Genomic DNA, 113,157 nt, shown 5'->3' on the forward strand with positions numbered 1-113,157 from the left:
CCGGGGCTTGTGCGGTTTCCGGACCGACCCAGCACACCGGGGTATAGCGCAGTCTGGTAGCGCGCCTGCTTTGGGAGCAGGATGTCGGGGGTTCGAATCCCTCTACCCCGACCACTCCGCCGCAAGGCGGCATGTCGCGATACCGGAATTGTGCGCCCGTAGCTCAACCGGATAGAGCACTCCCCTTCTAAGGGAGTGGTTGCAGGTTCGATTCCTGCCGGGCGCGCCATCTCGGGCGCCGCGGTGGAAAGTTTCAATGTGGTGGCTGTAGCTCAGTTGGTTAGAGTACTGGATTGTGATTCCAGTGGTCGGGGGTTCGAGTCCCCTCAGCCACCCCACCCCCTCCCTGGCAGGCCGTGCGATGTCGCCCGAGCTTGTCAGGTTTGCGCGGTCCCGCTAGACTGCGCGGCTTCGGAAGTTTCGGGCCGTTAGCTCAGTTGGTAGAGCAGCTGACTCTTAATCAGTAGGTCCAAGGTTCGAATCCTTGACGGCCCACCACCGGAACAACGACTTAGCCCCGCCTCGGCGGGGCTTTTTCGTGGACGCAGCCCACCATGTGGCCGCCAACCGCGTGCAGCATCGCGGTCCGCTAGAATGCGCACGCGTTGCGAGAGTGGCGGAATTGGTAGACGCACTGGATTTAGGTTCCAGCGGGCAAGCCCCGTGCGGGTTCGAGTCCCGCCTTTCGCACCAGCCCGCCCGCTGCCCGGACATTTCCGGCGCGGCCACGCCAGCGGCAGCCCACCGGGGGCCAACCCGCCGCCGAACCTTCGCGCCCGGCTACGCCCAAGCCCGCGCCGCCCGTGTATCCTTCGGCTCGACACATGATCGATTGATGGAGTGAACATGCGCAGTGGCAACCCCGCCTTGAAGGAATCGACCTTCCTCGACCTGGGCAGCGGCACGGTGGTATCCCGCGATGGCGGGGCAATGACCCTCAACGGCACGGTCAACAAGACCGGAATCCTGCTGCTGTTGTGCGTGCTGACCGGCGCCTACGCCTGGCACCAGGCCATCGCGCCCGACGGCTCGGTCAACCCGGCCATCAACCTCTACCTGTGGGGCGGCCTGATCGGCGGCCTGGTGCTGGCCCTGGTCACCATCTTCAAGCAAGTCTGGTCCCCCGTCACCGCGCCGATGTACGCGCTGGCCGAGGGCTTCTTCCTGGGCGCCATGTCGGCGATGTTCGAGGCCCGCTTCCCCGGCATCGTGATGCAGGCGGTAATGCTGACCTTCGGCACGCTGTTCGCGCTGCTGTTTGCCTACCGCAGCGGCCTGATCAAGGCTACCGAGAACTTCAAGCTCGGGGTGATCGCCGCTACCGGCGGCATCTTCTTGGTCTACATGGCGTCCATGGTGCTGCGCATGTTCGGCATCGACATCCCCTTCATCCACGACTCGGGCCTGATCGGCATCGGCTTCAGCCTGTTCGTGGTGGTGATCGCGGCGTTGAACCTGGTCCTGGATTTCGACTTCATCGAAAGCGGCGTGGAGCATGGCGCGCCCAAGTACATGGAGTGGTACGGCGCGTTCGGCCTGATGGTCACCCTGGTGTGGCTGTACATCGAGTTCCTGCGCCTGCTGGTCAAGCTGCAGTCGCGCGACTGAGGGCCGGGACACCTGGCAACAGAAGGGGCGCCGGTGGCGCCCTTTTTGTTGGATCTCTCCTGCGCGGCACGCAGGTAGGCACCAAACAAAAACGCCCGCAAATCAGCGATTTGCAGGCGTCTTCATGGTGTGGCGGAGTGAGAGGGATTCGAACCCTCGATAGAGCTATTAACCCTATACTCCCTTAGCAGGGGAGCCCCTTCAGCCACTCGGGCATCACTCCGTCGGTTCGCGCCGCAGCCGCGATCACGAACCGCGAAAGGATACCGTCTGGGCCGGTGCGCGGCAAACGTTTCGTGCTATTCGGCCTGGTCGGCGCCGTCGCTGCCGACGGCCTCGCCGCGCTGGATCCTCTGGTAGATCTCCTCGCGATGCACCGACACATCCTTGGGCGCGGTGATGCCGATCCGCACCTGGTTGCCCTTGACGCCGAGCACGGTAACGGTGATCGAATCGCCGATCATCAAGGTTTCGCCTACTCGGCGGGTCAGAATCAACATTGAACTGTCTCCAGGGTGCCGGCGTGTCCCGCCGGCCTGCTCAGGCCCGGGTAGAGAACCTGCGCGTCCAAAAATCATCAATACGGCAGGGTTGGGGATCGTACTTCCCACCCCAACGCGGCGGCAAGGGTCAATCCTCCACGTGTCGCCGTGAAGACGCCATCACTGCATGCGCTGGGCGACCCACCCGGTGACCTCGTCCAGGACAAGCGCAAGGGCGGGCCCGTCCTCGCCACCACCCTGGGCCAGGTCCGGGCGACCGCCGCCCTTGCCATTGATACGACCGGCCACGTGGGCCAGAAGTTCGCCGGCCTTCACCTTGCCCGTTGCGGCGCCGTTCACGCCCGCTACCAGCGCGACCTTGCCATCCTGCGCGCCGGCCAGCAGCACCACGGTGTCGCCCAGCTGCTGCTTGAGCCGGTCCACCGCCTCGCGCAGGCCCTTGGCATCGATGCCCTCCAGGCGCGCGGCCAGTACCTTGACCCCGCCCACCTCCACCGCGGCCGAGGCCAGGTCGGTGGCGGCGCTGCTTGCCGCCTTGGCCTTGAACGACTCGACCTCGCGCTCGAGCCGGCGGATACGCTCGGCCAGCGCACGCGCCTTGTCGGCCACGTCGGCACGGCTGCCGCCCAGGGCGGCAGCGGCGGCGTCCAGGCTGCGTTCCTCGGAGCCGACATGGTCCAGCGCGCCCTGCCCGCTTACCGCCTCGATCCGGCGCACGCCGGCCGACACACCGCCTTCGGACACGATCTTGAACAGGCCGATGTCACCGGTACGGGCAACGTGGGTGCCGCCGCACAGCTCCACCGAGTCGCCCATTTTCACAACGCGCACGCGCTCGCCATACTTTTCGCCGAACAATGCCATCGCGCCGATGTCCAGCGCCGATTGCATGTCCATCTGCTCGATTACGACCGGATGGTTGGCGCGCACCTCGTCGTTGACCATGCGCTCGATCCGCCCCAGCTCTTCGGCCGCCACCGGCTGGAAATGCGAGAAGTCGAAGCGCAGGCGGTCGGGCGCGACCAGCGAACCCTTCTGCGCCACATGGGTGCCGAGCAGCTCGCGCAGGGCGCCATGCAGCAGGTGGGTGGCCGAGTGGTTGAGCACGATGGTGGTGCGGCGGCCTGCATCGACACTGCCGGCGAGCACCTGACCCACCTTCAGTTCACCCTCGGCAACGCGCGCGAAATGCCCGTGGAACTGGCCGGCGAACTTGTGGGTGTCGGTGACATCCAGGCGCACGCCGTCCGCATGCAGGGTGCCGGTATCGCCGACCTGGCCACCGGATTCGGCGTAGAACGGCGTGCGGTCGGTGAGGACGATGACGTCCGCACCGGCCTGCGCCGCATCGACTGGACGGCCGTCACGCAGCAGCGCCACGACCTTGAGGTCGCCGGCCTGCAGCTGATCGTAACCGAGGAACGCGGTCGGCTGCAGGGTGGCGACCAGGTCGGCCGGCAACTGCACGCCGCCGCCGAACTTGCCGGCCGCGCGCGCGGTCTCGCGCTGCTGCTCCATCGACGCGTCGAAACCGGCGACGTCCACGGTCAGGCCGCGCTCGCGGGCGATGTCCTGGGTGAGGTCCAGCGGGAAGCCGTAGGTGTCGTACAGGCGGAACGCGTCCACGCCCGGGATCGTGCCGTCGGCGGCGCGCGAGGCGACGTCCTCGAAGATCTTCATGCCCGCGTCGAGGGTCTCGGCGAAGCGCTCCTCCTCGGCCTTGAGCGCGCGCTCGACCGTGGACTGGGCCGCCGGCAGCTCCGGGTAGGCCTCTCCCATCTGCGCGACCAGGGTCGCCACCAGCTTGTGGAAGAACGATTCGCGCACACCCAGCATCCAGCCATGGCGCAGGGCCCGGCGGATGATCCGGCGCAGCACGTAGCCGCGGCCCTCGTTCGACGGCAGCACGCCATCGACGATCAGGAATGCACTGGCGCGGATGTGGTCGGCAATCACGCGCAGCGACTTGTTCTCCAGGTCGGCGGTGCCGGTGAGCTGCGCGGCGTGGCCGATCAGCGCCTGGAACAGGTCGATCTCATAGTTGGAATGTACGTGCTGCAGGATCGCCGCCAGCCGCTCCAGGCCCATGCCGGTGTCCACGCACGGCGCCGGCAGCGGGATCAGCGAGCCGTCCGGCTGGCGGTCGAACTGCATGAACACCAGGTTCCAGATCTCGATGAAGCGGTCGCCGTCCTCGTCCGGCGAGCCCGGGGGGCCGCCGGCGATGTGCGCACCGTGGTCATAGAAGATCTCGGTGCACGGGCCGCAGGGGCCGGTGTCGGCCATCTGCCAGAAATTGTCCGAGGCGTAGGGCGCGCCCTTGTTGTCGCCGATGCGGATGATGCGGTGCTCGGGTACGCCGACCATGTCGCGCCACAGCGCATAGGCCTCTTCGTCATCGTGGTAGACGGTGACCAGCAGGCGCTCGGCAGGCAGCTTCCATACCCTGGTCAACAACTCCCAGGCCCAGGCGATGGCGTCCTTCTTGAAGTAGTCGCCGAAAGACCAGTTGCCCAGCATCTCGAAGAAGGTGTGATGGCGCGCGGTATAGCCCACCGAATCGAGGTCGTTGTGCTTGCCGCCGGCACGCAGGCAGCGCTGGACGTCTGCCGCGCGCACATAACTGCGCTTCTCCGCACCAAGGAAAACGTCCTTGAATTGGACCATGCCCGAGTTGGTGAACAGCAGGGTCGGGTCGTTCCCGGGCACCAGCGAGGCGGACGGGACAATGGTGTGACCCTTGCCCTTGAAGAACTCGAGGAAATCGCTGCGGATGCGGGCGGTGGAATACGGAGTGGAGGCGGTCATCTGGGCTGCTGCTGCGGGCGGACGGGGCCGGTCCGGGTGCGCCTTCCAGCGGCCCGGTGGCACGGGATTCCAACCTGCAAAGGGTAGCAGAGCGCGGGCCGAGGCCGCTGGCCGGCGGGTGTGCGTGGATGGCCGGCTTCAGCCCGGCGCCACGATGCCGCGCGCGCGGATCAATCGTACGGGTCGAAACGGGTGGCGGCGCGGATGCTGTCGCCGCTGAAGCCGCGCCGGGCCAGCAGGTCGGCCGCCTTGCGCCGCTGCGCCATGTCGACCGGCCCGGTCTCGCCGTAACGGCGGCGGACCAGGTCGCGGGCCGCGTCGGTCCAGTCGCCCTCGAAGGTATCCAGTGCGGCGGCGATCGCATCGTCCGCCAGCCCATGGGTCGCCAGTTCGGCCCGGATATAGAGCGGCCCGTAGCCGGACGCGGCACGGCTGCGCACCAGGGACCGGGCAAAACGGGCGTCGTCCTGCCAGCCTTCGCCGGCCAGCCGCTCGACCGCGGCGGCTGCATCCTCGGCATCGACGCCGCGCGCCGCCAGCTTGCGGGTCAGTTCCCGGCGCGAATGCTCACGCCGTACCAGCAGGCCCAATGCGCGCTGGACCGGGGTGGGCTGGGGACGGGGCTTGCGGGTGGGCGGCTGGTTCATGTCGGGGAATGCGGGCGCCCGCCGGAGCTTGCGGACGCGGGAAACTTGAGTGTGCGCCATCCTTGGCGCCTGCCCTCCTGGCCCTCAGGGTCCGTTCCCGCCGCTGCGCCACTGACAGCGCGGCGACGGGGACGTTTCCGTTCTTCCAATGGCCCGGCGCGGCCAAGGTTGACTTACTCGCCCTCGCCTTCCTCACCACGCGCAGCCTGTTCGGGCTGGAACTTTTCGCGCAGTTCGGACTCCAGCCTGGTCGCCACTGCCGGGTTCTCGCGCAGGTACTGGCGAGCGTTGTCCTTGCCCTGGCCGATGCGCTCGGAGCCGTAGCTGTACCAGGCGCCGGCCTTGTCCACCAGCTTGGCGTCCACGCCCATGTCGATCAGTTCGCCTTCGCGGCTGATGCCTTCGCCGTACAGGATCTCGGTGATCACCTGCTTGAACGGAGGCGCCATCTTGTTCTTGACCACCTTGATCCTGGTCTGGTTGCCGATGATCTCGTCACCCTTCTTGATCGCACCGATGCGGCGGATATCCAGGCGTACCGAGGCGTAGAACTTCAGCGCATTGCCGCCGGTGGTGGTTTCCGGGCTCTGGCCCGGCATCATCACGCCGATCTTGTGGCGCAACTGGTTGATGAAGACCACCAGGGTGTTGGAGCGCTTGATGTTGCCGGTGAGCTTGCGCAGGGCCTGGCTCATCAGGCGGGCCTGCAGGCCGGGCAGCTGGTCGCCCATTTCGCCTTCGATCTCGGCCTTGGGGGTGAGCGCGGCGACCGAGTCGATCACCACGATGTCGACCGAGCTCGAGCGCACCAGCATGTCGGCAATCTCCAGCGCCTGCTCGCCGGTGTCCGGCTGCGACAGCAGCAGGTCGTCGACGTTCACGCCCAGCTTGGCCGCATAGACCGGGTCCAGCGCATGTTCGGCGTCGATGAAGGCGGCGGTGCCGCCCTGCTTCTGGCACTGGGCGATGGCCTGCAGGGTCAGCGTGGTCTTGCCCGACGCTTCGGGGCCGTAGATTTCAACCACGCGCCCCTTGGGCAGGCCGCCGATGCCAAGGGCGATGTCCAGCATCAGCGAGCCGGTGGGAATCACCTCGGCCGCCTCGATGACACGGTCGCCCATGCGCATCACCGAACCCTTGCCGAACTGCTTTTCGATCTGGCTCAGGGCAGCTGCAAGGGCGCGCTTCTTGTTCTCGTCCATCTGGGTATCCTCGGGTGTCAGTGATGTCGGGCGGATTCTGCAAAGGCGTGGTCGCAAGGACTGCGACGACCGGCCATGGATATGAAACTTAGGCGCTGCCGCGGTACGGGTTGATCGTCATGCAACCCGGCCTGGCGTAGGAAAACCCCGCGCCACGCCAGGCCGCCATGCGATGCGGTGTGACGTGGCGCGGCGCCATCAGCGGTTGGGCCTGACCAGGCCGCAGTACAGGCCTTCGATGGCGAAGTCCTGGTCCGGCAGCACCTCGATCGGCGCGTAATCAGGGTTGCGCGGCAGCAGGCGGATGCGGTCCTTGCCGATCTTCAGCAGCTTGACCGTGATCTCCTCGTCCACCCGCGCCACCACGATCTGGCCGGAGCGGGCCTCGCGCGTGCGGTGCACGCCGATCAGGTCACCGTCGAAGATGCCCTCGTCGCGCATCGAGTCACCCTGCACCTTGAGCAGGTAGTCCGGTGCCGGCGAGAACAGCACGCGATCGAGCACGATGAAGCTCTCGGCCTGGTCGGCCGGCACATCGGCACCGATGGGGGTGCCGGCGGCAACCCGGCCCAGTACCGGCAGGCGCAGCGCGTCGGCGGAGCTCGTGGACAGCGCCAGTTCGGCCTGCGGCGGCACCGGTGCCACCTTCAGGCGAATGCCGCGGGCCCGGCCAGGCAGGCGCTCGATGGCCCCGGCCGCTTCCAGCGCCTCCAGGTGGTACTGGGCCGCACGCACGCCCTTGAAGCCGAAGGCGCGGGCGATCTCGGCCTGCGACGGCGGCATGCCTTCGGTCTCGATGCGCTCGGCGATCAGGGCGAGGATGCCGTGCTGGGTATCGGTCAGGTCCATGGTTAGTAGTAATACTACTAACCAGCCTGCCCCGCAAGCATGGCCCGGGCGGAGGGAGCATCGGCTGCCCCTGCCACGAGCCGGCAACACCTGGACGCGGATGTCAGCGCCGGCCGCTTCGCCAGATCGACAGCACGATCCACACCGCGCACACCGCAGCGCCGACGAAGCCCAGAACCCCCAGCACCAGCAGCCAGCGGCTGGGGACACCGCCACCGGCGCTGTGCATGACGATGGACGAGCCGATCACCAGCGCGGCGGTGACCACGCCCATGGTCAGCCGGTTGGCGGACCGGTCGACCTGCTCGCCGAACGCCTTGAGCGTGGTCACCTCCATCTGCATGTGCAGGCGCCCGCGGCGGGCCGCGCGCAGCAGCCGGCGCAACTCGCGCGGCATGTCCACCGCCAGGTCCAGCGCCTGCAGCGCGGTGCGTCGGCCGCGCCGCAGCAGCGCGCCGGGAGACCAGTGCGCGAGCAGCGCACGCTCCACGTAGGGACGTGCCGCACCCGCCATGTCGAAGGCCGGGTCCAGTTGCCGGCCCAGGCCTTCCAGGGTGAGGAACGCCTTGATCATCAGCGCCAGGTCCGGCGGCAGGCTCAGCCCGTGTTCGCGCAGGATGGCGGTCACGTCGCCGAGCATGGTGGCCATGCGCAGGTCTTTCAGCGGCACGCCGCGGTACTGGTCGACAAAGGCGCCGATGTCGGCATGCAGTCTGGATTCGTCCAGCTCGCCGGCGCCCTCGCCCCATTCCAGCAGGACGTCACTGACCACGCCGGCTTCGCGTGCGACCAGGCCATGGAGCAACTGCACGATCTGGAAGCGGCGGCGCTCGGACACCCGCCCGACCATGCCGAAGTCGATCACGCCGATGCGGCCATCGGCCAGGTAGAAGATGTTCCCCGGGTGCGGATCGGCGTGGAAGAAGCCGTCCTCCAGCACCATCTTCAAGACGATGCCGGCACCGTCCCTGGCCAGGCGGCGACGGTCCAGGCCGGCGGCGTCCACGGCGGCCAGGTCGCCACCGGGGATGCCGTCCACGAAGTCCTGCACGTTGAGCCGTTCGCAGGTCCACTGCCAGTGCACGCGCGGCACCAGGATTCCGCCGTGGCCGGCGAAGTTGGCGGCGATGCGCTCGGCGTTGCGGCACTCGGCGGCAAAGTCCAGCTCGCGGCGCAACGACTGGGTGAACTCATGGACCACCTGCGCCGGCCGGTAGCGACGCAGGTCCGGCGCGCGCGCCTGCACGATGTCGGCCAGCCGCGCCAGCAGGCGCAGGTCGGCCTCGACGGTATCGCGGATCCCGGGGCGACGGATCTTCAGCACCACCGCCGTGCCGTCGGCCAGCCAGGCGCGGTGGGCCTGCGCCAGCGAAGCCGCAGCCAGCGGAGTCTGGTCCAGGCGCGCGAACACCTCTTCCGGCTCGGCGCCCAGGTCCTCGACCAGTTGCGGGCGCACCCGCTCGAACGGCAGCGCAGGCACGGCGTTCTGCAGCTTGCCCAGTTCGGATATCCATTCCGGGGGCAGCAGGTCCACGCGGGTGGCCAGCACCTGGCCGAGCTTGACGAAGCTCGGCCCCAGTTCCTCCAGCGCGCGGCGCACGCGCTCCGGTGGCGCCATGTGGGCCATGGCCTCGGGATCGTGCCAGTGCAGCAGGCGCCCCGCCTTTTCCAGCGTGCCGGCCAGGCCGACGCGACGCACCAGGTCGCCAAAACCGTAGCGGATCAGGACCGAGGCGATCTCCTGCAGGCGTCCCAGATCGCGGACGGTGCCCAGGGTCTCCCACATCACGGAGCCCCCGGTGGCAGCCGCAGGCCGGAGGCGCGCACGTGGCTCCTGCCGACCCCTGTGTCCGCGACCGGCTCCATGCTCACGGCGGCAATTCCTCGATGCCGGTCAGGGCCTGGCCGACGGTGCGGCGTCGCACCGCCTCGCGGTCGCCGTCGAAATTGAACATCCGGGCATGCGCGTATCCGCCACGCCGCTTCCATGCAATCCAAACGGTGCCCACCGGCTTGCCTTCGCTGCCGCCGCCCGGGCCGGCGATGCCGGTCACCGCCACCGCCACGCTGGCACCGGATTTGACCAGCGCACCGGAGACCATCTCGATGGCGGTTTCGCGGCTGACCGCGCCGTGTTCCTCCAGGGTTTGCGGGTGCACCCCGAGCAGGCCCTGCTTGGCCTCGTAGCTGTACACCACAAGGCCACAGTCGAACCAGTCCGACGAACCGGGGATGTCGGTCAGGCACTTGGCGATCCAGCCACCGGTGCAGCTTTCGGCGGTGACCAGGCTGTCGCGCGAGGCGCGCAGGCGTTCGCCCAGGGCCTGGGCCTGGGCATACAGCTGAGCGTTGGTGGGAATCGTCATCGATGCGGGACACGACGGGGAGACATCCGTTGTAGCCCAAACGCCAGCGGCTGTCTCCACCGCGCGCGCGCGGACATGGCGCGCGCGCGGACATGCCACCGCAGCCGGCCCGCTCCGGCCGATCCGCGATGGCGCCGCGCACCGCCGGGGGCGATGCGCGGCGTCAGCCTCAGTAGCGCACGCGCAGGGTCACGCCGTACAGGCGCGGCGCACCGAGGAAGGCATTCCACGAGCCGGCCTGGATCGGTGCATCGATGCCGACTTGCTTGTAGGTCTCGTCGGTCAGGTTCTGGCCCCAGAATTCCAGCATCCAGCGCTGGTCGCGGGCACCGAAGCCAAGGCGCGCATTGACCAGGGTGAAGGAATCCTGCGCCTTCTGCGGGTCCAGGTCCGAGCCGGTGTTGTAATCGGACATGTACTTGGCGCCGACGTTGAACCGCCCCTGCAGGCTGCCGCCGATGTCCCACCCGTAGGTGACCGAGGCATTGCCCGACCATTTGGGCGCGAAGCTCATCTGGTTGCCCGGCAACAGCGCCAGGTCCGCGTCCGGCAGCAGGTCGTCGCCGTACTCGGTTTCGGCGTAGGTGAAGCCGCCCTGGAAGGACAGCCCGCGCAGGCCGGTCTGCCACATCAGCTCGGCGTCCACGCCGCGGGACACGACCTCGGGGATGGAGCGCACCACGAAACTGGTGCCGAGGAAGCTGTTGAGCTGGAAGTCTTCGTAGGTCTGGTGGAACAGCGCCACGTTGAACAGCAGGTTGCCATCGGCCCAGGTGGTCTTGGCGCCCAGCTCGTAGCTGTCCACGAACTCGCCCGGGAACGAGGTGTCGTCCACCGGCGTGATGCCCTGGGTGCCGCTGGACAGGCCATCGGACGACTGCACCCGGTCCAGGTTGAAACCGCCCGCCTTGTAGCCGCGCGCGGCCGACAGGTAGGTCATCACGTCGTCGGACCAGTTGTAGGCCAGCTTCAGCGTTCCCGACCACTCCTTCTCGGTGCGCGACTGGTCCACGTTGCGTCCGTGATGGGCGATGTTGGCCCACGGCAGGCACATGTAACCGGCGATCGAGGGCGCAACGGCCGGCACCAGGCCGCCCAGCAGTTGCTGCTGCAGTGGCGCCGGCAGGGTGGAGAAGCCGTTGATGCGCTGGGCCAGCGCCCCGCCCACCCGCGCTGCGGGGTTGGCCAGGGTGGCTGCACAGGCGACGCTGCCGTTGGGATTGGTATAGGCCGAGCGCAGCTCCTTCTTCTCGTGGGTGTAGCGCAGGCCCACGGTCACGTCCAGGGCATCGGTGGCATGCCAAGTATTGTTGGTGAAGATCGCGGTGCTGCGTGCGTTCTGTTCGTGGCGGTCAAGCGCAGCCAGCCCGGTGTAGTTGCTGCCGAACGGACGGCCGCTGACCTGCGACAGGAAGGTGGCCGGGCCGGCCTGGTTCACGCTCAGGCCAAGCGGCGCCAGTTGCGCGGCGACGCCAGCCAGCACCTGGCTGCCGACCAGGCTCGACAGGTAGGGCTCATAGGCCGGGCCAAAGCGGTAGCTTTCGTTGCGGTCCAGGTCCTCGTCGGAGTAGAACAGGCCCACCATCCAGTCGATCCGCTCGCTGGACCCGGTCAGCCGCAGCTCCTGGCTGAAGGTGGTGAACTTGGTCAGCGACTCGTCCTCGTCCGGCGCGCGATACAGGACATCGGCGGCGCTGTAGTCGAAGTCCAGGCCGTTGATGGCCTGCCAGTCGCGCCACGCGGTGATGGAGGTCAGCACCGCATCGCCGGCCCAGGGCGTGGTCCAGTTCACCTCGGCCTGGACACCCTTGTCCTTGATGTCCTGTTCGGTGCTGCGGTTGGCATAGGCCAGGCGCCGCTCCAGGTCTGGCGCGGCGATGACGCCCTCGCCCCCTGGCGTGAGCGCATTGATGATGGCCGCAGTCGGCCCGCGATGGGTGGTGACGGTAACGCAGCAGTTCTCCTCGCGGCTGGCGTAGTCGGCTGCAAGGTTGACCTCCACGTTGTCCGAGGGCTCCCACAGCAACTGCCCGCGCAGGGTGTGGAAGTTCTGGTCGCCGTCCCGGGTTTCCTGGCGCGGGCCGGCGCCGGTGCGCACCTCGTCCACGCCATCGCGCTTGCGCTTGGCCGCGTAGATGCGCATGGCGGAGTTCTCGCCAAGGGCGTCGTTGTAGGCGCCGGACACACCCAGCGCGCCATGGTTGCCCACGGTGACCTCGCCCTCCGCGCTCTGGGTGTAACTGGGCTTGCGGGTCACCACGTTGATGACGCCCGCGGAGGTGTTCTTGCCGAACACCGTGCCCTGCGGGCCCTTGAGCACCTCGATCCGCTCCAGCTCGCCCAGGTCGGTGAAGCCGACACTGTTGCGCGGCCGGTACACCCCGTCGATGACCACGCCCACCGAGGACTCCAGGCCGGCGTTGTCGCCCACCGTGCCGATGCCGCGGATGCGTGCGGTGGTCTGCGCCGCACTCTGGGTGCTGGTGACGGTCAGGCCCGGGACCAGGACCTGCAGGTCCTTGATGTCGCGCACGCCTGTGTCCTGCAACAGTTGTTCGCCCAGTACGTTGACCACGATGGGCACTTCCTGGAGTGCCTGCTCGCGCTTCTGCGCGGTGACGGTGAGGCCCGACAGGGTGACCGGCTCCTCGCTGCGCGGGGCCTCGCCCGCGCCGGCCTCCTGTGCCTGCGCCGAAGGCGCGGCGGCCAGGCTGGACAAGGCAGCGATCACGGCAATCGCCAATGCGGTGTGTTGCAGCGTCCCACTAGTCATGACCACCTCCCCTCGCAATGTGACGGCAGATGCATTTACGTGTGTTGCATGACCTTGGACGTTATCAGCTTTCGGGCTTGCCGCATCTTGCATTGCGGCGATACGCCCATGCAGGTTTTGGGATGGAGCGCACCCGGGCGCTCATGCATCGTTCGCGCAACCCGTGCATTGCGCCTCATTCTCGCTTTCCATCTGCAAGGTCACGTGGCGGATGCCATGGCGCTGGACCAGCATGCCTTCCAGTTCGCGGCGCACGGCCACCGCGTCGCCGTCACCGTCCATCACCACGTGCGCGGTCAGCGCCGGGGTGCTCGAGGCCAGGGCCCATACATGCAGGTCATGCAGGCCCACCACCCGCGGATGGGCCTGCAGGTCACCGCGCAGCACCGCCAGGTCCACCCCGCGCGGCACGCCTTCCATCAGCACATTGAGCGCTTCGCGCACCAGCACCCAGGTGCGCGGCAGGACCCACAGCCCGATCAGCGCCGCCAGCAGCGGGTCGACCCACAGCCAGCCGGTCAGGCCGATCACGATGGCCGCCACGATCACCGCAACCGACCCCAGCATGTCGCTCCACACTTCCAGGTAGGCGCCCTTGAGATTCAGGCTCTGGCCGCTGCCGGCGTGCAGCAGCCGCATCGCCACCAGGTTGCAGGCCAGCCCGATGACAGCCACCCCGAGCATGCCCCAGCTGGCAACGGGAACCGGCGAACGGAACCGGTGCACCGCCTCCCACAGGATGTAGCCGGCCAGCACGAACAGCAGGCCGCCGTTGGCCAGTGCGCCCAGCGCCTCGAAACGCACATAGCCGTAGGTGCGGCGCGCATCCGGTGGCCGCCGTGCCAGGCGCACCGCGATCAGGGCGATGGCCAGGGCAAGGGTATCGGTGGCCATGTGCGCCGCATCGGACAGCAATGCCAGGCTGTTGGTCAGCCACGCGCCGGCCATCTCGGCCAGCAGCACCGTGGCGGTCAGGCCGAGTGCCCACCACAAGGGCTTCTCGTAGCGGATTTCCGACGGCACGTGGGTATGCCCACCGGGACCGTGGTGGTGCCCGGCGTGGGCATGGCCGTGATCGGCGTGATGGTGGTCGTGTTCCATGCCGCCCACTATCGGCCCGACCGCCGCCGGAGACTATTACAGCCACGCCCGGGCCCGTGACGACCCGCTGCCGCCCTGCGGGCTATCCTCGGCCGGCCCCTCCTATCGGCGCACCGCGCCAAAGGAACGATCATGGCTCCGATCAGGCACATCCTGCTCACCGCTATCACCACCGTCCTGCTGGCGGCCTGCGGCGGCACCCCGGCGCCGGACCAGGACGACATCGCGGCGGCGCCCGCCACCGACACCGCTGCATCCACCGATGCCACCACCAGCTTCAGCACCGCCGAAATCGCCCGGTTCGATTCGCCCTGGGCGATGACCTTCCTGCCCGACGGCCGCCTGCTGGTGACCGAGATGGGCGGTACGCTCAAGCTCTACGACCCGGCCGCCAACAGCACCGGCACCATCAGCGGCGTGCCGGCGGTCGAGCACGTGGCCCAGGGCGGCCTGGGCGATGTGGTCCTGCACCCGCAGTTCGCCGACAACCAATGGATCTACATCAGCTACGTCGAGCGCGATGACACCGGCCTAGGCGCGGCCGTGGCGCGGGCCAGGCTGGCCCTGGACGATGCCGGCGGCGGTGCCTTGCAGGACCTGGAGGTGATCTGGCGGCAGACCCCGAAGAAAAGTGGCGACGGCCATTTCGGCTACCGCATCGCGTTCGCGCCCGACGGCAAGCTGTTCATCAGTTCCAGCGAGCGCAAGGAGTTCGACCCGGCCCAGGACATGGCCGGCAACCTGGGCAAGATCGTGCGCCTCAATGACAACGGCACCCCGGCCGAGGGCAATCCCTTCGCCGACCAGGGCGGCGTGGCCGCGCAGGTCTGGAGCCTGGGCCACCGCAATATCCTGGGCGTGGCATTCGCCGCCGACGGCCAGCTGTGGGCGCACGAGATGGGACCCAAGGGCGGCGACGAGTTGAACCTGATCGAGCCGGGCCAGAACTACGGCTACCCGGTGGTATCGGACGGCAACCACTACGACGACACGCCGATCCCCGACCACGCCACCCGGCCCGAATTCCGCGCCCCGGTGATCAGCTGGACGCCGGTGATCTCACCGGCCGGCTTCATCATCTACAGCGGCGACCTGTTTCCGGCATGGAAGGGCAGCGGCTTCATCGGCGGCCTGTCGTCGATGTCGCTGGTGCGCGTCGAGTTCGAGGGCCAGAACGCACGCGAAGCCCAGCGCTTCGACATGGGCCGCCGCATCCGCGAAGTGGAGCAAGGCCCGGACGGCGCGATCTGGCTGCTGGAGGATGGCGCCCGCAATGGCCAGGGCTGGCTGCTGAAGCTGACCCCGGACGCGGCCGGCTGAGCACACGATGGCAAGGGGCCGGCACCGCACCGGCCACGTGGGCATGGCCCTGTGGCACCACTTCGTGCGCAAGGACGGGGTGCTGCGGCGGATGCTCTAGCAGCCCACCCGCGCCGCGCCTACCCCTTACAATCCACGATCCATCACGACGCGCGCCAGGCACGGACCGGGCCACGGCCTGCCGCGCCTGCCCGCCACGCCGCGCGCGCCAGACCCCCAGTCCCGACTACCACGCAATGGCCAAACCGAGCGGCGCGCAGCCCGAACACACCCCGCTGATGAAGCAGTTCTTCGCAGCCAAGTCCGAGTACCCGGACCTGCTGCTGTTCTTCCGCATGGGTGACTTCTACGAGCTGTTCTACGACGACGCGCGCAAGGCCGCGCGGCTGCTCGACATCACCCTGACCCAGCGCGGCAGTTCCGGCGGCGCGCCGATCCCGATGGCCGGTGTGCCGGTGCATGCCTATGAGGGCTATCTGGCGCGGCTGGTGGCGCTGGGCGAATCGGTGGCCATCTGCGAGCAGGTCGGTGACCCGGCAACCAGCAAGGGCCTGGTCGAGCGCAAGGTGGTGCGGGTGGTCACGCCCGGCACGGTCACCGACGAGGCGCTGCTGGACGAGCGCCGCGACACCCTGCTGATGGCGGTGGCGCGCGGCACAACATCCGACAGAAGCCGCGGCTACGGCCTGGCCTGGGCCGACCTGGCCGGCGGTCGCTTCATGGTCAACGAGGTGCAGGGCGATGACGCGCTGCTGGCCGAGCTGGCGCGGCTTGAGCCGGCCGAGTTGCTGCTGCCGGACGAGGAAGGCTGGCCTGCACTGGGTATCTCCGGTGCCAGCCGGCGCCGCCCGCCCTGGCTGTTCGACCCCGACAGCGGACGCCGCCAGTTGCTGCGTTTCTTCGGCCTGCACGACCTCACCGGCTTCGGCATCGAGGACAAGCCGCTGGCCGTGGGCGCGGCCGGCGCCCTGCTCGGCTACGTCGAGGAAACCCAGAAGCAGCGCCTGCCACACCTGACCTCGATTGCGGTGGAAACCGCCGGCGAAGCCATCGCGATGAACGCGGCCACCCGCCGCCACCTGGAGCTGGATACGCGGGTGGACGGCCAGACCCGGCACACCCTGCTGGGCGTGCTCGATTCCACCATCACCCCGATGGGTGGGCGCCTGCTGCGACGCTGGCTGCACCGCCCGCTGCGCGACCGCCGCGTGCTGGGCGAGCGCCACCACGCCGTGGCGACCCTGATCGAACGCGGTGCCGATACCGACCTGCGCGAGCGCTTCCGCGGCCTGGGCGACATCGAGCGCATCCTCACCCGGGTTGCGCTGCGCTCGGCACGCCCGCGCGACCTGTCCACCCTGCGCGACGGCCTGGCGATGCTGCCGGCGCTGCGCGAAGTGCTGGCCCCGCTGGATTCGCCGCGGCTGGCCGCGCTGGCCGCGGAGATGGGCCAGCACGACGAGACCGCGCACCTGCTGGCCAGTGCAGTGGCCGCGCAGCCACCGCTGAAGCTGGCCGACGGTGGCGTGATCGCCGAGGACCATGACGCCGAGCTGGACGAACTGCGGCGGCTGTCCACCCACGCCGACCAGTTCCTGGTCGACCTTGAAACGCGCGAGCGCCAGGCCACCGGCATCGCCACGCTCAAGGTCGGCTACAACCGCGTGCACGGTTACTACATCGAGATCAGCAAGGGACAGGCGGACAAGGCTCCGGTGCACTACACCCGGCGCCAGACCCTGACCGGCGCCGAGCGCTACATCACCGAGGAACTGAAGACGTTCGAGGACAAGGTGCTGTCGGCGCGCGAACGGGCGCTGGCGCGCGAGAAGTATCTCTACGAGGCGCTGCTGGATGCGCTCAATGCCGGGCTCGAACCGCTCAAGCGCTGCGCGGCCGCGTTGAGCGAGCTGGACGTACTGGCCGGCTTCGCCGAGCGCGCCCAGGCGCTGGACTGGTCGCAGCCGCAGCTGGTGGATTCGCCCTGCCTGCGCATCGAGCGCGGCCGGCATCCGGTGGTGGAGGCCGTGCGCGAGGAGCCGTTCGAGCCCAACGACCTGCTCCTGCACGCCGAAAGCGCCGACAACCCCGAGGTCGTGCCGCGACGCATGCTGGTGATCACCGGCCCGAACATGGGCGGCAAGAGCACCTACATGCGCCAGAACGCGCTGATCGTGCTGCTGGCCCACATCGGCAGTTTCGTGCCGGCCGCGCGCGCGCAGATCGGCCCGATCGACCGCATCCTCACCCGCATCGGTGCCGGCGACGACCTGGCCCGCGGCCAGTCCACCTTCATGGTGGAGATGGCCGAGACCAGCTACATCCTGCACCACGCCACCGAGCATTCGCTGGTGCTGATGGACGAGATCGGCCGCGGCACCTCCACCTACGACGGCCTGGCCCTGGCCGACGCGGTGGCCGGCCACCTGGCCACGGTCAACCGCTGCTGGACGTTATTTGCCACCCACTACTTCGAGCTGACCGCGCTGGCCACGCCCGGCAGCGGCATCGCCAATGTGCACCTGGATGCGGTGGAGCACGGCGATGCGCTGGTGTTCATGCACGCGGTCAAGGATGGCGCGGCAGACCGCAGCTTCGGCCTGCAGGTGGCCGCACTGGCCGGCCTGCCCAGGGCGACCCTGGCCCAGGCCCGGCGCCGGCTGTCCGAACTGGAGCAACGCGGGCGCCAGACCCACGCGGCGCAGATGGCGCCCCAGGCGCTGGACGCACCACAGCAGATCGGCCTGTTCGCCGCCGCGCCATCGGCGGCGCAGGAAGCCCTGGCCGCGCTGGATCCGGATGAACTGAGCCCGAAACAGGCGCTGGAAGCGCTGTACCGGCTGAAGTCGCTGCTGTAGCCGGCGGGTGGTCGCGGTCAGGCGGCGGCGAGCGTCGCTGCCAGCGCGTCATCGCGGGCGTTGGCCACCAGCGCCGCCTGGCGCTGTGCATGGCGCGCGGCATAGGCCTCGAACACGGGGTTCTTCTCGATCGCGCCGATCATCATGTAGTAGCCGAGGAAGGACGCCATGAGCAGGTCGGCCGCGGTGAAGTGGTCGCCGTCCAGGAACTCCTTGCCGGCCACCGCCTGTTCCAGGGTGCGCAGCACATCCTCCTCGCGGCCGTAGCCGGCGCTGCGCGCGACGCCCAGCGCACCGGCGAGCTTGGCCGTGACCAGCGACTCCACCGGCCCGGCCAGGAAGAACATCCAGCGGTAATAGCTGCCGCGTCCGGGCGAGCCGGCCGCCGGCGCCAGGCGCTTGTCCGGCACCAGCTCGGCCAGGTAGGCGCACACCGCCGCGTTTTCGGTGACCACCGTGTCGCCATGGCGGATCGCCGGGACCTTGCCCATCGGATTGAGCGCCAGGTACTCGGGCGACTTGATCGAAGTATCGAAGTCCAGCACCACCTCTTCGTAGGGCAGGCCGGTTTCCTCCAGCATCCAGCGGGTGATGCGGCCACGGGACATGGGGTGGGTGTAGAAGGTCAGGCTTTCGGTCACGGCACGCTCCGGTGCGGGAAGGAGGCTGCAGTGTGTGGCGCCGCTGCTGACAGCCGCTGTCAGCAGCAATCGACCGTCGCGCCTGGCTGGTGCGTGGCGCGCCAGCGGCGCAGCAGGCGATGGCGCGGCTCCGGGCTGCGCCGGCCGGTGTCCTCCAGGGCCAGCACCCGGTCGGCGCGGAAATGGCGGAAATCCGCGCGTGCCTCGCACCAGGCCGCAAGCAGGCGCATGTCGGCCAGGAACGCCATCGCGAACGGCCACACCACCCGCTCGCTGACCTGGTCCTTGCCATCGCGGTAGCGCATGCGCAGCACCCGGCCCTCGCGGATCGCACGGCGCAGCAGCGGCAACCAGGGTTCGGGCGCAACCGTGTTCCAGTCCGGGGCAAACAGGCCGGAGGTTTCCACCTGCAGGCGCAGCTCGCCCGGCAGTACCCCGGTGATCCGGTCCACCGCCTGGCCGGCGGCGGCGGCCAGCTCCGGGTCGGCATGGGCTGCGACCCAGCGCGCGCCCAGGGCCAGGGCCTCCAGTTCCTCGGCCGAAAACATCATCGGCGGCAGCATGAAGCCCGGGCGCAGGCGATAGCCCACGCCCGGGTCGCCGTCGATCACCGCGCCCTGCCCGCGCAACGCCTCGATATCGCGGTACACGGTGCGCAGGCTGACCTCCAGCACTTCGGCAAGCTGCGCGCCACGCACCGGCGTGCGCCGGCGGCGCAGCTGGTCCAGCAGTTGCAGCAGGCGGGTGGCACGCACGCTCATGCGACGGCTCCGGCGGGGAATCGGCAGCATAACCGCCACCCGATGCCACGCTGCGAGCCGGCGGTCGTCCGGAGCGCTACATTGGGCACCCGCACCCGCGGGCAACGACCAAGGAGAGTTCCGTGAGCAGCACCCTGACCGATCAGTTGTTCGCCCAGTTGTCCGGCGCGCCCCTGCAGCAGATCTCGCAGCAGCTCGGCGTCGGCCAGGCCCAGACCGCCGGCGCGGTCAGCGCGGCGTTGCCGCTGCTGCTGGGCGCGCTGGGCCGCAACGCCAGCCAGCCGCAGGGGGCCCAGGCCCTGTTCGGCGCGCTGCAGAACGATTTCTCCGGCGGCCCGGACCTGGGCGGCCTGCTCGGCGCAGTGCTCGGCGGCACCCAGAGCCGGCAGACCAATGGCGCCGGCATCCTCGGCCACGTGCTGGGCGGACAGCAGCCGCGCGCCGAGGCCGCCTTGGGCCAGGCCACCGGCCTGGGTGGCGACAAGGCCGGCCAGTTGTTGAAGATCCTGGCGCCGATCGTGCTGGCATTCCTGGCCAGGCAAATGTTCCAGGGCCAGGGTGCCGCTGCCGGCGCCAGCCCCAGCGCCGGCCTGCTGGGCTCGATCCTCGGCCAGGAACAGCAGCAGGTGCGCCAGCAGGGTGGCGTGGGCGGCGGCCTGCTCGGCGCAGTGCTGGACCAGGACGGCGACGGACAGCTCGGCCTGGGCGACCTGCTCAAGATCGGGGGCGGCCTGCTCGGCGGCAAGCGCTGAACCGACGCGCCCGGCCCCCCTCCGCAGGCCGGCCGGCGCGATCCCGACGGCCGATCGAGGCCGCAGCCGACTGATCGTGTTTGCCTATCGATAGGTTCTCTTTATTCGATTTAACTAATCCAGAGCCTGTCGATATCCTTGATCCGCAATTACCTGCGCAGGAGCCAGCCATGAGCAAGCCATCCGACAAGAAGTGCCCTGTCACCCACCTGACCACCCAGTTTGGCGCCCCGGTGCCGGACAACCAGAACAGCCTGACCGCCGGCCCGCGCGGCCCGCTGCTGTCGCAGGACGTGTGGCTCAACGAGAAGCTGGCCAACTTCGTGCGCGAGGTGATCCCGGAGCGGCGCATGCACGCCAAGGGTTCGGGCGCGTTCGGCACCTTCACCGTCACCCACGACATCACGAAGTACACCCGCGCGAAGATCTTCGAGTCGGTGGGCAAGAAGACCGAGATGTTCGCCCGCTTCACCACCGTGGCCGGCGAGCGCGGCGCGGCCGACGCCGAGCGCGACATCCGCGGCTTCGCGCTGAAGTTCTACACCGAGGAAGGCAACTGGGACATGGTGGGCAACAACACCCCCGTGTTCTTCATCCGCGACCCGCGCAAGTTCCCCGACCTCAACAAGGCGGTCAAGCGCGATCCGCACACCAACATGCGTTCGGCCACCAACAACTGGGACTGGTGGACCCTGCTGCCCGAAGCCCTGCACCAGGTCACCGTGGTCATGAGCGACCGCGGCATCCCGGCCAGCTACCGGCACATGCACGGCTTCGGTTCGCACACCTACAGCTTCTGGAACAACCAGGGCGAGCGCTTCTGGGTGAAGTTCCACTTCCGCACCCAGCAGGGCATCAGGAACCTGACCGACGCCGAGGCCGCCGACATCATCGGCAACGACCGCGAGAGCCACCAGCGCGACCTGTTCGAGGCGATCGAGCGCGGCGACTTCCCGAAGTGGAAGATGTACATCCAGGTCATGCCCGAAACCGACGCGGAGAAGGTGCCCTACCACCCGTTCGACCTGACCAAGGTGTGGCCGAAGGGCGACTACCCGCTGATCGAGGTCGGTGAGTTCGAGCTCAACCGCAATCCGGAGAACTTCCACGCCGACGTCGAGCAGAGCGCGTTCGCGCCGTCCAACCTGGTGCCGGGTATTGCTCCTTCGCCGGACAAGATGCTGCAGGCGCGCCTGTTCAACTACGCCGACGCGCAGCGCTACCGGCTGGGCGTGAACTACCACCAGATCCCGGTCAACGCCGCGCGCTGCCCGGTCAACAGCAACCACCGCGACGGCGTTGGCCGCGCCGATGGCAACTACGGCCGCCTGCCGCACTACGAGCCCAACAGCTTCAACCAGTGGCAGGAACAGCCGCAGTTCCGCGAGCCGCCGCTGAAGATCAACGGCGATGCGGACTGGTGGGATTTCCGCGACAACGACTCCAACTACTACAAGCAGCCGGGCGATCTGTTCCGGCTGATGAGCCCGGCCCAGCAGCAGGTGCTGTTCGACAACACCGCCCGCGCGATGGGCGATGCGCCGGACTTCATCAAGCGCCGCCACGTGGACAACTGCAGCAAGGCCGACCCGGCCTACGGCGCAGGCGTGGAAGCGTCCCTGCGCAAGCTCGGAGCATTCGCCGCCGAGCAGTCGCCCAACAGCCTGGGCCAGGAATAGGCCGGGAATAGGCCAGGACACGCGCCGCCCGGACTCCGGGCGGCGATGCACCCGCCCCCTGCACGTCGGGCCGAATCGTCGGTGTCAGCGATCGCGCCTGGGCAAATCGAGCTTCATGTCGCCGCGTTCTTCGCTGGACGACGGAAGTCAGGGTGCCTCAGGTCGCGTCGATATCACCCAGGGCCTGGATCAGGCGCCGGGCGCGCTTGTCCGGACGATGTTCAGGCGGACGGTAACCATCGCGCATCGCAGCCCGCTGCAGCCGCTGCTGCTCGCGCGCGGCCCTGGACTGCCCGCTTTCGGCGTACAGCCCCTGCGCCACCGGCGCCGGGCCGCGGGTATCGCTGAGGCCAAGCACTTCCAGCTCGAAGGTTTCCTCGCCGCGGATGACCCGCAGCACCTCGCCCACCCGCACCGCGCGCGAGGGCTTGGGCCGCTGCCCGCCGACCTCGACCTTGCCGGTTTCCACCGCCTGCCGCGCCAGGCTACGGGTGCGGAAGAAACGCGCCGCCCACAGCCAGACATCCAGGCGCACGCTGACCTGCGGGTCCGATGCTGGCGTCGTGGTGGTCATGGCCGAAAGATGGAGGCGGCAGCCAGCCGATCAAGAGGACGGAGCAGGAATGCCGCAAACGCGAACGGCCGCCCGAGGGCGGCCGTTGCGGGTGCATCCGGAATCCGGCGAGCGCCGATCAGCCGGCGGCCTTCTCGGCCTTGGCCTTGGCCACGGCGGCCAGGTCTTCCTTGATGCGGGCAGCCTTGCCTTCCAGGCCACGCAGGTAGTACAGCTTGCCGGCGCGGACCTTGCCGCGACGCTTCACCTGGACCGAGTCGATGGTGGCGCTGTGGGTCTGGAACACGCGCTCCACGCCGTGGCCATGCGAGATCTTGCGCACGGTGAAGGCAGAGTTCAGGCCGGCGTTCTTGGTCGCGATGACCACGCCCTCGTAGGCCTGCACGCGCTCGCGGTTGCCTTCCTTGACCTTGACGTTCACCACGACGGTATCGCCCTGCGCAAAATGCGGCAGTTCGCGGGTGATCTGGGCGGATTCGAACTCCGCGACGATTGACTTGTTCAACTTGCTCATGGTGGCCGACTCTTGGTTCGGGTGGGCGTGTCGTCTCGACAACTCGGGCTGACGCAGTCGCAGGATCGCGCTGCGCGTTTGTTGTTCTGGATCCTGCCGCCGGTCACCCGGCCGGGCCGCTGGCCCACAGGAACCCGGCATTCTAGCCCGCCCAGCGGGCCATGGCTAGCGATTGCTGGATCGGGACCGGCAGGCGCGGAATCAGGCCACCGGATCGGTGGCCGGCGGCTGCAGGCCCTCGTCCAGCAGCCTGCGATCGGCCGCCGACAACACGCGGCCCTGGAGCAGGTCCGGGCGCCGCTGCCAGGTCCGGACCAGGGCCTGCTGCCGGCGCCAGCGCGCGATCGCCGCGTGGTTGCCCGAGCGCAGGACCTCCGGCACGGTACCGTAGGCATGCTCGACCGGGTGGCTGAAATGCGGGCAATCCAGCAGCCCATCCTCGAAGCTGTCCTGCTCGGCCGAGCCGGCGTCGTTCAGCGCGCCTTCCTGCAGCCGGGCCACCGCGTCCACCACCACCGCCGCCGCCAGCTCGCCGCCGGACAGGACGTAGTCGCCCAGGGAAATCTCCTCGTCGACCTCGGCCTGGACCAGGCGCTCGTCGATCCCCTCATAGCGCCCGCACAGCAGCGCCAGCCGCGGCAATGCGGCCAGCTCACGCACCCGCGCCTGGTCCAGCCGGCGCCCCTGCGGGGTGAGGTAGGCCACGTGCGCTGGCCGCGGATCGTCCGCGCGCATGGCCTGCAGGCAGCGGCGCAGCGGCTCGACCAGCATCACCATGCCCGGTCCGCCACCGAAGGTGCGGTCGTCGACCTTGCGGTAATTGCCGTCGGCGTGGTCGCGCGGGTTCCAGCCATGCAGCGACAGCAGCCCGCGCTCGCGTGCGCGGCCGGTCACGCCAAAGCCGGCGCACTGCTCGACGAACTCGGGGAACAGGCTGACGATGTCGATGCGCATGGGGCGGTGGTCAGAACTCGGGATCCCAGTCCACCGTGATCGTACCGGTGTCGAAATCCACCGCCTTGACGTAATCGGGCTGGACGAAGGGCAGCATGCGCTCGCGCTCGCCGCGCACCACCAGCACGTCGTTGGCGCCGGTGGACAGCAGGTGCGAGACCTGGCCCAGGTCCACGCCCTCGACCGTGACCACCCGCAGCCCTTCCAGGTCCACCCAGTAGTACTCGCCGGGCGCCGGTGGCGGCAGGGCGTCGCGCGCGACCCAGATCTCGGTGCCGCGCATGGCCTCGGCCGCATCGCGGTCCTCGCAGCCGGGCAGCGTGGCGACCACGTGCTTGCCGGTGTCGCGGCCGCGCGCATCGCGCAACTCGCGCTCCGCGCCGGAGGGCGCACGCAGGATCCACGGCTGGTAGCTGAAAATGCGTGCGCGCGGCTCGGTCCAGGACTCGAGCCTGACATCGCCGCGCACGCCGAAGGCGCCCATCACCCTGCCCAGAAGAACCTGCTTCTGCGACGCGGTGGGGCGCTCTTCGTCATGCATGTCGGGAGGGCCGCCGCTGATGCCGGCGGCCTGGCCGATCAGGCCGCCGCGGCCTGGGCCTTGACCGCATCCTTGTAGAGGTTGCGGACCTTGTCGGTCATCTGCGCGCCATTGCCGACCCAGTGGTCGACCCGGGCCACGTCCAGCACGACGCGCTGCTCGCCGCCCTGGGCGACCGGGTTGTAATAGCCCACGCGCTCGATGTTGCGGCCATCACGGGCTGCACGCGAGTCGGTGACGATGATGTGGTAGAAGGGGCGCTTCTTGGCGCCGCCGCGGGTAAGACGGATCTTGACCATGGTGTTTTCGGTGTTGCCCAGTCGCCGGGATGGCGAGGTAAGCCTGCAATTCTAGCGAAACCGCGCCGCCGGGGAAACCCGCCCTCCCGTCGCGGCCCGCGGCCCGGCCGGCACGGCCGTCGATCACCGCCCGGCTGCCATGCCCCGCATGGCCCGCATCTCCATGCCCGCCGTCGCCCATCCATGACCAACGTCACACGGTGGCCGGGAACTGTTTCCGTATCATCTGGTCATTCATATCAGCGCTGCCCGGGACCGCTCGCACGGGTCTGCGGCGCTTCCACACCCTGTTCCCACCGGCAATGTCGACCGCTGCACTGCGGCCGGGCACTGCGGCCGCACGCCCTCCCCCCTGAATCCGATCGTCCATGACCCGCATCCCCCGCTCCGTGAAACTCCTCATCCTGGTCGGCCTGTGCCTGGCCGTGCTGCTGACCTGGCGCGCATGCAGCGGCGGGGATGCCGCCCCGGACGGCAGCGGCGGCGGCTGGGGCGGCGAGCGCCCGCCCACGCCGGTCCGGGTGGCCCTGGCCGAGCGCGGCCCGCTGGAGGTGGAGCTCAAGGCACTGGGCACCGTCACCCCCTTGCGCACGGTCACGGTGCGTTCGCGGGTGGAGGGCGAGCTGCTGCGGGTGGCCTTCGACGAAGGCCAGCGGGTGCGCGCCGGCGAGCTGCTGGCGCAGATCGACCCGGCCTCGTTCAAGATCCAGCTGGCGCATGCGATCGGCCAGCAGAAGCAGAACCTGGCCGAGCTGGAAAACACCCGGATCCAGTTGCAGCGTTACCGCGACCTGGCCGGCGGCAATTACGTGTCGGCCCAGGACGTGGCCAACCTGCAGGCGCAGGTGCGGCAGTTCGAGGGCCGGCGCGAGAGCGACCAGGCCGCGGTCGATGAAGCCCGCTTGCAACTGGAGTACACGCGCATCGTCGCGCCCATCGACGGGCGCGTGGGCCTGCGCAGCGTGGACGTGGGCAACCTGGTGCGCAGCGGTGATGCGGACGGCATCGTCACCATCACCCAGACCCGGCCGATCAGCGTGGTCTTCGCCCTGCCCGAAACGGTGGTGGCCGCGGTGGCTGCGGCGGTCCAGCGCGGCGGCAAGGCGGCGCTGGCGGTGCAGGCCTGGGACCGCGACGAGCGCCAGCTGCTGGCCACCGGCACCCTGTCCAGCCTGGACAACCGGATCGACACCCAGACCGGCACCCTGCGCCTGCGTGCCCTGTTCGACAACGCCGACGATGCCCTGTTCCCCAACCAGTCGGTCAACGTGCGCCTGCGCCTGGGCAGCGAGGAGGTGATCGCGATCCCCGATGCCGCGGTGCAGTTCGGCAGCCAGGGCAACTACGTCTACGTGATCGGCGAGGACGACACCGCCAGTGTGCGCCAGGTGCAGCTTGGCGCCGGCCATGGCGACCGGGTGGCGGTGGCCGCGGGCCTGGAGGCCGGCGAGCGCGTGGTACTGGAAGGGCTGGACCGGTTGTACGAGGGCAGCAAGGTCGAGGTCGTGGCTGCCGCAGGCAACGCTGACGCCGACGCCGACGACGAGGCCGATGACGAGGCCGGGCCGGCCGCGCGGCGATGAACATCTCGCGCCCCTTCATCCTGCGCCCGGTGGCCACCTCGCTGCTGATGGTGGCGCTGCTGCTGTCGGGCCTGTTCGCCTATCGGCTGCTGCCGGTGTCGGCGCTGCCGCAGGTCGACTACCCGATCATCCAGGTGATGACCCTGTACCCGGGCGCCAGCCCGACGGTGACCACCAGCGCGGTCACCGCGCCGCTGGAGCGCCGGCTGGGGCAGATCCCCGGGCTCAACCAGATGTCGTCCACCAGTTCGGGCGGGGCCTCGGTGATCACCCTGCAGTTCTCGCTGGAGGTGGACCTGGGCGTGGCCGAGCAGGAAGTGCAGGCGGCCATCAACGCCGCGTCCAGCTTCCTGCCGGGCGACCTGCCGATGCCGCCGGTGTACCGCAAGGTCAACCCGGCCGACACCCCGATCCTCACCCTGGCGGTGACCTCGCCGACCATGGCCCTGCCCGATGTCTACGACCTGGTGGACACGCGCATGGCCCAGCGCCTGTCGCAGTTGCCGGGCGTGGGCCTGGTCAGCCTGGCCGGCGGGCAGCGCCCTGCCGTGCGCATCCAGGTCAATCCGCAGGCGCTGGCCGCCACCGGCCTGGGCATGGGCGACATCCGCCGCGCGATCTCGGCGGCCAACGTCAACATGCCCAAGGGCAGCTTCGACGGCCCGACCCGGGCGATCATGCTCGACGCCAACGACCAGATGCGTTCGGCGCAGGAATACCGCGACCTGATCCTGGCCTGGAACGAGGGCGCGCCGCTGCGCCTGGGCGACGTGGCCACGGTCGAACAGGGCCCTGAGAACAGCCACCTGGCCGCCTGGTCGGGGCCGATGCCGGCGATCCTGGTCAACATCCAGCGCCAGCCCGGCGCCAACGTGATCGAGGTGGTGGACCGGGTGCAGGCGCTGCTGCCGCAGCTGCGCGCAGCGATGCCCGCTGCGGTGCAGGTGGAAGTGCTGAGCGACCGCACCGAGTCGATCCGCGCCTCGATCAAGGGCGTGCAGCACGAACTGCTGCTGGCCATCGCCCTGGTGGTGGGCGTGACCTTCGTGTTCCTGCGCACCATCCCGGCCACGATCATTCCCTCGATCGCGGTGCCGCTGTCGCTGGTGGCCACCTTCGGGGTGATGCTGCTGGCCGGGTTCTCGCTCAACAACCTCACCCTGATGGCGCTGACCATCGCCACCGGCTTCGTGGTCGACGACGCCATCGTGATGCTGGAGAACATCGCCCGGCGCATGGAGGGCGGCGAAGGCGCGATGGAGGCCGCGCTCAAGGGCGCGCGCCAGATCGGCTTCACCCTGGTGTCGCTGACCGTGTCGCTGATCGCGGTGCTGATCCCGCTGCTGTTCATGGGCGACGTTGTGGGCAAGCTGTTCCACGAGTTCGCCATCACCCTGGCGGTGGCCATCGCGATCTCGCTGGTGGTGTCGCTGACGCTCACGCCGATGCTTTGTGCGCGCTTCCTCAAGGCCGGCCACGGCGGTGGTGACCACGAGCAGGAATCCGGCGCGCAGGGCGACATGTTCGACCGGGTGATCGCCGCCTACGACCGCGGCCTGCACTGGGTGCTGGAACGCCAGCCGCTGATGCTGGGCGCGACCGTGGCCACCCTGGCACTCACCGCTGTGCTGTACCTGCTCACGCCCAAGGGCTTCTTCCCGGTGCAGGACGCCGGCCTGGTGCAGGGCATCAGCGAGGCGCCGCAGTCGATCTCGTTCGATGCCATGGCCCGGCGCCAGCAGGCGCTGGCCAACGCGATCCTGGAAGACCCGGACGTGGCCTCGCTGTCCTCGTTCATCGGCGTGGACGGCAACAACGCCACCCTCAACAGCGGCCGCCTGCTGATCGAACTCAAGCCGCACGGCGAGCGCGACAGCGGTGCGCTGGGCGTGATCGAGCGGCTCAAGCAGCGCGCCGCCCAGGTGCCCGGCATCGACCTGTACCTGCAGCCCGTGCAGGAGTTGAGCATCGAGGACCGGGTCAGCCGCACCCAGTACCAGTTCGCATTGACCACGCCCGATGCGGCCACGCTGTCGCTGTGGACCGGGCGCCTGCTGGAGGCGCTGCGCGACGAGCCGGCGCTGGCCGATGTGGCCAGCGACCTGGCCGACCAGGGCCTGCAGGCCTGGGTGGACATCGACCGCGACGCGGCCGCGCGCCTGGGCATCCCGGTGTCGGCGGTGGCCGATGCGCTGTACGACGCCTTCGGCCAGCGCCAGGTTTCGACCATCTTCACCCATGCCAACCAGTACCGGGTGGTGCTGGAGGCCGACCCGCGCTTCCAGCTGGGTCCGGAGGCGATCGGCCGCATCCACGTGAGCACCGCCGACGGCCGGCAGACGCCGCTGTCGGGCATCGCCAGCATCCAGACCCGGCCGGCCGCGCTGCAGGTCAGCCACCTGGGCCAGTTCCCGGCGGCCACGGTGTCGTTCAACCTCGCCCCGGGCGCGTCGCTGGGCGAAGCCGTCTCGGCCATCGAGCGCGTGCGCGCCGACCTCGCCATGCCGGCCAGCGTGGAGTTGCGCCTGCAGGGCGCGGCCCAGGCGTTCCGCGCCTCGCTGTCCAGCACCCTGTGGCTGATCCTTGCCGCCGTGCTGGTGATGTACATCGTGCTGGGCGTGCTCTACGAGAGCTTCATCCACCCCATCACCATCCTGTCCACCCTGCCCTCGGCCACGGTCGGCGCGCTGGCCGCACTGCTGCTGACCGGACGCAGCCTGGACCTGATCGCGGTGATCGGCATCATCCTGCTGATCGGCCTGGTGAAGAAGAACGCGATCATGATGATCGACTTCGCGCTGGAGGCCGAGCGCGAACAAGGCATGGCCCCGCGCGAGGCGATCCACCGCGCAGCGCTGCTGCGCTTCCGCCCGATCCTGATGACCACGCTTGCAGCGCTGTTCGCGGCGATCCCGATGATGTTCGCCAGCGGTTCGGGTGCCGAACTGCGCCAGCCGCTGGGCCTGGTGATGGTCGGCGGGCTGCTGGTGAGCCAGGTGCTGACCCTGTTCACCACGCCGGTGATCTACCTGTTCTTCGACCGCTTCGTGCGCCACGCACCGGCCGCGACAGCGGACGATGGCGGCGCCGCAACGGCCTGACAATGCAGCCCGAGCGCTTCAACCTGTCCGAGGTCTTCATCCGGCGCCCGGTGGCCACCGTGCTGCTTGCCGCCGCGGTGGTCCTGTGCGGGTTGCTGGCCGTTGTGCGCCTGCCGGTGGCGCCGCTGCCGCAGGTGGATTACCCGGCCATCCAGGTCAGTGCCTACCTGCCCGGTGCCAGCCCCGAGTCGATGGCCGCCACGGTGGCCACGCCGCTGGAACGCGCGCTGGGCAGCATCCCCGGCATCACCCGGCTGACCTCGAACAGCAGCCAGGGCAGCAGCCGCATCGACCTGCGCTTCTCGCTGGACCGCAACGTGGACGACGCCGCGCGCGAGGTGCAGGCGGCGATCAACACCGCCCGTGCGCAGTTGCCGTCGGGCATGCCCGGCATGCCGCAGTTGCGCAAGATCAACCCCTCGCAGGCGCCGATCATGACCCTGGCGCTGAGCTCGGCCACGCTCTCGCCCAGCCAGGTGTACGACGTGGCCTCCACCGTGATCGCGCAGAAGATCGCGCAGATCCCGGGCGTGGGCCAGGTCGAGGCCAGCGGCAGCTCGCTGCCGGCGGTGCGCGTCTCGCTCAACCCGGGTGCACTGAACCAGTACGGGATCGCCCTGGACGAGGTGGCCGGCGCGATCCGCAACGCCAACGCGCTGCGCCCGCTGGGGCACGTGGCGCAGGACGACCGCCAGTGGCAGCTGGAGGCAAGCCTGCAGCTGCGCACCGCGGCCGAGTACCAGAACCTGATCGTGGCCTGGCGCGATGGCCGCCCGGTGCACCTGCGCGACGTGGCCCAGGTTGCCGAAGGCACCGAGAACCGCTACGCCTCCGGCTTCCACAACGAGCGCGCGGCGGTGCTGCTGGTGGTCAGCCGGCAACCCGGGGCGAACATCATCCGCACCGTGGATGCGATCCACGCGCAGATGGACACCCTGCAGGCGCTGCTGCCGGCGTCAATCGACATGAAGGTGGTGATGGACCGCTCGCCGGTGATCCGCGCCACCCTGCACGAGGCGCAGGCCACCCTGGTGCTAGCGGTGATGCTGGTGGTGCTGGTGGTACTGGTGTTCCTGGGCAGCTGGCGCGCGGCGCTGGTGCCGTCGCTGGCGATCCCGGTGTCGCTGTTCGGCGCGCTGGCGATCATCTGGCTGGCCGGGTTCTCGCTCAACACCCTGTCGCTGATGGCGCTGATCGTGGCCGCGGTGCTGGTGGTGGACGACGCCATCGTGGTGCTGGAGAACATCGCCCGCCACATCGGCGCCGGCCTGTCACCGCTGCAGGCGGCGCTGCGCGGCGCCGGCGAAGTCGGGGCGACCCTGCTGTCGATGAACATCGCCCTGGCGGTGGTGTTCGTCTCGATCCTGTTCCTGGACGATTTCGTCGAAAAACTCTTCCGCGAGTTTTCGCTGACCCTGGTGGCGGCGATGGCGGTGTCGCTGCTGGTATCGCTGAGCCTGACCCCGGCCCTGTGCGCGCGCCTGCTGCGCCCGCACGACCCCACCGCGGTGGTGCGGCCCTGGGCGCGCCTGGGCGGGATGCTGTTCGAAGGCCTGCGCAGTGTGTACCTGCGCAGCCTGCGCACCACCCTGCGCCACGTGCCGCTGGCGCTGGCGGTGCTGGTGGCCACGGTGGCGCTCAATGCCTGGCTGTTCACCCAGGTACCCAAGGGCACCGTGCCCGAGCAGGACACCGGCCAGCTGCGCGGCTTCGCCCGCGGCGACGACGGCCTGTCCTTCCAGGTGATGCAGCCCAAGATCCAGGCCTACCGCGAACTGCTGCTGGCCGACCCGGCGATCGAGGACATCGTCGGCTACATCGGCGGCGGCACCGGCGTGAACAACGCCTACATCATGATCCAGATGAAGCCGCTGTCCGAGCGCCGCGCCTCAAGCCGCGAGGTCATCGACCGCCTGCGCGAGCAGATGCCCAAGGTACCCGGCGGGGTGATGTGGCTGTGGGTGGACCAGGACATCCGCATCGGTGGCGGCAACGACGACGGCAACTATGACTTCCAGCTGCTGTCTGGCGACATCGAACCGCTGCGCGAGTGGACGCCGAAGGTGCGCGAGGCGATGGCCGCGCTGCCCGAACTGGTGGACGTGGATTCCAGCGGCGACGAGGGCATGCGCCAGGTGCGCCTGGAAGTGGACCGCGATGCGGCCGCGCGCCTGGGCGTGGACATGCGCACGGTGGCCACCGTACTCAACAACTCCTTCAGCCAGCGCCAGGTCGCGACCCTGTACGACAGTCTCAACCAGTACCGGGTGGTGATGGAGCTGGACCCGCGCTACACCCAGACCCCGGACACCCTGGACCAGGTGCACACCATCGCCGGCGACGGCCGGCGCGTGCCGCTGTCGGCATTCGCGCACTGGGGCTACGGCATGGCCCAGGACCGCATCCAGCACCGCGAGCAGTTCGTCGCCACCCGGATCAGTTTTGCGCTGGCCCCCGAGGTGAGCCTGGACGAGGCCACCGCGGCGATCGAAGCGGCGGTGGGCCGGTTGATGCTGCCCACCAGCGTGCAGGGCAAGCTGGGCGATGCCGCCGGCAGCCTGCAGCAGCTGCGCGACCGCCAGCTGTGGATGATCCTGGGCGCGGTGCTGGCCGTGTACCTGGTGCTGGGCGTGCTGTACGAAAGCCTGGTCCAGCCGCTGGCGATCCTGTCGATCCTGCCCTCGGCCGGCATCGGCGCGCTGCTGGCGCTGCTTGCGTTCGACAGCGAACTGAACCTGATCTCGCTGCTGGGGCTGTTCCTGCTGGTGGGCGTGGTGATGAAGAACACCATCCTGCTGGTGGACTTCGCCCTGGCCGCGCAGCGCGAGCGCGGCCTTGCCGCCGAGGAGGCGATCGTGGACGCCGCGCGCCTGCGCTTCCGCCCGATCCTGATGACCAGCGTGGCCGCACTGATGGGCACCCTGCCACTGATGCTGGCCACCGGCGAGGGCTGGGAGATGCGCCGGCCGCTGGGCATCGCCATCGTCGGCGGCCTGCTGGTCAGCCAGTGGCTGACCCTGTACACGACCCCGGCGGTGTTCCTGGCCCTGGACCGGGTGCGTGCGCGGGTACGGGCAGCGACGGCGCGACGCGCGCAGCGGCGCGCGCCTGGTTCGACCCGTGCCGATGGTGGTCGCGCGGACGGTTGAGGTGGACGACTGACCTGCCGGCGCAGGCTCAGTCCAGCGCTTCCCACGGTGCATGCGTGCCGGCGTCTGCAAGCAGCTGCATCAGGTCCGGCGCCTGCGCATATTCCACCGCGTCGATCGCGATGATCGGCTGCACCGCATTGGCATTGCAGGCGAACGCAGCCCGGAACGCGGGCAGTTCGCCCATGTGTACCGGCCGCCTGTCCTGGGCGACGTCCTGCGCCTCCAGCCCCGCCTGCAACAGTCGCTCGGCGGTGCCGCGCAGCGCCGGCGCCTGCGGCCAAGTCACCGCCTGGCCGTCCCAGAAGCCGATGTTCCACAACGCACCTTCCGCGATGCGTGCATCCGCGCCCCGGCCATCGACGAACAGGGCATCGTCATAGCCGGCCTGCTGCGCCTGGCGACGATGGTGGAACAGCGGAAAGGTGCCCACGTGCTTGAGGTGCGGCACCGGGCGCAGGAAATCCCGCGCCAGCACGCGCAGCGCGCCGGTCCGGGGTGGCTGCGGCGCGGCAGCCACCACCAGCACGTCCACTGCCAGCTCCTGCAACGGCCGGCGGTGGTCGAAGCCGCGCGCGAACACGGTCACCCGCATCGAGCAGTCGCCCCCGGCCTGGCGTGCGGCCTGCGCCATCCAGCCGCGCACCGCGGCCTCGTCCAGCGCGGCATCGAATAGTTCGGCCGTGCCCTGGCGCAGGCGCGCCATGTGCAGGCCCAGCCCCTGCGCCGCAACTCCGCGCACCTGCAGTGCGGTGTTGTGGCCGTAGTTGACCTGGGCCAGCGCGCGCAGGGCGCCGGGATCGGCATCGGCCGCGGCGCCGTTGAGCAGCGCGACCGTCAGGCCGTTGCCCATCGCCCGCCCCCGGCCGCGCCGATGCCGCGATCAGCGGAACGGCATGCCACCGCGCCCACCCATGCCGCCCATCATGCCCTGCAGGCCGCGCATCATGCCCTTCATGCCGCCACGGCCCATCTTGGACATCATCTTTTCCATCTGCTGGTACTGCTTGAGCAGCTTGTTGACGTCGGCAGGGGTGGTACCCGAGCCGCGCGCGATGCGGGCCCGGCGCGAGCCATTGAGCAAGCCCGGGTTGCGCCGTTCCTTGAGCGTCATCGAGCCGATGATGGCCATCATCCGCGGCACTTCGCGGCCCTGCGACACCTGCTGCTTGAGGTGCTCGGGTACCTGGCCCAGGCCCGGCAGCTTGTCCATGAGCCCGGCGATGCCGCCCATGTTCTGCATCTGCTCGAGCTGGTCGCGCATGTCGTTGAGGTCGAACTTCTTGCCCTTGGCCACCTTGGCGGCGAGCTTGGCGGCCTTCTCCTGGTCGACGTTCTGCTCGACCTGCTCCACCAGCGACAGCACGTCGCCCATGTCCAGGATGCGCGCGGCCACGCGGTCGGGATGGAACACGTCCAGGCCGTCGGTCTTCTCGCCGGTGCCGACGAACTTCACCGGCTTGCCGGTGATGTAGCGCACGCTCAGCGCGGCGCCGCCGCGGGCGTCACCATCGGTCTTGGTCAGCACCACGCCGGTCAGCGGCAGCGTCTCGGAGAAGGCCTTGGCGGTGTTGGCCGCGTCCTGGCCGGTCATCGCGTCGACCACGAACAGGGTTTCGGCCGGATTGATCGCGGCATGCAGCGCCTTGATCTCGGCCATCATCGCCTCGTCGATGGCGAGGCGGCCGGCGGTATCGACGATCAGCACGTCGGCGAAGGACTTGCGTGCATCGACGATGGCCGCACGCACGATGTCCTCGGGCTTCTGCCCCGCATCGGAAGGGAAGAACAGCACCCCGGTCTGCTCGGCCAGGGTCTTGAGCTGTTCGATCGCGGCCGGACGGTACACGTCGGCGCTGACCACCATCACCTTCTTCTTGCGCTTGTCCTTCAGGTGCCGGGCCAGCTTGCCCACGGTGGTGGTCTTGCCGGCGCCCTGCAGGCCGGCCATCAGGATGATCGCCGGGGCCGGAACGTTGAGGTTGAGGTCGCTGGCGGCCGAGCCCATCACCGCGGCCAGCTCGTCGCGCACCACCTTGATCAGGGCCTGGCCCGGGGTCAGCGACTTCAGTACTTCCTGGCCTACCGCGCGCACCTTGATCCGCTGCACCAGCGCCTGCACCACCGGCAGGGCCACATCGGCCTCGAGCAGGGCGATACGCACCTCGCGCACGGCCTCGCCGATGTTGGATTCGGTCAACCGGCCACGGCCGCGCAGGCGCTCCATGGTGCCGGACAGGCGTTGGGTCAATGATTCGAACATGCGTGCACGGAAGCCGGGTCAACGGCCGTCGATTATAGCCGTCGGCTGTACCATTCCTCTGCATCGGACCGTGTGCGACACTCGCCGGATGACAATCGTTCTCATCGCCGTCGCTGCCTACCTGGCCGCTGCACTGCTCCTGCTGGGTGCGGTGGCGCGTGCACGCCTGCCGGGCGCGCGCGGCTGGGCCGTGCCGGCGCTGCTGGGCGTGGCCCTGCACGCCAGCTACCACCTCGTGGTGGCGTGGCGCATCACCGGCGGCGCCGACATGCACTTCTTCTCGGCGCTGTCGCTGGTCAGCCTCGGGATGGCGGCACTGACTGCCACGGTTGGCGCACGCGAACGGATGGCCGCGCTGGGCGTGTTCGCCTTTCCCCTGGCCGCGCTGCTGCTGGCGGTGTACGCCTACATGGGCCATGCGCCCTCGCCGCCGCTGGACTGGCGCCTGCAACTGCACGCATGGCTGGCGCTGCTGGCCTACGCCACCCTGGCCATCGCCGCACTGCTGGCGATGATGCTGTGGCTGCAGGAGCGCGCTTTGCGCCGGCGCGAGTTCCATGCCTGGCTACGTGCGCTGCCGCCGTTGACCGGGCTGGAAACACTGCTGTTCCGCACCATCAAGGTCGGCTTCGTGCTGCTGTCCCTCACCTTGCTGACCGGCGTGCTGTTCGTTGAGGACCTGCTGTCCCAGCACCTGGTCCACAAGACCGTGCTCAGCGTGCTGTCCTGGCTGGTGTTCGGCGGACTGCTGATGGGGCGCTGGCGCTACGGCTGGCGCGGCATCCGCGCAGTCCACTGGACCCTGACCGCGATGGCGCTGCTGCTGCTGGCCTTCTTCGGCAGCAAGTTCGTGCTGGAACTGGTATTGCAGCGGGTGGCCACGGGCTGAGCCTCAGGCGTGCTCCAGCGCCTGCGACAGGCGCTCGACCGCGATCACCTCCAGCCCCTTGAAGCTGCCCGACCGCGGCGCATTGACCTTGGGCACGATCGCGCGGACGAAACCGTGGGTGGCCGCTTCGCGCAGCCGCTCCTCGCCGTTGGGCACCGGCCGGATCTCGCCGGACAGGCCAACCTCGCCGAAGGCCACGGTCTTGTCGGCCAGCGGCCGGTCGCGCAGTGACGACAGCACCGCCAGCAGCACCGGCAGGTCGGCGGCGGTTTCCTGCACGCGGATGCCGCCCACCACGTTCACGAACACGTCCTGGTCGGACACCGCCACGCCGCCATGGCGGTGCAACACCGCCAGCAGCATCGCCAGCCGGTTCTGTTCCAGGCCCACCGTCACCCGGCGCGGGTTGGACAACGGCGACGCATCCACCAGCGCCTGCACCTCGACCAGCAGCGGTCGGGTGCCCTCGCGGGTGACCATGACGCAACTGCCCGGCTGGGACGAGGCGCCGGACAGGAAGATGGCCGATGGATTGGGGACTTCCTTCAACCCCTTGTCGCCCATGGCGAACACGCCGAGCTCGTTGACCGCGCCGAAGCGGTTCTTGAACGCGCGCAGCACCCGGAAGCGGCTGCCGCTCTCGCCCTCGAAATACAGCACCGCATCGACCATGTGCTCGAGCACGCGCGGGCCGGCGATGCCGCCCTCCTTGGTGACGTGGCCGACCAGGAACACCGCCGTGCCGGTTTCCTTGGCGTAACGCACCAGCCGCGCCGCGCTCTCGCGCACCTGGCTGACCGAGCCGGGTGCGGCGGTCAGTAATTCGGTCCACAGGGTCTGCACCGAATCGGCCACGATCAAGCGCGGCCGGGCCTGCGCGGCATGCTGCAGGATCGATTCGATCCCGGTCTCGGCCAGGGCGTGCAGGTTGTCCAGTGGCAGGTCCAGGCGCACTGCGCGGCCGGCGACCTGGGCCAGTGATTCCTCGCCGGTGACATACAGCGCCGGCAACTGCGCGGCCATGCGCGCCACGGCCTGCAGCAACAGGGTCGACTTGCCGATGCCCGGGTCGCCACCGACCAGCACCACCGCGCCCTCGACCAGACCACCGCCCAGCACCCGGTCCAGCTCGCCGATGCCGGTGGATACCCGCACCTCGGCCGCCTGGCTGACGTCCTTCAGTGCCGTGACCTGGGGCGGATCGACCTTGCCGGCCCAGCCGGAACGGCGCTGTGCGGCAGGCCCGGCAGCGGGCGAGGCAGCCGGCTCCAGCACCACCCGCGACAAGGTATTCCAGGCGCCGCACTCACCGCACTGGCCCTGCCACTTGCTGTAATCGGCGCCACAATCACCGCATACATAGGCGGTTCTGCCCTTGGTCTTGGACACGCACACACCTGCCTTTTCGTGCAGCCAGCGGATCGGAACGGGATTTGTGCCCGCGCCGCGTGCCGTGGCAACGCCCGGCGCCGGGCGGCCCCGGATGACAGATTAGCGCGCCGACAGTGGCCCAGGCAGGCCAGCGGGCCATCGCCTGCGGTCGCCGGGATGCTTGGCTGGGGCCTGTTTTGCGCCCGAACAGTGCGCAAACAGGCCCCGGAACCTTGTGTTCCAGGCCTTTTCGGCTCTCGTAACGAGTGGTTACGGCACGATCGCGTAGGATGGTCGCGTTTCTCCCATACATGTGCGACCGGTGCGACCGCTTTCATCGTCGCCCGCCGCGCATGCCCCAATGCATTGCCCGCCCATCGGGCGATGCCTCCTACGGGAGCGCCCATAGATGACGAGCCACATCCACCAGGCCGGCATGCCGGCCCAGGCAACGGATGCATGAGCGCAGTCGCCGATGAAGCGCCCCTGTGCAGCCAGTGTGATGCGGTCTGCTGCCGCCTCACCGTGGTGCTGCAGGCCGGGGACCGCATTCCCGCCCACCTCACGGCATATACCGATGCCGGCCTGGAGGTGATGGCGCGCGACGCCGAAGGCTGGTGCGTGGCGGTGGATCCTGCGCATATGCGCTGCACGATCTACGACACGCGCCCCCAGATCTGTCGCAGGTTCGTCATGGCCGGCCCTTACTGCCGCGCAGAGCGCGCCGACTACCTCGACCGCAACGCCCGCGGCATTCCGCTGCACCTCTTCTGACCGGAGATCCCATGCTACGCCCGAAGAACGCCAAGTCCGCCCGCCCCGCCGCCGCCGCCAAGACCGACCGCGCCTTCTCGTCCCGCAAGAGCGGGCAGAGCAGTGGCCTGACCCACGAGCGCATCGCCGCCGACCTCGACGCCTTCCGCAAGTCCGGCGGCAAGATCGAAGTGCTCGGCGTGACCCAGGCGCTGAAGAAGATCGCCCCGGACGATGGCGCCTCCCCGCCGCGCCCGGCCAAGGCCGCTGCGAGCAAGAGCCGGCGCTAGCCGCCGGCAGCCCGCGCCGACGCACGATTTTCGTCCGAGGCCTGCAAGACGGCCGGGGCTGGAACGAACACCAAAACAGGAAGGGCGGCCTTGGGCCGCCCTTCCTGTTTTTTCAACTGGTGCCGGAAACAGGAGTCGAACCTGCGACCTACGCATTACGAATGCGCCGCTCTACCAACTGAGCTATTCCGGCGGGGTCCACGCACGGCGGCCCAAGGGAGCGGATTCTAGCGGTTCGTGCCGGCCAGGCCAACCTTGGCGCGCCCCGCATCCGGGGCCTGCGCCATCGTTGCAGTCACGCGGTCGGTGCTAACTTGGCCGCTCCATCCGGCCCCTGCCCCGCCCATGCGCCATCGCTACCTGCTCCGCCTGCCCCTGACCCTGCTGCTCGCCATGGTTGCGGCGCACGCCGTTGCCCAGGACGACACCATCGAGCAGGGTCGCAGCACGCTGGAGCAGGTCGGTGCACAGCTTGAACGGCAGCCGGATGATGCGGCGCTGGTGGCCGCGCGCGAAACCACGCTGAAGATCCAGGCGCGGTCACAGCAGTTCATCGACGAGCGCGCGCCTGAACTGGACAGCCTGGACGCACGCCTGGCCGAACTGGGCGAGCGTCCCGGCGACCCGGGCGCGGAAAGCGGCGACGTCACCCGGCAACGCGAAACCCTGCAGTCGCGACGCAATGCACTGGATGCGCAGCTGCGGCAGGCGCGGCTGAGCGTGGTCGAAGGCGGCCAGTTGCTCGACCGCATCGCCGGCACGCGCCAGCAGCGCTTCCACGACACCTTGTCCGCACGCACCACGGCACCCTGGCGGATGCGCTTCTGGGATGCGCTTGCCGGCAGTGCGCCGCGTGATCGCGCACGCCTGCGCGGCCTGGCCGGCGAATTGCGCCAGGCGGTGGTCGCGCATTGGGCCGCCCACCCCGTGCGTGCCGGCGGGGCGGCGCTGCTCGCGGCGCTGGTGATCCTGCTTGCGCGATTGCTGGCGCGGCGCTGGGTGCCTGGACTTGTGGCAGGACGCGTGCCGGCGGGGCCACTGCGGCGTTCGGCACCGGCGGTGGCGCGATTGCTGCTGGCGACGCTGGCCGCCCTGCTGGCCGCCATGCTGCTGCGTGATGCGCTGCTCCCGCTTCCGGTTTCAGCGCGGGTGGATGCGCTGTCGCGGCAGGTGGTGGGGCTGACGGTATATGTCGCGTTCGTGGTCGCGCTGGGCATGGTCCTGCTGGCGGTGCGACGGCCGAGCTGGCGGCTTCCGGCCATTTCCGACGTCGCCGCACGCACGCTGCGTCCCTATCCGCTGTTGGCTGCACTGGCCATGGCCGCCGCGGCGCTGGCGCAGTGGATCGGCAGCCACGCCAACGCCAGCCTTGCATTGACGGTGGCGATCACGGCCATGGGCGCAGTGCTGACCACCGCGGTGGCGCTTGCGGCGATGCTGGGCGTCAAGCGCCTGCAGCGTCGCGCACAACTGGCCGCCGAAGCGGCCGGCGAAGACCCGGACGAAGCCTGCCGCATCCACTTCCGGCCCTGGATGAACGCCGCCGTGGTGGTGGGCTGGATCGGTGTGTCGATCTGCGTGCTGGGGCTGCTCACCGGATACGTGGCGCTGTCGGCATTCGTGGCCGCGCAGATGCTGTGGACCGCGGTGGTGGTGTCCACGGCGTGGCTGGCAATGCGCTTCATCGACGACCTGGTGTGCGCGGTGCTGACCTCGCGCGGCGCGGCAGGGCGGCGCCTCAGCAGCCACTTCGGCATCCAGGCACAGCGGGTGGACCAGGCGGCGGTGGTGCTGTCGATGGCGTTGCGCATCGGCGTGGCGCTGGCGGCCCTGGTGGTGCTGGTCGCGCCCTACGGGGCCAGCGGCGATGACTTGGTCGGCCGGGCCATGGCGCTGGCCCGCGGGGTGACGGTGGGCGAACTGGTGCTGAGCCCGCGCAGCATCGGCCGGGCGCTGCTGGTGTTCGCGCTGGCATGCGCGGTGCTGCAACTGTTCCAGCGCTGGCTGGCGCGGCGCTATCTGCCCACCACCAAGATGGACGAGGGCATGCGTGCCTCGGTGGTCACGCTGATCGGTTACGCCGGCATGGTGCTGGCGCTGGCAATGGCGCTGGCCGCGATCGGCGTGAGCCTGGAGCGCATTGCCTGGATCGCCAGCGCGCTGTCGGTGGGCATTGGCTTCGGCCTGCAGGCAATCGTGCAGAACTTCATCTCGGGCCTGATCCTGCTGGCCGAGCGCCCGGTGAAGGTGGGCGACTGGGTGGTGGTGGGCGACGCCGAGGGCGACATCCGCCGGATCAACGTGCGCGCCACCGAAATCCAGACCGGCGACCGCACCACGGTGCTGGTGCCAAATTCCGAGTTGATCACCAAGACGGTGCGCAACCGCACCTATTCCAATGCCGAGGGGCTGGTGAAGATCGTGCTGCCGATGCCGTTGAGCACCGACGCCGACCTGGTGCGCGCGCTGCTGCTGGAGGCTTTCCAGTCCCATCCGGGCATCCTCGACGCGCCGGCGCCGTCGGTGCTTATCGACGGCATCGACCAGGGCCGGGTGATCTTCAGCGCCACCGGCTTCGTGGCCACGCCGCGGCTGGCGGCGGCGGCACGCAGCGCGGTGATGTTCGAGCTGCTGCGACGCTTGCGCGAACTCAACATCCGCATGGTCTGATCCACGCCGCGGATGCGTGGGGCCTGCGCTCAGTCCACCATGCGCAGGCGCAATTCCTTGGGCAGGGCGAACACCATGTTCTCCGGCTCGCCGTCCAGCTCGCGCAGGCCCGCCGCGCCAAGCTCGCGCAGGCGCGCGATCACCCCGTCCACAAGCACCTGCGGCGCCGACGCACCGGCGGTCACGCCGACGTGCTGCTTGCCCGCCACCCAGGCCGGGTCGATCTCCTGGGCGCCGTCGATCAGGTAGGACTCCACGCCCTCGCGCCGCGCCAGTTCGGCCAGGCGGTTGGAATTGGAGCTGTTGGGCGAACCGACCACCAGCACCAGGTCGCAGCGGGCCGCCAGCTCGCGCACGGCGTCCTGGCGGTTCTGGGTGGCATAGCAGATGTCGTCGTTCTTCGGCCCCTGGATTGCAGGAAAGCGCGCCTGCAGGGCTTCAATGATGCCGCGGGTGTCATCCACCGACAGCGTGGTCTGGGTGGTGTAGGCCAGGTTCTCCGGCTGCTCCACGTGCAGGGTGGAGACATCGTCCACGCCCTCGACCAGGTGGATGGCACCGCCACCGCCTTCGCGGCTCCACTGCCCCATCGTGCCCTCGACCTCGGGATGGCCGGCGTGCCCGATCAGGACCACGTCGCGACCGGCGCGGCAATGCCGGGCGACCTCGAAGTGGACCTTGGTCACCAGCGGACAGGTCGCGTCGAACACCTTGAGTGCACGGCGGTCCGCTTCCTCGCGCACGGCGCGGGCAACGCCGTGGGCGCTGAAGATGACCGTTGCACCATCCGGCACTTCGTCCAGTTCCTCGACGAACACCGCGCCGCGCTGCTTGAGGTCATCGACCACGAAACGGTTGTGGACCACTTCGTGGCGCACGTAGATCGGCGCGCCCAGGGTCTCGATGGCGCGCTTGACGATCTCGATGGCCCGGTCGACACCGGCACAGAAACCGCGGGGATTGGCGAGGATGACATCCATGGGGGGAAGTCTACCGGACATGTCCGCCGGGGCGGGCGCGGCGGCGGCCTATCCGGCCTTGCCCTGCCCGCTGCGCCTGCGCCCGTCGAACACGCCGAACAGGGCGATCCCGACCGCGCCGGCCACGATCGCCGAGTCGGCCAGGTTGAACGCCGGCCAGTAGTGCTCGCGCCAGTGCCACTGGATGAAGTCGACCACATGGCCGTGGACCAGGCGATCGATCACGTTGCCCAGCGCGCCGCCGATGACCAGCGCATACGGCAGGGCCTGGCGCCAGTCGCTGCGGGCGGTGCGCGACAGCCACCAGCCCAGCAGCCCGCAGATGATGAAGGCCAGCGCCGTGAAGAAGATCACCTGCCAGCCGCCGGCATCGGCCAGGAAGCTGAAGGCCGCGCCGGTGTTGTAGGTGCGATACCAGTTCCAGAAGCCCTCAATCACCGGCACGGCCGTGTACTCGGGCAGGCTGGCCAGCACCCAGGCCTTGCTCCACTGGTCCAGGCCGATCACCACTGCCGACAGCAGCAGCCAGGCCAGCGCATCGGGTTTGGGCCGGGCCATGCTCAGAACCACCGGCGCTCTTCGCCGGCGCCCTCGATGTTGGTGACGCAGCGCACGCAAAGCCCGGCATGTGCCGTCACCGAACCGACGTCGGCACGGTGCTGCCAGCAGCGCACGCACTTGGCCGTGGTGGTCGGCTGGGCGCTGACGAAGATGTCCTCGGTCTGTGCCGGCACCACCGAGACGTCGCCGCTGATGAACAGGAAGCGCAGTTCATCGGCCAGCGGCTGCAGGTGGGCGGCGGTGTCGGCACCGGCGGTCAGGGTGATCTCCGCCTCCAGCGCCGCGCCGATCTGGCCGTTGGCGCGCATCGGCTCCAGCACCTTGGCCACCTGCTCGCGCAGGGCCAGCAGGCGCTCGAAGTCGGCAGCGCCCAGTTCGGCGTTCTCCGGCAGCGGCGCCAGGCCCTCGTACCAGGTGGCGAACAGGACGTTGGCCTCGCGCTCGCCCTGCCCGGTCTGGCGCGGCAGATAGCCCCACAGTTCGTCGGCGGTGAAGCTGAGCACCGGCGCGATCCAGCGCACGAACGCCTCGACCACGTGGTACATCGCGCCCTGCGCCGAACGCCGCCCGCGCGAATCCTCGCGCATGGTGTAGAGGCGGTCCTTGGTGACATCCAGGTACAGCGAGCCCAGGTCCACGCTGCAGAAGTTGAGCAGCGCCTGGACGATGGCGGCGAAATCGTAGCGGTCGTAGGCGGCGATGATCTTCTGCTGCACCTCCCAGGCACGGTGCACGATCCAGCGGTCCAGCGCGACCATGTCCTCCAGCGGCAGCAGGTCGCGCGCCGGCTCGAATCCATGCAGGTTGGCCAGCAGGAAGCGCGCGGTATTGCGGATCCGGCGGTAGGCATCGGCATTGCGCTTGAGTATCTCCTGCGACAGCGACATCTCGTTGCTGTAGTCGGCCGAGGCGATCCACAGGCGCAGGATGTCGGCGCCCAGGGTCTTCATGATGTCCTGCGGCTCGATGCCGTTGCCCAGCGACTTGGACATCTTGCGGCCGTGCTCGTCCACGGTGAAGCCGTGGGTCAGGCACTGCCGGTACGGGGCGGCCTTGTCGATCGCGATGCCGGTCAGCAGCGAGGACTGGAACCAGCCGCGGTGCTGGTCGCTGCCTTCCAGGTACAGGTCGGCCGGCTTGCCCAGGCCACGCGCGGGCAGCACGTTCTCGTGGGTGACGCCCGAATCGAACCAGACATCGAGGATGTCGGTGATCCTGTCGTAATCGGCGGCCTCGTCGCCCAGCAGCTCGGCCGGGTCCAGCGAGTACCACACGTCCACCCCGCCCTGCTCCACGCGGTCGGCCACCTGGCGCATCAGTTCGCTGCTGCGCGGGTGCGGCTCGCCGGTCTGGCGGTGCACGAACAGCGCGATCGGCACGCCCCAGGTGCGCTGGCGCGAAATGGTCCAGTCCGGGCGTCCCTCCACCATGGTGGCGATGCGCGCCTTGCCCCACTCCGGGTACCACTTCACCGTGCCGATGGCCGCCAGTGCGTCGGCGCGCAGGTTGGCCTGGTCCATCGAGATGAACCACTGCGGCGTGGCCCGGAACGCGATCGGGGTCTTGTGCCGCCAGCAGTGCGGATAGGCGTGCTCCAGCCTGGTCGATGCGAGCAGCGCGCCGCTGGCGCTGAGCACCTCGACGATGGCGTCGTTGGCCTTCCAGATGTGCTGGCCGGCCAGTTCGGTCCCGTGTGCGGCCGGGGTGGACGCCAGGTAGACGCCGCGCCCATCGACCGGGTTGAGCTCGGCCGCGTCGTAGCGGTCGATCAGGCCGTAGGCCTTGCCGACCACGTAGTCGTCCTGGCCGTGGCCGGGCGCGGTGTGGACGGCGCCGGTGCCGTCCTCGGCAGAGACGTGACCTCCCAGCAGCACCGGGATGTCGCGTGCGTCATAGAACGGATGCGCAAACCCCAGGTGCTCCAGCGCGGCGCCCTTGGCCTTGCCATGCAGGCTCACGCCGGCCACGCCGTAGCGCTGCAGCGCGCCTTCGGCCAGGGCCTCGGCCAGCACCAGCCAGCGGCGGCGGCCATCGCGGGGGGGACCCTCCACCAGCGCGTAGTCCAGGTCCGGACCCAGCGAGATCGCCAGCGAGGCCGGCAGCGTCCACGGCGTGGTGGTCCAGATCGGGATCGCGACCTCGACATCGGCCGGCACCTGCACGCCGAACGCCTTGCCCACCGCCTGCGCATCGCGCGCGGCGTAGGCCACGTCCACCGCCGGGCTGGTCTTGTCCTGGTATTCGATCTCGGCCTCGGCCAGGGCCGAGCCGCAGTCGAAGCACCAGTGCACCGGCTTCACCCCGCGGGTGAGGTGGCCGTTGTCGACGATCCGGGCCAGCGCGCGGATCTCGCCGGCCTCGTAGCTGAAATCGAGCGTGCGATACGGGTTGTCCCAGTCGCCGATCACGCCCAGGCGCTTGAAATCCTTGCGCTGGATCTCGATCTGGGCCTGGGCGTATTCGCGGCACTTCTGCCGGAACTCGGTGGCGTCCAGCTTGACCCCGACCTTGCCGTACTTTTTCTCGATCGCGATCTCGATCGGCAGGCCGTGGCAGTCCCAGCCCGGGATGTACGGCGCATCGAAGCCGGCCAGATAGCGCGACTTGACGATGATGTCCTTGAGGATCTTGTTGACCGCATGGCCAAGGTGGATTGCGCCGTTGGCATAGGGCGGGCCGTCGTGCAGCACGAACAGCGGCCGCCCCTTGGCGTTGGCGCGCAATTGCGCATACAGGCCGTCGGCCTCCCAGCGCGCCAGGGTGTCGGGCTCGCGCTTGGGCAGGTCGCCGCGCATCGGGAAATCCGTGGCCGGCAGATGGAGGGTGGCTTTGTAGTCTTGGGTCACGGTGTCTACCGTCGCACTGCGGCTTTCAGGGAATCCGCGCCGGTCGGCGCGGGCGATTGCGGGGAATGGTCATGCTCGGTGCCGGCCCTCCCCGGGGCGGCCGCGCGCGCGGCCTCGGCGTGCGCGGACAGGATCGCACGCGCCTGCGCCGCATCACGGTGCATCTGCGCGGTCATTTCCGGCAGCCCCGGAAATTTTTCCTCATCGCGCAGCCGGGCCACGAACTCCACTTCCAGGTGGCGCCCGTACAGGTCGCCGGAGAAGTCGAACAGGTGTGCCTCGAGCAGAGGCTCCATGCCATCGACCGTGGGCCGGGTGCCGAAGCTGGACACCGCCGGCCAGGGCCGCGGCCCGGCGCCATGCACCAGGGTGGCGTAGATGCCCGACAGCGCCGGGGTCCGCGGGAAGCGCAGGTTGGCGGTAGGGAAGCCGAGGGTGCGGCCAAGCTGCCGGCCCCGCACCACGCGCCCGCAGATGGCATAGGGGCGGCCCAGCAGCGCAGCGGCACGGCCGAAGTCGCCGGCAACCAGTGCCTCGCGGATGCGGGTGCTGGAAACGCGCTCACCCTGGACCTGGACCGGCGTGATCGCATCGGCGACGAAGCCCAGCTCGCGGCCCATCGCCTGCAGCAGGGCCAGGTCGCCACCACGGCGATGGCCGAAGCCGAACCCCGGGCCGATCCACACTTCGCGCGCGGCCAGGCGCCCGACCAGCACCTGGCGCACGAAGGTTTCCGCGGGCATCGCCGCCAACGCGGCGTTGAAGCGCAGCAGGCCCAGATGGTCGATGCCCAGGCCGAACAGGCCGCCGACCCGGTCGCGCGGCAGGGTCAGGCGTGGCGGTGGATTGTCGCGGGCGAAGAACTCGCGCGGCAGCGGCTCGAAGCTCAACGCGACGGCGGGCAGGCCCAGCGATCGCGCACGCGCCACCGCATGCCGCACCAGCGCCCGGTGGCCCAGGTGGAGGCCGTCGAAGGCGCCGATGCAGACCACGCTGCCGCCCGCACACACCGGACCGCCGTCGACGTCGCGAAATAGCCTGTTCATAGGAGCACGGCAGTATAGCGGGTGCGCCCGGCCCGGGGCCGCCCGCTGCGCCGCCGCGTCAATGCCGCAGGTGCCGCGGGCGCAGCCCCAGCACCAGCAGCGCCGCGCCGTAGGCACATGCGCCGGCTGCGATGGCGGCCAGCAGCCAGCCCACCCGCGCCGGGGCCCCGGCAATGGCCGTCCAGTCGCCGATCCAGCCGCGCGCCGCAAGCACCACGGCGGTCATCACCAGGCAGGCCACGCCCAGGCGCAGGGCGAACCGTCCCCAGCCATCCTGCGGGCGGTACACCCCGGAGCGGCGCAGCGCGCGCCACAGCAGCCACGCATTGACCATGCCGGCCAGGGCCGTGGCCAGGGCGATGCCACCATGGCTGCCCTGCACGCCCGATCGCCACAGCGGCGTGACGATGGCCACGGTCAGCACGACATTGGCGGCCACCGTCCAGATTGCCGCACGCATCGGCGTGCGGGTGTCCTGGCGGGCGTAGAACGCCGGCGCCAGCACCTTGCTGAGCATGAAGGCCGGCACGCCCAGGCTCATCGCACCCAGGCTGACCGCGGCCATGCGCGTGTCGAAGGCGGTGAAGCGGCCGTAGTTGTAGACCGTTGCGGTGATCGGCTCGGCCAGCAGCAGCAGGCCCAGGCCGGCCGGGACGCCGGCCAGCAGCGCCATCCGCAGGCCCCAGTCCAGCGAGGTGTTGTAGCCGGCCGCATCCTCGGCCGCGTGGCGGCGCGACAGGTGCGGCAGGATCACCGTGCCCAGCGCGACCCCGAACAGGCCCAGCGGGAACTCGATCAGCCGGTCGGAGTAATACAGCCAGTCGATGCTGCCCGCGGCCAGCACCGAGGCGAACGCGGTGCCGACCAGCAGGTTCAACTGCGCCACCGAGGAGGAAAACAGCGTGGGCAGCATCAGGCGGCCGACCTTGCGCACCTGCGCATGGCCGAAGCCCGGGCGCAGCCTGGGCCGCAGGCCGAGCCGGCCCAGCGCCGGCCACAGCAGCATCAACTGCAGGAAGCCCGCGGCCAGCACGCCCCAGGCCAGGCCCTTGGGCGGCACATCGAAGCGCGGCGCCAGCCACAGCATCGCCGCGATCATGGTCAGGTTGTGCAGCACCGGGGTGAACGCCGGCAGCCCGAAGTGCCCGTCGCTGTTGAGGATGGATGCGGCCAGCGCCATCATCGAGATGAACAGCAGGTACGGGAAGGTGATGCGCAGCATCTGCGCGGTCAGCGCCAGCAGTTCCGGCTGCTCGGCCCAGCCCGGCGCGAACAGGCGTGCGATCAACGGCGCGGCCAGGATGCCCAGCGCGCAAGTCACCATCACCACCGCGCACAGCGCCCCGGCCATGTGGTCGATGAAGGACTTGAGCGCCGCGCGGTCGCCACGCTCGCGGATCTCGTTGAGCACAGGCACGAAGGCCATCGCCATCGAGCCCTCGGCAAATACCCGGCGCAGGAAATTCGGCACCCGATAGGCGACGATGAACGCGCTCATCGCCCCGCCGGTGCCGAACAGGGTGGCCTGCAGCATGTCCCGGGCAAAACCGGCCACCCGCGACAGCAGGGTCATGGCGCTGAACACCGCGGTGGAACGCAGCAGCCCGGGCCGGCGCTGCCGCCGCGTCGCCGGCGCGGCGCCCTCTTCTTCGGGCGCGCTCACGCCGGGCTCCGCGGAGCGCCGGGCCGGTTGACGCAAGTCCCTGAATCCACCATAATTTCCTTCTTCACTTTCCCGTGCACCGGCAATTGCCGGGCATTGCCGTTCAATTCATCACCCGTTTCCAGGATTCCACTGTGGCCAACATCAAGTCCGCCAAGAAGCGCGCCAAGCAGACCGTGGTGCGCAACCAGCGCAACACCAGCCAGCGCTCGATGCTCCGCACCGCCGTGAAGAAGGTTATCAAAGCCCTCGACGCCAACGACGCGGCAACCGCGCAGGAAGCCTTCAAGTCGGCCCAGCCGCTGCTGGACCGCATGAGCGCCCGCGGCCTGATCCACAGGAACAAGGCCGCCCGCCACAAGAGCCGCCTGAACGCCCGCATCAAGGCGCTGGCCGCCGCCTGATCCCGCGACGCGGCCCCGCGGCCGCCCGCGCATCGGCATGAAAACAAAAGGCCCGGATTGCTCCGGGCCTTTTGTCGTGTCCGGCCCGGGCCGGCCCGGGCCGGCCCGACCTGATCAATCGGTTTGTCCGGCGGCCTGCTCATCGGCCTGCGCCGCGCGCAGCCGGTCCAGGAATGCCTGGATCTCGAGCATGATCGGCCAGGTTCCTTCGCGGCCCAGCGCCGAAACCAGGTACCAGGGCTGGGTCCAGCCCAGTTCGGCCACGACTTCAGCGGCGCGCTGGGCCGCCTCGTCCTCGAACATGAGGTCGGCCTTGTTCAGCACCAGCCAGCGCGGCTTGGCCAGCAACTCAGGGTCATGCTTGCCCAGCTCGTGCTCGATGGCGCGCACCTGGGCCACGGGAGAGACATCCTCGGCACCGCCGGCACCGCCTTCCAGCGGCATCGGCGCGATGTCCACCAGGTGCAGCAGCAGCCGGGTGCGCTGCAGGTGGCGCAGGAACTGGGCACCGAGCCCGGCGCCATCGGCCGCGCCCTCGATCAGGCCGGGGATGTCCGCGATCACGAAGCTGCGGTGCGGCTCGATGCTGACCACGCCCAGATTGGGATACAGCGTGGTGAACGGGTAGTCCGCCACCTTGGGCGTGGCCGCGGACACCGCACGCACGAACGTACTCTTGCCCGCGTTGGGAAAGCCCAGCAGGCCCACGTCGGCCAGCAGCTTCAGCTCCATCTTCAGCCTGCGCTGTTCACCCGGCTCGCCGGGCAGGGCCTGGCGCGGCGCGCGGTTGATCGAACTCTTGAAGTGCATGTTGCCCAGCCCGCCCTTGCCGCCGCGGGCCACCAGCAGGCGGTCGCCATGCCGGGTGAGGTCGCCGATCACCTCGTCGGTATCGACGTTGGTGACCACGGTGCCGACCGGCACGTTGATCACCTTGTCCTCGCCGCCCTTGCCGTACATCTGCCGGCCCATGCCGTTCTGCCCGCGCTGGGCGCGGAAACTGCGCTCGTGGCGGAAGTCCACCAGGGTGTTGAGGTTCTCGTCGGCAACCAGCCAGACGCTGCCACCGTTGCCGCCATCGCCGCCGTCCGGCCCGCCCATGGGGATGAACTTCTCGCGCCGGAAGCCGACGCAGCCATTGCCGCCATTGCCGGCAATGACTTCGATTTCTGCTTCGTCGACGAGTTTCATGGGGCGGGGACCGGAGGCGTTTGAATGGGATGTGGAATCGCGGGAAGGGTAACCGGAATCGCAACAGTGGTCCGGCGCCACGAAACGAAAGGCCCCGCCGGAGCGGGGCCTTCGCTGCATCACTGCCGGCGTGACCGGGCCGCGCCAGGCGCGGCTGCGCGGCGATCAGGCGTCGGCGACGACGCTGACGGTGCGGCGCTTGGTCGCGCCCTTGATGCCGAACTCGACCTTGCCGTCGACCAGCGCGAACAGGGTGTGGTCGCGGCCCAGGCCGACACCGGCGCCCGGATGGAACTGGGTGCCGCGCTGGCGCACGATGATGTTGCCGGCTTCGACGGCCTGGCCGCCGAACAGCTTCACGCCCAGGTACTTCGGGTTGGAGTCGCGGCCGTTGCGGGTCGAACCACCAGCCTTTTTATGTGCCATGACTGCTTCTCCTTACTTGCTGTCGCCACCGGCAATGCCGGTGATCTCGATTTCGGTGTAATGCTGGCGATGCCCCTGCCGCTTCATGTGGTGCTTGCGGCGGCGGAACTTGATGATGCGGATCTTGTCGGCGCGGCCGTGGCCGACCACCTTGGCGGTGACGCTGGCGCCCTTGAGCGCGTCGCCGACCTTGATCCCGTCGCTGTCACCCAGCAGCAGGACGTTGTCGAACTTGATCTCGCTGCCGGCATCGGCCTCGAGCTTCTCGACGCGGAGCGATTCGCCCTGCGCCACGCGGTATTGCTTACCGCCGGTTACCAGAACTGCGTACATGACCAGGCATTCCTCTGTTGTTATTGTGGTCGCCTGCCACGCCCTCGGGGGCGGACAGAAGCGGAATTGTATGTCCCGGGACAAGTCCGGGTCAACCTGACCAGCGGCTGCGCCACCCCGGGCCGGGCCGGGCACCGGCCCTTGCGCCGTGGCGGTTTGCCCACAGATCGGGCAGTCCGCTAGGCTGGCCCATTGGCTTCCGCAGACCCCCCCACTGATGGACAGCATCAAGATCCGCGGCGCGCGGACCCACAACCTCAAGAATCTGGACATCGACCTGCCGCGCAACCGGCTGATCGTGATCACCGGGCTGTCCGGCTCGGGCAAGTCCTCGCTGGCGTTCGACACCATCTACGCCGAAGGCCAGCGCCGCTACGTGGAATCGCTGTCGGCCTATGCCCGGCAGTTCCTCAGCGTGATGGAAAAGCCGGACGTGGACACCATCGAGGGCCTGTCGCCGGCCATCTCGATCGAGCAGAAGTCCACCTCGCACAACCCGCGCTCCACCGTGGGCACCATCACCGAGATCTACGACTACCTGCGCCTGCTCTACGCGCGGGTAGGCATCCCGCGCTGCCCCGATCACGGCTACCCGCTGGAGGCGCAGACCGTGGGCCAGATGGTGGATCACGTGCTGGCGCTGGGCCAGGCCGAGGAAACGCGGGAGCAGCGCTGGATGCTGCTGGCGCCGGTGGTGCGCGAGCGCAAGGGCGAGCACGTGCAGGTGTTCGAACAGTTGCGCGCGCAGGGGTACGTGCGGGTCCGGGTGAACGGCGAGCTGCACGAGATCGACGCGGTGCCGGCGCTGACCCTGCGCCAGAAGCACACCATCGAGGCGGTGATCGACCGCTTCCGCCCGCGCGAGGACATCAAGCAGCGCCTGGCCGAGTCGTTCGAGACCGCGCTCAAGCTGGGCGACGGCATGGCCATCGTGGTCTCGCTGGACCGCCCCGACGCGCCGCCGCAGCTGTTCTCGTCCAAGTATTCGTGCCCGGTGTGCGACTACTCGCTGCCGGACCTGGAGCCGCGCCTGTTCTCGTTCAACGCACCGATGGGCGCCTGCCCGTCCTGCGATGGCCTTGGCGTGGCCGAATTCTTCGACCCGGCGCGGGTGGTGGCCCATCCGGCGCTGTCGCTGGCGGCCGGTGCGGTGCGCGGCTGGGACCGGCGCAACGCCTACTACTTCCAGCTGATCAACTCGCTGGCCAAGCATTACCGCTTCGACGTGGACACGCCATGGCAGGCCCTGCCCGAGGCGGTGCGCGAAGCCGTGCTGTACGGCAGCGGCGAGGAGGCGATCGGCTTCACCTACCTCACCGAGGCCGGCGGGCGCACCCAGCGCAAGCACCGCTTCGAGGGCATCATCAACAACCTCGAGCGCCGCTACCGCGACACCGAATCACCTGCGGTGCGCGAGGAGCTTTCCAAGTACATCAGCCAGCGCCCCTGCCCTGACTGCGGCGGCGCGCGCCTGAACCGTGCCGCGCGCAACGTATTCGTCGCCGAGCGGCCGCTGCCCGAGCTGGTGGTGTTGCCGGTGGACGAGGCGCTGGCGTTCTTCCGCGGGCTGAACCTGGCCGGCTGGCGCGGCGAGATCGCCACCAAGATCGTCAAGGAGATCAACGAACGGCTGGGCTTCCTGGTCGACGTCGGCCTCGATTACCTCACCCTGGAACGCAAGGCCGACACGCTCTCCGGTGGCGAGGCCCAGCGCATCCGCCTGGCCAGCCAGATCGGCGCCGGCCTGGTGGGTGTGATGTACGTGCTCGACGAGCCGTCCATCGGCCTGCACCAGCGCGACAACGAGCGCCTGCTCGGCACCCTGGTGCGCCTGCGCGACCTGGGCAACACCGTGATCGTGGTCGAGCACGACGAGGATGCGATCCGCGCCGCCGACCACATCCTCGACATCGGCCCCGGCGCCGGCGTGCACGGCGGCGAAGTTGTCGGCGAAGGCCTGCTGGACGACATCCTGGCCGCGCCGCGCTCGCTCACCGGCCAGTACCTGTCGGGCAAGCGCCGCATCGAGGTGCCGGCGCAGCGCCACCGGCCCGACCCGAAGATGACCCTGCACCTGCGCGGCGCGCGCGGCAACAACCTCAAGGACGTGGACCTGGACATCGCCGCCGGGCTGATGACGTGCATCACCGGCGTATCGGGCTCGGGCAAGTCGACCCTGGTCAACGACACGCTCTACGCGCTGGCGGCCAACGAGATCAACGGCGCCTCGCACACCGCGGCACCGCACCGCGAGGTCGAGGGCCTGGACCTGTTCGACAAGGTGGTGGACATCAACCAGTCGCCGATCGGGCGCACCCCGCGCTCCAATCCGGCCACCTACACCGGCCTGTTCACCCCGCTGCGCGAGCTGTTCGCGCAGGTGCCCGAAGCGCGCGCGCGCGGCTATTCGCCCGGGCGCTTCAGCTTCAACGTGCGCGGCGGCCGCTGCGAGGCCTGCCAGGGCGACGGTCTGATCAAGGTCGAGATGCACTTCCTGCCCGACGTGTACGTGCCTTGCGACGTCTGCCACGGCAAGCGCTACAACCGCGAAACCCTGGACATCCAGTACAAGGGCCACAACATCCACGACGTGCTGGAGATGACCGTGGAGGATGCGCTGCAGCTGTTCGAGCCGGTCCCGGCCATCGCCCGCAAGCTGGAAACCCTGGTCGACGTGGGCCTGAGCTACGTCAAGCTGGGCCAGAGCGCGACCACCCTGTCCGGTGGCGAGGCGCAGCGGGTCAAGCTGTCCAAGGAACTGTCGCGGCGCGATACCGGACGCACGCTCTACATCCTGGACGAGCCCACCACCGGCCTGCACTTCCACGACATCGAACACCTGCTCGGCGTGCTGCACCGGCTGCGCGACGAAGGCAACACGGTGGTGGTGATCGAGCACAACCTGGACGTGATCAAGACCGCCGACTGGGTCGTGGACCTGGGCCCGGAGGGCGGGCACCGCGGCGGCCAGATCATCGCCACCGGCACCCCGGAGGACGTGGCCGCCAACCCGGCATCGCATACCGGCCGCTTCCTGGCCCGGCTGCTGCCCGATGCCCGGCCCGCCCGCGGCAGCAAGCCGGCCGCCACCGCCCGCCCGGCGGTGCTGCCGCCACGCAAGAGCGCTGCGAAGAAGGCCAGGAAGGCCGCTCCATGACCACGCCAGCGCCCACGCCCAGGCTGCTGGCGCGCGTGCCGATGACCGTGCGCTGGCGCGACATGGATGCCATGGGCCACGTCAACAACGCCAAGTACATCTCCTACCTGGAAGAGGCGCGGGTGCGCTGGATGCTGGACGTACCGGGCGTGTCGGGCGTGTCGATGAATGACGCGGTCGCCCCGGTGGTCGCGGCCACCCATGTCAACTACCGCGCACCGATCGTGTGGCCGGACGACATCGTGGTGGAGCTGTTCGTCGAGCGGCTGGGCAGCAGCAGCGTGACCATCGGCCATCGCATCACCAGCCTGAAGGACGAGAGCGTGCTCTATTCCGATGGCCACGTCGTGGTGGTGTGGATGGATACGCGCAGCGGGCGTAGCGCACCACTGCCGGACGCCATCCGCGCAGCCTGCAGCTGAGCGGGACGAAAGCGGCCTGCGCCGCGGCGGTTCAACCCTCGCCCGGCCCGGGCACCATCAGCGTATCCACCGGCGAGGCCTCCAGCAGTCGCCGCGCGGTGCTGCCCAGGACCAGCTCCGACAACGGCGGCCGGTCGCGGCTGGCCACCACCGCCAGGTCCACCGGGTACTGGTGGGCGTACACCGTCAGCAGCAGCGCCGGATCGCCGCGCTCGGCCACCACCGGCACGCTGTCGGCGCCGGCAGGCGGGCGCACCTGTTCGAGGAAGACGCGGGCCTGTTCCTGCGCCTGCTCGGCCGCGGCCGCGATCGCTTCGTCGCGCGCGACATCCAGCAGCCCGGCGCGCGGCACGTCGTAGCCATGCAGCAGCACCGGGCTGGCGTCGGGAAACAGGGCCATGCCGGTGCGCATCGCGGTGGCCGAAGCCTCCGACCAGTCGCTGGCCACCACCATGCGCTGGTAGGGCGCGTGGGTGCGGCCGCGCACGGCCAGTACCGGCACCGGGCAACGGCGCACGATCCGGTCCACCGTGGAGCCCAGCACGATGCGGCCCAGCCCTTCCTGGCGCGCAACCCCGGTGATCACCAGGCCGCAGCCTTCCTCGCGCGCGATCTCCAGCAGTTGCGCGGCGGCATCGCCCTCGGCAACGCGCACCCGGACCGGCACATCGTGCTCGGCGATGGCCTGGTGCAGCAGGCGCTCGGCACGGTGCAGCGGATCCTCCGCGCGGTACCAGGCCGGCGGATCGGGCAGCAGCATGGCGCAGGCCTCGGCGGCGTTTTCCTCGACCACGGTGGCGGCCACAAGCTCCGCGCCCCAGGCACGGGCCAGCTGCAGCGCCCGGTCCAGCGCGCGGTCACTGCGCGGAGCCAGGTCGGTGGCCAACAGGATGCGGCGTGGGGTGCCTGATGCCGATGCGTGCATGTGCGTGCGTGTTCCTTGTGCGCGCCGATCGGCGCCCGGATCCACCTTACCTGCCGGCCGCGGCCGGCGGTAGCCGGCACAGCACGCGGACTGCAGGCATGCCGGTGGACGCGCGCGGCGGGCCAGCGCAGCGTGTACGACCGGCCTATGATGAATCCGTGTCCACGCAGGCAGTCGTGTCCATGACGTCATACGTACAGCCTCTCGACCATGGCCCCATCCGCGAGTTGCGCCTGGCGCGACCGCCGGTCAACGCACTGGACCCCGGCCTGTGCCGCGCCCTGATCGGCGCGCTGGACGCCGCCCAGGCGGAAGGCGCCGATGCGGTGGTGGTCTCGGGGTTGCCGGGGATCTTCTCGGCGGGGCTCGATGTGCCGCACCTGCTTGCGCTGGGCGAGGACCGGGCTGCGCTGCGTTCGGCCTGGGGCGCGTTCTTCGGCGCAGCACGTGCGCTGGCCGGGCTGCGCATCCCGGTGGTCGCGGCGATCACCGGCCATGCCCCGGCCGGCGGCTGCGTGCTGGCGCTGTGCTGCGATTACCGGGTGATGGCGCGGTGCGCCGACCCGGACAAGCCCTTCAGCATCGGCATGAACGAAACCCGGGTCGGCCTGGCGGTGCCCGATGGCGCCCAGCAGCTGATGCGCCGCGTGGTCGGCCGGCATCGCGCCGAGCGCCTGCTGGTCGCCGGCCACATGGTGCCGGCCGATGAAGCCCTGCACATCGGGCTGGTGGACGAACTGGCCGCCGCGGACGACGTGATCCCGCGTGCGCTGGCCTGGCTGCAACCGCTGCTGCAGCTGCCGCGCGCACCGATGCTGCAGACCCGCGCGCTGGCCCGCGCGGACCTGGTGCGCGCACTGGACCCGGAACACCTGCACCTGGACCGCTTCATCGACGCCTGGTACGCACCCGACACCCAGGCCGGCCTGCACGCATTGCTGGCCCGGCTCGGAAAAGCCTGATCGTCCGCCGCTAGGCCGGGCCGGTGGCCACCGGCCGCGAAGGATCCTCGATCCAGCCACTCCATGACCCGGCGAATACCTGCGCACCTCCCAGCCCGGCATGCTCCATCGCCAGCAGCAGGTGGCAGGCGGTCACGCCGGACCCGCACATCAGCACCGCCTCCGACGGCGGATGCCCGCGCAGGGCATCGAGCAGTTCGGCGCGCAGCTCGGCCGCCGGGCGGAAACGGCCATCGTGCAGGTTCAGCGGGAAAGGCCGGTTGACCGCGCTGGGCACGTGCCCGGCCACCGGGTCGATCGGTTCGACCTGGCCGGCGAAGCGCTCCGCGCCGCGTGCATCCAGCAGCCAGCCTGGCGCCTGGCCAAGGCGCGCCTGCACCTGCGCGGCAGTGGCGATGCGTGCAGCGGCGTAAGTGCTGCACGGATACGGCGGCAGCGGCGGCGGGCGGTCGGTGGCGGCCGTTTCCGGCAGGCCGGCGGCGCGCCAGGCAGCCAGCCCGCCATCGAGCACGGCCACGCGCTGGTGGCCCAGCAGGGTGAGCAGCCACCATGCGCGTGCGGCCGCCATGCTTCCATCGCCGGCGTCGTACACCACCACCTGGTGGGCCGGGCCGATGCCCCAGCCGCCAACCGTGCGCGCGAACGCGGCGGCATCCGGCAACGGGTGGCGCCCGTGGCCGCGACGCGCGTGGTCGGACAGCTGCAGGTCCAGGTCCGCATGCACGGCACCTGGAATGTGCGAGACGTCGAATGCCGCGCGCCCGGCCGATGGATCGCTGAGCGTGGCGCGTGCATCGAGCAGGCGCAGGTCGTGGCTGGCGGCGGCCAGCGCGGAGATGGCGCGCGCATCCACCAGGTTCAGTGCGTGGATGCCCAGCGCCGCGGCGAGCACATCGACATCCACCAGCGTGGTCCAGTGCACGGGGTTCATGCGCCCTCCTCCAGGCGTCGCCTCAGGTTGTAGAGGATCGCCGCGGTGGCGCCCCAGATGCGCCGGCCCGGCCAGTCGTATTCGAGCACGCTGCGCGGCCGGCCGGCGTAGTGGATATGCACCTGGCGCAGGTGTTCGGCGGCCATGAGGTAGTCCAGCGGAACCTCGAACACGTCGGCCACCTCGCCCGGATCCGGGCGCGGCACGTAGTCCGGATCGACCGCGGCCACCACCGGCGTCACCCGGAAGCCGCTGCTGGTCAGGAACGGATCGAGGTAGCCCAGCGGCGCCACCTGGCGTGCATCCAGGGCGATCTCTTCATGGCTTTCGCGCAGTGCGGCGGCCAGCGCGCCGGCGTCGGCCGGTTCGATCCTGCCGCCGGGAAAGCTGACCTGGCCTCCATGCTGGCGCAGGGTGTCGGTGCGCAGGGTCAGCAGCACCTGGGTGCCCGCGCCGGCACGCGGCACCAGCCCGACCAGGACCGCGGCCTCGGCCAGCGGTGATGGCGGCAGCAGGTCGTCCAGCTCGCTGCGGTTCCAGCCGTGCCCGGCCGGAGGACGTTGCAGCGGATGCAGCACGGCGCGCAATGCATGGCGTTCCTGCAGCGCGCCCAGGAAGCGGTAGCGATCGCGGGTGCGGCCGGCCAGCACGGTGTCCATCATCTGCCGGCGCGCGGCATCGCCCAACCGCGGCCACTGCGCGATCTCCGTGCTGCTGCGCAGGCAACCGCCGCAGATGCCGCCGGCATCCAGGCGGCAGGCACCCACGCAGGGGCTGGACGGGGCCGGACCGGCAGGAGGGAATTGCAAGCTGTGCACGCGGGCGCTGGCATGGCCAATGAGCGTAGCGCGGAATGCGCAGCCCGGAAACGACTGCGCCGGCATGGAAGCCGGCGCAGGGGTATTGCTGGAGGAGTCCGTTGGAAGAGCCGGCTGGAAAAGCCGGCTGGACCCGCTGGCCTACTTGATCGCCACCAGCTTGATCTCGAACACCACCGCCACGTTCGGCGGGAAGCCGGTGCGCGGATCGGCGCCATAGGCCTTGTCCGGCGACAGCGCCACTTCCCACTTGGAGCCAGCCGGCATCTGCAGCAGCACGTCGCGCATCGCCGCCATCTCCACTTCGCTGACCTTGATGCCCGGGATCTGCTGGGCAGGACGCGCCTGCTCCGGCCTCTGGCCGAACGGGTACGGGCCGGCGACCTCGAGCTGCACGTTGCTGGCCTGGGTCGGCTTGGCGCCGGTGCCATTCTCGAGCACCTTGTACGGCACGCCGCTGGGCAGGGTCTTCACGCCAGCCTGGCCCTTGTAGCTGGCCAGGAACTGGTCGGAGCGGGTCTTGTTCTCGGCGGCGGCCTTGTCGTACTGCGCCTTGGCCTGTTCGGCACGGGCCTGCTCGCGCTTCTGGAAGGCCTCCAGCGCCGGCCGCAGCAGTTCGGCACTGATCGCCGGCTCCTTCTTGCCCAACGCGTCCTGCAGGCCCTTGACCACCGAGTTGACGTCCAACTGCTCGCCACGGTCGACCAGCTCGGTCAGGTTGTTGCCGTAGTCATAGCCGAAGTAATAGCTCAGCTTGCCCTTCTCGGACGTGGTGTCCTGGGCGAGGGCGCCGCCGGCCACAAACAGGGCGGCGACAGCAACTGCGATCGGGCGCAACTTCATCTAGTTCTTCTCCGAAGAAGGAATTGCCGGGGGGCCCCGGCCATGGCGGACGCGATAGGATAGCCGGCGCACCGGCGGCCCGCCAGCGTGGCCAGACACGTTCCGACCGTCTCCCAGGGCGGAAGTTCCGCCCGTTGCGGCCCGCCCAGGATCGATTCAGCCAGGAGTTCCCTACATGACGGCCAGCCCCGTCCAGCGCCGCGACGCCGATAGCGTGCGCGTACTCACGATCGACCGCCCCGAACGCCTGAATGCCCTCGACCGGGATACGCTGGAGGCGCTGGACGCCGCCTTCGCCGCCGCCGCGGACGACCCGCAGGTGCGGGTGGTGGTGCTGACCGGAGCGGGCCCCAAGGCGTTCGTCGCCGGTGCCGACATCGCCCAAATGGCCGCACTCACGCCAATCCAGGCCCATGAATTTTCCACGCTGGGCCAGCGCCTGATGCGCCGGATCGAGCGCCTGCCCAAGCCGGTCATCGCGATGGTCAACGGCTACGCGCTGGGTGGCGGGCTGGAGCTGGCCATGGCCTGCCATCTGCGCATCGCCGCCGACATGGCACGGCTGGGCCAGCCGGAAGTGAACCTGGGCCTGATCCCCGGCTTCGGCGGAACCCAGCGCCTGCTGCGCCTGGCCGGGCGCGCCGCAGCACTGGAGCTGTGCCTGCTCGGCACGCCCATCGACGCCGCCCGCGCGCTCCAGCTTGGCGTGGTCAACCGGGTGGTGGCTGCCGCCGAGCTGGAGGCCGAAACCATGAGCGTGGCGGCCCAGTTGGCCGCAGCCGCACCGCTGGCGCTGCGCGGGATCCTCGATGCGGTCCTGGCCGGTGGCGAGTGCCCGATCGAGGAAGGATTGCAGTTCGAGACAGCGCGATTCGGCCTGCTGTTCGCCAGCGAGGACATGCGCGAAGGCTCTGCCGCCTTCCTCGAAAAGCGCAAGCCGCAGTTCCGCAATCGTTGAGCGAGCACCCGGCCATGACCCACGCGTCCGACGCCAGCGCGCCCGCTGACGACCTGGGCCAGCGGCTGCTGGCGCTGCTGGCCGCCGGTGACGTCGATGGCGCGCTCCAGGCCGGGCTGATGGAATTCGAGATCCAGCCCGACGCCGAGCGGCATGTTCCCCTGCGCCAGGCCCAGGATCGACTGCGCCAGGCCTGGGCCGCGCGCGACCGGCATCGCACCCGGCAGGCACGCCTGGCCCGGCTCGCCGCCGAGCGCGAAGCCCGCAGGCGCATACCTGCCGCGCCTGCCATGGTGGCCGATCGCGCACCGCCTGCCCTGCCGCCCGCGGCCGCGGCGGCGCTGGCCCGTGCGCGGGCCAAGGCGGGCGGAGGCCATGCGTCATGAGCGCCCCGCGCAAATCCGGGGCCAGGCCCGCGGCAGCGACACAGGCAGGTACCGCCCGCACGCCAGCGTCGAAAGCAAAGCCGCGCGCCCGCCGCAGCCGGCTCAAACCCGCCCAGATCGATGAACTGTTCGCGCGCCTGCGCGAACTGAATCCGCATCCGACCACCGAGCTCGAATACTCGACGCCGTTCGAACTGCTGGTGGCGGTGGCGCTGTCGGCGCAGGCCACCGACGTGGGCGTCAACAAGGCGACGCGCCGGCTGTTCCCGGTGGCCAACACGCCCGCGGCGATCCTGGCCCTGGGCGAGGACGGGCTGAAGAAATACATCAACACCATCGGCCTGTACAACGCGAAGGCGGCGAACATCATCGCCACCTGCAAGATCCTGCTGGACAGGCACGGCGGCGAGGTCCCGCACGGGCGCGAGGCGCTGGAGGCGCTGCCCGGCGTGGGCCGCAAGACCGCCAACGTGGTCCTCAACACCGCCTTCGGCGAGCCGACGATCGCCGTGGACACCCACATCTTCCGGGTGTCCAACCGCACCGGGCTGGCCCCGGGCAAGGACGTGCGCGCGGTCGAGGACGGGCTGCTGCGCGCGGTGCCGGACGAATATCTCCACGACGCCCACCACTGGCTGATCCTGCACGGGCGCTACGTGTGCAAGGCGCGCAAGCCCGACTGCCCGCAATGCGTGATCCGCGACCTGTGCCGGTATCCGGACAAGACGCCCGCCGTGGCGGGCGCACATGATCCGGACCGGCCAGGCGTCACCAGCTGAACTGGGTGCGCAGCGCGTACTGGCCGGTCTGGTCGCCGGTGAACTCGTTGTCGCCGCGGGTGTAGTTGAACATGAAGCGCAGGTTCGGGTTGACGTAGTAGTTCACGCCCAGGATGGTGCTGCTCACCTCGCGGTCGACGATGTCCTTGTTCTCGATGGTGTCGTAGCGCGCGGTCAACTCCCACAGGCCCTTGCCGGCGACCTTGGGCGAGGCGAACACGCCGGTGGCGGGCTTGTAGCCCTTGTGCCCGCCGTTGAGCATCCAGCTGCCCTGCACGTACCAGGTGGCCACGTCCTGGTCGGCACCGCCGGGCTGGCCGAAGCTGGCATTGACGTATTCGCCCTGGAAGAACGCCGGGCCGAACGCACCGGCCGCCTCCAGGCCATAGGCGGTGACGGTGTTGCGGCTGGCGCCGGTGGTGGTGGCGATCGCCTGGCCCGGTCCGCGGCGGCCGGCATAGTTGGCGCTGGCGGTGAGGTCGGCCGAACCGCGGTTGGCGTTCTCGTGGCTGACCCAGCCGCCGAAATGCAAGGTGCTGCTGTCGATGTTGATCGGGGCGAAGGTGACCCGGCCGGCAGCGCCCATGCCCTCGTTGCGGCTGCCCGAGGCACCGCGCAGGTTGAACACCGTGAACCCGGCGGTGTGGTTGCCGCCGCCACGCTGGTAACCGATGCCCTGCTGGAACTGTCGGCCACCAAACAGGCCGGTGGCCGAAGCGAAGGGCCGCTCCATCATCAGCAGTTCGTTGGAACTGGTCAGCTCCTCCATCGAGCGGTACGGCTTGAAGTGGCCGATGGTCACCTTGCCGCCGGCGAAGCCGGTGGCGATGTAGGCATCGCGCAGGCCGTCCAGGTTGCTGCCCGCGGCGAAATCCTGCTCCAGCTTGTAATCCCAGCCCAGCGCCTTGCCGGCCAGGGTCAGGCGCGCGCGGCGAAACTCGCTGGTACCGGTGGTCGCAGCCAGGTCGCGGTCGAAGGCATAGGCATCGAAGTGGATGCGGCCGCCGAGCGAGGCTTCGAACTTCTTGTCCGGCGAGGTGACCTTCAGGCCACCCTTGGTCTCGACCTTGGGCGTGGTCGCGGTGATCTTGTCGATCGTCTGCCGGGTATCGACATTGATGTCGGACTGGGCATCGGTACGTGTCTCCAGCTCGGCGACCTTGGCCTGCAGTGCGGCCAGCTGGGCCTTGAGCTGGGCCAGTTCGCCGCTGTCCTGTGCGATCGCGTGGAATGGAGCCAGGGTGCCCAACGCGGCGGCAAGGGCGAGGGCGAGGTGGGACTGGCGCATGGATATCTCCGGGTAGTGGCGTTCGGGCGGGAGACGGCCGTCGAGGTCCGTCGTGACGCCGCGCAGATTGCCGACGGAATCTGACAGGCAGGCGTCGGCAGGATGACGGAATTGTGACCGCGACGGCGTCCACACCTCTTCGCCGCGACCAGGCCGGTTGCGCCTGTCATCGCCGTGTCACCCGGCAGTCGCGCTGCTGTCACCCGCTGGCGATGCAATGGCCGGCGATGGATGCGGCGTCCCGCATCCGCACCCTGCATTCTGCCTACAGGAGCACCCCGTGAACTCCAGACTCAAGTCCCGCGTTGCCGCCGCACTGGTTGCATTTTCCGCGGCCATCCCCGCCGTCCACGCCAACGACGTGACCGGTGCGGGCGCGTCCTTCATCTACCCGGTCATGTCCAGGTGGTCGTCCGACTACACGCAGGCCACCGGCAAGCGGGTCAACTACCAGTCCATCGGCTCGGGCGGTGGCATCGCCCAGATCAAGGCCGGCACGGTGGATTTCGGCTCCTCCGATGCGCCGCTCAAGCCGGAGGACCTGGCCAAATCCGGCCTGGTGCAGTTCCCGTCGGTGATCGGCGGCGTGGTGCCGATCCTCAACGTGCAAGGCATCGCACCCGGGGCGCTGAAGCTGGATGGCGCCACCCTGGCCGACATCTTCCTGGGCACGATCGGCAAGTGGAACGACCCGGCGATCGCGGCACTCAACCCTGGCTTGGCGTTGCCCGATGCCAGGATCACCGTGGTCCACCGGTCGGATGGTTCCGGGACCACGTTCAACTTCGCCAACTACCTGTCCAAGGTGAGTCCGCAGTGGAAGGGCAAGGTCGGTGAAGGCACCTCGCTGCAGTGGCCGGCCGGCATCGGCGGCAAGGGCAACGAGGGCGTGGCCGCATACGTCAAGCAGATCAAGGGCGGCATCGGCTATGTGGAGCTGTCCTATGCGCTGCAGAACAAGCTGTCCCACATCGCGCTGAAGAATGCTGCCGGTCGCTTCGTGCAGCCGTCGCAGGAGAGCTTCGCGGCGGCGGCGGCAAGCGCCAACTGGGGTGCGAGCAAGGATTTCCACCTGGTGATGACCAATGCGCCGGGCGAGCAGGCGTGGCCGATCACCGCGACCAACTTCATCCTGATGTACAGGCAGCCGAAGAACCTGGCAGGCGCGCGCGATGCGAAGACGTTCTTCCAGTGGGTGTACGCCAACGGCGATGCGCAGGCGCGGCAGCTCGACTACGTGCCGCTGCCCGACAGCCTGGTCAGCCAGATCGAGGCCTACTGGGCGCAGAACATGAAGTACTGAGGGCGTCGCCACCACGTTGAGCACCGCGGGCGCGGACCGGAGGGTCCGCGCCTTTTCCATTCAATCGTGACCGCCTGGGCGCGCATCCATGTGCGCACTCGCTACCGCGACACACCCGCACATCCACGTCTTCGGCATGTCTGTACCTCCTCCCCGTTGTAGGAGCCGGTCTTGCCGGCGACCGCGGCGTAGGGTGGTGTGTCGCGATGCCGCAGCCTGCATCGCGGTCGCCGGCAAGGCCGGCTCCTACAGGAGTGCAGCGCACACGGCGGTAATGGGATGCGCGGTTTGCGCGCGCCGTTACCTTCGCAAACGAAGCCGAGCCATCGATAAACCGATGGCCGTCGTCCGGCCGGGGGGATGGAGCAAGTGGCGTGACCGCTCGGGCGCACATCCCTGTGCGCACTCGCTACCGCGGCCATCCATGGCCGCTGCCACGACACACCCGCACGTCCACGTCTTCGGCGTGTCTGTACCTCATCCCCGTTGTAGGAGCCGGTCTTGCCGGCGACCGCGGCGTGGTGTGGTGTGTCGCGATGCCGCAGCCTGCATCGCGGTCGCCGGCAAGACCGGCTCCTACACGTGGATGGGTCGGTGATTGGGGGCGCACAGTTTGCGTGCGCCTTTGCCTTCGCAAACGAAGTCGCAGCACCGATACACCGATGGACGTCGTCCGGCCGGGGGGATGGGGCAAGTGGCACAGGGATGTGCCACGGCCCCGAGTGCGCACATGGATGTGCGCCCGAGGGGTGCACCATCCCTCCGGTCGGGCGACGGCCCCGTCCGAAGCCGAACCCCGGCACGCCCGCACGTCCACGCACCGCGTCGCGTCACACCGCGCCGCGGTCGCCGGCAAGACCGGCTCCTACAGGCACGACGTGGGTGATGGCGCACACACGGGTTCGCAAAAGAAGCCACGCCATCGATGCACCGAAGGACGGCGTCCGGCCCCATCCGGAGCCAACCGTCATACGCCTGTAACACAAAGATCATTTCATGTGCGCACCGCCGGGTTGCCCGGCCCGATGGACCAAGCGCTCATGAAATCCTCCACGGCCCGCGTTCCTGCCCTGCTCCTGGCCACCTTGCTCGCCGCCTGCACGCCGGCCGACGACGCCGGCACCGCATCGGCCACGGCCGGCACCACGGAAATCTCCGGCGCCGGCGCCTCGTTCATCTATCCCCTGGTCTCGAAATGGTCGGCCGACTATCACAGCGCCACCGGGCACAAGGTCAACTACCAGTCCATCGGCTCCGGCGGCGGCATCGCCCAGATCAAGGCCGGCACCGTGGACTTCGGTTCCACCGACAAGCCACTGCCGTCCGACGAACTGGCCGCCTCCGGGCTGGGCCAGTTTCCCTCGGCCATCGGCGGCGTGGTGCCGGTGTTCAACCTGCAGGGCGTGGAACCGGGCCAGTTGCGGCTGACCGGCGCGCTGCTGGCCGACATCTTCCTGGGCACGATCACCGCATGGAACGACCCAGCCATCGCCGCGGCGAATCCGGGCCTGGTGCTGCCCGCGGAGAAGATCACCGTGGTCCACCGTTCCGACGGCTCGGGCACCACCTACAACTTCAGCAATTACCTGTCCAAGGTCAGCGCCGACTGGAAGTCACGCGTGGGCGAAGGCACCTCGCTGCAGTGGCCGGGCGGCGTGGGCGGCAAGGGCAACGAGGGCGTGGCCGCCTACGTGAAGCAGATCAAGGGCGGCATCGGCTATGTCGAGCTGGCCTACGCGCTGCAGAACGGCATGCCCTATGCCTCCCTGCAGAATGCCGCCGGGCAGTGGGTGCAGCCGCACGCGGCAAGCTTCGCCGCCGCCGCGGCCAGTGCCGACTGGGCGGGAGCCTCCGACTTCAACCTGGTGATCACCGATGCCCCGGGCCAGGCGGCGTGGCCGATCACCGCCACCAACTTCATGCTGATACGCAAGCAGGGAACGGATGCCGCGCGCAGCCGCGCAACCCTGGACTTCTTCAGGTGGGCCTTCGAACACGGCCGCACCCAGGCCGACGACCTGCACTACGTGCCGCTGCCGCCGGAACTGGTGCAGCAGATCGAGGCGTACTGGGCGGCCGAGTTCCAGTGACGGAGCCGACCATCCCATGAACGCCACCACCCTCCCCGGCACCCTCCCCGCGCGCGATGCACGCGACGCCCGCGCAGACCGGCTGTTCCGCTACGTGCTGGGCGCCTGCGTGGTGTTCGTGCTGGTGGCCCTGGCCGGCGCGGCATTGTCGATGCTGTGGGGCGGGCGCCATGCGCTGCAGGCGCAGGGGCTGGGCTTCTTCTTCAGCGCCGACTGGAACCCGGTGGAGAACCGGTATGGCGCGCTCGCGCCGATCTACGGCACCCTGGTCACCGCGTTGATCGCCATGGTCGTGGCGGTGCCGGTGAGCTTCGGCATCGCGTTCTTCCTCACCGAAGTGGCGCCGCGCTGGCTGCGCGGGCCGGTGGGCACGGCGATCGAACTGCTGGCCGGCATTCCGTCGATCATCTACGGCATGTGGGGCCTGTTCGTGCTGGTGCCGGTGATGACCGGACACGTCACCCCCTGGCTCAACGAACACCTCGGGGCGCTGCCGCTGGTGGGCCCGGTGTTCCGTGGGCCGCCGCTGGGCATCGGCATGCTCACCGCCGGCCTGGTGCTGGCGATCATGGTGATTCCGTTCATCTCCTCGGTGATGCGCGAGGTGTTCCTCACCGTGCCCACGCGGCTGAAGGAATCGGCCTACGCACTGGGCGCCACGCGCTGGGAGGTGAGCTGGGACATCGTGCTGCCGTATACGCGCTCGGCGGTGATCGGCGGCATCTTCCTGGGCCTGGGCCGCGCCTTGGGCGAGACCATGGCGGTCACCTTCGTGATCGGCAACTCGGTGCGCCTGTCGCCTTCGCTGCTGGAGCCGGGCACCACCATCGCCGCGCTGATCGCCAATGATTTCGGCGAGGCCACCGAAACCTACCGCTCGGCGCTGCTGCTGCTGGGCTTCGTGCTGTTCCTGGTCACCTTCGTGGTGCTGGCCATCGCCCGGCTGATGCTGATGCGCCTGGCCCGCAGGGAGGGCAACTGATGTCCGCCGCGCCAACCGCCGCCCGCTGGATCCACGCCCGCCGGCGCCTGACCAATGCGGTGGCCGTGGTGCTGTCCTGCGCAACGGCGCTGTTCGGCCTGTTCTTCCTGGGCTGGATCCTGTGGACGCTGGTCGCGCGCGGCATCGCCGGCATCAACTGGGACCTGTTCACCAGGATGACGCCACCGCCGATGCAGGATGGCGGCCTGGCCAACGCCTTCTTCGGCAGCGCGGTGATGTGCGCACTGGCCATCGGCATCGGCACCCCGCTGGGCATCGCCGCCGGCACCTGGCTGGCCGAGTACGGCCGCGCGCGCAAGGCCGGCACGGTGGTGCGTTTCGTCAACGACATCCTGCTGTCGGCACCGTCGATCGTGCTGGGACTGTTCGTCTACACCCTGTACGTGATGCAGGCCGGCGGCAGCTTCTCCGCGTTTGCCGGCGCCCTGGCACTGGCCTTCATCGTGCTGCCGGTGGTGGTGCGCACCACCGACGAGATGCTGCGCCTGGTGCCGGTGCAGATGCGCGAGGCGGCGCTGTCGCTGGGCATCCCGCAATGGAAGGTGACGGTGCAGGTGCTGTACCGCAGCGCCAGCGCCGGCATCGTCACCGGCGTGCTGCTGGCCCTGGCCCGCATCTCCGGCGAGACCGCGCCATTGCTGTTCACCGCTTTCGGCAACCAGTTCTGGAACGCCAACGTGTTCCAGCCGATGGCCTCGGTGCCGGTGGTCATGTACCAGTTTGCCGGCAGCCCCTACGAATCGTGGCAGGTGCTGGCCTGGGCCGGCGCGCTGGTGCTGACCGTGTTCGTGCTGCTGGTCAGCCTGACCGCGCGCGCCCTGCTCCTGCGCAACAGGATCACCCATGACTGACCTATCCCGGAACCTGGCCATGACCGACTCCCTTTCCGCCGCCCCGCCGCCTGCCGCCCTGCAGCGCATCACCGTGCCCCAGGCCACCGCGGCGCCGGAGTCCGCGCCGCTGAAGCTGGTCGCGCGCGGCCTGGATTTCCATTACGACCGCTTCCACGCGCTCAAGGGCATCGACCTGGACATCCCCGAGAAGCGCGTCACCGCGCTGATCGGCCCGTCCGGCTGCGGCAAGACCACCCTGCTGCGGGTGTTCAACCGCATCTACGCGCTGTACCCGAAGCTGGAGGCGCGCGGCGAGGTGCTGCTGGATGGCGAGAACATCCTTTCGCCCAAGTACCCGATGAACCGCCTGCGTTCCCGGGTGGGCATGGTGTTCCAGAAGCCGGTGCCGTTCCCGATGACGATCTTCGAGAACGTGGCCTATGGCATCCGCCATCACGAGACGCTGTCCAAGGCCGAGATGAACCTGCGCGTGGAGCAGGCCCTGCGCCAGGCCGCGCTGTGGGACGAGGTCAAGGACAAGCTGGGCCAGTCGGCGCTGGGCCTGTCCGGCGGCCAGCAGCAGCGCCTGTGCATCGCCCGCGCCGTGGCCCTGCGCCCGGACGTGCTGCTGCTGGACGAACCGACCTCGGCACTGGACCCGATTTCCACCAGCCGCATCGAACAACTGGTCGAGGAGCTGAAGGCCTCCTACACCATCGTCATCGTCACCCACAACATGCAGCAGGCCGCGCGGGTGAGCGACTACACCGCCTTCATGTACCTGGGCAACCTGGTCGAGCACGACCGCACCCAGACGATCTTCTCCAGTCCCGCCAGGCAGCAGACCGAGGACTACATCACCGGCAGGTTCGGCTGATACGGGCCGGAGCCGTGGCCGGTGATTGGCCACGCGCCGCCTTCGACGGCTTTCCCGCAGCGCCCGCCACGGATCACCAATCACGGGTCACCAATCACGGACCGGAGGTCCCATGCCACACCAACACATCGTCAAGAGCCATGACGAGGAACAGCGCAACCTGGTTGCCGACATCGTGCGCATGGGCCACACCGCGGTGGCCCAGCTGGAGGCCGCGCTGGACGTGGTGGACCGGCGCGACGACAGCGCCGCGCACAGGGTCGTGGCCAACGACGCGGCCATCGACGACGCCGAGCAGCGCATCAGCCAGGACGTGATGCACCTGGCCCTGCGTGGCCCCATGGCGCGCGACCTGCGCGAGATCCTGGCCGGGCTGCGGATCGTGGCCGACATCGAGCGCATCGGCGACTACGCCGCCAACGTGGCCAAGCGCTCGCTGGCCCTGAATGCCTCGCCGCCGATGCCGCACATCGCCGGCCTGCGCGCGCTGGGGCTGCTGGCCGCCGGCCAGGTGCGCCACGCGCTGCGCGCCTACGACACCGACGATGGCGAGCTGGCGCTGGCCGTGCGCGACAGCGATGCGCAGCTGGACCGGCAGTACACCGCGCTGTTCCGCGAGTTGCTCACCTACATGATGGAAGACCCGCGCAACATCACCCCGTGCACCCACCTGCTGTTCATGGCCAAGAACCTGGAGCGGATCGGCGACCACGCCACCAACATCGTGGAGAACGTGTGGTTCCTGCTGCACGGTGATCGCCCGCTGCCGCCGCGCGACAAGCGCGACGACACCAGCACCACCGGTGCGGTCTGACCTTGCCGCCAGCGCGCCGGGACGGGTAGTGGATACGGCCCGGTAGGGAAATGGCCACTGCACGGCACGCCGCCGACGCGGGGTAGACTCTGGCCTCCCCCCGGCCCGGCATGGCATGTCCCGTGCCGGGAAAGCGCGTCCGCCCTTTTCCCGGAGAGCACCCATGTCCAAGCAGAAATCCGCCGCCATCGCCCTCGGCGGCGCCCTCGCCGGCCTGACCCTGGCCGGCTCGGCGTTCGCCATGCAACCGCTGGCCCATGGCTACATGCTCGCCGCCGGCGAAACCGCCAAGGCCGCGGAAGGCCGTTGCGGCGAAGGCGTGTGCGGCGTCTCCATCCCGGACACCGACGGCGACGGACGGGTATCGCCGCAGGAATTCGCCACGACCTGGCCGGCCGAGGCCGACCACTTCGCCAAGGCCGACACCAATGGCGACGGCTACATCGACGTCGATGAAATGAAGGCGTACCACGGCTCCACCCCGGAGGGCGGCTGCGGCGCACATGACGCCGCCGACAAGGCCGGGGAAGGCAAGTGCGGGGAAGGCAAGTGTGGCGAGGGCAAGTGCGGCGGCATGGCGTGAGTGACGGCCCGGGTGCGTAATCCCGGCTGCCGATGAACCTGGCGCCCGCCAGCGCCGGGCTGGGCCTGCGTCGCGCACTGCTTGATGCACTGCGCGACGCGCCGGCCGGCGCGTTCGATTTCCTGGAGTGCGCGCCCGACAACTGGATCGGCGTGGGCGGGCGCCTGGGCGAGGCGCTGGACGCATTGTCGTCACGGCACCCGATGACCTGCCACGGACTGTCGCTGTCGCTGGGCGGGGTGGAGCCGCTGGACGGGGAGTTCCTGGCCAGGACCCGGCGTTTCCTCGACCGCCACCGGGTCGCGCTGTACAGCGAGCACCTGAGCTACTGCGCCGATGACGGCCACCTCTACGACCTGATGCCGATCCCGTTCACCGACGAGGCGGTGCGCCATGTCGCCGCGCGCGTGGCACGGGTCCAGGACGTGCTGGGGCGCCGCATCGCGGTGGAGAACGTCTCCTACTACGCTGCTCCGTGGCAGGCGATGGACGAAGCCGATTTCGTGCTCGCGGTGCTGGACGAGGCCGACTGCGACCTGCTGCTGGACGTGAACAACGTCTACGTCAATGCCATCAACCATGGCTACGACGCCCGCGCGTTCCTGCAACGCATGCCGACGCGGCGGATCGCCTCCTATCACGTGGCCGGGCACTACGACCAGGCCGACGACCTGAAGATCGACACCCACGGCGCGCCGGTGAAGGACGACGTGTGGACGCTGCTGGCCCATGTCTACCGCGTGCATGGCGTGCGCCCCACCCTGCTGGAGCGCGACTTCAACCTGCCGCCGCTGGCCGACCTGCTGGACGAGGTCGCGCGCATCCGCGTGCTGCAGCACGCTGCCACCACCACGGCCGGCACCAGGACGGGCGCGCATGCCTGACCTGCGCGCACAGCAGTTCGCCTTCGCCGCGCACCTGCGCGACCCCGACGCCAACCCGCCGCCGCCGGGCATCGAGGCGCGGCGCATGCAGGTCTACCGCGAGCTGTTCTTCAACGGCATTGCCAGCCTGCTTGGCGGCGGCTTCCCGGTGATCCGCCGCACCCTGGGCGAGGACGCCTGGATCGCACTGGTCCGGCGCTTCCATGCCGGCCATCGCAGCCGCACGCCACTGTTCACCGAAATCCCCGCCGAGTTCGTCCGCTTCCTCGAGCAGGGTGGCGTCAGTGCCGACGACCCGCCGTGGCTGGCCGAGCTGGCGCACTACGAGTGGATCGAGCTGGTGGTGCGGATCGACGATACGCCAACGCCTGCGCACGATCCGCATGGCGACCTGGTGCGCGGCGTACCGGTGGTCGCGCCGTGGGCACGCGCACTGGCCTATCGCTGGCCGGTGCACAGGATCGGCCCGGAGCATCGCCCGCAACATCCGCCACCGGCACCGACCCTGCTGCTGGTCCATCGCCACGCCGACGGCCAGGCGCGGTTTGCCGCGATCTCGGCGCTGGTCCATCGCCTGCTGCAACGCCTGGGCGAAGGCGGCCTGACTGGCCAGGCGCAGTTGCGCGCGCTGGCCGACGAGGCAGGCGCGCTGGCCGACGATGGCTTCCTCGTCAGCGGCGCGGCGATGCTCCAATCGCTGCGCGCCGACGGCGCGGTGCTGGGCACCGCCCCTGCCCGGTAGCAGCGCACGCCACCCACGGGCGGGCACGATCACGGTATCCGGGTGCGTACGGCACTGCGCGGCGTGGGCCGTGCACGTGAACGATGCGATTGCCGCATCGGCCGCGCGGCCCGCTCTGCTACCCTTCGTGCATGAGCGAAAGCGACCTGGATATTCCCGCTGAACCGGAGGCGCCCGCCGTCCCCGGTGCGATGGCCCGCCGCTTCCGCGGCTTCCTGCCGGTGGTGGTGGATGTGGAGACCGGCGGCTTCGACTGGAACCGGCACGCACTGCTGGAGATGGCCGCGGTCCCCATCGAACTGGACGAACAAGGCCTGTTCGTGCCCGGGCAGACCGCCAGCGCGCATTTCATCCCCGCGCCGGGCACCGAAATCGATCCCAAGTCGCTGGAAATCACCGGCATCGACCTGGACCATCCGTTCCGCCTGGCCAAGCCCGAGCGCGATGCGCTGGGCCATGTGTTCAACCAGGTCCGCACCGCGGTGCGCCGGCACGGCTGCCAGCGCGCGATCCTGGTCGGCCACAACGCCCACTTCGACCTGAATTTCGTCAACGCGGCCGTGGCCCGCAGCGGCCACAAGCGCAATCCCTTCCATCCCTTCAGTGTGTTCGACACCGTGACCCTGGCCGGGGTCGCCTACGGCCAGACCGTGCTGGCGCGCGCCATGGCCGCGGCCGGCTTCGACTGGAACGCAGAGGATGCGCATTCGGCGGTGTACGACGCCGAGCAGACCGCGCGCCTGTTCTGCAAGATCGCCAACGCCTGGCCCTCCGCCCTGCCGGGCTGATCGCCCGACCGCGGCCCGGAGGCGCGGGCCGTGCGCGTGCGCGGCATCGCTCAGCTGCGCTGACGCACCGCTTCGAACAGGCACACGCCCGCGGCCACCGACACGTTCAGGCTCTCGATGTCGCCGGGCATGGGAATGCGCACCAGCCCGTCGCAATGTTCGCGGGTGAGCCGGCGCAGGCCCTCGGCCTCGCCCCCCAGCACCAGGGCCACGTTGCCGGCCAGGTCCACGCCGTACAGCGGGGCCTGGGCATCGCCGGCCAGGCCATAGATCCACACGCCCAGCTTCTGCAGCTCGCGCAGGCTGCGCGAGAGGTTGGTCACCACCACCACCGGCAGGCGGTCGGCGGCGCCGGCCGAGGTCTTGCGCACGGTGGCGTTGACCGGCGCGGACTTGTCCTTGGGAATCACCACGGCAGTGGCGCCGGCGGCGGCGGCGCTGCGCAGGCAGGCGCCGAGGTTGTGCGGGTCCTGCACGCCGTCCAGCACCAGCAGCAGGGCGCGGCCGGCGGCGGCCTCCACCAGGCCGGCCAATTCGTGTTCGTCCCAGGTACGCGCGGCCGCATAACGGGCGGCCACGCCCTGGTGGCGGAGCTGGCCGGCGATGCCATCCAGCGCCTGGGTGGCAACCTTGCGCACCTCGATCCCGCGGCGACGCGCCTGCTCCTCGATCTCGACCAGGCGCGGGTTGCGCGCGCCGGATTCGACCAGCACCTCGCGCACGTGCTCGGCGTCGTTCTCGACCGCCGAGGCCACGGCATTGACACCCACGACCCACTGGTTCTGCTTGCTCATGTACGCGACCGCCGGAGGAAGGCGCGCATTATCGCACCGGGAACAACGACGCCGGAGTGCGGGCAACGAACGCGGGACCGGCCGTCAGTACTTCTTCTTGGTCCGCTTGGCCGGCTGCCCGCGCGGTGGCGGGGGCGGCAGGCCAGCCTCGGCGTCCTTGTCCTCGACCAGGCGGAAGTCGATCTTGCGCTCTTCCAGGCTGGCCTTGAGCACGATGATCCGGACCCGGTCGCCAAGCCGGAACTCCATGCCGCGGCGCTCGCCGGACAGGGTCTTGCGCACCGGATCGAAGTGGTAATAGTCGTGCGGCAACTGGGTCACGTGGACCAGGCCGTTGACCTTGGATTCGTCCAGCTCGATGAACAGGCCGAAGCTGGTCACGCCGCTGATCACGCCATCGAACTTGCCGCCGACGTGCTTCTCCATCCATGCCGCACGGTAGCGCTCGTCGACCTCGCGCTCGGCCTCGTCGGCGCGACGCTCGCGCTCGGAGCACTGCAATGCCAGCGCGGCCATGTCGCGCGGCGAATACTGGAAGCCGTCGGGCTTCTTCTTCGTCAGCGCGTACTTGATCGCGCGGTGCACCAGCAGGTCCGGGTAGCGGCGGATCGGCGAGGTGAAGTGGGCGTAGGCATCCAGCGCCAGGCCGAAATGGCCGGCGTTGTCCGGCGAGTACACGGCCATGCTCTGGCTGCGCAGCAGCACCGATTCCAGCAGCGCGGCATCGGGCCGGTCGCGCACCTTCTTCAGCAGGCGGGTGTAATCGCCCGGCTGGACCTTGCCCCAGGCCGGCAGGGTGAGCTTGAACTCCTTGAGGAACTCCAGCAGGTCCGCGTACTTGGCTTCCGGCGGCTTCTCGTGGATCCGGTACGGGGCCGGAATCCCGGCGGCCAGCAGGTGCCGTGCCGCCTGCACGTTGGCGGCGATCATGCATTCCTCGATCAGCTTGTGCGCGTCGTTGCGCACCAGCATGCCGGCCTGGGTGACCTCGCCGCGGTTGTCGAGCACGAAGCGCACTTCCGATGTCTCGAACTCGATCGCGCCGCGGCGGGCACGCGCCTTGGCCAGCACCTGGTACAGCTGGTGCAGGCGCTGCACCTGCGGCAGCACCGGCCCCAGCGCGGCCTGCGCATCGGCGTCGTCCTCGCCCACCGCCTTCCAGACCTCGGTATAGGTCAGGCGCGCGTGCGAGTTCATCACCGCTTCGTAGAACTTCGAGCCGGTGACCTGGCCCTCGTGGTCCACCTGCATGTCGCAGACGAAGCAGAACCGGTCCACCTTCGGGTTCAGCGAACAGATCCCGTTGGACAGGGTTTCCGGCAGCATCGGCACCACGAAGCCGGGGAAATAGACCGAGGTCGCGCGTTTCTGCGCCTCGTCGTCCAGCGGCGCGCCGGGGCGCACGTAGTGGGACACGTCGGCGATGGCGACCACCAGGCGGAACCCGTGGCGGTTGGGCTCGCAATACACCGCGTCGTCGAAGTCCTTGGCGTCCTCGCCATCGATCGTCACCAGCGGCGTGCTGCGAAGATCGACGCGGCCGCCGATGGTGTCCGGCTCCACCGTCAGCGGGACGGCGGTTGCCTCATCCAGCACTTCCTGCGGGAACTCGTGCGGCAGGTCATGGCCGTGGATCGCCGTTTCCACCACCAGCGACGGGGTGAGCTTGTCGCCCAGCACCGCGATCACCTTGCCGATGGGCGGGCGCCGCGCATCCGGCGGCTGGGTCAGCTCGCAGACCACCAGCTGCCCTTCGCGGGCGCCACCGGTGGCATCCGGCGGCACCTGGATGTTGCGCTGCAGGCGCTTGTCATCCGGGACCACGAAACTGATCCCGGCCTCGCTGCCGAAATAGCCGATCATGCGGGTGACACCGCGCTCGAGCACCCGCGCGATGCTGCCTTCGCGCCGACCGCTGCGGTCGATGCCGGTGACGTTGGCCAGCACGCGGTCGCCGTGCATGACCTTGCGCATCTCGTAGGGCGGCAGGAACAGGTCATCGCCCCCGCCCGAGTCCGGCCGCAGGAACCCGAAGCCGTTGGGGTTGGCGATGACCACGCCCGGAATCAGGTTGGTCGCCTGCACCGGGGCGAAGCCACCGCGCCGGTTCTGCACCAGTTGCCCGTCCCGCACCATCGCGCCCAGGCGCTTGCCGAGGGCGTCCAGGCGCTCGGGCGCGGACAGCGCAAGCAGCTGCGCCAGTTCCTCGGCAGTGCGCGGGCCGCCGGCCTCTTCGAGGGTGGCCAGGATGGCCTCGCGGCTGGCGATCGGGTTGGCGTAGCGCTGCGCTTCGCGCGAGGCGTAGGGGTCGTGGACGGCGCCGCCCGCGGGCCGCGCGGCCTTGGCCCGCGGCGGCGGCGGCGGTTCCGGCATCCAGGGCGGACGCTTGGCGGCGGGCTTGCCCTTGGCCGGCCTGGCCTGGCCTGGCTTGTCCTTGCCGGGCTTGTCCTTGCCCGCCTTCGTCCGGCCACTGCGATCTGCAGCGGCACCCTTGCGGCCGGGGCCGCCCGCGGCCTTCCCGCCGCGCTTGTCGTTGTTGGTCATGCGCGGATCGTACACCGTGCCCTTGCACTGCCACGTGACCGCCCGGATCGGGCAGGCCGGGCCTGGAGGGCCGTTGACAAGATTTCCGCCACCCCGCAAAATGCGCGGCCTCACCTGCCCAGGTGGCGGAATTGGTAGACGCACTAGTTTCAGGTACTAGCGGGTAAAACCGTGGAGGTTCGAGTCCTCTCCTGGGCACCAAGGATCACTCCGGAGCTGCATCGCAGCCACCGGATACACCAAACCCCGCATATGCGGGGTTTTTTGTGCCTAACCGGCCTTGCGGGTGGTGCGCTTGCCAGCCGTCTTGCCCGCGGTCGCCGACTTGGCGGCAGCCGTGCGCCGGGCAGGGCCGGCATTGCTGGCGGCCTTCTGCGTCTCCTTCCTTGCACCCTTCGCCGCGGCCTTCTTCGCAGCCTTCTGCGCCGGCTTCGTCGCCTTGGCCGCCGGCCTGGCGCCGCCCTTCTTGTCCAGGCTGCGCTTGAGCAGTTCGGCGAAATCGATGACGTTGGTGGCCGCGCCCTCGGGTGGACGCTCGTCCTCTTCGGCTTCCTGCTGCACCACCTGCCTGGATTTCACCCGCTGCTCGATCACCTTCTGCAGGCGCAGGCGGAAGTCGTCCTTGTAGTCATCCGGATTCCAGTCCCCGCTCATGGACTCGATCAACTGCTCCGCCATTTCCACCTCGCGCGGGGTGATCTTCCACTTGGCCGCCTTGCCCTCGGGCAGCCTGTATTCGGCCGGGTCCACCAGTTCCTGGGCAAAGCGCAGCACCATCAGTACCAGCGCGTCGCCCTTGGGCAACACTGCGGCCACGTACTCGCGGGTGCGGATCACCACCCGGCCGATGCCGGCCTTGCCGGTGCGCGCCAGCACGTCGCGCAGCAGCACATAGCCTTTCTCGGCCTTGCTGCCCGGCTCAAGCACGTAGGGCTTGTCGAAGTACTCCGGGCCGATCTGCGCGGCATCGACGAAGGCGTCGATGTCGATGGTCTCCTTGCGGTCCGGTGCGGCCGCCGCGATGTCCTGCTCCTCCAGCACCACGTAGCTGCCCTTGTCGTACTCGAAGGCCTTGACCACCTCCTTCCACGGCACTTCCTCGCCGGTCTCCTCGTTGACCCGCTCGTAGCGCACGCGCGCGTTGTCGCGGCTGTCGAGCAGGCGGAACTGCAGGTCCACGCGGCGCTCGCCGGTCATCAGCTTGACCGGGATGTTGAGCAGGCCGAACGACAACGTTCCGGTCCAGATGGGACGTGCCATGGATGTACCCCCTAGAGGCGGCGGCCAGCGGCGCAGGCGCGTTCGCTGGCATGCCGGAAATGGTGGCGGCAGCTATAGCAAGCGCCGGATCAAGGACGTGCGAACGGGCACGCGCCGCGGATCGGTTCATCGCCCCATCACGCGCTACCGGTAGCGTGCGGCCATGGCTGCATCTTCCAGGTCGCGTCCGGCCAACCCGTCCTTGCCCGAAGCGGCCAGCGGTGCCGGCCTCCACCATGTCGACGACTCCATCCCGGGCATTGCCCGGATCCGGTGTGGCCGCGGCTTCCGTTACGTGGATGCCGATGGCGCCCCGGTACGCGACCGCGCCACCCTGGAGCGCATCCGCGCCCTGGCGATCCCGCCGGCCTACCGCGACGTGTGGATCTGCGCATCGCCACGCGGGCACCTGCAGGCAACCGGGGTCGATGCCCGCGGCCGCAAGCAGTACCGCTACCACCCGCAGTGGCGCACCCGCCGCGACGCGCACAAGTTCGACCGGCTGGTGGCGTTCGGCGCGGCCCTGCCCGGCCTGCGCCGCGCGGTGCGTGCCGACCTGGCCCGGCCCGGCCTGCCGCGCGGGAAGGTGCTGGCCGCGGTGGTGCGGCTGATGGCTGCCACCCTGTTGCGGGTGGGCAATGCGGAGTACGCACGCGAGAACGGCTCGTTCGGCCTGACCACCCTGCGCAGCCGCCACGCCCGCTTCCGCGATGGCGCCCTGCACCTGCAGTTCCCCGGCAAGAGCGGACAGGTGCAGGAGGTGGATGTGCGCGACCGGCGCCTGGTCAGGCTGGTGCGCCGCATGCACCAGTTGCCGGGCCAGGCGCTGTTCCAGTACCGCGACGCCGACGGCAACCTGCAGCCACTGGATTCGGGCGCGGTCAACGCCTACCTGCGCGAGCACATGGGCGAGGATTTCACCGCCAAGGACTTCCGCACCTGGGGCGCCACCGTGGCCGCGTACCGGCTGCTGGCCGCCACCGCGCTTCCGGAGCCGGCCACCGCGCAGGCACTGGCCCAGGCCGAGAAGCAGGTGGTGTGTGCGGTGGCCGCGCTGCTGGGCAACACCCCGGCGGTGTGCCGCACGTCCTACATCGACCCGTGCGTGTTCGCCGGCTGGCGCGAGGGCCGGCTGCACGCCGGCAATGCAGTGGGCATCCGCCAGTGCGAAGCGGCGGCACGCCGCTTCCTGGCGCGGGCACACCGCGCCCGGGCCGGCCGGGCGAGCCGTCAACGCGCGCGGCCCGCTCAGCCCGCGAACGGCACCCGCCGCGCGACCATCATGTAGAAGATCGCCAGGAACGACACCAGTGCCGGCACGCCCAGCGCCGCCCACGCGCCCAGGTGCGCGGCGTAGGCGGCGGGCAGTTCGCGTCCGCGTGCGGCCGCGGCCACGGCGATGTCGCGCAGGCGCATCTGCAGCCACACCACCGGCAACCAGCACAGGGTGGCGATGACGAAGGCCACGATCGACCAGTACAGCCACGGCGTGGCCAGCGGGATCGACAGCCGGTGCGCCAGGTACAGGCCGCTGGCCGGCTGGAACACGATGGTGGTGGAGGTGAAGATCCAGTCCGCCGCCACCACGTGCCGGGCCACCACCGCCACCACCCGCGCATCGCGGGTGCGACTGATGAAGAACAGGTAGAACGCGGTGCCGATCCCGGTGCCGAACAGCAGGGTCGAGGACAGCACGTGCAGGTACTTGACCAGGACCAGGTCCATCATTGCCGCTCGCGGTCCAGTGCCAGCAGCGCCAGGATCATCGCCAGCAGCGGGACGTTCTTCAGCACCGGTCCGAACGGATGCCCCCATTGCCCGGGCAGGAACACGCTGACGATGATGGTGTAGCCCAGCACCAGGGCCAGTTGCGCGGCATAGACCACGCTCCGGCGCGGCGCCAGCAGCAGGGCCGCACCCAGCGCCAGGTCCAGCAGTGCCGCCGTCCACAACGCGGCCAGCGCCAGGCCACCGTGAAGCCCGACCTTGGCCAGCAGCGCCAGGCTGTCGGCGCGCGGGTACACCCACAGCGACACCACCGCGGTGGCGATCCACATGATCGCCAGTGCGATGCGCATGAGCGGCACGGCCCACGCCAGCACGGCCTGGTGACGCATCGGCACGGCCTGCTCCTTGCTGATGAATCTGCCCGGGTCGCGCGGCGCACGGCCAAGCCAGGTGCCGAAGGGTCCGGGATCGGCGGTGTTGCCGGCATCCAGCATCGCCAGCGCGTCGCGGTCCAGCGGCAGGCGCGGCCACAAGCGGCCAATCCCGGCCAGCCGGCGTGCCCATGCCGACGGCATCGCCACGAATCGGCCGGGGCTGCCCATCGCCTGCCGGAACATCGCCAGGTAGCCACGCAGCGACAGCGCACGCGGGCCGACGGCGTCCAGCGCGGGCGGCACCTGCGCGGCCTCCACCAGCCGGACCAATGCCTGGACCAGGTCATCCAGGTGCAACGGCTGCACCTGCTGGCATCCACCGCCCGGCAGCGGCGTCAGTGGCAGGCTGGCCAGCCCCGCGAACCAGCGGCTGCTGGCGCCGCCCGCCGCGAACACCAGCGAGGGCCGCACCACGCTGTATTCCATGCCGGCACCCTGCACCTCCGCTTCGGCGCGCCCCTTGCTGGAGAAGTACGGCAGCGCCGATACCGGGTCCGCACCCAGGGCGGACAGCTGGATGAAGCGCCGCACACCTGCCTCGCGCGCGGCGCGCAACACCTCGCGCAGGCCGTTCACATGCACTGCATCGAAGCTCTGCTTTCGTGTGGCGCGAAAGATGCCGGCCGTATTGACCACCACATCGACCCCCGCCAGCACGCCGCGCAACGTGGCCGCGTCCGGCAACGCGGCCAGGTCCAGCGCAAGGGCCTGCGTGCCGGGGTGGCTGCGGCCATCGCGGGTGGCAAGGAGTACATGATGACCACGCGCCCGCAGCACCTGCCCGAGCGTGCCGCCGATCAGGCCGGCGCCCAGCACAAGCACCCGCAATGGCTGGTGCTGCTGCGCCGCGCCCTGGTCTCCGGCAGCGTGGCCAGCGTGTGCTCCACGCTGGCCGTGTCCGCGTTCAGCCGCTGGCACAGCGGCACGGCCGCTGCCGGCACCAACGCCGCCAGCCAGTGGTTCTGGTATCCGCAGGCGCGCATGGCGCGGCAACCATCGCTGCGGCATACCCTGGTCGGCTACGCCGTGCATCACGCCAGCTCGGTGTTCTGGGCGTACACGTTCGAGGTGCTGCGGCCACGCACCGCGCGCGCCGGTGGCCGGGCCGCGCGCGCGGCCGGCGTGGCCGCCGCGGCCTACGTGGTCGATTACCACGTCGTCCCGCGGCGCCTGAGCCCAGGCTTCGAGCATCGCATCGGCGCATCGGGCATGTGGGCCACGTACGCCGCGTTTGCGCTTGGCCTGTTCGTGGCCAGCCATCCGGCCGTTCAACCTCGCCCGCGCATGTCGCATCGGCCCGCACCTCCGTCCAGCAGCAGGGCTCCGCGGCCGCGATGAGCCGCAGGCACGGCACGCGGCCTGCAGCGCACGCATGCCGATGAACAATCCGCGTGCCCGGCGTCAGCGTCCCGCGCGACGCGGGTCGGACGGGTGTTCCAGGGTGCCACCGGCATCGGCCAAAAGGTCGGCATCGGGAGCCGCGCCCTCCTCTTCGCCCAGGCCTGCATAGCGTGGCGAGGGCCGGGCCCAACCCACTGCGTGCGCGGCGACGGGCGCACGCGCAGCCGCCATCACCGGCAATGGCGCCGTGTCCTGGAACAGCGCGCGCCGGCCACGGTTCCATTCGCGTTCCTGCGACGTGGCGCCGCGCTCGTCATCCGCCCGCTCGTCATCGGCTGGTGTCGTGGACAGGGCCAGATGGCGCTTGCCGTATTCCAGCACGCTCGATGCCACCGCCTTGAACTCGGCAATGCCCGGGGCCTGGTGCTCCGCCGGCCCGTGGCCGGGCACGCGTGGTGTGGTTGGATGAATGTTGTCACGCACTGATGTATCCCCCGCCATTGATGTGGATGGTCTGACCGGTGATGAACGATGCTTCCTCGCTGGCCAGGAAGACATAAGCGGGCGCCACCTCGGCCGGTTGCCCGGGACGCTTGAGCAGCGTGCCGGCACCGAACTCGGATACCTCCTGCGCAGAGAAGCTGGCCGGGATCAGCGGTGTCCAGATCGGCCCCGGCGCGACTGCATTGACCCGGATGCCGCGTCCGGACAGCGCCTGGGCCAGGGAGAACGTGAGTGCGTGGATCGCGCCCTTGGTCGAGGCGTAGTCGATCAGCTTCTCGTGCCCGCGCGCACCGGTAACCGAGCCGGTGTTGATGATGCAGCCGTCGCGACCCATGTGCGGGATCGCCGCGGTGGCCATGAACAGGCAGGCGAATACATTGGTCCGGAACGTGCGTTCGATCTGCTCAGGCGTCAGCTGCTCGGGCTCCTCGACGGTGTGCTGTTCACCGGCGTTGTTGACCAGGATGTCCACCCGCCCGCAAGCCTCGACCACATGGCGCACGAAGCGCTGGCAGAAGTCAGGGTCGCCCACGTCGCCGGCCAGCGACAGGCAGCGGCCGCCCTCCTCGCGCACCAGTTGTTCGGTGTGGCGGGCATCCTCTTCCTCGTCGAGGTAGCCCAGGGCCACGGTTGCCCCTTCACGCGCGAAATGCAGGGCGACCGCGCGGCCGATGCCGCTGTCGCCGCCGGTCACGATGGCGACCTTGTCCTGCAACCGGCCCGAACCGCGATAGCTTTCGCGGATGCTCACCGGCTGCGGCACCATCTGTGCCTGCAGGCCGGGCTGCCGCGGCTGGGTCTGCGGCGGCGGTGGGCGGGTGTCGTCGATCCTGTCGTTCATCCTCAACCTCGTGGCTTATCGGCAGCCACAGTGGCAGCGGCGACGTACACGCTGCGTCGCGGTTTCCTTATGGGCGCGCGAAGGCTGCGCGCGGCATCGGCATGCATGCAGGGTTTCACTGAGGGAAGCCGCGCCTTGCCCACGCCGGGTGCCTGCGTGTACGCGCGCCATGGTCACGCCGCCACCACGGCCTACCGGCTAAAGGATTCCCTCCACCCATCAGCCCAGGGCAGGACCACATGACCCGCGACCGCAAGGATCCACCTGAAGCCCCACGCGCACCGCCTCCGGCGGAGAAGCCGCACCAGCGGCGCCAGCGCAAGGAGAAGGAAAGCCGGAACCAGGACGAGGCCCTGGAGGAAACATTCCCTGCCAGCGATCCCGTCTCCCCGTTCGTCCCGGCCAAGGCACCGGACTGACCGTGGCCCCGGCACCGTCGCCGCCCGCGCTGTTGATCGTGGACATGATCAGCCTGCTGGATTTCCCCGGGGCGGCACGCATGGGACCGCTGCCGGCCGCACGCCGCATCCACGCGTTGCGGCGCAGATTCCACGCGCACGGTTGGCCGGTGGTGTTTGCCAACGACAACTTCGCGCGCTGGTTGTGCGGCTTCGACGAGCTGGTGGCGATGGCCAGCGCGGCCGGCGGTACCGCCGCCGAAATTGCCGAGCTGCTGAGGCCGCAAGCCCAGGACTACCTGGTCCTCAAGCCCAAGCATTCGGCGTTCCTGGCCACGCCGCTGGCAGTGCTGCTGGCCAAGCTGGGCGTGCGGCGCCTGCTGCTGGCCGGGATGGCGCTGGAGAGTTGCGTGCTGGCCACCGCCCTGGACGCAAATGCGCGCGAGTTCGAGGTGGCGGTGGCCAGGGACGCGGTGGCGGGGCGGCCGCAGCTGCGCGACAGCACCTTCAAGGTGCTGACCGGATCGCACGCCGCGCGCCTGGTGGGCACCCGCGGCGTCCCGGCCTGGGCCATGGGCAGGTAAGCCCGCGCGCTGCGGCCCGCGAGCGGCGGCACGCGCGCGCCTGGCTCAGGCCGGCACTCCCGTGCGGCGGGCATGCTTGTCCGCGCGCACCTTGCTGGCGGCGATCGCCGCGCGCGAGCCCACCACCATCTCGGTCATCCAGGCCATCAACACGTCGGTGTAGTGGCGCTGGGCGACCTTCTCGCTGAATCCATGGTCGGCGCCGGGGATCATGCGCCGGGTCAGCGACTGCGCCTTGCCCAGGGCACCGGCATAGTTATCGATCACCTGGCGCGGGATGATGTGGTCGTGCTCGGCCTCGACCAGCAGCGCATCGCCCCTGAAGCGCGCACATGCGCGCAGCGCACGGTTGTCCTGCGCGGGCACCTCCCGGTTGCGGTAGCGCACCAGCTCCGGGTCGTCGTGCAGGCGCTTCTTGGGCACGTCCCAGTCGCGGTCCAGGTACAGCGCCGGGGTGCGCAGTGCCAGCCAGCGCACCGGCCGCAGCTCGGACAGCAGCGCCGCCAGGTAGCCGCCGTAGCTCACCCCGATCACCGCCATCGCCTCGGCATCCACGTGCGACTGGCTGGCCAGCCAGTCATAGGCCGCGCACAGGTCCTGCAGGTTCTGCCCGCGGGTGACCACATCCTTGCGCACGGCATTTGCGTGGTGGCCACGCAGGTCGAAGGTCAGGCACACGCAACCCAGCGCCGCCATCTCGCGCGCGCGGCTGAGGTCCTGGTCCTGGCTGCCACCCCAGCCATGCACGAACAGCGCACCGGGCAGCTCGCGCTGCGGCACCAGCACGGTGGCCTGCACCGCGTCGCCTTCCACCACTTCGATATCAAGCCGGTCGAGCTCAACGTCCATCGCGGACGATTCTCGCGTACTTGCGCGGGGATTTCATGTCGCCTTGCCAGTACACCGCCGCGCCGGGCGGATCCGGTGCGTCGCCATAGGACTCCACGGCCTCGGCGATCACCCAGCACAGCCCGGGTTGCTCGGCCAGGCGCTCCATCGCCAGCACCTCGGCCATGCTTGCGCCACCGAAGCGCCAGGATTGCTCCAGCACGCCGAGATGGTGCTGGCCACGCGAGTCCACGCCGGCGATCACGTCGTAGTTGCGGCGCGAGGCGATGACGCCATAGGCGTCGCGTACCGCACGGTCATAGCGGGTCGCCGCGCGCACCGCGGCGGTGAGCTCGCCCTCGGGCACGTCGGCGCACAGGGTGGACAGGTCGCCCCTGCGCACGGTCAGGACCGAGCCGCCGTACACCTCTGCGCCGCCCGGGTCGGTCACGTTGCGCTGCTCGCCGTGGTAGGCGATCTCGTGCCCCGGCAGGCTGCTGCCGCCCACGCTGTAGGTGATCGAGCGCACCAGGTGGCGCTCGACCACCAGGCCGTCGCCGACCAGGGCGCTGGCGGGCGATTGCAGCCATTGCACCAGTTCACGCCCGCTGCGCACCACCACCTGGCCATGGCCGCCACGCGCGAACGGGCACTTGAGCCGCACGTCGCCGGACCGCAGCAGTGCCAGGCCGGCCTCTTCGGCATCCTGGTGGCTGAACACCGAGTAGCCCGGCAGGGTGCATTCCTCGATGCCGCGCACCGCGCGCCAGCCCAGCGGGGCGACCGAGTCACGCTGCCACAGCGGATGGCTCACCAGCTTGGTGGCCACGAACGGGAACGGCACCACCCCGCCCCACAGGTGCGACTCATCCAGGATGCCGGCGGCGGCCGCATCGTCGGTCAGCAATGTGTGCAACGGCAGCCAGTAGCGCGTAGCGCCCGGCTCGCCCTGCTGGTGGCGGATGCCAAGCAGCGCGGCGATGCGTGCTGCCGCGAAGTACAAGGTCGCCTCTTCGTGTCCCGCCCCCTGGCCCTGGCACAGCGTTGCCACCGCCTGCGCCTTGTCGGGGAGGATCCCGGGCATGACTACACGTCCAACGTCCGCCAATTGAACATCCATCGTGCTGCTCCTCGATCAGGGTTCCGGGAGGCGTGCAGCGAAGGTGCACGCCCGGCGGGAACATGGGTCAGAACATGGGTCGAAGATTCGCCTGCCCCAGGTGCACGCCGCGTGTGCACGGCGGTGCCCGGCTTCATCCGGCGGTCACGGACAGCCGGTGGACAATCCCGGTCGCGCCAGGCCGGCGCCAGACGAGGATGCACATGGAGCCCGCCACGGAACCCGCCAACGGCACCCCTCCCGGGAAGATGGCCCGCCGTGCCACGATCCTGCGTTTCCTGTTCCGCTACCGGAATTCCGGCGTGTTCTCGGGGCTGGCGATCGCCCCCTCGGCGGAGGTGGCAACGGTTGGCGAAGGCAGCCCGGCCGAGTTCGTCAACGAGCTGGAGGCCATGGGCCCGACGTTCGTCAAGCTCGGGCAGATGCTTTCCACCCGGCCGGACATCGTCCCGCCCGCCTATGCCGAAGCCCTGGAACGGATGCAGGAGGACGTGGCGGCGGTGCCGTTCGAGGTGATCCGCACGCAGGTGGAGTCCGAGCTCGGGGTTCGCATCGGCAAGGCCTTCGCCAGCTTCGACGAGGAGCCGCTGGGGTGTGCCTCGCTGGCCCAGGTGCACGCCGCGGTGCTGCGCGACGGCCGCCCGGTGGCCGTGAAGGTGCAGCGCCCGGACGTGGCCCAGCGGCTGCTCAACGACCTGGAGCTGCTGCGTGGCTTCGCCGGCGCCGCCGACCGGATCACCCGGATCGGCCGCCATGTCCATTTTGCCGAATGGCTGGACGAGTTCGCGCGCACCCTGATGGCCGAACTGGACTACGTGGCAGAGGCCGAAAACCTCGAGCGTTTCCGCACCCACCTGCGCCACTTTCCGCGGTTGTGGGTACCGCAGCCGCACTGGGACTACTGCGCGCGCCGGGTGCTGACCATGGAGCTGGCATCCGGCGTGCGGGTGGACCAGATCCCGCCGCTGCGCCGCACCGAGCAGTCGATGACGCCGCTGGCCGAGGACCTGCTGCGGGCGTACCTGGACCAGGTGTTCGTGCATGGCGAGATCCATGCCGACCCGCATCCGGGCAACCTGCGGGTCACCGATGACGGGCGCCTGGCCATCTTCGACCTGGGCATGGTGGCCAACGTGCCTCCGCGCCAGCGCGATCGCCTGCTCAAGCTGCTGTTTGCCGCGGTGGACGGGCGCGGCGAGAAGGTGGCCGAGGAGAGCATCGCCCTGGGCGTGCGCCTTGAGGACTACGACGAGCCGCGCTACCTGCGCGAGGTCGGGCAGCTCATATCGCGCTACGCCGCGCACCGCGGCTCGGTGTCCGAGGGCCGCACCGTGCTGGAACTGGTGCGCATCGGCACCCGCTGCGGGTTGCGCACCTCGCCGGAGCTGAGCCTGCTGGGCAAGGCCCTGCTGAACCTGGACACCGTATGCCAGTGCCTGTCGCCGGGGCTGGACACCCAGCAGGTGGTGGAGCGCCACCTGCAGCACGTGATGCGCGCACGGCTGCGCAAGTCGCTGTCCTCGCCCAACCTGGCCAGCGAGCTGATGGAAGTGCAGGCGCTGCTGAGCGACGGGCCGCGCAAGCTGTCGGACATCCTGTCGCTGGTGGCCGAGAACCGGTTCCAGATCCGGGTGACCGGGCTGGAGGAATCCAGGCTGATGGAGAACCTGCAGAAGATCGCCAACCGGATCGCGGTGGGGGTCATCGCCGCATCGCTGATCCTGGCCTCGGCGATGATCATGCGCATCCCTGCCCAGTTCACCCTGCTCGGGTATCCGCTGCTGGCGCTGATGTTCTTCCTGCTGGGGGTCGGGCTGGGCTGCGGGATTGTCGTCAGCTCGTTGCTGAGCGACCGCCGCGCACGCCGCCGCGAGGAACACGGGCCGCGCTGATCCGGCGCGGCCCTCAGCCGACCCGGTCGCGGGCCTCGTCCACGCCTTCATGGCGGGCGCAACTGGCGCAGCAGTACAGCGCCGTCCTGCCCTCGATGCCGTGGCCCACGATGCGGACCCCGCAGTGCGAGCAGGTCGGCGCCAGGGCATGGATGGCGCACTCGAAGGAGTCGAATTCGGCCTCGGTTGCGCCCATGCGCACCGAGAAGGTCTTGTCGTAGCGGTTGCCGCATACCGAGCAGGTGCCCATTGCTTCCTCCTGTTGGTCGTGCGCGGATGTGCCCCGCGCACGGGAGCGATCAGTAGCAGGCACGCTAACGTGCATGGCGTTTGCGCACGATGAGCGGACGCACCGGCGGACGCTCACGCCAGCGCAACGCATATGCGCCCATCGCGCATTGACACACCGTGCACACCGCACTGATCGGACCTGCACGCACCGCATGGCGTAATCGAACCCGGGCCGTGATCGGCACACGGCGCAGGCGGGGTGGCTTCTCCCTGCACGCCTGGTGCCGGCGGCGCAGCGCGCAACCCGGAGGCAACATGGCTACCCGGCATCGACACGTCTTCCTTACCATCGACCTGGCCCAGGCCAGCCGCGCGGTGCACGCCGCCCGTGCCCACGGCACGCCGGACGAGGACATCCACATCGTGGCCCGGTCCGACATCGAGGTCCGGCGCATCCACGATCGCAGGAAAATGGCCGACAGCGATTTCATCCCGGGCGCGATCCGCGGCATCGTGATCGGCGGGATCATCGGCGTGCTGGTGGCGGTGCTGGTGATGGCCACCCATGGCGGCGGCATCCTGGCCCTGGCCCTGGGCGCGTTGATCGGCGCGGCCGTTGGCGGGCTGGGCGCGTCGCTGATGGGCGCCGGGATCCAGGACCCGGTGCGCAGGCGCTTCGGCACCCAGATCGACGCGGGCAACATCCTGGTGGTGATCGACGAGGACGGGGAGGACCTGCGCGGGACCGCGCAGGCCCTGCAGGAGGTGGGCGCGATCGCCCTGCCCTACGACGCGCCCACGGCGATGACCTAGCGGCGACCTGCCCGGCGCGGACCTGCCTGCCAGCGTGCCGGCGCCCGGATCGGTGCGGCCACCGCGGCCGCGCCGGGTAGAATTGGCGATTCCATGCCTGCTGGCTGCCGCTGCGCCCATGTCCGACACTCCGCACCCCTCCTTCCACGGCTTCGAACAGATCCCGCTGCGCGAGTACGCCGAGCGCGCCTACCTGGACTACTCGATGTACGTGGTCCTGGACCGCGCCCTGCCGTTCCTCGGCGACGGGCTCAAGCCGGTACAGCGGCGCATCGTCTATGCGATGAGCGAGCTGGGGCTGAACGCGACGGCCAAGCCCAAGAAGTCCGCACGCACCGTGGGCGACGTCATCGGCAAGTACCACCCGCATGGCGACAGCGCGTGCTACGAGGCACTGGTGCTGATGGCCCAGCCGTTCTCGTACCGCTACCCGCTGATCGAAGGCCAGGGCAACTTCGGTTCCGCCGACGACCCCAAGTCGTTCGCGGCCATGCGCTACACCGAGTCCAAGCTCACCCCCATCGCCGAGGTGCTGTTGGGTGAGCTGGCCCACGGCACGGTGGACTGGAACCCCAACTTCGACGGCACCCTGGAAGAGCCGGGCTGGATGCCGGCGCGGTTGCCGCACCTGCTGCTCAACGGCACGACCGGCATTGCCGTGGGCATGGCCACCGACGTGCCCCCGCACAACCTGGGCGAGGTGGTGAGCGCCTGCGTGCGCCTGATCGACGACCCCGAAGCCAGCGTGGCCGACCTGTGCGAACACGTGCGCGGCCCGGACTACCCCACCGGCGCGGAAATCATCACCCCGCCTGCCGAACTGCTGGCCATGTACGAGAACGGCACCGGCAGCGTGCGTACCCGCGCCACCTGGCTCAAGGAGAACGGCAACTTCGTCGTCACCACGCTGCCCTACCAGGTGTCACCGTCCAAGGTGATCGAACAGATTGCCGCGCAGATGCGCGCCAAGAAACTGCCGTGGCTGGAGGACATCCGCGACGAGTCCGACCATGCCAACCCGGTGCGGGTGGTGCTGGTGCCGCGCTCCAACCGGGTGGATGCCGAGCAGCTGATGGGCCACCTGTTCGTCACCACCGACCTGGAGAAGAGCCACCGGGTCAACCTCAACGTGATCGGCCTGGACGGCCGCCCGGCGGTGAAGAGCCTGAAGACCCTGCTGCAGGAATGGCTGGACTTCCGCACCCTCACCGTCACCCGCCGGCTGCGCCATCGCCAGGAGAAGGTCGAGCGCCGCCTGCACCTGCTGGACGGCCTGCTGGTTGCCTTCCTCAACCTGGACGAGGTGATCCGCATCATCCGCACCGAGGACGAGCCCCGGGCGGCGCTGATCGCACGCTTCGCACTGAGCGAGGAACAGGCCGACTACATCCTCGAAACCCGGCTGCGGCAGTTGGCGCGCCTGGAAGAAATGAAGATCCGCGGCGAGCAGGACGAGCTGGCCAAGGAACTGCAGCGCATCGTCACCTTGCTGGGCAGCGCCGCGCGGCTCAAGAAGCTGGTCAAGGACGAGTTGCTGGCCGACGCCAAGAAGTTCGGCGATGCACGGCGCTCGCCGCTGGTGCAGCGCCAAGCGGCGCATGCGATCGACGAAACCGAGCTGGTGCCCAGCGAGCCGATGACGGTGGTGCTGTCGGAGAAGGGCTGGGTGCGCGCAGCCAAGGGCCATGACATCGACGCGGCCGGGCTGTCCTACCGCGATGGCGACCGCCTGCTGGCCGCGGTGCGCAGCCGCAGCACCTGGCAGGTGGCATTCCTGGATGCGCAGGGCCGCAGCTACTCCACCGTGGTCCACAGCCTGCCCTCGGCGCGCGGCAACGGCGAGCCGTTGACCGGGCGCTTCGCGCCGGCCGCGGGCGCCGGTTTCCAGGCCGCTGCCAGTGGCGAGAACCAGGCCCGCTTCGTGCTGGCCTCCTCGCATGGCTACGGCTTCGTCACCCGGTTCGAGAACCTCACCGGCCGCAACAAGGCCGGCAAGGCCATGCTCAACCTCACCCCGAATGCGCGCGTGCTGCAGCCGGCACCGCTGTCCGATCCGCAGGCCGACCGCATCGTGGCGGTCACCAGCGCCGGCCACCTGCTGGCGATTTCCGCCAGCGAACTGCCCGAGCTGGACAAGGGCAAGGGCAACAAGCTGATCGACATCCCGCGGGCCAAGCTCGCCACCGAGCGGGTGGTGGCGGTGGCCGCGGTCGCGCCGGGGCAGGACCTGCTGGTACGCAGCGGCCAGCGCACCATGACCCTGTCGTTCAAGGACCTGGAGGCCTACCTGGGCGCGCGCGCCAGCCGGGGCGGCCTGCTGCCGCGCGGCTGGCAGAAGGTGGACGACCTGCAGGTGGTGTAGGAGCCGGGGTCGCCGGCAAGGCCGGCTCCTGCAGGACGCGGGGTCGCCGCCCCTGCATCGGAAGGGTTCAGCCGTGCGCGGGGCTGCCGCCGTCGATCTTGGAGAGCTGGTAGTTCTCCAGGCCGATGCGCTTGATCAGGCCCAGTTGCTGCTCCAGCCACCAGGCATGGTCCTCCTCGGTGTCCTTGAGCTGGGCCAGCAGCATGTCGCGGCTGACATAGTCCTGCATCTCCTCGCACAGCTTCATCGCCGCGGCCAGGTTTGTGCGCACCTCGTATTCCACCCGCAGGTCGGCTTCCAGCATCTCGACCACGGTGGTGCCCGGGGTGAACGCGGCAGGGCGCATGTCCGGCTCGCCTTCCAGGAACAGGATCCGGCGCAGGATCGCATCCGCGTGCCCGGTCTCCTCTTCCATCTCGTGGGACATGCGCTCGTACAGCGCCTTCAGGCCCAGGTCCTCGTAGCGGCGCGAATGCAGGAAATACTGGTCGCGCGCAGCCAGTTCGCCGCGCAGCAACTCCCTCAGGCAATCGATGACTAGCGGATGGCCTTTCATGCGGGTGCGCTCCATGGATGGATGACAGGGACCGGCGCAGTGTGCCGCAATCGCCGCGGTGGTGTTTCAATCGGAATCAATCGCAATCGCAACCCGTTCCATGCGCCAGCCGGCGCATGGCTAGAATGCGGCAACCATCACCGGAGCACGCCATGTCGAAGTGGATCCGGCGCGCACTGGTCGCACTGCTGGCCATCACCGTGCTGCTGGCCGCCATCGCTGCCTGGCTGCTGCGCGGCAGCCTGCCGGTGCTCGGCGGGCAACGCACCCTGCCGGCGCTGGCGGCACCGGTATCGATCCAGCGCGACGCCTTGGGAGTAGTGACCATCGAGGCGGCCAGCCAGGCCGACGCATTGCGCGCACTCGGCTACGTGCATGCACAGGAGCGCTACTTCGAGATGGACCTTATGCGGCGCAACGCCGCCGGCGAACTGGCCGCGCTGTTCGGCCCCGCGGCGCTGCCGGTGGACCGCGCGCAGCGGATCCACCGGATGCGCGCGCGGTCCGATGCCGGGCTCGATGCGCTGCCGCACGCGCATCGCGCCCACCTTCAGGCCTATGTGGACGGCGTCAATGCCGGCCTGCGCGCGCTGCGGGTGCGGCCGTGGCCCTACCTGCTGCTGCGGCAGGCGCCGCAGCCCTGGCAGGCGAGCGACTCGATGCTGGCCGGCCATGCGATGTACTTCGACCTGCAGGACGCCGGCAACCGCCACGAGCTTGCGATGCTGCGCATCCGCCGCGCCGTTCCCGACCCGCTGTACCGGCTGCTGGCCCACGCCGGCAGCAGCTGGGATGCGCCGCTGGATGGCAGCGTGGTGGGCGATGCCGTGTTGCCCGATGCCACGGCCCTGGACCTGCGCCGAACCGGCGGAACCGGCGCACTGACGCCGCCACCGCCGCCGCCGGAAGCCCCGCCCGGCACCACGCCGGGCAGCAACAACTTCGTCGTCGCCGGCAGCCTGACCGCCGATGGTCGCGCGATCCTGGCCAACGACATGCACCTGGGCCTGCGTGCGCCCAACATCTGGTTCCGCGCACGCCTGCGTTACCCGGACCGGCGCGCGCGCACCGGTCAGGTGGACGTGTCCGGCTTCACCCTGCCCGGGTTGCCGGCCGTGATTGCCGGCAGCAACGGGCACATCGCCTGGGGCTTCACCAATGCCTATGCCGATACCGCCGACTGGGCGCGGCTCCCCGCCGGCGCGCCGGTGGCCACGCGGCACGAACGCATCGACGTGCATGGCGCCACGGCGCAGACCCTGGAAGTACGCGAAAGCGCCTGGGGGCCGCTCGTGCATGACAACCCGGATGGCAGCACGCTGGCACTGCGCTGGGTCGCGCACCTGCCCGGCGCACTCAACCTGGGGCTGATGGAGTTCGCCCACGCCGGCGACCTGGACCAGGCCCTGCTGCTGGCCGAACACACCGCGATGCCGGCGCAGAACCTGCTGCTGGCCGACCGCCACGGCCGCATCGCCTGGCGGATCCTCGGCGCCTTGCCCGCACGCGCACCCGGCTGCGACGACCCGGCCGCACGCGCGACCGCAGCCTGCCCGCCGTGGCCGGCGACCAGCGCCGCGCATCCGGCCCGGATCGACCCGGCCGATGGCCGCCTGTGGACCGCCAACGCCCGCGTCATCGGCGGGCCGGACCTGGCGCGGCTGGGCGATGGCGGCTACGACCTGGGCGCACGCGCGGCGCAGATCCGCGACGGCCTGCAGGCCACCGCGCGCGTGGACGAGGCGGCGCTGCTGGCGATCCAGCTCGACGACCGCGCGCTGCTGCTCGAACGCTGGTGGCAGTTGTTGCGCACCACCGTCGAAGGCCACGACGATCCGGCCCTGCAGCGGCTGGAAGCGGCCAGCCGCCGATGGGACGGCCGCGCCGCAACGGACTCGGCCAGTTACCGGATGGCGCGTGCATTCCGCGGCGCGGTGCTGGACCAGGTCCGCGAAGGCCTGCTGGCGCCCGCGCGCCAGGCCCTGGGCGCGGACTTCGTCGAACCGCGCCTGGCGCAGTTCGAAGGCGTGTTGTGGCCGCTGGTGACACGCAGGCCGGCACACCTGCTGCCACACGGGCACGCGGACTGGGACGCCATGCTGGCCGATGCCGCGCGCACGGTGGAACGCGAACTGTCCACGCAGGGTCCGGTGCTGGAACAGCGCACCTGGGGCGAACGCAACACCGCGGCGATCTGCCATCCGCTGGCCCGCGCGGTGCCCGTGGCCCGGCGCTGGCTGTGCATGCCGGCCGACCCGCTGCCCGGCGACGACCACATGCCGCGGGTACAGGGCCCGGCATTCGGCGCCTCGCAGCGCATGGTGGTCGCGCCCGGGCACGAGGCCGACGGCATCGTGCACATGCCGGGCGGACAGAGCGGGCATCCGCTGTCGCCGTTCTGGGGCGCCGGCCACGACGACTGGGTGCAGGGCCGGCCCACGCCGTTCCTGCCCGGCCCGGCGCGACACACGCTGCGCCTGGTCCCGGACCAGGCATCGCCGGCGCGCTGACAACCGGCGCCTGCGCCGGCACCAATGTCAGCGCAGCTGCACCGTCCACTCCACCTCGAGCAGGTGCTGCGGTCCGAACAGGCGCCGCACCTCCACCCAGGACGAGGCCGGATAACGGGCGTCGGGGAAGAACGTCCTGCGCTGCGGGATCGCCCGCACCAGCGCTTCCATGTCGGTGGTGTACACCGTTTCCTTCAGCACCTGGTCGGTGCCGGCATCGAACCGCTGCAGGATCTCGCCCAGGCGGCCATAGCAGGCCGCCACCGCTTCCTCCATGTCGGCACCCTCGCAGGCCACGCCGGACACGTGCAGGATGTCGCCGCTTTGGACCGCGCCGCTGTACCCGATGTCGCGCTCCCAGCTGGCAAGCTCGTGGCGCACGATCGGCGCGGCGGTGTCGTCAGCCGCGTGCAGGCTGCCGGCAAGCGACCCCGCGGCCACGGCGAGGAACAATGCAGGGATGCGCATGCAGGTCGGCTCCGGGAACGGGAGTGGGAAAGCGGTCGCGCCGCTGCCGGAGCATCGGGCAGCGGCACGGGAATCGGCTCCGGCGGGCACCGGAGCCGTGTTCAGCCGGCCAGCGCCGGCACGCCTTCGATGGAATCGTTGTGCACCCCGGCCACTGCCCGGCCCGACGGATCGGCCATGTTGGCGAAGCTGGCATCCCAGGCGATCGCCGCCGGCGAGGAGCAGGCGATCGACTTGCCACCCGGCACCGTCTCGGCCGCGGCCGGGGTCGGGAAGAAGCGCTCGAACACGCTGCGGTAGAAGTAGGCTTCCTTGGTCTGCGGCGGGTTCACCGGGAAACGCTTGTCGGCCGCCGCCAGTTCGCGGTCGCTCACCTGCGCTTCGGCGTGCGCCTTGAGTCCGTCGATCCAGCCATAGCCCACGCCATCGCTGAACTGCTCCTTCTGCCGCCACAGGATCTGCTCGGGCAGGTAGCCGTCGAAGGCCTGGCGCAACACGCCCTTCTCCATGCGCTGGGCATCGGTGCGGGTCTTGTCGATCATCTTGTAGCTGGCGTCCATGCGCATGGCCACGTCGAGGAACTCGCGGTCCAGGAACGGGACCCGCGGCTCCACGCCCCAGGCCATCATCGACTTGTTGGCGCGCAGGCAGTCGTAGTTGTTGAGCGCATCGATCTTGCGGATCAGCTCCTCGTGGAACTCCCGGGCGTTGGGCGCCTTGTGGAAGTACAGGTAGCCACCGAACACCTCGTCGCTGCCCTCGCCCGACAGCACCATCTTCACGCCCATCGCCTTGATCCGGCGTGCCAGCAGGAACATCGGGGTGGAGGCGCGGATGGTGGTGACATCGTAGGTTTCGATGTGGCGGATCACTTCGGGCACCGCATCGAGCCCTTCTTCGAAGGTGTACTCGAAGCCGTGGTGCACCGTGCCCAGCGCCTCGGCGGCCACCTGCGCGGCGGCCAGGTCGGGCGAACCCTTCAGGCCGATGGCAAACGAATGCAGGCGCGGCCACCAGGCCTCGGCCTGGTCGTTGTCCTCGATGCGCTTGCGCGCATAGCGGGCGGCCACCGCGGCCACCAGCGAGGAATCCAGCCCGCCCGACAGCAGCACGCCATAGGGCACGTCGGTCATCAGCTGGCGGTGCACGGCGGCCTCGAACGCCTCGCGCAGTTCGGTGGGCGACACTTCCACGCCTTCCACCACGTCGTAGTCGCGCCACGGGCGCTCGTAGTAACGGGTCAGTGCGCCGGTGGCGGTGTCGTACCAGTGACCGGGCGGGAACTGGGCCACGTCGGCGCACTCGTCCACCAGCGCCTTCATCTCCGAGGCCACCCGCAGGCGACCTTCCTTGTCGTGGCCCCAGTACAGCGGGACCACGCCGATCGGATCGCGGGCGATGATCGCCCGGCCGCTGGCCTTGTCCCACAGCGCGAAGGCGAAGATGCCGTTGAGCCGGTTGAGCAACGCGGCCGGCTCGTCGTCGCGCCCGGCTCCCTCGCGGTACAGCGCGTTGATCACCTCGCAGTCCGACTCGGTCTGGAATGCGTAGGCCTGCTTCAACTCGCCCTTGAGCTGCTTGTGGTTGTAGATCTCGCCGTTCACCGCCAGGGCCAGGCTGCGGTCCTGCGACAGCAGCGGCTGCGAGCCGCCGGCCGGGTCGACGATGGCCAGCCGCTCGTGCACCAGGATCGCGCCGTCGTCCACGTACACGCCGCTCCAGTCCGGGCCACGGTGGCGCTGCCGCTGCGACAGGTCCAGCGCCTGGCGGCGCAGTACCTGCAGGTCATCGCCCGGCTGCAGGCCGAAGATGCCGAAGATCGAACACATGGTGGAACTCCTGGATGGTGGTTTGTCGGTGGGTCGGTCGCGGCGGCCTGTGCCGGGGCACAAAAAAACCCGCATCGGCCGATGCGGGTTTTTCGTCTACCGGGCTTGCCGCTTTATGCCTGGTCGCGCACCCGCATCGGCCGCGCACGGTTGTTCGCGCACAGATTATTGCGGTTGTTGGCGTTGGCACGGAAAAACGGCATGCGGCGAAACTACCGCATCCGGCCGCCGCCATGCAACTGTTGCGGCCGCAATCGCCTCGCGGCCGGAGCCGGGCCGGCGCTGGATCGGCAGGCTCATGGCGGCGGCACGGCCGCGACGTCACTGCCGTCGGCGGCCTGGACCTGGTTGCGGCCGTTGCGCTTGGCCCGGTACAGCGCCTGGTCGGCACTGTGCAGCAGCGCGTCCGGATCGACCCCGGCCACCGGCACCATGGCCGCCACGCCCAGGCTGATGGTGCTGGCCAGGCCGGCCTCGGCGGTGGCCCGTTCCACCCGCCGGCGTACCTGCTCGGCGCGGGCGCAGGCCTGTTCCTGGTCCAGGCCCGGCAGGATCAGCACGAACTCCTCGCCGCCATAGCGCGCGGCCAGTTCATCCACGCCTTCCACCGCGGTGTCGAACACCTGCGCCACCCGCCGCAGTTGCTCGTCACCGGCACGGTGGCCATGGCTGTCGTTGAATTCCTTGAAGAGGTCCACGTCCGACATCACCACCGCCAGTGGCTGGCCCTGCTCGGCACAGCGCTCCCAGCCACGCTCCAGCGCGCGCTCCATGGCGTGGCGGTTGGCGATTCCGGTCAGGCCATCGACCACCGCCAGTTCGGTGAGCCTGCGATTGGCCGCCTCCAGTTCCATGGTGCGCTCGGCAATCTTGCGCTCCAGCTCGCGGTTGCGCGCGCGGATGCGACGCACGCGCAGCCAGACCGCAAGCACCACCACCAGCACCCCGGCAATCCAGAACAGGGCCCGCACCGCGCCGCGTTCGTACCAGAACGGCTCCACCCGCAGCGGATAGCGCAGCGGTTCGGCCTCCTGCCCGCCACGGATCCTTGCCTGCAGCTCGAAGGTGTACCGGCCCGGTGGCAGGCGCCGGTACCCCAGGTCGCGGTCGCTGCCCCAGTTGGTCCAGGTGCCGGTGTAACCGAGCATGCGGAAGCGGAACTGGATGTCCTGCGCCATCGTCCCCAGGCCGAAGCGCAGTTGCAACCCGGAACCCGGCGGCAGGATGCGCTCGCCATCGGGCACCAGGGGCAGGCGCAGGGGCGCCTGGCCGGGGGCAAGCAGCCGGAACAGGTCCAGCCGCGCCCGCAGCGGCGGCGGCGCCGGGTCGTCCAGGCCGGGTTCGAACTGCAACACGCTGTCGCGCGTGACCACGCGCAACCGGCCATCGCCCTGCAACTCCACCGCCGCATATCCCGGTACCCGGCTGTTGCTGATGTGCAGCAGGCGGAAGCCTTCCTCGCCGGGCAGGCGGCGCCAGAGCTGGCGCGAGGTCCAGGCGAACGTGCCGACCGGGGTGTCGATGCCCTCCAGTTCCGAGGGGCGCTCCAACCCGGGCAGGAGCGGCAGTTCGGCAGCCACGAAGCGCCCGCCCTGCAAGCGCTGCACCTGCGATCCAGATATCGCGTACAGCTCGCCGTCCAGCGGCAACAGGCGGGTGCCTGCATCGGCATCGGCAAGCAGGCTGTCGGCGGCGCCGTAACGGCGGCGTTCGCGCAGTTGCCCGGTGGCCGGATCCAGACGCCAGCGGTGCGCGCCGCCCTGGGCATCACCCAGCCAGAACTCGCCGGCGGCGTGCTGGTACAGCCCGCGCGGTTCCTCCACCTGCGGCTGCCAGCGCGCGGCCACCTGCCAGTGCCCGTCGCGCAGCACCAGCCAGGCCGCTTCGCGCGCGCCCAGGGCCAGTACCCGGTCCGGGTCGAAGCGCGAACGCAGCAGCGCATAAATGCCGTGGTAACGCTTGGGGCCAAGCAGGCGACGCGGCCGGGCCGCGCCCGGATCGAGCACCATCAGGCCGCGTCGCTCGCCGATCAACAGCCCGGCCGCGGTCGACTCCAGCGCGAACACCTCCAGCTCGGTATCGCTCCACGGCGGCGCGACCATGCGTACGGGCCCTGCGTCGGCGGCGGGTTCGGCGCGGGCCACGCCCATGGTCGCCACCCACAGCCGGTCCTCGTGCCAGGCGCTGTCGAATACCCGGTCCACCAGGCCATGGCGGCGGTCGTACACGGTCCACGGCGAGGGCAGGCGCAGGCGGGTCAGGCCGGCTTCGCCCAGGGTCCACAGGCCGCCCTCGCGGTCCAGCGCAAACCCGTCCAGGCCGCCCGGGGCCGGCGCGAAGCGATCGAGCAGGCGCAGCTCCGGCGAGAAACGCATCAAGCTGCCGTCGTAGGCGCCGAAGACCAGGCTGCCGTCGGGCAGGTGGATGCTGGAATACGGCGTGTGCGCGGCAAATGCAGCGTCGGCATCACTTGCCAGGCGACGCACGCCGCCGGCGTCGGCCAGGTGGAAACCCTCGTCGGATGCCACCAGCAAGCCGTTGCCGCGCGGCCATATGCCGGTCATGCGCGATTGCGCGAATGCCTGCGCACCGGGAACCGGGACCGCCACGCCGTCCTCCACCCGGCACAGGCCCACGCCATCGACGCGCCCGTACAGCGCCGGCCCCACCGCGAACAGCCGTTGCCCGAGCCCTTCCGGCAACGCGTGCCGCCAGGCGTGGCCATCGCGGCCCATCCGGAACAGGGTGGAAGCATTGCGGAAATACACCCCGCGTGCGGTTTCGACCAGGCCGTAGAAGTCGCCACCGGGCAGGCCGGCGTCGGCGAACCGCGGCAGCAGGTCCTCGAACAGCAGGCTGCCATCGGCCTGGCGGTGCAGTTCGCCGAAGGTGCGGGTGCCGGCCACGTACAGGCGCCCGTCCGTGGATGCCAGCAACGAGAACACCGCCTCCCTGCGCGGCAGTTCGAACAGGTCCCACACGCCACTGCGCAGCACCATCACCCCTTCGCTGCTGCCGGTGTAGAGGGTGCCCTGGGCATCGACCGCGATGTCCGAATAGCTGGGTGCGGCCGGCAGGTCGCTTGCGCCGAAGTGCTGCATCAGCGGCAGGCCGTGCACCGTGGCCAGTGCCTGCGCCGCATACACGCAGGCCCACAATCCCGGCAGCAGCCATCGCATGCGCCATCGCCCGGGTCCGGATCGTCGCGCGCCGCGGCGCGTGATGGCCGCGATCCCGGTGGCCGGCACGTCAGGCCCCGTCCGGAACGGCGGCCGGGACCAGCAGGTCCTTGATCAGGTGCAGGTACAGCTCGGGCAGCGCTTCCAGCGCGTCCACGCGCACGTGTTCGTCGATCTGGTGGATGCTGGCGTTGACCGGCCCCACCTCGATGCACTGCGCGCCCAGCGGCGCGATGAAGCGCGCATCGGAGGTGCCGCCGCCGGTACTTTCCTCCGGCGCCGCACCGGCAAAGCGGCCCAGCACCTGGCGCGCAACCTGCCGCAGGCGGCCCTCGGGGGTGTAGAACGGCTCGCCGCTGCGATGCCAGTGCAGCGTGTACTGCAGCCCGTGGCGGTCCAGCAGCGCGGCGATCTGCGCTTCCAGCGCAGGCGCATCCCAGTGCGGGTTGTAGCGCAGGTTGAACAGCACCTGCAGCTGGCCGGGGACGACGTTGGTGGCGCCGGTTCCCGCATGGATGTTGCTGATCTGCAGGCTGGTCGGCGGAAAATCCTCATAGCCTGCGTCCCAAACCCGCGCCGCCAGCTCGGCCAGCGCCGGCATCGCCTGGTGGATCGGGTTGCGTGCCTTGTGCGGATAGGCCACATGGCCCTGCACACCGTGCACCGTCAACGTCGCCGACAGGCTGCCGCGGCGCCCGACCCGCAGCAGGTCGCCCAGGGTGGCGGTGGAGGACGGCTCGCCGGTGATGCACCAGTCGATGCGTTGGCCGCGCTGGCGCAGGGTTTCGGCCACCCGGCGCACGCCGTCGATCGCGTCGCCCTCCTCGTCTGAGGTGAGCAGCACGGCCAGGGTGCCCGGATGATCCGGATGCGCGGCCACGAAACGCGCGGCCGCGATCACCAGCGCGGCCACGCCCGATTTCATGTCGGCGGCACCGCGACCATAGAGGACGCCGTCACGGACCTCGGGGATGAAGGGGTCGCTGGACCAGGCCTCGCGCGGCCCGGGCGGGACCACGTCGGTATGGCCCAGCAGCAGCAGCACCGGCCCATCGGCGGTGCCATGGGTGGCCCACAGGTTGTCGACCTCGCCATAGCGCAGGTGCTCGCAGGTGAAACCGGCACGCTCCAGGCGCGCGGCGAGCAACGCCTGGCAACCGGCATCGTCGGGAGTGACGGAGGCGCGTGCGATCAGGTCGCAGGTCAGGTCGAGCACTTCGCTCATTGGCGTTGGCGGCGCAGGAGGGACCGCCGCATTGTAGATCGGAGGGCGGCCGCCGGCAGGGCACGGCGCGGACTGCGCCGCGCCACCGCCTTCAGCCGAACAGCTTCTTGAAGCCGTTGTCGGAAAACCCCTGGCTGAAACCGCCGTCGTCCCTCACCACCACCGGGCGGCGGACCAGCTGCGGGTATTCCCTCAGCAGCAGCGTCCATTCGGCCTGGCTGCCCGGCGCCTTGCGCCCATCCGGCAACTGCCGCCAGGTGGTGGAGGACTTGTTGACCAGTGCATCGAAGCCGCCGGCCTTGCCTGCCCACTCCACCAGGGTTTCAGGCGTCGGCTTGCTGTCGCGGTAGTCGACGAACGTGTAGGGCACGCCGAAGCGGTCCAGCCACTTCGTCGCCTTCCTGCAGGTGTCGCAGTTTTTCAGGCCGTAGAGCGTGGTCATGCCCTCACCCACGCAGCAGCTCGTTGATGCTGGTCTTGGACCGGGTCTTGGCGTCGACCTGCTTGACGATCACCGCGCAGTACAGCGAGTGGCTGCCATCGGCGGCCGGCAGCGAGCCGGACACCACCACGCTGCCCGGCGGCACGTAGCCGTAGCTGACCTCGCCGGTGGCGCGGTTGTAGATGCGGGTGGACTGGCCGATGAACACGCCCATGCCGATCACGCTGTGGTGGCCGACCACCACGCCTTCCACCACTTCCGAGCGCGCGCCGATGAAGCAGTAGTCCTCGATGATGGTGGGGCTGGCCTGCAATGGCTCGAGCACGCCGCCGATGCCGGCACCGCCGGACAGGTGGCAGTGCTTGCCCACCTGGGCGCAGGAGCCGACCGTGGCCCAGGTGTCCACCATGGTGCCCTCGCCCACGTGCGCGCCGATGTTGATGAAGCTGGGCATCAGCACCACGTCCTTGCCGAAGTGGGAGCCGCGGCGCGCCACCGTACCCGGCACCACGCGCACGCCCAGCTTGCGGAACTCGGCCTCGCCATGGCCCTGGAAGCGCAACGGCACCTTGTCCCAGTACGGGCCCGGCTGGCCTTCCATCACCGCCATGTCGTGGACCCGGAAGTACAGCAGCACCGCCTTCTTCAACCACTCGTTGACCTGCCAGCCACCTTTGCCATCGGGCTCGGCAACCCGGAACTCGCCGCTTTCAAGGCCGTCGATGACGCGCCCCACCAGCGGCCGGGTGGAACCGTTGATTTCGTCCTGGGTGAGCGCGGCGCGGCGCTCGAATGCGCTCTCGATCGAGAACTTCAGTTCGGCCAGGCCGGACTTGTCGGCGCTTGCGCGCTTGCGTGGCGCGGCGGCCCTGGGGGTGGAGGTCTTCTTCGGCGTCTGTGCCATCAGCGTGGGGATCCTGCGGGGGAGGTGTCGGGGTCCAGGCGCGCGCGCAACTCGGCGCGCAAGGCCTGCTGGGCGGCTTCGTCGAGCGGGTGGTCGTGCTCGTCGGTGATCTGGAACAGGTCCTCGGCGCGCTCGCCGAAGGTGGCGATGCGCGCATCATGCACGCGCAGGCGGCACGCGCGCAGGGCCTGGGCCACGTCGGCCAGCAGCCCGGGACGATCCGGGCAGACCAGGCTGAACAGGCTGCGGCGGCCATCGGCACTGAGGTTGAACTCGGCGCGCGGGGTGAAGCGGAAATGGCGCAGCTGCCGCGGCACCACCCGGCGCGGCGCACGCACCTGGTCCAGGGCGCCGGCCAGTGCATCGCACAGCTCCGCTTGCAGTTGCGCCGGGTCGCCACTGGCGAAGCGGTCGGCCGGCAATACCTCGAACGTGTCGAACACCGTGTCGTTGGGGCCCATCAGCACCCGCGCCTGGTGCACGCCGTAGCCATGCCGGTCCAGGGTGGCCACGATCGCGGCGAACAGGCCGTCGCGGTCGGGCGAATGCACGAACACCTCCAGCGCAACGCCCTGTCCGTCGTCCCCGTCGCCGCCGCTGATCCTGCGCACGGCCACGCGGGTATCGCCCGGCTGCACCTGCACCAGCGAACTGGCCTGCCAGGCCAGTTGCTCGGGGCGGAAGCGCAGGAAGCCCTCGGCAGGCATCTGCGCGAACTGGCGCTCGATCACCGCATCGTCGAAGCCGCGCTCGCGCAGCAGCGCATGCACGCTGGCCCGCGTCTCGGCATCGCGCGCTTCCGCGTCCACGGGCACCTCCAGGCCTTCGCGCAGTACCCGCCGGGTGGCGAGGTACAGGTCGGCCAGCAGGCGGTCCTTCCAGGCGTTCCACAGCTCCGGGCTGGTCCCGGCGATGTCGGCGCAGGTGAGCAGGTACAGGTAATCCAGGCGGTCGCGGTCGCCGACCAGCCGGGCGAAGGCATGGACCACGTCGGGATCGGAGATGTCCTGCTTCTGCGCGGTGGTGGACATGCGCAGGTGCTGTTCCACCAGCCAGGCCACCAGGCCGGTGTCGGCCTCGCTCAGGCCGTGCGAGGCGCAGAACTCGCGCGCATCCACCGCACCCAGTTCGGAATGATCGCCGCCGCGGCCCTTGGCGATGTCATGGAACAGGCCGGCCAGCAGCAGCAGCTCGGGCTTGCGCAGGCGCGGCCACACCCCGTGGGCGATGGAAAAGCGCTCGTCGGCCTGGCCGCTGGCGAAGCCGGACAGGTTGCGCAGCACCATCAGCGTGTGCTGGTCGACGGTGTAGGCGTGGAACAGGTCGAACTGCATGCGCCCGGACACCTTGGCGAATGCCGGCAGGTACTGGCCCAGCACGCCCAGGCGCGCCATCCGGGTCAGGCTCTCGACCGCACGCGGCCCGCGCAGCAGGGCCATGAAGCGAGCGCGCGCGGCCGGGCCGGCGTGCGTGTATGGCGGCAGCTGCGGCAGCGCCTCGGCCAGCGCGCGGGCGGTGCGCGAATGCAGCCCGCGCACCCGCGGGTGCGCGGCCCAGGTGGTGAACAGCGCCAGCACCTCGCGCAGGTCGCCTTCGGGCCAGTAGGACGCGCTGGCCGCCAGGTAGCCGCGCAGCAGGACGAAATCCGGGTCCAGCGATTCGGGCTCCGCTTCGCCTTCGAACGTTTCCTCGAAGCGCTGCAGCAGCCGGTCGCTGATCCGGCGCACGATCGCCGCGCTGCGATAGAAGCCCTGCATCATCTTTTCCACGCCCAGGCTGTGCGCGTCGTCGGCGTGGCCCAGCAGGTGTGCAAGCGCCTTCTGGTAGTCGAAGCGCAAGCGCTCCTCCGGACGCCCGGCCACCAGGTGCAGGCCGAAGCGCAGCCGCCCCAGCGCACGCCGCTCGCGGGCCAGCGCGGCGGCCTCGTCCGGGCCAAGCTGGCCCAGCCCGACCACCGCGTCCAGGCCGTGCACGCCGAACGCGCGCAGCGCCATCCAGCCCAGGGTGTGCAGGTCGCGCAACCCGCCGGGGCCATCCTTGATGTTGGGCTCCAGGTTGTCGGAGGTGTCGCCGAAGCGCTGGTGGCGGACCTGCAACTCGGCGCGCTTGGCCTCGAAGAACTCCCGTGGCGGCCATACCCGCTGCGGCGATACCGCGGCGGCCAGCGCCGCCTGCGCGGCGGCATCGGCCACCAGCGGGCGCGATTCGATCAGCGCGGTGAGGATGGTCTGGTCACCGGCGGCGGCCACGGTGCATTCATCGGCTGATCGCACCGCATGCCCCACCGGCAGGCCGACGTCCCAGACCAGCGCGCAGAACCGCGAAAGCTCGCCCTCCAGGGCGCGCTGGGCCTGCGGCTCGGCCAGCACCAGCAGGTCGATGTCCGAGCGCGGAAACAGCTCGCCGCGGCCGTAGCCGCCCACCGCGAACAACGCCAGTGGAGCGCCGGCCGGGATGCAGCGTGCCCAGGCCGCGCGCAACAGCTCGTCCACTGCGCGCGCGCGCAGTGCCAGCAGGCGTTCGATGGTGACCCGAGGCCCGTAGCGCCGCGCCAGGCGGACATCCACATGGGCAAGGTTGTCGCGAGCCTGCCGGGCCCAGGCGGCATCGCCGCCCAGGCCATCCCCGACGGCGCCTTCCGGCGCCAGGCCCGGGTCGGCACTCACGTGGGCGGCTGCTCGCCCGGGGCCAGCGTCAGCACGTCCACGCCATCGCCGGTGACGGCGACGGTGTGTTCCCACTGCGCGGACAGCTTGCGATCCTTGGTCACCACGGTCCATCCATCCGGCAACACCCGGGTGTGGCGGCCGCCTTCGTTGATCATCGGCTCGATGGTGAAGGTCATGCCCGGCACCAGCACCAGGCCCTCGCCGGCGCGGCCGTAGTGCAGGATCTGCGGCTCGTCGTGATAGACCTTGCCGATGCCGTGGCCGCAGTACTCGCGCACCACCGAGAAGCGCTCGCCCTCGGCATAGCTCTGGATCGCGTGGCCGATATCGCCCAGGGTCGCCCCCGGCCTGACCGCGCGGATCCCGCGCCACATCGCCTCGAAGGTGGTTTCCACCAGCCGCCGCGCCATCACCGAAGGGCTGCCGACGCAATACATGCGGCTGGTGTCGCCGTGCCAGCCGTCCTTGATGACGGTCACGTCGATGTTGAGGATGTCCCCGTCCCTGAGCACCTTGGCCTGGCTGGGGATGCCGTGGCAGATCACGTTGTTGACCGAGGTGCACACCGTCTTGGGATAGCCGCGGTAGCCGACATTGGCCGGCACCGCGCCCTGCACCTTGACGATATGGTCGTGGCAGATCCGGTCCAGCTCCTCGGTGGTCGCCCCGGGCTTGACGTGCGCGGCGATCATTTCCAGCACTTCGGCGGCCAGGCGGCCGGCGACGCGCATCTTCTCGATTTCCTCGGGGGTCTTCAGGTGCAGGCTCATGCGGGGGATTATCGCCGATCCGGCGGCGGCCTGAACGGGCCGAGCGAAAACCCGGGGCGTGGCGCACATGCCTGGCGCCCGTGACCGGGTTATCGGCCGGTAAGGCCAGGCCACGCGCCGGTGCCGCTGGCCGGGCCTTTGCCTGCAGGCCCCGGCAGCGGCTATAATCCGCCGGCTCTGTCCGCCCCCGTCCTTGCGACCGGGGCCGCCCACGCCGGGCGCAGGGTACCGGGTCCCGTCCCGGTCCGGCGAATACACACCTGCCGCCAATACCCGTGCCGGGGTGCCCGTGCCGCCTGGAGCCAGTCTCCGGTGCCACGGGTTCGGACACGGAAGCGGCAGGGAGGCCCAACCCCGGAATCGTCTGGTGCCAGTGCCCCGCAAGGGCCTGCCCATCCAGCGCGCGGACTACCCGACAACGCCGCGCGTGCGATGCGATTCCCCATCAGGAGTTACGACCAATGCCCCAGATCACCATGCGCCAGATGCTTGAAGCCGGCGTCCACTTCGGCCACCAGACCCGCTACTGGAACCCGAAGATGGCCCCGTACATCTTCGGCGCCCGCGGCAAGATCCACATCATCAACCTCGAGAAGACCGTCCCGCTGTTCTCGGACGCGATGAACTTCATCTCGGCCATCGCCCAGAAGCGCGGCACGATCCTGTTCCTGGGCACCAAGCGCAGCGCGCGCGAGGCCATGAAGGAAGAGGCCGAGCGCTGCGGCATGCCGTACATGACCCAGCGCTGGCTGGGCGGCACCCTGACCAACTTCCGCACCGTCAAGCAGTCGGTGGGGCGCCTGAAGGAGCTGGAAGCGGCCGAGACCGACGGCACCTTCGACAAGCTGGTCAAGCACGAAGTGCTGGGCCTGCGCCGCGAGCGCGAGAAGCTGCTGGCCTCGCTGGGCGGCATCAAGGACATGAGCCGCCTGCCCGACGCCCTGTTCGTCATCGACATCGGCCATGAGGACATCGCGATCAAGGAAGCCCGCAAGCTGGGCATCCCGGTGATCGCGGTGGTCGACACCAACTACGACCCGGCGCTGGTGGACTACGCCATCCCGGGCAACGACGACGCCATCCGCGCCGTGCAGCTGTATGCCCGCGCCGCGGCCGACGCCGTGCTGGAAGGCAAGGCTGCCGCCCCGCACGCGGCCAACGTGACCGAGAGCGACTTCGCCGAGGCCGATGGCGAGGCCAAGAGCCCGCGCCGCGCGCCGGCCAAGAAGGGCGCCCCGCGCAAGGGCAAGGCCGAGGACGGCGAGGCAGCAGCAGCCGCAACCGCGGAGTAAAAGCGCCGCGCAACGCGGCCACGTGCTTGCTGCCGTGGCCGCCGCTTGCCCGCCGCCGCCAGGCCCGCCGCGCTTCCAGGAGCCGGACGCCCATGCGACACCCGCATGCCGGTCCGCGCAGCGGCCGCTGGCCCCGACACCGCCGTCCGCGCCCATGCGCGGCCGACGCACCCGAAAATACACAGATGAGGTATCCCAATGGCTGAAATCACCGCATCCCAGGTCAAGGAACTGCGCGAGCGCACCGGCGCCGGCATGATGGAGTGCAAGAAGGCACTGACCGAGAACAACGGCGACATCGACGCCGCCGCCGAGTGGCTGCGCAAGTCCGGCCTGGCCAAGGCCGACAAGAAGGCCGGCCGCGTGGCCGCCGACGGACGCATCGCCGTGGCCCAGGATGGCGCCAGGGCCGTGCTGGTGGAGATCAACTCCGAAACCGACTTCGTGGCCAAGGATGCCAACTTCCTGGCGTTCGTCGACACCGTGTCGCAGGCCGCGCTGACCTCCGGCGCCCCTGACGTCGAAGCGCTGAAGTCGGCCAAGCTGCCCGCGGGCGGGACCATCGAGGAAGCACGCGCGGCGGTCATCGCCAAGGTCGGCGAGAACGTGCAGGTGCGTCGCCTGGCCCGGATCGACAGCGGCGACAACGTGGCCGCGTATGTCCATGGCGGCCGCATCGGCGTGCTGGTCGAGCTGAAGGGCGGCGACGCCGACCTGGCCCGCGGCATCGCCATGCACGTGGCGGCGATGAACCCGCCGCACGTCAAGGCTGCCGACGTGCCGGCCGATTTCATCGCCAAGGAAAAGGAGATCGAGCTGGCCAAGATGTCCGACAAGGACAAGGCCAAGCCTGCCGAGATCCTGGAGAAGATCATCGCCGGCAAGATCGCCAAGATCGTCAACGAGGTGACCCTGTACGGCCAGCCGTACGTGCTGGACACCAACCAGACCGTCGAGGCCGCGCTCAAGGCCGCGGGTGCCGAGGTGGTTCGCTTCGACCGCCTGGCCGTGGGCGAAGGCATCGAGAAGAAGGAAGACGACTTCGCGTCCGAGGTGATGAAGCAGGCCGGCCTGGCCTGATCGCACCACCCAGCGGTGGTCTGGAACAAGCCGCGGCCAAGGTCGCGGCTTTTCTTTGCGCGCTTACCCGCGCAACGCGTTTGCCTGCATACTCCCCATGGTATCGGAGCCGAACCGCAGCATGATGAGACCGGAACTCGAAGCCAGCCTCCTGCACTGCCGCAACCTGCCCTCGCCGCCCGGCGTTGCGCTGCAGATCATCGAGTTGGCGCAGGATCCGAACGCCGACCTGGGCGCCACGGCGGGCATCATCAGCATGGATGCGGCGCTGAGCGCGCGCCTGCTGCGGGTCGCCAACTCACCGCTGTACGCAGGCCGCCGGCGCGTCGACAACCTCGCCCAGGCGATGACCATGCTCGGCCTCAACGCCACCTTGAGCCTGGCCCTGGGGTTTTCGCTGGTGCATGGCCTGCGCGGCGACAACGGCACCGCCCACGAACAGGAACGGGTATGGCGGCGCAGCGTGCTGGCCGCGCTGGCCGCGCGCCTGCTCGGCCGCCCGGCCGGCGTGCAGCACGCCGAGGACCTGATGCTGGCGGGCCTTCTGCAGGACGTCGGCCGCCTGGCCCTGCTGCAGGCGGTGCCCGACGAGTACACCCCGCTGTGCGTGCACGCCGAGGACAACGACACCCTGCTGGCACTGGAGCGCGAGACGCTGGGTGCCGACCACGCCGAGGTCGGCGCGTGGCTGGCGCGGCAATGGCGCCTGCCGGGCTACCTGGTCGAGGCGATCGCGGCCAGCGAATCGGGGGCCAGCGAGGACCCCTTCCATAATTGCGTCCATGTCTCGGGCGTGGTCGCCGACCTGTGGCTGGCGCCGTCCGATCCCGAAGGCCAGCTGCGCAGCCACGCTGCCGGGCTGGTGCGCTCCTGCACCCGCGGGGGCGAGGATGCACTGGATGACCTGCTGGTCCAGATCGCCGCCGCGCTGCCGGAGATCAGCACCCTGTTCGAGGTGCGGATCAGCCGCCCCGAGCACCTGCAGGCCATCTCCGACCACGCCAAGGAGCTGCTGATCCTGCGCAACCTGCGCGAGATCCAGGAGGCCACCCAGGCGCGCCACGACGCCCAGGTGTCCGAGGAACGCATGCGCCGGCTCACCGAGCAGTCGCGCCGCGACCCGCTCACCGGGGTGTACAACCGCCTGCAGATGGAGGAAGTGCTCGAGCGCGAGTTCGCCACCGCGCTGGCGCTGCAGCATCCGCTGTCGATTGCCTTCGTGGACCTGGACGATTTCAAGCGCATCAACGACCAGTACGGGCACCTGGTCGGCGACCAGGTCCTGCGCCAGTTCGCCCAGACCCTGCAGCGCATGCTGCGCAGCACCGACCTGATCGCCCGTTACGGCGGCGAGGAGTTCCTGGTGGTGCTGAGCCATTCCGGCGAAACGGCCGCCATGCGCGTGCTGCAGCGCATCCTGGACGAAGTGTCGAACATGCCCATGGCGATGGTGGAGGGCCAGCCGCTGCACGTGACCTTCTCGGCCGGCGTGGCCACCCACGACCAGACCAACCGGTTCGCGGACGCGCGCAGCCTGCTGCAGGCCGCCGACGACGCCCTGTATGGCGCCAAGCGCAAGGGCCGCAACCAGGTGAGCCAGCACGGCGAGTGAACCATTGCCGGGGTTCACGCGCACGGGCAACCCGGTCGCGCGGCGTTTCCGCTAGAATCCGCGGGCTTTCCACACGTCGAGGCCCCCCATGTCCGAGCTCGCCCACCGCCGCGTCCTGCTGAAACTCTCGGGCGAAGCGTTGATGGGAGCCGAGGACTACGGCATCGACCCGGTGGTCATCGGCCGGGTGGCGGGCGAAGTGATGGAGGCCCGCGAAGCGGGCGCCGAGATCGCCCTGGTGATCGGCGGCGGCAACATCTTCCGCGGCGCCGGCCTGGCCGCCGGCGGCATGGATCGCGTGACCGGCGACCAGATGGGCATGCTGGCCACCGTGATCAACGCCCTGGCCATGCAGGACGCGCTGGAAAAGCTCGGCGGCAAGGTCCGGGTGATGAGCGCGATCAAGATCAACGACGTGTGCGAGGACTACATCCGCCGCCGCGCCGTGCGCCACCTGGAAAAGGGCCGGATCGCGATCTTCGCCGCCGGCACCGGCAACCCGTTCTTCACCACCGACTCGGCCGCCGCGCTGCGCGCGATCGAGATCAATGCCGACCTGCTGCTCAAGGCCACCAAGGTCGACGGGGTCTATGACCGCGACCCGAAGAAGTTCCCCGAGGCGGTGCGCTTCGAGGAGCTGGACCACGACGAAGTCATCGCCCGCGGCCTGCAGGTGATGGATACGGCCGCCTTTGCGTTGTGCAGGGACCACGGCATCCCGCTGCGGGTCTACGACGTGTCCGTGCCCGGCAACCTGATGCGCATCCTCCACGGGGCCAACATCGGCACCCTGGTGCGCGGCCGCGCCTGAGTTCCACCGGCTTCATCGGCCCGCCGCCCGCAGCGGCGTGCGCCACCACCGCGGACACGATCGCGACCGCCAGGCCACGGCCGTGCAGCGCCGGGCCCTGTCGGGCAATATCCGTATAATCGGTCGATTCAGACACCGACTCGACGGAAGCCACGGCGATGCTCAACGAAATCAAACAAGACGCGCAGGCCCGCATGGCCAAGAGCATCGAAGCTCTGCGCCACAACCTGGTCAAGGTCCGCACCGGCCGCGCCTCCACCGGCCTGGTCGACAGCATCCGGGTCAGTGCCTACGGCAGCGAAGTGCCGCTGTCGCAGGTGGCCGCCATTTCGGTCTCCGATGCGCGCTCGCTGGTGATCACCCCCTGGGACCGGACCATGGTCGGCCCGGTGGAGAAGGCGATCCTGGCCTCGGACCTGGGCCTGACCCCGAACACCGCCGGCACCACCATCCGCCTCAACCTGCCCGCACTTACCGAAGAGCGGCGCCGCGAGCTGACCAAGGTCGTGCACAGCGAGGGCGAGGACACCAAGGTCGCCATCCGCAACGTGCGCCGCGATGCCAACCAGCAGGTCAAGGACCTGCTCAAGGAAAAGCAGGTGAGCGAGGACGAGGTGCGCCGCTCCGAGGACGAGATCCAGAAGATCACCGACAAGGCCATCAAGGACGTGGACGAGGTGGTCAAGGCCAAGGAGCAGGAACTGATGGCGGTCTGAACGGCCGCGATCGGTTGATCCGTGACCCGTGCCCGGTCGCATGCCAACGTCCGACGAGGCCATTCCGGTGACTGAGACAATGGATTCGCAAGACCCGGTTCTTTCGGATCAGCACGCACCAGTCACCAGCCACCAACAGGTGCCTCGGCACCTGGCCATCATCATGGACGGCAACGGCCGCTGGGCGCAGCGCCGGCGCCGGCCGCGCGTGGTCGGGCACCGTGCCGGCGCGCGCGCGGTCAACCTGACCGTGGACTTCTGCCTGCAGCATGGCGTCGAGGCGCTGACCCTGTTCGCCTTCTCCAGCGAGAACTGGGGCCGGCCCGAGGAGGAAGTGGGCGCACTGATGAAGCTGTTCCTGGGCGCGCTGGAACGCGAGGTCGACGAGTTGCACCGGCGCGGGGTACGGATCCGTTTCATCGGCGAGCGCGTGCGTTTCTCCGATGCCATCGTCAAGCGCATGGCGCTGGCCGAGGCGCAGACCGCCGGCAACGGGCGCCTGCACCTGAACGTGGCCGCCAGTTATGGCGGCCAGCAGGACATCGCCGCCGCCGCCCGCGCCCTGGCGCGCGAAGTCGCCGCCGGACGCCTGGACCCGGAACACATCGACGAGAAGGCGGTGGGCGCACACGTGGCCCTGGCCGACCTGCCGCCGCCGGACCTGTTCATCCGCACCGGCGGCGACCACCGGGTGAGCAACTTCCTGCTCTGGCAACTGGCGTATACCGAACTCTGGTTCACCGAAACGCTGTGGCCGGACGTGGACGCCGGCCTGTTGCAGCAGGCCCTGGACGACTACGCCGGACGCGAGCGCCGTTTCGGCCTGACCAGCGCGCAGATTGCCGTGGAGGCTTCCGCATGACCCGTACCCGCGTGATTGCCGCGCTGATCATGGCGCCGGCCGCAATCGCGGCCATCCTCGTCCTGCCGACCCCGTGGATGGCCGCACTGGCTGCGGCGATCATGCTCGCCGGCCTGTGGGAATGGCTGCGCCTGGCGGGGGTGGATGACACCCTGCCGCGCACCGTGCTGCTGCTGCTGACCCTGCTGCTGATGGTCCTGCTGGTGTGGGGCTCGCGCAGCGAGGCGGGGTTCTCGCCGGTCCTGTTCCAGATCGTCACCCTGGCCGGCCTGCTGGGCTGGGTGCTGTCGCTGCTGTGGCTGTGGCGGCCGGGCTTCGGGGCCAGCCCGGGGTGGTGGACGCGGGCGCTCAAGCTGGGCGCCGGCACCCTGGCACTGGTCGCGGCCTGGTGCGCGCTGTGCCTGATCCACTCGGACAACTTCGCCGCCCTGGGCGGCGGCGGCGACCCGCACGCGCACCGCTGGCTGCTTGCCGCACTGGCGCTGGTCTGGGCCGCCGACACGGGCGCCTATTTCTCCGGGCGACACCTGGGCCGGCGCAAGCTGGCCCCCTCCATCAGCCCGAACAAGACCGTCGAAGGCGCGCTCGGCGGCGTGGTCGCCGGCCTGGCCGCCGCGCTGGGGTTCGGCCTGCTGGCCGGCGCCGGGATGGGCCAATTGCCGGCGCTGGCACTGGTGGCGGTGGTGGCCGTGCTGGCCTCGATCGTGGGCGACCTGGTCGAAAGCCTGCTCAAGCGCCAGGCCGGGGTGAAGGACTCCGGCGACCTGATCCCGGGCCATGGCGGCGTGCTGGACCGGATCGATGGCGTCCTCGCGGCCCTGCCCGTCTTTGCCATCGGCAAGGACATCATGGGCTTCTGACCGCCACGCCATGCAGCCCCCCTCGGACATGCGCCAGGTCGCCGTACTCGGCGCCACCGGCTCCATCGGCACGTCGGCACTGGACGTGATCGCGCGCCATCGCGGGCGCCTGCGCGCCAGCGTGCTGGGCGCGGGCAGCAACGCGGGCGATCTGGTCCGGCTGTGCATCGCGCACCAGCCCGACCACGCGGTGGTCGCCGACCCGGCCGCCTACCCCGCCCTGCGCGATGGCCTGCGCGAGGCCGGCCTGGCCACCCGCGCACATGCCGGGGCCGAGGCGATGGAAGCACTGGCCGCCGGCCCCGGCTGCGACACCGTGGTGGCGGCCATCGTCGGCGCGGCCGGGCTGGGATCGACCCTGGCCGCCGCGCATGCCGGCAAGCGCCTGCTGCTGGCCAACAAGGAATCACTGGTGCTGGCCGGCGAACTGGTGATGGCCGCCGCGCGCCGGGCCGGCGCCGAAATCGTGCCGATCGACAGCGAGCACAGTGCGGTGTTCCAGTGCCTGCGCTCGTGCCGCGCCGACGGCGTGCGCCGGCTGGTGCTGACCGCATCGGGCGGCCCGTTCCGCGGCTGGGACCGTGCACGCCTGGCCCAGGTCAGCCCGGCGCAGGCGGTGGCGCACCCGAAGTGGTCGATGGGGCCGAAGATTTCAGTCGACTCGGCCACGCTGATGAACAAGGGCCTGGAGGTGATCGAGGCCTGCCACCTGTTCGGCCTGCCGCCGGCGCGCATCAGCGTGCTGGTGCATCCGCAGAGCCTGGTGCATGCGCTGGTGGAATACGTGGACGGCTCGACCCTGGCCCAGCTTGGCCTGCCCGACATGCGCACGGCGCTGGCAGTGGGCCTGGGCTGGCCGGACCGGATCGATTCGGGCGTGGCCGGGCTGGACCTGCTGGCCCAGGGCCGGCTCGATTTCGAGGCGCCGGACCTGGAGGCGTTCCCCTGCCTGCGCCTGGCCAGCGAGGCCCTGGCCGCGGGCGGCACCGCCCCGGCGGTGCTCAACGCCGCCAACGAAGAGGCGGTTTCAGCCTTTCTTCAGGGCCGGGTGGGTTTCCTAGCCATCCCGGCCCTGGTCGAACAGAGCCTGGCCGCGCTGCCCGCAGCGCCGGCCGACTCGCTGGAGACCCTGCTGGCAGCGGATGCCGCCGCACGCCGGGATACCCGCCAGCGGATCGATGCCATGGCTTCCGGGAGCCACGGCGCATGAACTCCCACACGCGAATGGATGCCTGTCCCCATGGGTGATTTTCTGGGTTCCATCTGGTGGCTGGCGGTCAGCCTCGGACTGCTGGTCACCTTCCACGAGTTCGGTCACTACTGGGTCGCGCGCCGTTGCGGGGTGGACGTGCTGCGCTTTTCGGTCGGCTTCGGACGGCCGCTGTGGTCGCGCCGCAACCGCGCCGGCACCGAGTTCGCGATCGCCGCCATCCCGCTGGGCGGTTACGTGAAAATGCTCGACGAGCGCGTGGCCGACGTGCCGGTGTCGCGCCAGGCGCATGCCTTCAACCGGCAAGGCGTATGGCGCCGGATCGCGATCGTGGCCGCCGGCCCGGCCGCCAACCTGCTGCTGTGCGTGGCCCTGCTGTGGACGATGTTCCTGGTCGGCCGCCAGGACTATGCACCGGTGGTCGGACGCAGCACCGGGATTGCGGCCGACGCCGGCTTCCAGCCCGGCGAGCGCCTGACCGAAATCGCCGGGCGCCCGGTGGCGACCTGGACCGAAGTGGCCATGGCCTTGGCCGCGCCGGCCCTGGACCGGCGCGACATCCAGGTGCGCAGCCAGGACCCGGCCGGCCGCGAGACGGAGCGCACCCTGCGCCTGTCACGGCTGCCCGACGGCCTGGACGAGCGCCGCATCCCCGAACAGGCCGGCTTCGTCTGGGGCTTCCTGCTGACCCCGGCGCGGATCGACAGCGTGCGCGAGGATGGCCCCGCGGCCGGCGTGCTGCAGCCAGGCGACCTGATCCTGGCCATCGACGGCCAACGGGTGGATGCGGCCGACCGGGTGTCCCCGCTGGTGCAGGCGCTGGGCGCGCAAGG

General features: G+C 69.9%; 98 protein-coding genes and 8 tRNA genes (1 of these 106 cut by a window edge). 53 read left to right on the plus strand and 53 right to left on the minus strand.

Annotation, left to right across the window (positions count from 1 at the left end; genetic code table 11):
- The first annotated feature begins 37 nt into the window (after nt 1-37).
- The 6 genes from ACEJ41_RS08505 (at nt 38) to ACEJ41_RS08530 (ending at nt 1,608) form a co-directional block, all read left to right on the plus strand.
- Nucleotides 38-114 (plus strand) — tRNA-Pro (locus ACEJ41_RS08505).
- Nucleotides 115-152: 38 nt separating this feature from the next.
- Nucleotides 153-229 (plus strand) — tRNA-Arg (locus tag ACEJ41_RS08510).
- Nucleotides 230-261: 32 nt separating this feature from the next.
- Nucleotides 262-338: transfer RNA gene (locus ACEJ41_RS08515), tRNA-His, on the plus strand.
- An 84-nt stretch (nt 339-422) separates the two neighbouring features.
- Nucleotides 423-498 (plus strand) — tRNA-Lys (locus ACEJ41_RS08520).
- Nucleotides 499-607: 109 nt separating this feature from the next.
- Nucleotides 608-693 (plus strand) — tRNA-Leu (locus ACEJ41_RS08525).
- A 153-nt stretch (nt 694-846) separates the two neighbouring features.
- Nucleotides 847-1,608, plus strand: a complete 762-nt coding sequence (locus tag ACEJ41_RS08530) for a Bax inhibitor-1/YccA family protein (RefSeq protein WP_374011855.1) — start codon at nt 847-849, stop codon at nt 1,606-1,608.
- 130 nt (nt 1,609-1,738) lie between these two features.
- Here the strand turns inward: ACEJ41_RS08530 and ACEJ41_RS08535 are convergent.
- The 10 genes from ACEJ41_RS08535 to ACEJ41_RS08580 form a co-directional block, all read right to left on the minus strand.
- Nucleotides 1,739-1,831 (minus strand) — tRNA-Ser (locus tag ACEJ41_RS08535).
- A gap of 76 nt (nt 1,832-1,907) precedes the next feature.
- The gene (gene csrA / locus ACEJ41_RS08540) at nt 1,908-2,108 is read right to left on the minus strand and encodes a carbon storage regulator CsrA (RefSeq protein ID WP_374011856.1); all 201 of its coding nucleotides are present in this window, start codon (nt 2,106-2,108) and stop codon (nt 1,908-1,910) included.
- A gap of 162 nt (nt 2,109-2,270) precedes the next feature.
- The gene (gene alaS / locus ACEJ41_RS08545) at nt 2,271-4,919 is read right to left on the minus strand and encodes an alanine--tRNA ligase (protein WP_374011857.1); all 2,649 of its coding nucleotides are present in this window, start codon (nt 4,917-4,919) and stop codon (nt 2,271-2,273) included.
- Between the two features lie 170 nt (nt 4,920-5,089).
- The gene (recX, locus tag ACEJ41_RS08550) at nt 5,090-5,566 is read right to left on the minus strand and encodes a recombination regulator RecX (RefSeq protein ID WP_374011858.1); all 477 of its coding nucleotides are present in this window, start codon (nt 5,564-5,566) and stop codon (nt 5,090-5,092) included.
- Between the two features lie 173 nt (nt 5,567-5,739).
- The gene (gene recA, locus ACEJ41_RS08555; protein WP_374011859.1) at nt 5,740-6,768 is read right to left on the minus strand and encodes a recombinase RecA; all 1,029 of its coding nucleotides are present in this window, start codon (nt 6,766-6,768) and stop codon (nt 5,740-5,742) included.
- Between the two features lie 198 nt (nt 6,769-6,966).
- Nucleotides 6,967-7,617, minus strand: coding sequence for a transcriptional repressor LexA (lexA, locus tag ACEJ41_RS08560; RefSeq protein WP_374011860.1), 651 nt, complete (start codon nt 7,615-7,617; stop codon nt 6,967-6,969).
- A gap of 103 nt (nt 7,618-7,720) precedes the next feature.
- Nucleotides 7,721-9,403, minus strand: a complete 1,683-nt coding sequence (gene ubiB / locus ACEJ41_RS08565; RefSeq protein ID WP_374011861.1) for a 2-polyprenylphenol 6-hydroxylase — start codon at nt 9,401-9,403, stop codon at nt 7,721-7,723.
- A gap of 82 nt (nt 9,404-9,485) precedes the next feature.
- The gene (locus ACEJ41_RS08570) at nt 9,486-9,983 is read right to left on the minus strand and encodes a CinA family protein (RefSeq protein WP_374011862.1); all 498 of its coding nucleotides are present in this window, start codon (nt 9,981-9,983) and stop codon (nt 9,486-9,488) included.
- A gap of 169 nt (nt 9,984-10,152) precedes the next feature.
- Nucleotides 10,153-12,756: a TonB-dependent receptor gene (locus tag ACEJ41_RS08575; protein WP_374011863.1), complete on the minus strand. Its 2,604-nt coding sequence runs from the start codon at nt 12,754-12,756 to the stop codon at nt 10,153-10,155.
- 141 nt (nt 12,757-12,897) lie between these two features.
- Complete coding sequence (locus ACEJ41_RS08580) at nt 12,898-13,779, minus strand: cation diffusion facilitator family transporter (protein ID WP_374011864.1); 882 nt, start codon at nt 13,777-13,779, stop codon at nt 12,898-12,900.
- On the opposite strand from ACEJ41_RS08580, the gene ACEJ41_RS08585 reads away from it, so the two are divergent.
- The 3 genes from ACEJ41_RS08585 to mutS all read left to right on the plus strand — a co-directional run bounded on the left by ACEJ41_RS08585 (nt 13,780) and on the right by mutS (nt 18,035).
- Complete coding sequence (locus tag ACEJ41_RS08585) at nt 13,780-13,917, plus strand: hypothetical protein (RefSeq protein ID WP_374011865.1); 138 nt, start codon at nt 13,780-13,782, stop codon at nt 13,915-13,917.
- A gap of 72 nt (nt 13,918-13,989) precedes the next feature.
- Complete coding sequence (locus tag ACEJ41_RS08590) at nt 13,990-15,177, plus strand: PQQ-dependent sugar dehydrogenase (RefSeq protein ID WP_374011866.1); 1,188 nt, start codon at nt 13,990-13,992, stop codon at nt 15,175-15,177.
- Nucleotides 15,178-15,413: 236 nt separating this feature from the next.
- Complete coding sequence (gene mutS / locus ACEJ41_RS08595; protein ID WP_374011867.1) at nt 15,414-18,035, plus strand: DNA mismatch repair protein MutS; 2,622 nt, start codon at nt 15,414-15,416, stop codon at nt 18,033-18,035.
- Nucleotides 18,036-18,052: 17 nt separating this feature from the next.
- On the opposite strand, the gene ACEJ41_RS08600 is transcribed toward mutS, so the two are convergent.
- Nucleotides 18,053-18,676, minus strand: coding sequence for a glutathione S-transferase family protein (locus tag ACEJ41_RS08600; protein WP_374011868.1), 624 nt, complete (start codon nt 18,674-18,676; stop codon nt 18,053-18,055).
- Nucleotides 18,677-18,735: 59 nt separating this feature from the next.
- Nucleotides 18,736-19,437 carry a helix-turn-helix transcriptional regulator gene (locus ACEJ41_RS08605; RefSeq protein ID WP_374011869.1) on the minus strand — a complete coding sequence of 234 codons (702 nt, stop codon included), beginning with the start codon at nt 19,435-19,437 and terminating at the stop codon, nt 18,736-18,738.
- Nucleotides 19,438-19,559: 122 nt separating this feature from the next.
- On the opposite strand from ACEJ41_RS08605, the gene ACEJ41_RS08610 reads away from it, so the two are divergent.
- Both ACEJ41_RS08610 and ACEJ41_RS08615 read left to right on the plus strand, forming a co-directional pair.
- Nucleotides 19,560-20,189, plus strand: a complete 630-nt coding sequence (locus ACEJ41_RS08610; RefSeq protein ID WP_374011870.1) for a DUF937 domain-containing protein — start codon at nt 19,560-19,562, stop codon at nt 20,187-20,189.
- A gap of 170 nt (nt 20,190-20,359) precedes the next feature.
- Nucleotides 20,360-21,868: a catalase gene (locus ACEJ41_RS08615; RefSeq protein WP_374011871.1), complete on the plus strand. Its 1,509-nt coding sequence runs from the start codon at nt 20,360-20,362 to the stop codon at nt 21,866-21,868.
- Between the two features lie 157 nt (nt 21,869-22,025).
- On the opposite strand, the gene ACEJ41_RS08620 is transcribed toward ACEJ41_RS08615, so the two are convergent.
- From ACEJ41_RS08620 to rpsP, 5 genes are all read right to left on the minus strand, one after another.
- On the minus strand, nt 22,026-22,442 hold the full coding sequence (locus ACEJ41_RS08620) for an RNA-binding S4 domain-containing protein (RefSeq protein ID WP_374011872.1): 417 nt from the start codon (nt 22,440-22,442) through the stop codon (nt 22,026-22,028).
- 118 nt (nt 22,443-22,560) lie between these two features.
- Complete coding sequence (gene rplS, locus ACEJ41_RS08625) at nt 22,561-22,956, minus strand: 50S ribosomal protein L19 (RefSeq protein ID WP_374011873.1); 396 nt, start codon at nt 22,954-22,956, stop codon at nt 22,561-22,563.
- A 201-nt stretch (nt 22,957-23,157) separates the two neighbouring features.
- Nucleotides 23,158-23,910: a tRNA (guanosine(37)-N1)-methyltransferase TrmD gene (gene trmD / locus ACEJ41_RS08630; protein ID WP_374011874.1), complete on the minus strand. Its 753-nt coding sequence runs from the start codon at nt 23,908-23,910 to the stop codon at nt 23,158-23,160.
- 10 nt (nt 23,911-23,920) lie between these two features.
- Nucleotides 23,921-24,451, minus strand: a complete 531-nt coding sequence (gene rimM, locus ACEJ41_RS08635; protein WP_374011875.1) for a ribosome maturation factor RimM — start codon at nt 24,449-24,451, stop codon at nt 23,921-23,923.
- Nucleotides 24,452-24,489: 38 nt separating this feature from the next.
- Nucleotides 24,490-24,750 (minus strand): 30S ribosomal protein S16, encoded by a 261-nt coding sequence (gene rpsP / locus ACEJ41_RS08640; RefSeq protein WP_374011876.1) that lies wholly within the window; start codon nt 24,748-24,750, stop codon nt 24,490-24,492.
- 389 nt (nt 24,751-25,139) lie between these two features.
- Here rpsP and ACEJ41_RS08645 point away from each other — a divergent pair, with 389 nt between their 5' ends.
- The 3 genes from ACEJ41_RS08645 to ACEJ41_RS08655 are packed head-to-tail and all read left to right on the plus strand — an operon-like array spanning nt 25,140 to nt 32,583.
- Nucleotides 25,140-26,333 carry an MdtA/MuxA family multidrug efflux RND transporter periplasmic adaptor subunit gene (locus ACEJ41_RS08645; protein WP_374011877.1) on the plus strand — a complete coding sequence of 398 codons (1,194 nt, stop codon included), beginning with the start codon at nt 25,140-25,142 and terminating at the stop codon, nt 26,331-26,333.
- The gene (locus tag ACEJ41_RS08650) at nt 26,330-29,434 is read left to right on the plus strand and encodes a multidrug efflux RND transporter permease subunit (RefSeq protein ID WP_374011878.1); all 3,105 of its coding nucleotides are present in this window, start codon (nt 26,330-26,332) and stop codon (nt 29,432-29,434) included. The genes ACEJ41_RS08645 and ACEJ41_RS08650 overlap by 4 nt, the downstream gene beginning before the upstream one ends.
- A 2-nt stretch (nt 29,435-29,436) precedes the next feature.
- Entirely contained in the window at nt 29,437-32,583 is a 3,147-nt protein-coding gene (locus ACEJ41_RS08655; RefSeq protein WP_374011879.1) for an efflux RND transporter permease subunit, read from the plus strand.
- A 28-nt stretch (nt 32,584-32,611) separates the two neighbouring features.
- Here the strand turns inward: ACEJ41_RS08655 and ACEJ41_RS08660 are convergent, their stop codons facing one another.
- Both ACEJ41_RS08660 and ffh read right to left on the minus strand, forming a co-directional pair.
- Nucleotides 32,612-33,436: an aminotransferase class IV gene (locus tag ACEJ41_RS08660; RefSeq protein ID WP_374011880.1), complete on the minus strand. Its 825-nt coding sequence runs from the start codon at nt 33,434-33,436 to the stop codon at nt 32,612-32,614.
- 30 nt (nt 33,437-33,466) lie between these two features.
- The gene (gene ffh / locus ACEJ41_RS08665; protein ID WP_374011881.1) at nt 33,467-34,846 is read right to left on the minus strand and encodes a signal recognition particle protein; all 1,380 of its coding nucleotides are present in this window, start codon (nt 34,844-34,846) and stop codon (nt 33,467-33,469) included.
- A gap of 88 nt (nt 34,847-34,934) precedes the next feature.
- Between ffh and ACEJ41_RS08670 the strand changes: the two genes are divergently transcribed.
- Nucleotides 34,935-35,735, plus strand: coding sequence for an inner membrane protein YpjD (locus ACEJ41_RS08670; RefSeq protein WP_374011882.1), 801 nt, complete (start codon nt 34,935-34,937; stop codon nt 35,733-35,735).
- Nucleotides 35,736-35,738: 3 nt separating this feature from the next.
- Here the strand turns inward: ACEJ41_RS08670 and radA are convergent, their stop codons facing one another.
- Complete coding sequence (radA, locus tag ACEJ41_RS08675) at nt 35,739-37,124, minus strand: DNA repair protein RadA (protein WP_374011883.1); 1,386 nt, start codon at nt 37,122-37,124, stop codon at nt 35,739-35,741.
- A gap of 441 nt (nt 37,125-37,565) precedes the next feature.
- Between radA and ACEJ41_RS08680 the strand changes: the two genes are divergently transcribed.
- Nucleotides 37,566-37,880 carry a YkgJ family cysteine cluster protein gene (locus tag ACEJ41_RS08680; RefSeq protein ID WP_374011884.1) on the plus strand — a complete coding sequence of 105 codons (315 nt, stop codon included), beginning with the start codon at nt 37,566-37,568 and terminating at the stop codon, nt 37,878-37,880.
- 11 nt (nt 37,881-37,891) lie between these two features.
- Nucleotides 37,892-38,149: a hypothetical protein gene (locus ACEJ41_RS08685; protein WP_374011885.1), complete on the plus strand. Its 258-nt coding sequence runs from the start codon at nt 37,892-37,894 to the stop codon at nt 38,147-38,149.
- 117 nt (nt 38,150-38,266) lie between these two features.
- Here ACEJ41_RS08685 and ACEJ41_RS08690 read toward each other — a convergent pair.
- Nucleotides 38,267-38,342 (minus strand) — tRNA-Thr (locus ACEJ41_RS08690).
- Between the two features lie 152 nt (nt 38,343-38,494).
- On the opposite strand from ACEJ41_RS08690, the gene ACEJ41_RS08695 reads away from it, so the two are divergent.
- Nucleotides 38,495-40,819, plus strand: coding sequence for a DUF3772 domain-containing protein (locus ACEJ41_RS08695; RefSeq protein ID WP_374011886.1), 2,325 nt, complete (start codon nt 38,495-38,497; stop codon nt 40,817-40,819).
- 29 nt (nt 40,820-40,848) lie between these two features.
- Here ACEJ41_RS08695 and ispH read toward each other — a convergent pair whose 3' ends face one another.
- The 5 genes from ispH to murJ are packed head-to-tail and all read right to left on the minus strand — an operon-like array spanning nt 40,849 to nt 47,915.
- Nucleotides 40,849-41,799, minus strand: a complete 951-nt coding sequence (gene ispH, locus ACEJ41_RS08700) for a 4-hydroxy-3-methylbut-2-enyl diphosphate reductase (RefSeq protein WP_374011887.1) — start codon at nt 41,797-41,799, stop codon at nt 40,849-40,851.
- 48 nt (nt 41,800-41,847) lie between these two features.
- Nucleotides 41,848-42,357, minus strand: coding sequence for a signal peptidase II (gene lspA, locus ACEJ41_RS08705; RefSeq protein WP_374011888.1), 510 nt, complete (start codon nt 42,355-42,357; stop codon nt 41,848-41,850).
- Nucleotides 42,358-42,359: 2 nt separating this feature from the next.
- On the minus strand, nt 42,360-45,206 hold the full coding sequence (gene ileS / locus ACEJ41_RS08710) for an isoleucine--tRNA ligase (protein ID WP_374011889.1): 2,847 nt from the start codon (nt 45,204-45,206) through the stop codon (nt 42,360-42,362).
- 5 nt (nt 45,207-45,211) lie between these two features.
- Nucleotides 45,212-46,252 carry a bifunctional riboflavin kinase/FAD synthetase gene (locus tag ACEJ41_RS08715; protein WP_374011890.1) on the minus strand — a complete coding sequence of 347 codons (1,041 nt, stop codon included), beginning with the start codon at nt 46,250-46,252 and terminating at the stop codon, nt 45,212-45,214.
- Between the two features lie 58 nt (nt 46,253-46,310).
- Nucleotides 46,311-47,915: a murein biosynthesis integral membrane protein MurJ gene (gene murJ / locus ACEJ41_RS08720; protein ID WP_374011891.1), complete on the minus strand. Its 1,605-nt coding sequence runs from the start codon at nt 47,913-47,915 to the stop codon at nt 46,311-46,313.
- Nucleotides 47,916-48,049: 134 nt separating this feature from the next.
- Between murJ and rpsT the strand changes: the two genes are divergently transcribed.
- Entirely contained in the window at nt 48,050-48,319 is a 270-nt protein-coding gene (rpsT, locus tag ACEJ41_RS08725; protein ID WP_374011892.1) for a 30S ribosomal protein S20, read from the plus strand.
- Between the two features lie 114 nt (nt 48,320-48,433).
- Here rpsT and obgE read toward each other — a convergent pair whose 3' ends face one another.
- The 3 genes from obgE to rplU form a co-directional block, all read right to left on the minus strand.
- Nucleotides 48,434-49,510, minus strand: a complete 1,077-nt coding sequence (obgE, locus tag ACEJ41_RS08730; protein WP_374011893.1) for a GTPase ObgE — start codon at nt 49,508-49,510, stop codon at nt 48,434-48,436.
- Nucleotides 49,511-49,675: 165 nt separating this feature from the next.
- Entirely contained in the window at nt 49,676-49,936 is a 261-nt protein-coding gene (gene rpmA / locus ACEJ41_RS08735; RefSeq protein WP_374011894.1) for a 50S ribosomal protein L27, read from the minus strand.
- Between the two features lie 12 nt (nt 49,937-49,948).
- The gene (rplU, locus tag ACEJ41_RS08740) at nt 49,949-50,269 is read right to left on the minus strand and encodes a 50S ribosomal protein L21 (protein WP_374011895.1); all 321 of its coding nucleotides are present in this window, start codon (nt 50,267-50,269) and stop codon (nt 49,949-49,951) included.
- Between the two features lie 217 nt (nt 50,270-50,486).
- Here rplU and uvrA point away from each other — a divergent pair, with 217 nt between their 5' ends.
- Nucleotides 50,487-53,426 (plus strand): excinuclease ABC subunit UvrA, encoded by a 2,940-nt coding sequence (gene uvrA, locus ACEJ41_RS08745; protein WP_374011896.1) that lies wholly within the window; start codon nt 50,487-50,489, stop codon nt 53,424-53,426.
- Nucleotides 53,423-53,848, plus strand: a complete 426-nt coding sequence (locus ACEJ41_RS08750) for an acyl-CoA thioesterase (protein WP_374011897.1) — start codon at nt 53,423-53,425, stop codon at nt 53,846-53,848. Before uvrA ends, ACEJ41_RS08750 begins: the two co-directional genes overlap by 4 nt.
- A gap of 31 nt (nt 53,849-53,879) precedes the next feature.
- On the opposite strand, the gene ACEJ41_RS08755 is transcribed toward ACEJ41_RS08750, so the two are convergent.
- Complete coding sequence (locus ACEJ41_RS08755; protein WP_374011898.1) at nt 53,880-54,773, minus strand: universal stress protein; 894 nt, start codon at nt 54,771-54,773, stop codon at nt 53,880-53,882.
- Nucleotides 54,774-54,955: 182 nt separating this feature from the next.
- On the opposite strand from ACEJ41_RS08755, the gene ACEJ41_RS08760 reads away from it, so the two are divergent.
- Nucleotides 54,956-55,735: an enoyl-CoA hydratase/isomerase family protein gene (locus ACEJ41_RS08760; RefSeq protein WP_374011899.1), complete on the plus strand. Its 780-nt coding sequence runs from the start codon at nt 54,956-54,958 to the stop codon at nt 55,733-55,735.
- 10 nt (nt 55,736-55,745) lie between these two features.
- On the opposite strand, the gene ACEJ41_RS08765 is transcribed toward ACEJ41_RS08760, so the two are convergent.
- The 3 genes from ACEJ41_RS08765 to ACEJ41_RS08775 form a co-directional block, all read right to left on the minus strand.
- Complete coding sequence (locus ACEJ41_RS08765; RefSeq protein ID WP_374011900.1) at nt 55,746-56,666, minus strand: sulfurtransferase; 921 nt, start codon at nt 56,664-56,666, stop codon at nt 55,746-55,748.
- Nucleotides 56,663-57,433, minus strand: coding sequence for an NUDIX domain-containing protein (locus ACEJ41_RS08770; RefSeq protein WP_374011901.1), 771 nt, complete (start codon nt 57,431-57,433; stop codon nt 56,663-56,665). Before ACEJ41_RS08770 ends, ACEJ41_RS08765 begins: the two co-directional genes overlap by 4 nt.
- 192 nt (nt 57,434-57,625) lie before the next feature.
- Entirely contained in the window at nt 57,626-58,327 is a 702-nt protein-coding gene (locus ACEJ41_RS08775; protein ID WP_374011902.1) for an FKBP-type peptidyl-prolyl cis-trans isomerase N-terminal domain-containing protein, read from the minus strand.
- A gap of 175 nt (nt 58,328-58,502) precedes the next feature.
- Here ACEJ41_RS08775 and ACEJ41_RS08780 point away from each other — a divergent pair, with 175 nt between their 5' ends.
- The 3 genes from ACEJ41_RS08780 to nth are packed head-to-tail and all read left to right on the plus strand — an operon-like array spanning nt 58,503 to nt 60,450.
- Nucleotides 58,503-59,285, plus strand: a complete 783-nt coding sequence (locus ACEJ41_RS08780; RefSeq protein ID WP_374011903.1) for an enoyl-CoA hydratase-related protein — start codon at nt 58,503-58,505, stop codon at nt 59,283-59,285.
- A gap of 14 nt (nt 59,286-59,299) precedes the next feature.
- Nucleotides 59,300-59,671, plus strand: a complete 372-nt coding sequence (locus tag ACEJ41_RS08785; RefSeq protein ID WP_374011904.1) for a hypothetical protein — start codon at nt 59,300-59,302, stop codon at nt 59,669-59,671.
- The gene (gene nth, locus ACEJ41_RS08790) at nt 59,668-60,450 is read left to right on the plus strand and encodes an endonuclease III (RefSeq protein ID WP_374011905.1); all 783 of its coding nucleotides are present in this window, start codon (nt 59,668-59,670) and stop codon (nt 60,448-60,450) included. Before ACEJ41_RS08785 ends, nth begins: the two co-directional genes overlap by 4 nt.
- On the opposite strand, the gene ACEJ41_RS08795 is transcribed toward nth, so the two are convergent.
- The gene (locus ACEJ41_RS08795) at nt 60,440-61,738 is read right to left on the minus strand and encodes an OprO/OprP family phosphate-selective porin (RefSeq protein WP_374011906.1); all 1,299 of its coding nucleotides are present in this window, start codon (nt 61,736-61,738) and stop codon (nt 60,440-60,442) included. The two genes, nth and ACEJ41_RS08795, sit on opposite strands and share 11 nt — an antisense overlap.
- Before the next feature lie 316 nt (nt 61,739-62,054).
- Between ACEJ41_RS08795 and pstS (ACEJ41_RS08800) the strand changes: the two genes are divergently transcribed.
- The 10 genes from pstS (ACEJ41_RS08800) (at nt 62,055) to rnt (ending at nt 71,655) form a co-directional block, all read left to right on the plus strand.
- Entirely contained in the window at nt 62,055-63,041 is a 987-nt protein-coding gene (gene pstS / locus ACEJ41_RS08800) for a phosphate ABC transporter substrate-binding protein PstS (protein ID WP_374014103.1), read from the plus strand.
- Nucleotides 63,042-64,081: 1,040 nt separating this feature from the next.
- Nucleotides 64,082-65,131: a phosphate ABC transporter substrate-binding protein PstS gene (gene pstS / locus ACEJ41_RS08805; protein WP_374011907.1), complete on the plus strand. Its 1,050-nt coding sequence runs from the start codon at nt 64,082-64,084 to the stop codon at nt 65,129-65,131.
- Nucleotides 65,132-65,147: 16 nt separating this feature from the next.
- Nucleotides 65,148-66,113, plus strand: coding sequence for a phosphate ABC transporter permease subunit PstC (gene pstC / locus ACEJ41_RS08810; protein ID WP_374011908.1), 966 nt, complete (start codon nt 65,148-65,150; stop codon nt 66,111-66,113).
- Complete coding sequence (pstA, locus tag ACEJ41_RS08815) at nt 66,113-66,985, plus strand: phosphate ABC transporter permease PstA (RefSeq protein ID WP_374011909.1); 873 nt, start codon at nt 66,113-66,115, stop codon at nt 66,983-66,985. Before pstC ends, pstA begins: the two co-directional genes overlap by 1 nt.
- 19 nt (nt 66,986-67,004) lie before the next feature.
- A complete protein-coding gene (gene pstB / locus ACEJ41_RS08820; protein WP_374011910.1) occupies nt 67,005-67,844 on the plus strand; it encodes a phosphate ABC transporter ATP-binding protein PstB in 840 nt (279 codons plus the stop codon).
- 112 nt (nt 67,845-67,956) lie between these two features.
- Nucleotides 67,957-68,658, plus strand: a complete 702-nt coding sequence (phoU, locus tag ACEJ41_RS08825; RefSeq protein WP_374011911.1) for a phosphate signaling complex protein PhoU — start codon at nt 67,957-67,959, stop codon at nt 68,656-68,658.
- 163 nt (nt 68,659-68,821) lie between these two features.
- Nucleotides 68,822-69,241: a hypothetical protein gene (locus tag ACEJ41_RS08830; RefSeq protein ID WP_374011912.1), complete on the plus strand. Its 420-nt coding sequence runs from the start codon at nt 68,822-68,824 to the stop codon at nt 69,239-69,241.
- Nucleotides 69,242-69,273: 32 nt separating this feature from the next.
- The gene (locus ACEJ41_RS08835; RefSeq protein WP_374011913.1) at nt 69,274-70,125 is read left to right on the plus strand and encodes a DUF692 domain-containing protein; all 852 of its coding nucleotides are present in this window, start codon (nt 69,274-69,276) and stop codon (nt 70,123-70,125) included.
- Complete coding sequence (locus tag ACEJ41_RS08840) at nt 70,118-70,867, plus strand: DUF2063 domain-containing protein (protein ID WP_374011914.1); 750 nt, start codon at nt 70,118-70,120, stop codon at nt 70,865-70,867. The genes ACEJ41_RS08835 and ACEJ41_RS08840 overlap by 8 nt, the downstream gene beginning before the upstream one ends.
- Nucleotides 70,868-70,998: 131 nt before the next feature.
- On the plus strand, nt 70,999-71,655 hold the full coding sequence (rnt, locus tag ACEJ41_RS08845) for a ribonuclease T (RefSeq protein ID WP_374011915.1): 657 nt from the start codon (nt 70,999-71,001) through the stop codon (nt 71,653-71,655).
- Between the two features lie 50 nt (nt 71,656-71,705).
- Here the strand turns inward: rnt and rlmB are convergent, their stop codons facing one another.
- Both rlmB and rnr read right to left on the minus strand, forming a co-directional pair.
- Nucleotides 71,706-72,449, minus strand: a complete 744-nt coding sequence (gene rlmB / locus ACEJ41_RS08850) for a 23S rRNA (guanosine(2251)-2'-O)-methyltransferase RlmB (protein ID WP_374011916.1) — start codon at nt 72,447-72,449, stop codon at nt 71,706-71,708.
- Nucleotides 72,450-72,533: 84 nt separating this feature from the next.
- Complete coding sequence (gene rnr / locus ACEJ41_RS08855) at nt 72,534-74,822, minus strand: ribonuclease R (RefSeq protein WP_374014104.1); 2,289 nt, start codon at nt 74,820-74,822, stop codon at nt 72,534-72,536.
- Between the two features lie 287 nt (nt 74,823-75,109).
- Between rnr and ACEJ41_RS08860 the strand changes: the two genes are divergently transcribed.
- Nucleotides 75,110-75,194, plus strand: a tRNA-Leu gene (locus ACEJ41_RS08860).
- Between the two features lie 69 nt (nt 75,195-75,263).
- On the opposite strand, the gene ACEJ41_RS08865 is transcribed toward ACEJ41_RS08860, so the two are convergent.
- Nucleotides 75,264-76,253 (minus strand): Ku protein, encoded by a 990-nt coding sequence (locus tag ACEJ41_RS08865; protein ID WP_374011917.1) that lies wholly within the window; start codon nt 76,251-76,253, stop codon nt 75,264-75,266.
- A gap of 163 nt (nt 76,254-76,416) precedes the next feature.
- Between ACEJ41_RS08865 and ACEJ41_RS08870 the strand changes: the two genes are divergently transcribed.
- Nucleotides 76,417-77,541 (plus strand): DNA topoisomerase IB, encoded by a 1,125-nt coding sequence (locus tag ACEJ41_RS08870; RefSeq protein ID WP_374011918.1) that lies wholly within the window; start codon nt 76,417-76,419, stop codon nt 77,539-77,541.
- On the opposite strand, the gene ACEJ41_RS08875 is transcribed toward ACEJ41_RS08870, so the two are convergent.
- Nucleotides 77,502-77,981 carry a DUF2269 family protein gene (locus tag ACEJ41_RS08875; protein WP_374011919.1) on the minus strand — a complete coding sequence of 160 codons (480 nt, stop codon included), beginning with the start codon at nt 77,979-77,981 and terminating at the stop codon, nt 77,502-77,504. The genes ACEJ41_RS08870 and ACEJ41_RS08875 overlap by 40 nt on opposite strands.
- Nucleotides 77,978-79,192 carry an SDR family oxidoreductase gene (locus tag ACEJ41_RS08880; protein ID WP_374011920.1) on the minus strand — a complete coding sequence of 405 codons (1,215 nt, stop codon included), beginning with the start codon at nt 79,190-79,192 and terminating at the stop codon, nt 77,978-77,980. The genes ACEJ41_RS08875 and ACEJ41_RS08880 overlap by 4 nt, the downstream gene beginning before the upstream one ends.
- Between ACEJ41_RS08880 and ACEJ41_RS08885 the strand changes: the two genes are divergently transcribed.
- Nucleotides 79,172-79,753 (plus strand): hypothetical protein, encoded by a 582-nt coding sequence (locus ACEJ41_RS08885; RefSeq protein ID WP_374011921.1) that lies wholly within the window; start codon nt 79,172-79,174, stop codon nt 79,751-79,753. The two genes, ACEJ41_RS08880 and ACEJ41_RS08885, sit on opposite strands and share 21 nt — an antisense overlap.
- A 63-nt stretch (nt 79,754-79,816) precedes the next feature.
- Here the strand turns inward: ACEJ41_RS08885 and ACEJ41_RS08890 are convergent, their stop codons facing one another.
- Together ACEJ41_RS08890 and ACEJ41_RS08895 are read right to left on the minus strand one after the other, a co-directional pair.
- A complete protein-coding gene (locus tag ACEJ41_RS08890) occupies nt 79,817-80,239 on the minus strand; it encodes a hypothetical protein (RefSeq protein ID WP_374011922.1) in 423 nt (140 codons plus the stop codon).
- Nucleotides 80,232-81,101: a glucose 1-dehydrogenase gene (locus ACEJ41_RS08895; protein ID WP_374011923.1), complete on the minus strand. Its 870-nt coding sequence runs from the start codon at nt 81,099-81,101 to the stop codon at nt 80,232-80,234. Before ACEJ41_RS08895 ends, ACEJ41_RS08890 begins: the two co-directional genes overlap by 8 nt.
- 239 nt (nt 81,102-81,340) lie before the next feature.
- Between ACEJ41_RS08895 and ACEJ41_RS08900 the strand changes: the two genes are divergently transcribed.
- Together ACEJ41_RS08900 and ACEJ41_RS08905 are read left to right on the plus strand one after the other, a co-directional pair.
- Complete coding sequence (locus ACEJ41_RS08900; protein ID WP_374011924.1) at nt 81,341-81,520, plus strand: hypothetical protein; 180 nt, start codon at nt 81,341-81,343, stop codon at nt 81,518-81,520.
- A gap of 2 nt (nt 81,521-81,522) precedes the next feature.
- Entirely contained in the window at nt 81,523-82,083 is a 561-nt protein-coding gene (locus ACEJ41_RS08905) for a cysteine hydrolase family protein (protein ID WP_374011925.1), read from the plus strand.
- 45 nt (nt 82,084-82,128) lie between these two features.
- Here the strand turns inward: ACEJ41_RS08905 and ACEJ41_RS08910 are convergent, their stop codons facing one another.
- Entirely contained in the window at nt 82,129-82,932 is an 804-nt protein-coding gene (locus ACEJ41_RS08910) for an alpha/beta hydrolase family protein (protein ID WP_374011926.1), read from the minus strand.
- A complete protein-coding gene (locus tag ACEJ41_RS08915; protein ID WP_374011927.1) occupies nt 82,922-83,995 on the minus strand; it encodes a DUF3182 family protein in 1,074 nt (357 codons plus the stop codon). Before ACEJ41_RS08915 ends, ACEJ41_RS08910 begins: the two co-directional genes overlap by 11 nt.
- 233 nt (nt 83,996-84,228) lie before the next feature.
- Between ACEJ41_RS08915 and ACEJ41_RS08920 the strand changes: the two genes are divergently transcribed.
- Nucleotides 84,229-85,923, plus strand: a complete 1,695-nt coding sequence (locus ACEJ41_RS08920; protein WP_374011928.1) for an ABC1 kinase family protein — start codon at nt 84,229-84,231, stop codon at nt 85,921-85,923.
- Between the two features lie 13 nt (nt 85,924-85,936).
- Here the strand turns inward: ACEJ41_RS08920 and ACEJ41_RS08925 are convergent, their stop codons facing one another.
- A complete protein-coding gene (locus ACEJ41_RS08925; RefSeq protein WP_374011929.1) occupies nt 85,937-86,173 on the minus strand; it encodes a hypothetical protein in 237 nt (78 codons plus the stop codon).
- Nucleotides 86,174-86,469: 296 nt separating this feature from the next.
- Between ACEJ41_RS08925 and ACEJ41_RS08930 the strand changes: the two genes are divergently transcribed.
- The gene (locus ACEJ41_RS08930) at nt 86,470-86,967 is read left to right on the plus strand and encodes a hypothetical protein (protein ID WP_374011930.1); all 498 of its coding nucleotides are present in this window, start codon (nt 86,470-86,472) and stop codon (nt 86,965-86,967) included.
- 118 nt (nt 86,968-87,085) lie between these two features.
- On the plus strand, nt 87,086-89,329 hold the full coding sequence (gene parC / locus ACEJ41_RS08935; RefSeq protein WP_374011931.1) for a DNA topoisomerase IV subunit A: 2,244 nt from the start codon (nt 87,086-87,088) through the stop codon (nt 89,327-89,329).
- Nucleotides 89,330-89,396: 67 nt separating this feature from the next.
- Here the strand turns inward: parC and bfr are convergent, their stop codons facing one another.
- Nucleotides 89,397-89,885, minus strand: a complete 489-nt coding sequence (gene bfr, locus ACEJ41_RS08940; protein WP_374011932.1) for a bacterioferritin — start codon at nt 89,883-89,885, stop codon at nt 89,397-89,399.
- A 152-nt stretch (nt 89,886-90,037) separates the two neighbouring features.
- Between bfr and ACEJ41_RS08945 the strand changes: the two genes are divergently transcribed.
- Nucleotides 90,038-92,395 (plus strand): penicillin acylase family protein, encoded by a 2,358-nt coding sequence (locus ACEJ41_RS08945; RefSeq protein WP_374011933.1) that lies wholly within the window; start codon nt 90,038-90,040, stop codon nt 92,393-92,395.
- Nucleotides 92,396-92,422: 27 nt separating this feature from the next.
- Here ACEJ41_RS08945 and ACEJ41_RS08950 read toward each other — a convergent pair whose 3' ends face one another.
- The 8 genes from ACEJ41_RS08950 to map form a co-directional block, all read right to left on the minus strand.
- Nucleotides 92,423-92,863 (minus strand): RidA family protein, encoded by a 441-nt coding sequence (locus ACEJ41_RS08950; protein ID WP_374011934.1) that lies wholly within the window; start codon nt 92,861-92,863, stop codon nt 92,423-92,425.
- 101 nt (nt 92,864-92,964) lie between these two features.
- Nucleotides 92,965-94,692, minus strand: a complete 1,728-nt coding sequence (gene asnB / locus ACEJ41_RS08955; RefSeq protein ID WP_374011935.1) for an asparagine synthase B — start codon at nt 94,690-94,692, stop codon at nt 92,965-92,967.
- A 296-nt stretch (nt 94,693-94,988) separates the two neighbouring features.
- Nucleotides 94,989-97,871, minus strand: a complete 2,883-nt coding sequence (locus ACEJ41_RS08960) for a diguanylate cyclase (RefSeq protein ID WP_374011936.1) — start codon at nt 97,869-97,871, stop codon at nt 94,989-94,991.
- A 70-nt stretch (nt 97,872-97,941) separates the two neighbouring features.
- Nucleotides 97,942-99,096: a succinyl-diaminopimelate desuccinylase gene (dapE, locus tag ACEJ41_RS08965; RefSeq protein ID WP_374011937.1), complete on the minus strand. Its 1,155-nt coding sequence runs from the start codon at nt 99,094-99,096 to the stop codon at nt 97,942-97,944.
- A 91-nt stretch (nt 99,097-99,187) separates the two neighbouring features.
- Nucleotides 99,188-99,538 carry a Spx/MgsR family RNA polymerase-binding regulatory protein gene (locus tag ACEJ41_RS08970; RefSeq protein WP_374011938.1) on the minus strand — a complete coding sequence of 117 codons (351 nt, stop codon included), beginning with the start codon at nt 99,536-99,538 and terminating at the stop codon, nt 99,188-99,190.
- Nucleotides 99,539-99,542: 4 nt separating this feature from the next.
- Complete coding sequence (dapD, locus tag ACEJ41_RS08975) at nt 99,543-100,442, minus strand: 2,3,4,5-tetrahydropyridine-2,6-dicarboxylate N-succinyltransferase (protein ID WP_374011939.1); 900 nt, start codon at nt 100,440-100,442, stop codon at nt 99,543-99,545.
- Nucleotides 100,442-103,183, minus strand: a complete 2,742-nt coding sequence (gene glnD / locus ACEJ41_RS08980) for a [protein-PII] uridylyltransferase (RefSeq protein ID WP_374011940.1) — start codon at nt 103,181-103,183, stop codon at nt 100,442-100,444. The genes dapD and glnD overlap by 1 nt, the downstream gene beginning before the upstream one ends.
- Complete coding sequence (gene map, locus ACEJ41_RS08985) at nt 103,105-103,881, minus strand: type I methionyl aminopeptidase (RefSeq protein WP_374011941.1); 777 nt, start codon at nt 103,879-103,881, stop codon at nt 103,105-103,107. Before map ends, glnD begins: the two co-directional genes overlap by 79 nt.
- A 461-nt stretch (nt 103,882-104,342) precedes the next feature.
- Here map and rpsB point away from each other — a divergent pair, with 461 nt between their 5' ends.
- From rpsB to rseP, 9 genes are all read left to right on the plus strand, one after another.
- On the plus strand, nt 104,343-105,173 hold the full coding sequence (gene rpsB / locus ACEJ41_RS08990) for a 30S ribosomal protein S2 (protein WP_374011942.1): 831 nt from the start codon (nt 104,343-104,345) through the stop codon (nt 105,171-105,173).
- A gap of 198 nt (nt 105,174-105,371) precedes the next feature.
- Nucleotides 105,372-106,253: a translation elongation factor Ts gene (tsf, locus tag ACEJ41_RS08995; protein ID WP_374011943.1), complete on the plus strand. Its 882-nt coding sequence runs from the start codon at nt 105,372-105,374 to the stop codon at nt 106,251-106,253.
- Between the two features lie 124 nt (nt 106,254-106,377).
- The gene (locus ACEJ41_RS09000) at nt 106,378-107,865 is read left to right on the plus strand and encodes a GGDEF domain-containing protein (protein ID WP_374014105.1); all 1,488 of its coding nucleotides are present in this window, start codon (nt 106,378-106,380) and stop codon (nt 107,863-107,865) included.
- Between the two features lie 88 nt (nt 107,866-107,953).
- On the plus strand, nt 107,954-108,676 hold the full coding sequence (gene pyrH, locus ACEJ41_RS09005; protein ID WP_374011944.1) for a UMP kinase: 723 nt from the start codon (nt 107,954-107,956) through the stop codon (nt 108,674-108,676).
- 158 nt (nt 108,677-108,834) lie between these two features.
- Entirely contained in the window at nt 108,835-109,392 is a 558-nt protein-coding gene (gene frr, locus ACEJ41_RS09010) for a ribosome recycling factor (RefSeq protein ID WP_374011945.1), read from the plus strand.
- A gap of 79 nt (nt 109,393-109,471) precedes the next feature.
- Nucleotides 109,472-110,254: a polyprenyl diphosphate synthase gene (uppS, locus tag ACEJ41_RS09015; RefSeq protein WP_374011946.1), complete on the plus strand. Its 783-nt coding sequence runs from the start codon at nt 109,472-109,474 to the stop codon at nt 110,252-110,254.
- Nucleotides 110,251-111,114: a phosphatidate cytidylyltransferase gene (locus ACEJ41_RS09020; RefSeq protein WP_374011947.1), complete on the plus strand. Its 864-nt coding sequence runs from the start codon at nt 110,251-110,253 to the stop codon at nt 111,112-111,114. The genes uppS and ACEJ41_RS09020 overlap by 4 nt, the downstream gene beginning before the upstream one ends.
- 10 nt (nt 111,115-111,124) lie before the next feature.
- Nucleotides 111,125-112,324: a 1-deoxy-D-xylulose-5-phosphate reductoisomerase gene (dxr, locus tag ACEJ41_RS09025; RefSeq protein WP_374011948.1), complete on the plus strand. Its 1,200-nt coding sequence runs from the start codon at nt 111,125-111,127 to the stop codon at nt 112,322-112,324.
- Between the two features lie 30 nt (nt 112,325-112,354).
- Nucleotides 112,355-113,157 carry the 5' portion of an RIP metalloprotease RseP gene (gene rseP / locus ACEJ41_RS09030; RefSeq protein WP_374011949.1) on the plus strand. The gene runs 556 nt beyond the window's last position, so only the first 803 of its 1,359 coding nucleotides appear in the window; it begins with the start codon at nt 112,355-112,357; its stop codon lies beyond the right edge, outside the window.

Source organism: Pseudoxanthomonas koreensis (genome assembly GCF_041890415.1).
GTDB lineage: Bacteria > Pseudomonadota > Gammaproteobacteria > Xanthomonadales > Xanthomonadaceae > Pseudoxanthomonas > Pseudoxanthomonas koreensis_A.

Excerpts from the sequence above, each read along its gene's own strand:
- lspA (WP_374011888.1), bottom strand. The coding sequence starts at position 42,357 with ATGGCCCGGCCCAAACCCGATGCGCTGGCCTGGCTGCTGCTGTCGGCA.
- pstB (WP_374011910.1), top strand. The coding sequence starts at position 67,005 with ATGACCGACTCCCTTTCCGCCGCCCCGCCGCCTGCCGCCCTGCAGCGC.
- ACEJ41_RS08755 (WP_374011898.1), bottom strand. The coding sequence starts at position 54,773 with ATGCACGCATCGGCATCAGGCACCCCACGCCGCATCCTGTTGGCCACC.
- ACEJ41_RS09020 (WP_374011947.1), top strand. The coding sequence starts at position 110,251 with ATGACCCGTACCCGCGTGATTGCCGCGCTGATCATGGCGCCGGCCGCA.
- lexA (WP_374011860.1), bottom strand. The coding sequence starts at position 7,617 with ATGGACCTGACCGATACCCAGCACGGCATCCTCGCCCTGATCGCCGAG.
- ACEJ41_RS08655 (WP_374011879.1), top strand. The coding sequence starts at position 29,437 with ATGCAGCCCGAGCGCTTCAACCTGTCCGAGGTCTTCATCCGGCGCCCG.
- ACEJ41_RS08760 (WP_374011899.1), top strand. The coding sequence starts at position 54,956 with ATGACGTCATACGTACAGCCTCTCGACCATGGCCCCATCCGCGAGTTG.
- ACEJ41_RS08795 (WP_374011906.1), bottom strand. The coding sequence starts at position 61,738 with ATGCGCCAGTCCCACCTCGCCCTCGCCCTTGCCGCCGCGTTGGGCACC.
- dapD (WP_374011939.1), bottom strand. The coding sequence starts at position 100,442 with ATGGCACAGACGCCGAAGAAGACCTCCACCCCCAGGGCCGCCGCGCCA.
- ACEJ41_RS08900 (WP_374011924.1), top strand. The coding sequence starts at position 81,341 with ATGACCCGCGACCGCAAGGATCCACCTGAAGCCCCACGCGCACCGCCT.
- tsf (WP_374011943.1), top strand. The coding sequence starts at position 105,372 with ATGGCTGAAATCACCGCATCCCAGGTCAAGGAACTGCGCGAGCGCACC.
- rlmB (WP_374011916.1), bottom strand. The coding sequence starts at position 72,449 with ATGAGCAAGCAGAACCAGTGGGTCGTGGGTGTCAATGCCGTGGCCTCG.
- ACEJ41_RS08950 (WP_374011934.1), bottom strand. The coding sequence starts at position 92,863 with ATGCGCATCCCTGCATTGTTCCTCGCCGTGGCCGCGGGGTCGCTTGCC.
- ACEJ41_RS08670 (WP_374011882.1), top strand. The coding sequence starts at position 34,935 with ATGACAATCGTTCTCATCGCCGTCGCTGCCTACCTGGCCGCTGCACTG.
- asnB (WP_374011935.1), bottom strand. The coding sequence starts at position 94,692 with ATGTGTTCGATCTTCGGCATCTTCGGCCTGCAGCCGGGCGATGACCTG.
- ACEJ41_RS08605 (WP_374011869.1), bottom strand. The coding sequence starts at position 19,437 with ATGAGCGTGCGTGCCACCCGCCTGCTGCAACTGCTGGACCAGCTGCGC.
- ACEJ41_RS08575 (WP_374011863.1), bottom strand. The coding sequence starts at position 12,756 with ATGACTAGTGGGACGCTGCAACACACCGCATTGGCGATTGCCGTGATC.
- pstA (WP_374011909.1), top strand. The coding sequence starts at position 66,113 with ATGTCCGCCGCGCCAACCGCCGCCCGCTGGATCCACGCCCGCCGGCGC.
- ACEJ41_RS08695 (WP_374011886.1), top strand. The coding sequence starts at position 38,495 with ATGCGCCATCGCTACCTGCTCCGCCTGCCCCTGACCCTGCTGCTCGCC.
- csrA (WP_374011856.1), bottom strand. The coding sequence starts at position 2,108 with ATGTTGATTCTGACCCGCCGAGTAGGCGAAACCTTGATGATCGGCGAT.
- ACEJ41_RS08570 (WP_374011862.1), bottom strand. The coding sequence starts at position 9,983 with ATGACGATTCCCACCAACGCTCAGCTGTATGCCCAGGCCCAGGCCCTG.
- ACEJ41_RS08970 (WP_374011938.1), bottom strand. The coding sequence starts at position 99,538 with ATGACCACGCTCTACGGCCTGAAAAACTGCGACACCTGCAGGAAGGCG.
- rnt (WP_374011915.1), top strand. The coding sequence starts at position 70,999 with ATGAGCGAAAGCGACCTGGATATTCCCGCTGAACCGGAGGCGCCCGCC.
- ACEJ41_RS08925 (WP_374011929.1), bottom strand. The coding sequence starts at position 86,173 with ATGGGCACCTGCTCGGTATGCGGCAACCGCTACGACAAGACCTTCTCG.
- phoU (WP_374011911.1), top strand. The coding sequence starts at position 67,957 with ATGCCACACCAACACATCGTCAAGAGCCATGACGAGGAACAGCGCAAC.
- obgE (WP_374011893.1), bottom strand. The coding sequence starts at position 49,510 with ATGAAACTCGTCGACGAAGCAGAAATCGAAGTCATTGCCGGCAATGGC.
- ACEJ41_RS08930 (WP_374011930.1), top strand. The coding sequence starts at position 86,470 with ATGGCTACCCGGCATCGACACGTCTTCCTTACCATCGACCTGGCCCAG.
- rplS (WP_374011873.1), bottom strand. The coding sequence starts at position 22,956 with ATGAGCAAGTTGAACAAGTCAATCGTCGCGGAGTTCGAATCCGCCCAG.
- ACEJ41_RS08680 (WP_374011884.1), top strand. The coding sequence starts at position 37,566 with ATGAGCGCAGTCGCCGATGAAGCGCCCCTGTGCAGCCAGTGTGATGCG.
- pstS (WP_374011907.1), top strand. The coding sequence starts at position 64,082 with ATGAAATCCTCCACGGCCCGCGTTCCTGCCCTGCTCCTGGCCACCTTG.
- ACEJ41_RS08765 (WP_374011900.1), bottom strand. The coding sequence starts at position 56,666 with ATGAACCCCGTGCACTGGACCACGCTGGTGGATGTCGATGTGCTCGCC.
- recX (WP_374011858.1), bottom strand. The coding sequence starts at position 5,566 with ATGAACCAGCCGCCCACCCGCAAGCCCCGTCCCCAGCCCACCCCGGTC.
- rplU (WP_374011895.1), bottom strand. The coding sequence starts at position 50,269 with ATGTACGCAGTTCTGGTAACCGGCGGTAAGCAATACCGCGTGGCGCAG.
- ACEJ41_RS08895 (WP_374011923.1), bottom strand. The coding sequence starts at position 81,101 with ATGAACGACAGGATCGACGACACCCGCCCACCGCCGCCGCAGACCCAG.
- ACEJ41_RS08615 (WP_374011871.1), top strand. The coding sequence starts at position 20,360 with ATGAGCAAGCCATCCGACAAGAAGTGCCCTGTCACCCACCTGACCACC.
- dapE (WP_374011937.1), bottom strand. The coding sequence starts at position 99,096 with ATGAGCGAAGTGCTCGACCTGACCTGCGACCTGATCGCACGCGCCTCC.
- bfr (WP_374011932.1), bottom strand. The coding sequence starts at position 89,885 with ATGAAAGGCCATCCGCTAGTCATCGATTGCCTGAGGGAGTTGCTGCGC.
- ACEJ41_RS08910 (WP_374011926.1), bottom strand. The coding sequence starts at position 82,932 with ATGGACGTTGAGCTCGACCGGCTTGATATCGAAGTGGTGGAAGGCGAC.
- rpsP (WP_374011876.1), bottom strand. The coding sequence starts at position 24,750 with ATGGTCAAGATCCGTCTTACCCGCGGCGGCGCCAAGAAGCGCCCCTTC.
- frr (WP_374011945.1), top strand. The coding sequence starts at position 108,835 with ATGCTCAACGAAATCAAACAAGACGCGCAGGCCCGCATGGCCAAGAGC.
- ACEJ41_RS08865 (WP_374011917.1), bottom strand. The coding sequence starts at position 76,253 with ATGGCACGTCCCATCTGGACCGGAACGTTGTCGTTCGGCCTGCTCAAC.
- rpmA (WP_374011894.1), bottom strand. The coding sequence starts at position 49,936 with ATGGCACATAAAAAGGCTGGTGGTTCGACCCGCAACGGCCGCGACTCC.
- ACEJ41_RS08620 (WP_374011872.1), bottom strand. The coding sequence starts at position 22,442 with ATGACCACCACGACGCCAGCATCGGACCCGCAGGTCAGCGTGCGCCTG.
- pyrH (WP_374011944.1), top strand. The coding sequence starts at position 107,954 with ATGTCCGAGCTCGCCCACCGCCGCGTCCTGCTGAAACTCTCGGGCGAA.
- ACEJ41_RS08915 (WP_374011927.1), bottom strand. The coding sequence starts at position 83,995 with ATGCCCGGGATCCTCCCCGACAAGGCGCAGGCGGTGGCAACGCTGTGC.
- pstC (WP_374011908.1), top strand. The coding sequence starts at position 65,148 with ATGAACGCCACCACCCTCCCCGGCACCCTCCCCGCGCGCGATGCACGC.
- ACEJ41_RS08840 (WP_374011914.1), top strand. The coding sequence starts at position 70,118 with ATGCCTGACCTGCGCGCACAGCAGTTCGCCTTCGCCGCGCACCTGCGC.
- ACEJ41_RS08830 (WP_374011912.1), top strand. The coding sequence starts at position 68,822 with ATGTCCAAGCAGAAATCCGCCGCCATCGCCCTCGGCGGCGCCCTCGCC.
- ACEJ41_RS08530 (WP_374011855.1), top strand. The coding sequence starts at position 847 with ATGCGCAGTGGCAACCCCGCCTTGAAGGAATCGACCTTCCTCGACCTG.
- mutS (WP_374011867.1), top strand. The coding sequence starts at position 15,414 with ATGGCCAAACCGAGCGGCGCGCAGCCCGAACACACCCCGCTGATGAAG.
- ACEJ41_RS08685 (WP_374011885.1), top strand. The coding sequence starts at position 37,892 with ATGCTACGCCCGAAGAACGCCAAGTCCGCCCGCCCCGCCGCCGCCGCC.
- ACEJ41_RS08780 (WP_374011903.1), top strand. The coding sequence starts at position 58,503 with ATGACGGCCAGCCCCGTCCAGCGCCGCGACGCCGATAGCGTGCGCGTA.
- rpsB (WP_374011942.1), top strand. The coding sequence starts at position 104,343 with ATGCCCCAGATCACCATGCGCCAGATGCTTGAAGCCGGCGTCCACTTC.
- ubiB (WP_374011861.1), bottom strand. The coding sequence starts at position 9,403 with ATGTGGGAGACCCTGGGCACCGTCCGCGATCTGGGACGCCTGCAGGAG.
- ispH (WP_374011887.1), bottom strand. The coding sequence starts at position 41,799 with ATGGATGTCATCCTCGCCAATCCCCGCGGTTTCTGTGCCGGTGTCGAC.
- ACEJ41_RS08875 (WP_374011919.1), bottom strand. The coding sequence starts at position 77,981 with ATGATGGACCTGGTCCTGGTCAAGTACCTGCACGTGCTGTCCTCGACC.
- rnr (WP_374014104.1), bottom strand. The coding sequence starts at position 74,822 with ATGCCGGAACCGCCGCCGCCGCCGCGGGCCAAGGCCGCGCGGCCCGCG.
- ACEJ41_RS08715 (WP_374011890.1), bottom strand. The coding sequence starts at position 46,252 with ATGAACAGGCTATTTCGCGACGTCGACGGCGGTCCGGTGTGTGCGGGC.
- nth (WP_374011905.1), top strand. The coding sequence starts at position 59,668 with ATGAGCGCCCCGCGCAAATCCGGGGCCAGGCCCGCGGCAGCGACACAG.
- uvrA (WP_374011896.1), top strand. The coding sequence starts at position 50,487 with ATGGACAGCATCAAGATCCGCGGCGCGCGGACCCACAACCTCAAGAAT.
- ACEJ41_RS08660 (WP_374011880.1), bottom strand. The coding sequence starts at position 33,436 with ATGGGCAACGGCCTGACGGTCGCGCTGCTCAACGGCGCCGCGGCCGAT.
- ACEJ41_RS08835 (WP_374011913.1), top strand. The coding sequence starts at position 69,274 with ATGAACCTGGCGCCCGCCAGCGCCGGGCTGGGCCTGCGTCGCGCACTG.
- ffh (WP_374011881.1), bottom strand. The coding sequence starts at position 34,846 with ATGTTCGAATCATTGACCCAACGCCTGTCCGGCACCATGGAGCGCCTG.
- ACEJ41_RS08785 (WP_374011904.1), top strand. The coding sequence starts at position 59,300 with ATGACCCACGCGTCCGACGCCAGCGCGCCCGCTGACGACCTGGGCCAG.
- ACEJ41_RS08650 (WP_374011878.1), top strand. The coding sequence starts at position 26,330 with ATGAACATCTCGCGCCCCTTCATCCTGCGCCCGGTGGCCACCTCGCTG.
- rimM (WP_374011875.1), bottom strand. The coding sequence starts at position 24,451 with ATGCATGACGAAGAGCGCCCCACCGCGTCGCAGAAGCAGGTTCTTCTG.
- ACEJ41_RS08960 (WP_374011936.1), bottom strand. The coding sequence starts at position 97,871 with ATGCGATGGCTGCTGCCGGGATTGTGGGCCTGCGTGTATGCGGCGCAG.
- dxr (WP_374011948.1), top strand. The coding sequence starts at position 111,125 with ATGCAGCCCCCCTCGGACATGCGCCAGGTCGCCGTACTCGGCGCCACC.
- ACEJ41_RS08920 (WP_374011928.1), top strand. The coding sequence starts at position 84,229 with ATGCACATGGAGCCCGCCACGGAACCCGCCAACGGCACCCCTCCCGGG.
- ACEJ41_RS08775 (WP_374011902.1), bottom strand. The coding sequence starts at position 58,327 with ATGAAGTTGCGCCCGATCGCAGTTGCTGTCGCCGCCCTGTTTGTGGCC.
- alaS (WP_374011857.1), bottom strand. The coding sequence starts at position 4,919 with ATGACCGCCTCCACTCCGTATTCCACCGCCCGCATCCGCAGCGATTTC.
- ACEJ41_RS08870 (WP_374011918.1), top strand. The coding sequence starts at position 76,417 with ATGGCTGCATCTTCCAGGTCGCGTCCGGCCAACCCGTCCTTGCCCGAA.
- recA (WP_374011859.1), bottom strand. The coding sequence starts at position 6,768 with ATGGACGAGAACAAGAAGCGCGCCCTTGCAGCTGCCCTGAGCCAGATC.
- ACEJ41_RS09000 (WP_374014105.1), top strand. The coding sequence starts at position 106,378 with ATGAGACCGGAACTCGAAGCCAGCCTCCTGCACTGCCGCAACCTGCCC.
- ACEJ41_RS08885 (WP_374011921.1), top strand. The coding sequence starts at position 79,172 with ATGACCACGCGCCCGCAGCACCTGCCCGAGCGTGCCGCCGATCAGGCC.
- ACEJ41_RS08945 (WP_374011933.1), top strand. The coding sequence starts at position 90,038 with ATGTCGAAGTGGATCCGGCGCGCACTGGTCGCACTGCTGGCCATCACC.
- map (WP_374011941.1), bottom strand. The coding sequence starts at position 103,881 with ATGAGCCTGCACCTGAAGACCCCCGAGGAAATCGAGAAGATGCGCGTC.
- uppS (WP_374011946.1), top strand. The coding sequence starts at position 109,472 with ATGGATTCGCAAGACCCGGTTCTTTCGGATCAGCACGCACCAGTCACC.
- trmD (WP_374011874.1), bottom strand. The coding sequence starts at position 23,910 with ATGCGCATCGACATCGTCAGCCTGTTCCCCGAGTTCGTCGAGCAGTGC.
- parC (WP_374011931.1), top strand. The coding sequence starts at position 87,086 with ATGTCCGACACTCCGCACCCCTCCTTCCACGGCTTCGAACAGATCCCG.
- ACEJ41_RS08590 (WP_374011866.1), top strand. The coding sequence starts at position 13,990 with ATGGCTCCGATCAGGCACATCCTGCTCACCGCTATCACCACCGTCCTG.
- ACEJ41_RS08750 (WP_374011897.1), top strand. The coding sequence starts at position 53,423 with ATGACCACGCCAGCGCCCACGCCCAGGCTGCTGGCGCGCGTGCCGATG.